The 115343-nt window shown below is 61.5% G+C and carries 107 protein-coding genes, 1 tRNA gene and 1 pseudogene (1 of these 109 running past the window's edge); 49 read left to right on the top strand and 60 right to left on the bottom strand.

Annotated elements, in window-relative coordinates; all coding sequences use genetic code 11:
• Positions 1-98 precede the first annotated feature (98 nt).
• Positions 99-365, top strand: coding sequence for a hypothetical protein (locus AC1RLZ_RS24370; RefSeq protein WP_493190706.1), 267 nt, complete (start codon positions 99-101; stop codon positions 363-365).
• 181 nt (positions 366-546) lie between these two features.
• On the opposite strand, the gene AC1RLZ_RS24375 is transcribed toward AC1RLZ_RS24370, so the two are convergent.
• Complete coding sequence (locus AC1RLZ_RS24375; protein WP_493190707.1) at positions 547-1776, bottom strand: acyl-CoA dehydrogenase family protein; 1230 nt, start codon at positions 1774-1776, stop codon at positions 547-549.
• A 50-nt stretch (positions 1777-1826) separates the two neighbouring features.
• Between AC1RLZ_RS24375 and AC1RLZ_RS24380 the strand changes: the two genes are divergently transcribed.
• Both AC1RLZ_RS24380 and AC1RLZ_RS24385 read left to right on the top strand, forming a co-directional pair.
• Positions 1827-3893, top strand: coding sequence for an FAD-dependent oxidoreductase (locus AC1RLZ_RS24380; RefSeq protein ID WP_493190708.1), 2067 nt, complete (start codon positions 1827-1829; stop codon positions 3891-3893).
• A gap of 18 nt (positions 3894-3911) precedes the next feature.
• On the top strand, positions 3912-4784 hold the full coding sequence (locus AC1RLZ_RS24385) for an SDR family oxidoreductase (RefSeq protein ID WP_493190709.1): 873 nt from the start codon (positions 3912-3914) through the stop codon (positions 4782-4784).
• Positions 4785-4844: 60 nt separating this feature from the next.
• On the opposite strand, the gene AC1RLZ_RS24390 is transcribed toward AC1RLZ_RS24385, so the two are convergent.
• On the bottom strand, positions 4845-5696 hold the full coding sequence (locus tag AC1RLZ_RS24390) for an SDR family oxidoreductase (protein WP_493190710.1): 852 nt from the start codon (positions 5694-5696) through the stop codon (positions 4845-4847).
• A gap of 87 nt (positions 5697-5783) precedes the next feature.
• Between AC1RLZ_RS24390 and AC1RLZ_RS24395 the strand changes: the two genes are divergently transcribed.
• From AC1RLZ_RS24395 to AC1RLZ_RS24405, 3 genes are all read left to right on the top strand, one after another.
• Positions 5784-6569 (top strand): enoyl-CoA hydratase/isomerase family protein, encoded by a 786-nt coding sequence (locus tag AC1RLZ_RS24395; RefSeq protein WP_493190711.1) that lies wholly within the window; start codon positions 5784-5786, stop codon positions 6567-6569.
• Positions 6570-6677: 108 nt separating this feature from the next.
• The gene (locus tag AC1RLZ_RS24400; protein ID WP_493190712.1) at positions 6678-7070 is read left to right on the top strand and encodes an acyl-CoA dehydrogenase family protein; all 393 of its coding nucleotides are present in this window, start codon (positions 6678-6680) and stop codon (positions 7068-7070) included.
• A 38-nt stretch (positions 7071-7108) separates the two neighbouring features.
• The gene (locus AC1RLZ_RS24405; protein WP_493190713.1) at positions 7109-7849 is read left to right on the top strand and encodes an acyl-CoA dehydrogenase family protein; all 741 of its coding nucleotides are present in this window, start codon (positions 7109-7111) and stop codon (positions 7847-7849) included.
• A 19-nt stretch (positions 7850-7868) separates the two neighbouring features.
• Here AC1RLZ_RS24405 and AC1RLZ_RS24410 read toward each other — a convergent pair whose 3' ends face one another.
• Positions 7869-8543, bottom strand: a complete 675-nt coding sequence (locus tag AC1RLZ_RS24410; RefSeq protein ID WP_493190714.1) for a TetR/AcrR family transcriptional regulator — start codon at positions 8541-8543, stop codon at positions 7869-7871.
• Between the two features lie 187 nt (positions 8544-8730).
• On the opposite strand from AC1RLZ_RS24410, the gene AC1RLZ_RS24415 reads away from it, so the two are divergent.
• Positions 8731-9879: an ISAs1 family transposase gene (locus AC1RLZ_RS24415; RefSeq protein ID WP_493190715.1), complete on the top strand. Its 1149-nt coding sequence runs from the start codon at positions 8731-8733 to the stop codon at positions 9877-9879.
• An 829-nt stretch (positions 9880-10708) separates the two neighbouring features.
• Here the strand turns inward: AC1RLZ_RS24415 and AC1RLZ_RS24420 are convergent.
• Positions 10709-11896: an acyltransferase family protein gene (locus AC1RLZ_RS24420; protein ID WP_493190716.1), complete on the bottom strand. Its 1188-nt coding sequence runs from the start codon at positions 11894-11896 to the stop codon at positions 10709-10711.
• Between the two features lie 311 nt (positions 11897-12207).
• On the opposite strand from AC1RLZ_RS24420, the gene AC1RLZ_RS24425 reads away from it, so the two are divergent.
• Entirely contained in the window at positions 12208-13482 is a 1275-nt protein-coding gene (locus tag AC1RLZ_RS24425) for a hypothetical protein (RefSeq protein ID WP_493190717.1), read from the top strand.
• Between the two features lie 89 nt (positions 13483-13571).
• Here the strand turns inward: AC1RLZ_RS24425 and AC1RLZ_RS24430 are convergent, their stop codons facing one another.
• The gene (locus AC1RLZ_RS24430; RefSeq protein WP_493190798.1) at positions 13572-13871 is read right to left on the bottom strand and encodes a hypothetical protein; all 300 of its coding nucleotides are present in this window, start codon (positions 13869-13871) and stop codon (positions 13572-13574) included.
• Between AC1RLZ_RS24430 and AC1RLZ_RS24435 the strand changes: the two genes are divergently transcribed.
• A complete protein-coding gene (locus tag AC1RLZ_RS24435; protein ID WP_493190793.1) occupies positions 13800-14573 on the top strand; it encodes an alpha/beta fold hydrolase in 774 nt (257 codons plus the stop codon). The genes AC1RLZ_RS24430 and AC1RLZ_RS24435 overlap by 72 nt on opposite strands.
• 97 nt (positions 14574-14670) lie before the next feature.
• Entirely contained in the window at positions 14671-15684 is a 1014-nt protein-coding gene (locus AC1RLZ_RS24440) for an LLM class flavin-dependent oxidoreductase (RefSeq protein ID WP_493190718.1), read from the top strand.
• A 6-nt stretch (positions 15685-15690) separates the two neighbouring features.
• Here the strand turns inward: AC1RLZ_RS24440 and AC1RLZ_RS24445 are convergent, their stop codons facing one another.
• From AC1RLZ_RS24445 to AC1RLZ_RS24460, 4 genes are all read right to left on the bottom strand, one after another.
• Positions 15691-17016 (bottom strand): carbohydrate porin, encoded by a 1326-nt coding sequence (locus tag AC1RLZ_RS24445; protein WP_493190719.1) that lies wholly within the window; start codon positions 17014-17016, stop codon positions 15691-15693.
• Positions 17017-17057: 41 nt separating this feature from the next.
• Entirely contained in the window at positions 17058-18089 is a 1032-nt protein-coding gene (locus AC1RLZ_RS24450) for a transporter (protein ID WP_493190720.1), read from the bottom strand.
• 195 nt (positions 18090-18284) lie between these two features.
• Complete coding sequence (locus AC1RLZ_RS24455; RefSeq protein WP_493190721.1) at positions 18285-19058, bottom strand: acetoacetate decarboxylase; 774 nt, start codon at positions 19056-19058, stop codon at positions 18285-18287.
• 36 nt (positions 19059-19094) lie between these two features.
• Positions 19095-19877 (bottom strand): 3-hydroxybutyrate dehydrogenase, encoded by a 783-nt coding sequence (locus AC1RLZ_RS24460; protein ID WP_493190722.1) that lies wholly within the window; start codon positions 19875-19877, stop codon positions 19095-19097.
• A gap of 200 nt (positions 19878-20077) precedes the next feature.
• Here AC1RLZ_RS24460 and AC1RLZ_RS24465 point away from each other — a divergent pair, with 200 nt between their 5' ends.
• Positions 20078-21238, top strand: a complete 1161-nt coding sequence (locus AC1RLZ_RS24465) for a patatin-like phospholipase family protein (protein WP_493190723.1) — start codon at positions 20078-20080, stop codon at positions 21236-21238.
• Positions 21239-21470: 232 nt separating this feature from the next.
• Here AC1RLZ_RS24465 and AC1RLZ_RS24470 read toward each other — a convergent pair whose 3' ends face one another.
• From AC1RLZ_RS24470 to AC1RLZ_RS24505, 8 genes are all read right to left on the bottom strand, one after another.
• Positions 21471-23099: an inorganic phosphate transporter gene (locus AC1RLZ_RS24470; RefSeq protein ID WP_493190724.1), complete on the bottom strand. Its 1629-nt coding sequence runs from the start codon at positions 23097-23099 to the stop codon at positions 21471-21473.
• Between the two features lie 135 nt (positions 23100-23234).
• Positions 23235-23921 carry a hypothetical protein gene (locus tag AC1RLZ_RS24475; RefSeq protein ID WP_493190725.1) on the bottom strand — a complete coding sequence of 229 codons (687 nt, stop codon included), beginning with the start codon at positions 23919-23921 and terminating at the stop codon, positions 23235-23237.
• Between the two features lie 101 nt (positions 23922-24022).
• A complete protein-coding gene (locus tag AC1RLZ_RS24480; RefSeq protein ID WP_493190726.1) occupies positions 24023-24271 on the bottom strand; it encodes a hypothetical protein in 249 nt (82 codons plus the stop codon).
• Positions 24272-24386: 115 nt separating this feature from the next.
• Complete coding sequence (locus AC1RLZ_RS24485; RefSeq protein WP_493190727.1) at positions 24387-26444, bottom strand: ATP-binding protein; 2058 nt, start codon at positions 26442-26444, stop codon at positions 24387-24389.
• A complete protein-coding gene (locus tag AC1RLZ_RS24490) occupies positions 26441-27922 on the bottom strand; it encodes an ATPase domain-containing protein (RefSeq protein WP_493190728.1) in 1482 nt (493 codons plus the stop codon). Before AC1RLZ_RS24490 ends, AC1RLZ_RS24485 begins: the two co-directional genes overlap by 4 nt.
• A gap of 103 nt (positions 27923-28025) precedes the next feature.
• Positions 28026-28799: a thioesterase family protein gene (locus AC1RLZ_RS24495; RefSeq protein ID WP_493190729.1), complete on the bottom strand. Its 774-nt coding sequence runs from the start codon at positions 28797-28799 to the stop codon at positions 28026-28028.
• Positions 28800-28919: 120 nt separating this feature from the next.
• The gene (locus tag AC1RLZ_RS24500) at positions 28920-29888 is read right to left on the bottom strand and encodes an NAD(P)H-dependent flavin oxidoreductase (RefSeq protein ID WP_371425952.1); all 969 of its coding nucleotides are present in this window, start codon (positions 29886-29888) and stop codon (positions 28920-28922) included.
• Between the two features lie 209 nt (positions 29889-30097).
• Complete coding sequence (locus AC1RLZ_RS24505; protein WP_493190794.1) at positions 30098-30754, bottom strand: glutathione S-transferase; 657 nt, start codon at positions 30752-30754, stop codon at positions 30098-30100.
• 146 nt (positions 30755-30900) lie between these two features.
• Between AC1RLZ_RS24505 and AC1RLZ_RS24510 the strand changes: the two genes are divergently transcribed.
• Positions 30901-31464 (top strand): TetR/AcrR family transcriptional regulator, encoded by a 564-nt coding sequence (locus tag AC1RLZ_RS24510; RefSeq protein ID WP_493190730.1) that lies wholly within the window; start codon positions 30901-30903, stop codon positions 31462-31464.
• Positions 31465-31466: 2 nt separating this feature from the next.
• Here the strand turns inward: AC1RLZ_RS24510 and AC1RLZ_RS24515 are convergent, their stop codons facing one another.
• From AC1RLZ_RS24515 to AC1RLZ_RS24530, 4 genes are all read right to left on the bottom strand, one after another.
• On the bottom strand, positions 31467-32054 hold the full coding sequence (locus AC1RLZ_RS24515) for a hypothetical protein (RefSeq protein ID WP_493190731.1): 588 nt from the start codon (positions 32052-32054) through the stop codon (positions 31467-31469).
• A 46-nt stretch (positions 32055-32100) separates the two neighbouring features.
• On the bottom strand, positions 32101-32682 hold the full coding sequence (locus tag AC1RLZ_RS24520) for a YqaA family protein (protein WP_371425946.1): 582 nt from the start codon (positions 32680-32682) through the stop codon (positions 32101-32103).
• Positions 32683-32749: 67 nt separating this feature from the next.
• On the bottom strand, positions 32750-33148 hold the full coding sequence (hisE, locus tag AC1RLZ_RS24525) for a phosphoribosyl-ATP diphosphatase (protein ID WP_371425944.1): 399 nt from the start codon (positions 33146-33148) through the stop codon (positions 32750-32752).
• Positions 33149-33295: 147 nt separating this feature from the next.
• Positions 33296-33724, bottom strand: a complete 429-nt coding sequence (locus AC1RLZ_RS24530; protein ID WP_371425942.1) for a hypothetical protein — start codon at positions 33722-33724, stop codon at positions 33296-33298.
• 234 nt (positions 33725-33958) lie between these two features.
• On the opposite strand from AC1RLZ_RS24530, the gene AC1RLZ_RS24535 reads away from it, so the two are divergent.
• The 6 genes from AC1RLZ_RS24535 (at position 33959) to AC1RLZ_RS24560 (ending at position 41801) form a co-directional block, all read left to right on the top strand.
• Positions 33959-35020 (top strand): ABC transporter substrate-binding protein, encoded by a 1062-nt coding sequence (locus AC1RLZ_RS24535; RefSeq protein WP_493190732.1) that lies wholly within the window; start codon positions 33959-33961, stop codon positions 35018-35020.
• Between the two features lie 118 nt (positions 35021-35138).
• The gene (locus AC1RLZ_RS24540) at positions 35139-36935 is read left to right on the top strand and encodes a glucan ABC transporter ATP-binding protein/ permease (protein WP_493190733.1); all 1797 of its coding nucleotides are present in this window, start codon (positions 35139-35141) and stop codon (positions 36933-36935) included.
• A 207-nt stretch (positions 36936-37142) separates the two neighbouring features.
• Positions 37143-38663 (top strand): D-alanyl-D-alanine carboxypeptidase family protein, encoded by a 1521-nt coding sequence (locus AC1RLZ_RS24545; RefSeq protein ID WP_493190734.1) that lies wholly within the window; start codon positions 37143-37145, stop codon positions 38661-38663.
• A gap of 133 nt (positions 38664-38796) precedes the next feature.
• On the top strand, positions 38797-40485 hold the full coding sequence (locus AC1RLZ_RS24550) for a long-chain fatty acid--CoA ligase (RefSeq protein WP_493190735.1): 1689 nt from the start codon (positions 38797-38799) through the stop codon (positions 40483-40485).
• A gap of 54 nt (positions 40486-40539) precedes the next feature.
• The gene (locus AC1RLZ_RS24555; protein WP_493190736.1) at positions 40540-41085 is read left to right on the top strand and encodes a DUF924 family protein; all 546 of its coding nucleotides are present in this window, start codon (positions 40540-40542) and stop codon (positions 41083-41085) included.
• 230 nt (positions 41086-41315) lie between these two features.
• Entirely contained in the window at positions 41316-41801 is a 486-nt protein-coding gene (locus tag AC1RLZ_RS24560) for a peroxiredoxin (RefSeq protein ID WP_371425930.1), read from the top strand.
• Positions 41802-41874: 73 nt separating this feature from the next.
• Here AC1RLZ_RS24560 and rnhA read toward each other — a convergent pair whose 3' ends face one another.
• The 3 genes from rnhA to ispH are packed head-to-tail and all read right to left on the bottom strand — an operon-like array spanning position 41875 to position 44272.
• Positions 41875-42324: a ribonuclease HI gene (gene rnhA, locus AC1RLZ_RS24565; RefSeq protein WP_089267674.1), complete on the bottom strand. Its 450-nt coding sequence runs from the start codon at positions 42322-42324 to the stop codon at positions 41875-41877.
• Positions 42321-43301: a homoserine kinase gene (locus tag AC1RLZ_RS24570; protein ID WP_493190737.1), complete on the bottom strand. Its 981-nt coding sequence runs from the start codon at positions 43299-43301 to the stop codon at positions 42321-42323. Before AC1RLZ_RS24570 ends, rnhA begins: the two co-directional genes overlap by 4 nt.
• 5 nt (positions 43302-43306) lie before the next feature.
• A complete protein-coding gene (gene ispH / locus AC1RLZ_RS24575; RefSeq protein ID WP_493190738.1) occupies positions 43307-44272 on the bottom strand; it encodes a 4-hydroxy-3-methylbut-2-enyl diphosphate reductase in 966 nt (321 codons plus the stop codon).
• Between the two features lie 245 nt (positions 44273-44517).
• Here ispH and AC1RLZ_RS24580 point away from each other — a divergent pair, with 245 nt between their 5' ends.
• The 4 genes from AC1RLZ_RS24580 to AC1RLZ_RS24595 all read left to right on the top strand — a co-directional run bounded on the left by AC1RLZ_RS24580 (position 44518) and on the right by AC1RLZ_RS24595 (position 46208).
• The gene (locus AC1RLZ_RS24580) at positions 44518-45216 is read left to right on the top strand and encodes a DUF1013 domain-containing protein (protein ID WP_371421339.1); all 699 of its coding nucleotides are present in this window, start codon (positions 44518-44520) and stop codon (positions 45214-45216) included.
• A 170-nt stretch (positions 45217-45386) separates the two neighbouring features.
• Positions 45387-45716, top strand: coding sequence for a potassium channel family protein (locus AC1RLZ_RS24585; RefSeq protein WP_493190739.1), 330 nt, complete (start codon positions 45387-45389; stop codon positions 45714-45716).
• Positions 45717-45807: 91 nt separating this feature from the next.
• On the top strand, positions 45808-46002 hold the full coding sequence (locus AC1RLZ_RS24590) for a type II toxin-antitoxin system HicA family toxin (RefSeq protein ID WP_493190740.1): 195 nt from the start codon (positions 45808-45810) through the stop codon (positions 46000-46002).
• Entirely contained in the window at positions 46002-46208 is a 207-nt protein-coding gene (locus tag AC1RLZ_RS24595; protein ID WP_493190741.1) for a type II toxin-antitoxin system HicB family antitoxin, read from the top strand. Before AC1RLZ_RS24590 ends, AC1RLZ_RS24595 begins: the two co-directional genes overlap by 1 nt.
• Positions 46209-46226: 18 nt before the next feature.
• Here the strand turns inward: AC1RLZ_RS24595 and AC1RLZ_RS24600 are convergent, their stop codons facing one another.
• The 7 genes from AC1RLZ_RS24600 to AC1RLZ_RS24630 all read right to left on the bottom strand — a co-directional run bounded on the left by AC1RLZ_RS24600 (position 46227) and on the right by AC1RLZ_RS24630 (position 52446).
• On the bottom strand, positions 46227-46445 hold the full coding sequence (locus AC1RLZ_RS24600; protein WP_011665834.1) for an alkylphosphonate utilization protein: 219 nt from the start codon (positions 46443-46445) through the stop codon (positions 46227-46229).
• Positions 46446-46588: 143 nt separating this feature from the next.
• A complete protein-coding gene (locus tag AC1RLZ_RS24605; protein WP_493190742.1) occupies positions 46589-47281 on the bottom strand; it encodes an OmpW/AlkL family protein in 693 nt (230 codons plus the stop codon).
• Between the two features lie 181 nt (positions 47282-47462).
• A complete protein-coding gene (locus AC1RLZ_RS24610) occupies positions 47463-47729 on the bottom strand; it encodes a hypothetical protein (protein WP_371421336.1) in 267 nt (88 codons plus the stop codon).
• Positions 47730-47898: 169 nt separating this feature from the next.
• Positions 47899-49821, bottom strand: a complete 1923-nt coding sequence (locus tag AC1RLZ_RS24615; protein ID WP_493190743.1) for a propionyl-CoA synthetase — start codon at positions 49819-49821, stop codon at positions 47899-47901.
• A 66-nt stretch (positions 49822-49887) separates the two neighbouring features.
• Positions 49888-50433 (bottom strand): tetratricopeptide repeat protein, encoded by a 546-nt coding sequence (locus AC1RLZ_RS24620; RefSeq protein ID WP_493190744.1) that lies wholly within the window; start codon positions 50431-50433, stop codon positions 49888-49890.
• A 39-nt stretch (positions 50434-50472) separates the two neighbouring features.
• Positions 50473-51447, bottom strand: coding sequence for a tetratricopeptide repeat protein (locus tag AC1RLZ_RS24625; protein ID WP_493190745.1), 975 nt, complete (start codon positions 51445-51447; stop codon positions 50473-50475).
• Positions 51448-51504: 57 nt separating this feature from the next.
• A complete protein-coding gene (locus AC1RLZ_RS24630) occupies positions 51505-52446 on the bottom strand; it encodes a TAXI family TRAP transporter solute-binding subunit (RefSeq protein WP_493190746.1) in 942 nt (313 codons plus the stop codon).
• A gap of 206 nt (positions 52447-52652) precedes the next feature.
• Between AC1RLZ_RS24630 and AC1RLZ_RS24635 the strand changes: the two genes are divergently transcribed.
• The 4 genes from AC1RLZ_RS24635 to AC1RLZ_RS24650 all read left to right on the top strand — a co-directional run bounded on the left by AC1RLZ_RS24635 (position 52653) and on the right by AC1RLZ_RS24650 (position 58042).
• Complete coding sequence (locus AC1RLZ_RS24635) at positions 52653-54668, top strand: TRAP transporter permease (protein ID WP_493190747.1); 2016 nt, start codon at positions 52653-52655, stop codon at positions 54666-54668.
• Between the two features lie 86 nt (positions 54669-54754).
• Positions 54755-55756: a TAXI family TRAP transporter solute-binding subunit gene (locus tag AC1RLZ_RS24640; RefSeq protein WP_493190748.1), complete on the top strand. Its 1002-nt coding sequence runs from the start codon at positions 54755-54757 to the stop codon at positions 55754-55756.
• Between the two features lie 40 nt (positions 55757-55796).
• Positions 55797-56768 carry a TAXI family TRAP transporter solute-binding subunit gene (locus AC1RLZ_RS24645; protein WP_493190749.1) on the top strand — a complete coding sequence of 324 codons (972 nt, stop codon included), beginning with the start codon at positions 55797-55799 and terminating at the stop codon, positions 56766-56768.
• Between the two features lie 272 nt (positions 56769-57040).
• The gene (locus tag AC1RLZ_RS24650) at positions 57041-58042 is read left to right on the top strand and encodes a Bug family tripartite tricarboxylate transporter substrate binding protein (protein ID WP_493190750.1); all 1002 of its coding nucleotides are present in this window, start codon (positions 57041-57043) and stop codon (positions 58040-58042) included.
• A 1087-nt stretch (positions 58043-59129) separates the two neighbouring features.
• Here the strand turns inward: AC1RLZ_RS24650 and AC1RLZ_RS24655 are convergent.
• Positions 59130-59606: a hypothetical protein gene (locus AC1RLZ_RS24655; protein ID WP_493190751.1), complete on the bottom strand. Its 477-nt coding sequence runs from the start codon at positions 59604-59606 to the stop codon at positions 59130-59132.
• Positions 59607-59805: 199 nt separating this feature from the next.
• On the opposite strand from AC1RLZ_RS24655, the gene AC1RLZ_RS24660 reads away from it, so the two are divergent.
• From AC1RLZ_RS24660 to AC1RLZ_RS24670, 3 genes are all read left to right on the top strand, one after another.
• Positions 59806-60108 carry a hypothetical protein gene (locus tag AC1RLZ_RS24660; protein WP_493190752.1) on the top strand — a complete coding sequence of 101 codons (303 nt, stop codon included), beginning with the start codon at positions 59806-59808 and terminating at the stop codon, positions 60106-60108.
• A gap of 156 nt (positions 60109-60264) precedes the next feature.
• Positions 60265-61512, top strand: coding sequence for a bifunctional glutamate N-acetyltransferase/amino-acid acetyltransferase ArgJ (gene argJ, locus AC1RLZ_RS24665; RefSeq protein ID WP_493190753.1), 1248 nt, complete (start codon positions 60265-60267; stop codon positions 61510-61512).
• Positions 61509-61907, top strand: a complete 399-nt coding sequence (locus tag AC1RLZ_RS24670; protein ID WP_120287336.1) for a (deoxy)nucleoside triphosphate pyrophosphohydrolase — start codon at positions 61509-61511, stop codon at positions 61905-61907. The genes argJ and AC1RLZ_RS24670 overlap by 4 nt, the downstream gene beginning before the upstream one ends.
• Here AC1RLZ_RS24670 and AC1RLZ_RS24675 read toward each other — a convergent pair.
• The gene (locus AC1RLZ_RS24675; protein WP_493190754.1) at positions 61904-62752 is read right to left on the bottom strand and encodes a methyltransferase domain-containing protein; all 849 of its coding nucleotides are present in this window, start codon (positions 62750-62752) and stop codon (positions 61904-61906) included. The two genes, AC1RLZ_RS24670 and AC1RLZ_RS24675, sit on opposite strands and share 4 nt — an antisense overlap.
• A 77-nt stretch (positions 62753-62829) precedes the next feature.
• Here AC1RLZ_RS24675 and AC1RLZ_RS24680 point away from each other — a divergent pair, with 77 nt between their 5' ends.
• The 10 genes from AC1RLZ_RS24680 to AC1RLZ_RS24725 all read left to right on the top strand — a co-directional run bounded on the left by AC1RLZ_RS24680 (position 62830) and on the right by AC1RLZ_RS24725 (position 73473).
• Positions 62830-63639, top strand: a complete 810-nt coding sequence (locus AC1RLZ_RS24680; protein WP_493190755.1) for a ComF family protein — start codon at positions 62830-62832, stop codon at positions 63637-63639.
• A 31-nt stretch (positions 63640-63670) separates the two neighbouring features.
• A complete protein-coding gene (grxC, locus tag AC1RLZ_RS24685) occupies positions 63671-63946 on the top strand; it encodes a glutaredoxin 3 (protein WP_371422961.1) in 276 nt (91 codons plus the stop codon).
• Complete coding sequence (locus AC1RLZ_RS24690; RefSeq protein ID WP_493190756.1) at positions 63943-64842, top strand: carbon-nitrogen hydrolase family protein; 900 nt, start codon at positions 63943-63945, stop codon at positions 64840-64842. The genes grxC and AC1RLZ_RS24690 overlap by 4 nt, the downstream gene beginning before the upstream one ends.
• Entirely contained in the window at positions 64839-65297 is a 459-nt protein-coding gene (locus tag AC1RLZ_RS24695) for a DUF1178 family protein (RefSeq protein WP_371422963.1), read from the top strand. The genes AC1RLZ_RS24690 and AC1RLZ_RS24695 overlap by 4 nt, the downstream gene beginning before the upstream one ends.
• A 341-nt stretch (positions 65298-65638) precedes the next feature.
• Entirely contained in the window at positions 65639-67582 is a 1944-nt protein-coding gene (locus AC1RLZ_RS24700) for a PrkA family serine protein kinase (protein WP_493190757.1), read from the top strand.
• A gap of 25 nt (positions 67583-67607) precedes the next feature.
• Complete coding sequence (locus AC1RLZ_RS24705; protein ID WP_493190795.1) at positions 67608-68876, top strand: YeaH/YhbH family protein; 1269 nt, start codon at positions 67608-67610, stop codon at positions 68874-68876.
• Complete coding sequence (locus AC1RLZ_RS24710) at positions 68873-70408, top strand: SpoVR family protein (protein ID WP_493190758.1); 1536 nt, start codon at positions 68873-68875, stop codon at positions 70406-70408. The genes AC1RLZ_RS24705 and AC1RLZ_RS24710 overlap by 4 nt, the downstream gene beginning before the upstream one ends.
• A gap of 95 nt (positions 70409-70503) precedes the next feature.
• Positions 70504-70779: a metal/formaldehyde-sensitive transcriptional repressor gene (locus AC1RLZ_RS24715; RefSeq protein WP_493190759.1), complete on the top strand. Its 276-nt coding sequence runs from the start codon at positions 70504-70506 to the stop codon at positions 70777-70779.
• Between the two features lie 12 nt (positions 70780-70791).
• A complete protein-coding gene (gene dmeF, locus AC1RLZ_RS24720; RefSeq protein WP_493190760.1) occupies positions 70792-71736 on the top strand; it encodes a CDF family Co(II)/Ni(II) efflux transporter DmeF in 945 nt (314 codons plus the stop codon).
• 174 nt (positions 71737-71910) lie between these two features.
• Complete coding sequence (locus AC1RLZ_RS24725; RefSeq protein ID WP_493190761.1) at positions 71911-73473, top strand: class I adenylate-forming enzyme family protein; 1563 nt, start codon at positions 71911-71913, stop codon at positions 73471-73473.
• On the opposite strand, the gene AC1RLZ_RS24730 is transcribed toward AC1RLZ_RS24725, so the two are convergent.
• The 8 genes from AC1RLZ_RS24730 to AC1RLZ_RS24765 form a co-directional block, all read right to left on the bottom strand.
• Complete coding sequence (locus AC1RLZ_RS24730; RefSeq protein ID WP_493190762.1) at positions 73474-75063, bottom strand: gamma-glutamyltransferase family protein; 1590 nt, start codon at positions 75061-75063, stop codon at positions 73474-73476.
• A 68-nt stretch (positions 75064-75131) separates the two neighbouring features.
• Positions 75132-76343 (bottom strand): amidohydrolase family protein, encoded by a 1212-nt coding sequence (locus tag AC1RLZ_RS24735; RefSeq protein WP_493190763.1) that lies wholly within the window; start codon positions 76341-76343, stop codon positions 75132-75134.
• Between the two features lie 11 nt (positions 76344-76354).
• Positions 76355-77734: a vWA domain-containing protein gene (locus AC1RLZ_RS24740; protein ID WP_493190764.1), complete on the bottom strand. Its 1380-nt coding sequence runs from the start codon at positions 77732-77734 to the stop codon at positions 76355-76357.
• A 2-nt stretch (positions 77735-77736) separates the two neighbouring features.
• Positions 77737-78687, bottom strand: coding sequence for an AAA family ATPase (locus AC1RLZ_RS24745; RefSeq protein ID WP_493190765.1), 951 nt, complete (start codon positions 78685-78687; stop codon positions 77737-77739).
• Between the two features lie 119 nt (positions 78688-78806).
• Positions 78807-79568 (bottom strand): thermonuclease family protein, encoded by a 762-nt coding sequence (locus tag AC1RLZ_RS24750; RefSeq protein WP_493190766.1) that lies wholly within the window; start codon positions 79566-79568, stop codon positions 78807-78809.
• 91 nt (positions 79569-79659) lie between these two features.
• Positions 79660-80559, bottom strand: a complete 900-nt coding sequence (locus AC1RLZ_RS24755) for an EamA family transporter (RefSeq protein ID WP_092150176.1) — start codon at positions 80557-80559, stop codon at positions 79660-79662.
• A gap of 125 nt (positions 80560-80684) precedes the next feature.
• A complete protein-coding gene (locus AC1RLZ_RS24760) occupies positions 80685-86822 on the bottom strand; it encodes an autotransporter-associated beta strand repeat-containing protein (RefSeq protein ID WP_493190767.1) in 6138 nt (2045 codons plus the stop codon).
• 277 nt (positions 86823-87099) lie between these two features.
• Positions 87100-88023, bottom strand: coding sequence for a GAF domain-containing DNA-binding protein (locus AC1RLZ_RS24765; RefSeq protein WP_493190768.1), 924 nt, complete (start codon positions 88021-88023; stop codon positions 87100-87102).
• Positions 88024-88237: 214 nt separating this feature from the next.
• On the opposite strand from AC1RLZ_RS24765, the gene AC1RLZ_RS24770 reads away from it, so the two are divergent.
• On the top strand, positions 88238-89071 hold the full coding sequence (locus AC1RLZ_RS24770) for an MBL fold metallo-hydrolase (RefSeq protein WP_493190769.1): 834 nt from the start codon (positions 88238-88240) through the stop codon (positions 89069-89071).
• 44 nt (positions 89072-89115) lie between these two features.
• Here the strand turns inward: AC1RLZ_RS24770 and ubiG are convergent, their stop codons facing one another.
• Both ubiG and AC1RLZ_RS24780 read right to left on the bottom strand, forming a co-directional pair.
• Positions 89116-89874, bottom strand: a complete 759-nt coding sequence (gene ubiG, locus AC1RLZ_RS24775; RefSeq protein WP_371422988.1) for a bifunctional 2-polyprenyl-6-hydroxyphenol methylase/3-demethylubiquinol 3-O-methyltransferase UbiG — start codon at positions 89872-89874, stop codon at positions 89116-89118.
• A gap of 15 nt (positions 89875-89889) precedes the next feature.
• A complete protein-coding gene (locus AC1RLZ_RS24780) occupies positions 89890-90345 on the bottom strand; it encodes a PH domain-containing protein (protein WP_493190770.1) in 456 nt (151 codons plus the stop codon).
• A gap of 153 nt (positions 90346-90498) precedes the next feature.
• Here AC1RLZ_RS24780 and AC1RLZ_RS24785 point away from each other — a divergent pair, with 153 nt between their 5' ends.
• From AC1RLZ_RS24785 to AC1RLZ_RS24805, 5 genes are all read left to right on the top strand, one after another.
• A complete protein-coding gene (locus AC1RLZ_RS24785) occupies positions 90499-91752 on the top strand; it encodes an aspartate kinase (RefSeq protein ID WP_371422989.1) in 1254 nt (417 codons plus the stop codon).
• Positions 91753-92017: 265 nt separating this feature from the next.
• The gene (gene ptsP / locus AC1RLZ_RS24790) at positions 92018-94285 is read left to right on the top strand and encodes a phosphoenolpyruvate--protein phosphotransferase (RefSeq protein WP_493190771.1); all 2268 of its coding nucleotides are present in this window, start codon (positions 92018-92020) and stop codon (positions 94283-94285) included.
• A 57-nt stretch (positions 94286-94342) separates the two neighbouring features.
• A complete protein-coding gene (gene prfA, locus AC1RLZ_RS24795) occupies positions 94343-95428 on the top strand; it encodes a peptide chain release factor 1 (protein ID WP_371422991.1) in 1086 nt (361 codons plus the stop codon).
• Positions 95425-96315 carry a peptide chain release factor N(5)-glutamine methyltransferase gene (gene prmC / locus AC1RLZ_RS24800; RefSeq protein ID WP_493190772.1) on the top strand — a complete coding sequence of 297 codons (891 nt, stop codon included), beginning with the start codon at positions 95425-95427 and terminating at the stop codon, positions 96313-96315. Before prfA ends, prmC begins: the two co-directional genes overlap by 4 nt.
• Positions 96316-96793: 478 nt before the next feature.
• Positions 96794-97579 carry a DUF4167 domain-containing protein gene (locus AC1RLZ_RS24805; protein ID WP_493190773.1) on the top strand — a complete coding sequence of 262 codons (786 nt, stop codon included), beginning with the start codon at positions 96794-96796 and terminating at the stop codon, positions 97577-97579.
• Positions 97580-97633: 54 nt separating this feature from the next.
• Here AC1RLZ_RS24805 and AC1RLZ_RS24810 read toward each other — a convergent pair whose 3' ends face one another.
• The 11 genes from AC1RLZ_RS24810 to AC1RLZ_RS24860 all read right to left on the bottom strand — a co-directional run bounded on the left by AC1RLZ_RS24810 (position 97634) and on the right by AC1RLZ_RS24860 (position 108295).
• Complete coding sequence (locus tag AC1RLZ_RS24810) at positions 97634-98827, bottom strand: hypothetical protein (RefSeq protein ID WP_493190774.1); 1194 nt, start codon at positions 98825-98827, stop codon at positions 97634-97636.
• A gap of 215 nt (positions 98828-99042) precedes the next feature.
• Positions 99043-100023, bottom strand: a complete 981-nt coding sequence (locus AC1RLZ_RS24815) for a Bug family tripartite tricarboxylate transporter substrate binding protein (RefSeq protein WP_493190775.1) — start codon at positions 100021-100023, stop codon at positions 99043-99045.
• A gap of 75 nt (positions 100024-100098) precedes the next feature.
• Positions 100099-100728, bottom strand: coding sequence for an NUDIX hydrolase (locus tag AC1RLZ_RS24820; protein ID WP_493190776.1), 630 nt, complete (start codon positions 100726-100728; stop codon positions 100099-100101).
• Between the two features lie 56 nt (positions 100729-100784).
• Complete coding sequence (locus tag AC1RLZ_RS24825; RefSeq protein ID WP_493190777.1) at positions 100785-102452, bottom strand: methyl-accepting chemotaxis protein; 1668 nt, start codon at positions 102450-102452, stop codon at positions 100785-100787.
• Positions 102453-102567: 115 nt separating this feature from the next.
• Positions 102568-102951 (bottom strand): ribbon-helix-helix domain-containing protein, encoded by a 384-nt coding sequence (locus AC1RLZ_RS24830; RefSeq protein ID WP_493190778.1) that lies wholly within the window; start codon positions 102949-102951, stop codon positions 102568-102570.
• A 52-nt stretch (positions 102952-103003) separates the two neighbouring features.
• Entirely contained in the window at positions 103004-104671 is a 1668-nt protein-coding gene (locus tag AC1RLZ_RS24835) for a pilus assembly protein TadG-related protein (protein ID WP_493190779.1), read from the bottom strand.
• Positions 104672-104674: 3 nt separating this feature from the next.
• Positions 104675-105109 carry a TadE/TadG family type IV pilus assembly protein gene (locus AC1RLZ_RS24840; protein WP_493190780.1) on the bottom strand — a complete coding sequence of 145 codons (435 nt, stop codon included), beginning with the start codon at positions 105107-105109 and terminating at the stop codon, positions 104675-104677.
• A 155-nt stretch (positions 105110-105264) separates the two neighbouring features.
• Positions 105265-106167, bottom strand: coding sequence for a LysR family transcriptional regulator (locus AC1RLZ_RS24845; protein WP_371423001.1), 903 nt, complete (start codon positions 106165-106167; stop codon positions 105265-105267).
• 350 nt (positions 106168-106517) lie between these two features.
• Positions 106518-106868, bottom strand: coding sequence for a VanZ family protein (locus AC1RLZ_RS24850; RefSeq protein ID WP_493190781.1), 351 nt, complete (start codon positions 106866-106868; stop codon positions 106518-106520).
• A gap of 117 nt (positions 106869-106985) precedes the next feature.
• A complete protein-coding gene (locus AC1RLZ_RS24855; RefSeq protein ID WP_493190796.1) occupies positions 106986-107621 on the bottom strand; it encodes a flavin reductase family protein in 636 nt (211 codons plus the stop codon).
• Positions 107622-107950: 329 nt separating this feature from the next.
• Complete coding sequence (locus AC1RLZ_RS24860; protein WP_493190782.1) at positions 107951-108295, bottom strand: hypothetical protein; 345 nt, start codon at positions 108293-108295, stop codon at positions 107951-107953.
• Between the two features lie 90 nt (positions 108296-108385).
• On the opposite strand from AC1RLZ_RS24860, the gene AC1RLZ_RS24865 reads away from it, so the two are divergent.
• Positions 108386-111115 carry a bifunctional diguanylate cyclase/phosphodiesterase gene (locus tag AC1RLZ_RS24865; RefSeq protein ID WP_493190783.1) on the top strand — a complete coding sequence of 910 codons (2730 nt, stop codon included), beginning with the start codon at positions 108386-108388 and terminating at the stop codon, positions 111113-111115.
• Positions 111116-111172: 57 nt separating this feature from the next.
• Here the strand turns inward: AC1RLZ_RS24865 and AC1RLZ_RS24870 are convergent.
• The 5 genes from AC1RLZ_RS24870 to AC1RLZ_RS24890 form a co-directional block, all read right to left on the bottom strand.
• Positions 111173-111240: transfer RNA gene (locus AC1RLZ_RS24870), tRNA-Arg, on the bottom strand.
• A 272-nt stretch (positions 111241-111512) separates the two neighbouring features.
• Positions 111513-111722, bottom strand: coding sequence for a hypothetical protein (locus tag AC1RLZ_RS24875; RefSeq protein WP_493190784.1), 210 nt, complete (start codon positions 111720-111722; stop codon positions 111513-111515).
• A gap of 174 nt (positions 111723-111896) precedes the next feature.
• Positions 111897-112178 (bottom strand): hypothetical protein, encoded by a 282-nt coding sequence (locus AC1RLZ_RS24880; protein WP_493190785.1) that lies wholly within the window; start codon positions 112176-112178, stop codon positions 111897-111899.
• Positions 112179-112301 carry a hypothetical protein gene (locus AC1RLZ_RS24885; protein WP_493190786.1) on the bottom strand — a complete coding sequence of 41 codons (123 nt, stop codon included), beginning with the start codon at positions 112299-112301 and terminating at the stop codon, positions 112179-112181.
• Positions 112302-112769: 468 nt separating this feature from the next.
• Positions 112770-113309: an ABC transporter permease gene (locus AC1RLZ_RS24890; protein WP_493190787.1), complete on the bottom strand. Its 540-nt coding sequence runs from the start codon at positions 113307-113309 to the stop codon at positions 112770-112772.
• A 160-nt stretch (positions 113310-113469) separates the two neighbouring features.
• Here AC1RLZ_RS24890 and AC1RLZ_RS24895 point away from each other — a divergent pair, with 160 nt between their 5' ends.
• From AC1RLZ_RS24895 to AC1RLZ_RS24905, 3 genes and pseudogenes are all read left to right on the top strand, one after another.
• Positions 113470-113904, top strand: coding sequence for a hypothetical protein (locus AC1RLZ_RS24895; protein ID WP_493190788.1), 435 nt, complete (start codon positions 113470-113472; stop codon positions 113902-113904).
• 225 nt (positions 113905-114129) lie between these two features.
• On the top strand, positions 114130-114696 hold the full coding sequence (locus tag AC1RLZ_RS24900) for a TetR/AcrR family transcriptional regulator (protein WP_493190789.1): 567 nt from the start codon (positions 114130-114132) through the stop codon (positions 114694-114696).
• Between the two features lie 129 nt (positions 114697-114825).
• Positions 114826-115080 (top strand): annotated as a pseudogene (locus tag AC1RLZ_RS24905) (glutaredoxin family protein); the annotation flags it as partial.
• A gap of 256 nt (positions 115081-115336) precedes the next feature.
• Here AC1RLZ_RS24905 and AC1RLZ_RS24910 read toward each other — a convergent pair.
• On the bottom strand, positions 115337-115343 hold the final stretch of the coding sequence (locus AC1RLZ_RS24910) for an NAD-dependent succinate-semialdehyde dehydrogenase (RefSeq protein ID WP_493190790.1). It continues 1454 nt past the right edge of the window; only the last 7 of its 1461 coding nucleotides appear in the window; the start codon falls outside the window, past its right edge; it ends in the stop codon at positions 115337-115339.

Consider the following 115343-nt stretch of genomic DNA (forward strand, 5'->3'; position numbering starts at 1 on the left):
ATTCGACACCCCGAGCCTAACAGGCTCAAGGCGAGCAACGCCTACTTCACAATTTCAACAGCGACCGGGACATCCCCGCGCTTTGGCTCGACGGGAATATGTTCAAAGTCACGCCCGCGTTCAACATGGAGCTATGTGAACGATTTGGAGTCCGACCTCTAATCTTCGACGGTACGGCTGACGCCTTGTTTCACGAGTTCGACACGAGCGATCATCGCCATATGGAATACGTCAATGACCGAGGGTGGTTCGCCGACGCGCCGATACGCAAGATGCTTGAGGACTTCCGCGTTGCATACCCCGCGCTGGTGACATTGAATACTGGTGGTGTCTCAATAGATGACGCCGCCTTCGGAGCGCCTTAATCAAGAGAGTAGGCCGGAGCGAAGGAAACCACGGGATCTTACTACCGGAACCCACGCGCGAGCTGAATACGACACCCTGGGCGCGCAGTTCATCGATGGCGCGGTCGGCATCATCCAATTGGGCAAGCCTACGGACGTCCCTACAGGTTTCGCCGAGAGATGGCAGCGGCGATAGGTAGGCTCATTCTGAGGTCTTCCGCAATTCGGAAGGTTGCTTAGCGTATTGAACCGCGACACGTCCGACCTTTTCGCGTGCGATGACAAGTTTCTGAATTTGTGCGGTCCCGTCACCGATTTGTAGGCCCATGACATCGAGATAACGCTGATGAAACGGTAGATCGGTGGTGTAACCGTAGTGGCCGTGAGTGAGGAGGCACTGGTGGATGATCTCGCAGGTCACTTTCGGCACATACCATTTGCACATCGCAGCCTCCGCGGTGTGTCCAAGCCCGCGATCTCTTAGCGAAAGCGTATAGTAGCAAAGCTGCCGCATCATGGTGAGCTGGGTCTCGGCTTCCGCGAGTGGAAAGCTCACGCCCTGAAACTGCGCGATTGGCCGCTGGAAGGCGATTCTTTCCGTCGAGTATTGCCATGCTTCGTCGACTGACGCCTGCGCCGGTCCGATGCACTCAAGGCCGATCAAGGCACGGCTATAGTCGAAGCCCGACATGATCTTGGAGAAGCCCTTGTTCTCCTCCGCCATCAGGCACTCGGCCGGAATGAAGACATCGTCGAAGAACACCGAGCCTCGGCCGACGGGTTTGGTGCCGATATCGTCGAAGTGAGTGCGTGTGATTCCATTCTGCGCCAAATCGACAAAGAATGCGCTGACGCCGCGCGCGCCGTCTTCGATCTTCCCGGTCCGGGCAAAGATGATTGCTGCATCACATTGATCCGAAAAGCTCATCGATGTCTTTTCGCCATTGAGGCGGTAGCCGTTGCCGGATTTTTCGGCTCGCAGAATAAGGTTGGCAGCGTCCGAACCGCCCCGCGGCTCGGTCAGGCCGAGGCCGATAATCTTCTCGCCGCGGGCCACTTGAGGCAGCCACTCCTGAGCGATTTCGGGCGAGGCGTGCTCTGCGAGCATCCCGCCGAGCAGTGACGCCAGGAGTTGGACGTAGCTGGCGTTGAAGTCTCCATAAGCGATCTGCTCGACAATAATGCCTGCCGTCACGCTGCTCTCGCCAAGGCCGCCGTATTTTTCCGGCAGGTCGGCGCCGATCAGGCCGAGTGACCCCATTTGTTTCAGCATGGCACGGTCAATGCGGTGTTCCCTTGCCCGCTTCTGATAGTGGGGGCCCAGCTTGTCCTTCGCAAAACGCTTCGCGGTTTCCTGGAAAGCCTGCTGCTGCTCGCTAAGCGCGTAATCCATCGCGACCTCTCCCATAATGGTGGACTTGAGTTCTTGCATTCAGTCTAACAAGTGTTAGAAATTTCACAACCCGCCACGGAGCCAAATCCATGCTGACGCCGACCAGCCCTGGAACATCGCTTTATCCTCATTTGCTGTCGCCGCTGAAGGTCGGGCGAACGACGCTGCGCAACCGCATGATTATGGGATCGATGCACACTCGCCTCGATATGGAGGAGAATGGTATACACAAGATGGCGGTATTCCTTGCGGAGCGCGCCAGGGGGGAGATCGGACTCATCATCACTGGCGGTTATGCGCCCAATACGGCCGGCCTGATCGAGCCGGGCGGCCCGATCTTGACCGAATCTGCGCAAGCTCGTGAGCTGCGACGCATTACCGACGCAGTGCACCAGCACGGCGGTAAAGTCTGCATGCAGGTGTTGCATTCGGGCCGCTATTCCAAGCAACGAGACTGCGTCGGCCCCTCCGACATTCCGACCCGCATCAATCGTTTTCTCCCGCGCGCAATGACCGGGGCGGAGATTGAACAGACGATTTCGGACTACGTGCGCTGCGCGCTGCTCGCCAAGGAGGCCGGGTTCGACGGCGTCGAGATCATGGGGTCGGAAGGCTACCTCATCAATCAGTTCGCGGTGCTGCGAACCAACAACCGTACCGACGAGTGGGGCGGATCGGAGGAAAACCGCCATCGGCTTGCAGTAGAGCTCGTCAAACGCACCAGGGGCGCCACCGGCGATGACTTTATCATCATCTACCGAATCTCGGCGCTGGACCTCGTTGAAGGCGGCGCAACTGGCGAGGAGATAGATCGGCTCGCCCAACGGGTTGAGGCCGCCGGTGCTGACATCCTCAACACCGGCATCGGTTGGCATGAGGCGCGCGTCCCCACGATCGCTTACGTCATCCCGCGCGGTGCGTGGCGGTTCAGCGCTGCGCGTTTGAAGAAAGTGGTCGGTATCCCGGTAGTCGCATCAAATCGCATCAATACGCCGGATGTCGCCGAGGAAATCCTTGCGGCGGGTGACAGCGATCTAATATCGATGGCGCGCCCCATGTTGGCCGATCCGTACTTCGCCAAGAAGGTGCGGGAGGGCAATGCCGGCAAAATCAACATCTGCATCGCCTGCAATCAGGCCTGCCTTGATCTGATTTTTTCCGACCGGACCGCGAGTTGCCTGGTTAATCCGCGCGCCTGCCGCGAGACTGAGTTTGAGGACGGCCCGGCTCAGACCTCGCGCAAGGTCGCGGTGATTGGCGCCGGCGCGGGCGGTCTCGCAACTGCCGCGGAAGCCAGCCGTCGCGGGCACAAGGTAACCTTGTTTGAGGCTGCTGATCGCATAGGGGGGCAACTCAACCTTGCCCGAGCAGTCCCGGGCAAGGTCGAGTTCGACGAAATGCTGAGTTATTACAGCGGCCAGATTGCCGATGGCGGCGTCGATCTCCGGCTGAATTCTGCTCCATCGGTTAGTGACCTGAAAGACGCACGTTTCGATGCTGTCGTTGTCGCCTGCGGCGTCCATCCCCGTGTGCCGGAGATTGAAGGCATCAATCATTCGAAGGTGGTGTTTTACAGCGATCTATTGAGCGGGAGGCGCCACGCGGGGCGGCGGGTTGCTATCATCGGCGCTGGAGGTATCGGTTTCGATGTCGCCGAATACCTCTGCCATTCGAAGCCTGATGAATCGCCAAAATCACGTGCGATGGATATTCGTGAATTTCAGCAGGAGTGGAATGTCGATGCCAGCCTTACTAAGGCCGGCGGGCTATTGGGCGATCCGCAGGCCCCTAAGCCAAGTCCACGCGAAATTACAATGCTACAGCGCAAGAAGACGCGGCCCGGGCTCGGCCTTGGCGTCTCGACCGGTTGGATCCTGCGCAGCAGTCTCGAGAAGCGCGGAGTCAAGATTGTCGGAGGAGTTACCTATCAGCGAATCGACGATCAAGGTTTGCATTTCGTCGTCGAGGGCGAGCCACGTACGCTCGCCGTCGATACAATCGTGATTTGCGCCGGCCAAGTATCCAACCGCGACATGCTTGCCGAACTGCTCGAGACCGGAATCGAGACGCATGTCATCGGCGGCGCCAAGGAAGCTTCCGAACTCGACGCGATGCGCGCGGTCGAGGAGGGCGCGCGGGTCGCGCAATCACTATAATGCGACCGGGAGCCTAAGATGAGTTCGCAAAGCAGCCGACCGAGCTACGGGTTCACGGACGACGAACTCTCCACGATCCCGACCGTGTACCGACCTGATCTGTTCGCCGGCCAGACCATCATCGTCAGCGGCGCGGGGAGCGGTCTCGGGAAGGCGATCGCATTCCTGTTTGCACGACTGGGCGCCAATCTGGCAATCTGCGGGCGCGACGCCGAGAAGCTCGCACGCGTCGTTCCGGATCTAGAGAGTCTCGGCGCCCGCGTCTTCAGCAGAAGTCTCACCATCCGCGACCCCGATCAGGTCAACGAATTTGCCAAAGACGTCTGGAATCATTTTGGCCGTGTCGATGTGATGGTCAACAATGCCGGTGGGCAGTTCGCCCAGATGGCCATCGACTTCAAGCCAAAGGGCTGGAACGCGGTGATCGATACCAACCTGAATGGATCGTGGTGGATGATGCAAGCGGCTGCTCGCGAGTGGATCGACCGCGGCAAGACCGGCAATATCGTCAATATCGTGGCATTGATCTGGCGAGGCCTGCCGGGGATGGCCCACACGGCCGCGGCGCGGGCCGGCGTGATCTATGCGTCCAAGACCGTCGCGGTCGAATGGGCGCCGCACGGCATCCGGGTGAATTGTGTTGCCCCTGGCGTCAATGAAACCACGGCATTCGACCGCTATGTTCCGGAAGGCTCTGCGACCTATAAGGAAGCGAACCCGATGAAACGGCACGGCGATGCATGGGATATCGCCGAGGCCTGCGTTTATCTCGCGGCGCCGTCCGGGAAATTCATCACGGGCGAAACGCTTTCGGTAGACGGCGGGCAGCAAATGTGGGGCGATCCGTGGCCTGCCGGACGTCCGGAATATTTTCGCATTGGTCAGACGTAAACAAGCTCCCGAAATCGAATATTCGATATGCCGCCACAGCGTTAGCGATTCTGACCGCTACTACAATCCTGCATCGCCGCGTTCGCGTTTGGCAAATTTAACGGCGTCGATCATGTCGCGGGCGTCGTGGGCAAGGTGTAGCGTCTCGCCGCCATCGATGTACCAGTCCTCGCCGGTGACGAATTGACCGAGCGGCGAGGACAGAAAAATGATTGCTGCAGAAATATCCTCGACGCTGCCCATGCGTCCCAGCACGTTGCGGTTGAGCCTGACCCAGTCGTCCGGCGGTATCGGATAGCGGCCAAGCGCCTCGGTCTTGATGGTTCCGGGTGCGACGCAGTTTAGGCGAATACCGAACTCGGCCCACTCGTAGGCGAGCGTTCGCATCATCGCAGTAACGCCGCCGCGCGCCGCCGCGGTATGCACGAAGCCGCCAAGGCCGCTGCGGATACAGGCGGTTACGAACACAATCGATCCGCCATTCGCCAACATGAAATGGTCCGCGGCAGCCTTGGTTACCTGCCACGAGCCGATCAGGTTGTTGCGGATCACGGTCTCAAAGCCCTTGTTGCTGAGTTCGCGGGCTGGCGTCACGAATTGTCCGCCGGCATTATTGACGAGGATATTGAGCCCGCCGAACTCGGCTTTGATCTTCTCCATCGCGCGTTCGATCAGGTCGGGTTCGCGAATGTCCGCCGACACGGCAAAGGCCTCGCCACCCGCGTCGCGGATTACCTTTGCGGTGCTCTCTATCGGATCGATGCGGCGGCCGAGAACGGCGATGCGGGCCCCGCAGCGCGCCATCTCAATGGCCGTGGCGCGGCCCATTCCTGTGCCGCCGCCGGTGACGAGTGCGACCTGACCCTTGAGAAGGTCCGGCGCGAAGCGTATTTTTGAAGGACTCTCGTGCATCACCAATCCCATGCCTGAAAATGCTTTTGCGTTCGGTCGGGTTTAAGATATTCTAACATATGTTAGAATGCATAAAAAGGCAGATCGATGTCAGACAATGAACCTATTCGTTACTCGGTCGAGGATGGCATCGCGACGATTACCATCGATCGGCCCGCGCGTAAGAACGCCTTGTCGGTTGAGGCGATGAACGGTTTGACCGATGCCTGGGAGCGTGTCGAACGGGATTCCCAGGCGAGGGTGGTGATCCTGACCTCGGCTGACTGCGGCGTATTCTCCGCCGGTCTGGACCTCAGGCAGGCAGCCGAGATCAGGGCGCGTGACGGTGTCGATATACTGACCTTGATGCGCGATCCGATGCAAACGGCCATGCGAACCGTTTCAAAGCCGATCATCGCGGCGATGACTGGGTCGCTGATGGCGGGCGGGATGCTGCTGGCGCTGAAGTGCGACCTTAGGATAGGCTTACGCGGAACACGAGCCGGGATTACCGAGGTCAAGATGGGGCGGGGATCGCCGTGGGCAGTGCCGCTGCTCTGGATGTTGCCGCAACCGGTGCTGATGGAACTCGTCTTGACCGGCGAGACCCTGCCGATCGAGCGGCTCGCGGAATATGGCTTCGTCAATTATCTGGAAGAAACACCCGACGCCGTTCGTGCGAGTGCATTGCAGCTTGCGCGCAAGATTGTGGAAGGCGCACCATTGTCGGTGAGGGCGGCCAAGGCCAGCGTGTTGGCCGCGATGGACCTCGGCTGCGAGAAGGGACTCGTTGAGGCCAACAGGCTTCATGTCGAAACCTACGCAAGCCTCGATGCCATTGAAGGCCCGAGAGCCTTTGCCGAGAAACGCAAACCGGTGTGGCAAGGCAAATAAGGCAAGGCAGACGAGGATTGTGCCGGATAATGTCCGCTTTCATGCTTTCAAGTCGATAGCGGATACCAATCCTTCTGGCGGTTTTCCCCTAACCCGCAAGGTCAACGGATGAGCACACATCACGCTAACAGCCCGGCTCGCTCGGCTTATTTCGGAGAAGAGCATGAATTGCTGAGAGCCCAGCTAAGGCGTTTCGTCGAGGAGGAGATCAAGCCGCACGCGCTTCAATGGGAACAGGACGGCATGGTGCCGCGCGACGTGCTGCGGCGCATGGGCGAGCTTGGCTTCCTTGGCATCCGCTATCCGGCAGAATATGGCGGCTCCGACATGAATACGTTGGCCACCGTTGTTTTGGCCGAGGAACTGGGACGGTCAACGGTCTCGGGAGTGGCTATCACCGTACTTGTTCATACCGACATGGCGTCGGTGCATCTCTACAACGCGGGCTCGCAGGCATTGAAAGACCACTTCATGCCGGATATCGTTGCCGGAAGAGCATAGTCGCGGTCGGCGTCACCGAACCCGGCGCGGGCTCCGACGTGAAGGGTATTGGCACCACCGCGCGCCGCGAAGGCGACGGCTATGTGCTCAATGGCGCCAGGATGTTCATCACCAACGGTGTACACGCGGACCTTTATTGCATCGCGGCCGTGAGCAGTCGGGATGCACGTCCGTCTCAGCGCATGTCGATATTCCTCGTGGAGAAAGGTACGCCCGGTTTCCGGGTTGGTCGTGCGCTCGACAAGCAGGGCTGGCGGTCGTCAGACACGGCGGAGTTGCTGTTCGAGGATTGCCGGATCCCCGCGACTAACCTGCTCGGCGAGGAGGGACGCGGCTTCTACGCGATCATGCGGAACTTCCAGAACGAGCGGATCGTGATCGGCGCAATGGCGATGGGTGAGGCACAAGCCGCGATCGAGATCACGCTGGACTGGGTCACGCAACGGCAGACCTTCGGCGCGCCGCTGTGGTCGAGACAGGCTATCCGTCATCGGCTGGCGATGCTGGCGGCCAAGGCCGAGGCAGGACGGCAGCTTGTTTATCACGCGGCATGGCTGGTAACACAGGGGATCGACGCGACTAAGGAAGTATCGATGGTCAAGGCTTATTGCGGCGAGCTCGTCAACGAGGTGATGTACACGTGCCTGCAGTTTCATGGCGGCATGGGTTACATGCGCGAGAGTACGATCGAGCGAATGTCACGCGACGCGCGCGTTCAGTCGATCGGTGGCGGTGCCACCGAGGTGATGCTGGAGGAGGTTGCCAAGCGGATGCGCTAAAGCCGCACACAATCGGTCGTTAGCGTGGCAAAATGCCATTGAAGATTAATAACGTGGTGCGGTCCGCCAAGTCTTGCACCGAGCTATTTTTTCGCGCATCAAACCACTCAACTGTCCAATTCATAGCACCAAGAATAAACCTGCGTAGGGGAACAATCAATATCTCCGGGCGGATTTCGCCGGCACGCTGCGCATCCACCAGCATGTCATCCCAATATTTCGCATAGGCGCGGCGCAGTGGTCGATGCCGCTTCTTGATGCGCTCGGGCAATTGACCGTAGATACGTATATTGGCGGAGGTATAGACGCTCTCTTGCAGCAGGGCGACGAGATGGGTTTTGATCGCGGCGCTGATCTTGTTCCGGTGTGACCCCTTGCCAAGGTCATTCACGCTTGTCTTTACTGCATCGAAAACGCGTTGCAATCCGAGTTCGAGAATTTCGTCCAATATCGCGGTTTTCGAATCAAAGTGGTAGTAGATGCTGCCCGCCTTCATCCCCGCCTTGTCAGCGATCTGTCGAAGTGTGGTTGCGGAATAGCCCTGCTGTCGAAAAAGCTGTGCTGCGACCCGGAGAATAAGGTCTCGTGAAACCTGCGATTTCGGCGGCACGGAAAGTGCGACATTTTTACGCTTGGGCTCGCGCTTGGCGACTCGCTTCATTCTTGATGAAGATTTCAAATCTTGCTCGCTCAAACCCGATAGCATCCCCGTACAAAGCGCAGCTTTTGCACCAGATGAGTAATGCCCGTGTAATAGACCAACAAGGCTGTTCGGGCAACATTGCGAAGCTCTGAAACCAGGGCAATCGGGTGAAGATATCCGTGACAAGAGGCTGAAGTGCTGAATCTGTTGTCCTCCAGTGCGTCGCAGGTGGAGGACGATGATGGATTCCGACGGGACACCGTTTGCAGAGATTTCGGAGACAACGAGTTTTCTTCACTATTTCAGCGGGTTGCCGGATCATCGTCAGGCCGGCAAAGTGGATTATCCGCTCCCGGAAGTGCTGCTCCTGATTCTTCTGGCGGTTCTTGCGGGGGCGGAGGCATTCACCGACATCGCGCGATTTGGCGAGCGGAAGATCGAGCTGCTGCGGCGGTTTCGGCCCTATGTGAACGGCACGCCCTCGCATGATCATCTCGGCGATATCTTTGCCACGCTCGACGCCCGCGCCTTCCAGCTTTGCTTCGTGGCCTGGGTGGCGGCGCTGACCAACACCCCCGCCGAGGTGATCGCGATCGATGGCAAGACATCGCGGCGCTCGTATCAGACCAAGGGCTCGAAAGAGGCGATCCACATGGTCTCTGCCTTCGCCGCGCGGCAACGCATCGTGCTGGGCCAGGTGAAGGTGAACGAGAAGTCGAACGAGATCGTCGCCATTCCGGCGCTGCTCGACATGATGTCGATCGAAGGCGCGGTCGTAACGATCGATGCGATGGGCTGCCAGCGTAACATCGCCGCGAAAATCATCGAGAAAAAGGCCGATTACATTGTCGCGCTGAAGGGTAATCAGGGAACCCTGCGCGAGGATGTCGAGGTCTTCGCCGATGAGCAGAAAGCCTTGAAATACAGGGATGCCACGATCAGCACTTACGAAACGGTCGATGCGGATCACGGCCGTATCGAGACCCGAAACTATACGGTGATCCACGATGTCGACTGGCTGCAGGCGCGCCATCAATGGCCGGGCCTGAACGCGGTTGTCGTGGTCGAAAGCCGGCGCGAAATCAACGACAAGATCACCGACGAGACGCGCTTCTACATCACCTCGCTGGTGATGCCGGCCACCGCGGTCGGCCCCATGATCCGCGCGCACTGGGCCATCGAGAACTCCTTGCACTGGGTCATGGACATGGTCTTTCGCGACGATGAATGCCGCGTCAGAACCGACAACGCCCCAGCCAACTTCGCAACCTGTCGGCACATCGCCTACAACCTCACCCGAAAGGCCCCGGGAAAGGATTCCATCCGCCTCCGGCGCAAAACTGCAGGGTGGGACGACGAGTATCTCGCCAGCCTCATCGCCGCCTGATGGCCTTCACCCGATTCCCCTGGCCTCTTGCAAGCGAGGCGGGCCTGTCCCATTGGTCTGGTCGGCTACAACTCGATATCCGGCCAGCAGCCGCTGCGCGATGGTGCGTGCCAGGTTTTGTTGGTGCCGTCTGCAATGTTGATGATTCGCAAATCCTGCAAGGCATGGACTGTGTTTCGGCGTGGAATAAGGGGGCTGACTCAATCTCGATGAAGTTTGCTGATGGCATCCCACTGTTCTCCGAAAGGAATCAGCACCATGCCAATCAATTTTCGGATTTCCGCTCTCGTTCCCGTGGGCCTGATTGTCGAAAGCGTCGCTGAACTCGACGATACTATCCTTGTAACCTCGGGCCGGTCCTTGTAACCGCTCGGGCCGGTATCCAGGTGGCGACATGTCCTCTGTGTGGATCGCCTTCGCGGCGTATTCACAGCCGGTATGTTTGTGAAGTTTTGGACCTGCCGTGCGCAGGTCAGAGCGTACGGCTTCGGGTCGTGACACGCTGGTTTTGTTGCGACACTCCGCATTGTCGGAGACGGATCTTCGCCGAACGCTTGACAAGACCGTGCTTCTCGTTCGATCACACCGCACCAGCCGGCTGGACTGTATCGTCCATCATCTCGGTGTACGCAAGAGGATGAAGTGAGCTTAAGCTATAGACATGGTCCCCGATCTGTCGATGGCGTTTTCAGCGCGGTCCGGCTGTGAACTGGTTTCGCTCAATTGCATCGTCACAATTTATACAACTATTTCAATAACATAAGAGTTCGTAGTTTTATCCCGAATGGCGCACCATTCGGCAGGCATGCACGCGGCCTCCCAATCAACATCAGACCAATCTGCCCACACTGGACCCCGCCTTCGGTGCGGCGATCGGGAGCAGCGGATTGTCGGGGGCATCCTCCGGCCGGTGCCTGACCGCAAAGGTCTTCCTCAGCTTCAACACCGGATATTCGATGACGTGCCAGGAGAACATGGCAGCCGCCAGCGCGACCGGGTAGCCGGCGAAGAACAGCGTCCACCACCACTCGCCACTCCAGGTCTTCGGAAAGAAGAAGATCAGCAGTTGCAGGAAGGGGACGTGGTACAGATACAGCCCATACGAATAGTCGCCGCCGCCAAATCCCGGAATCCGCGGCATCGGCGACAAGCCGATTGCAACCGTCAGATAGGCAAGCAAAGGCAGCACGATCGCGTAGCTGCTCGGATTGCCGAACACGACCTCGGTGCTGCTGAAGACGCTGACGAGAACGCCCGCACAGACCAGGCCCAGCGCGGCCGCTCTAGAGAACGGGATTGAGTAGCGCTTCTGATAAAGCAAAACACCGAGCAGGAATGACGGCAGCAGAAACGACGAGCGATTGCAGAACAGATCCATCGCCAGCATCTTCAGCGCCGACGACTCGCCATCGGCAAGCTGCGTCGCCATGACCCGCAGCGGGATGCCCGCGATCAGGACGACATAAGTCAGCAACGACACCCATCTGGTGCTTTTCATCGCGCCGGACAGCATCAATCCGATGAGAACGACATAGCAGCAGATCTCGAACGGCACCGTCCATAGCGCGCCGTTGACCTCGGTGGAAGGATTGCTCTCGAACACGCCCGGCAAGGTGTAGTGCATCCAGCCGGCGAGATTGAAGAAATAGCTCAGGAAGCCGCTGCTGGTGAAATAGTCCTTCAATGGCAGGCTAGTCACCAGCGGGCCGATCAGCAATGCCGCGAAGACGATATCGACCACCAGCGCCGGCACGATGCGCGCAGCGCGGTTCAGCAGAAAGCTTTGCGGCGACAGCCGCAGACTGCTCCCCGCCACCAGGAAGCCGCTCAGCGCGAAGAACATTGGAACCAGCAGAAATTCGGAAAACCAGAAAGGCGACGCCCGCGCCATGTCGAGATGGCCGCTGAGCTGCGCGGTGTGCCAGGCAATGATCCCGGTCGCCAGGACTATGCGCAGGAAGTCGAAGCCTTGGCCGAATCCTTTTTGATCGTCCAAAACCGAACCCAAGGTTCTCATCTCGCCCTCCAGGCGGCATTGTCCGGCCGCCATATTCGATCCGAGGGCGAACGTAGGGGATGAAACGCTAATGCTCCTTGAATCTCCTGACCTGATTCCCCGTTAACTCTGTGATCGCAGCGCAACTCATGCCGAAATGCGCGTGCTTTCCCGCGTGCAGGCTTCTGCTATCGTGCCCGCGCCCGGCACCGCCGGCGCCGGCTAGACCACCATTCCAGCCGTTGTTCGGGCTCATTCTGGCAGCAGTCTTCCCACATGAACCAATTGCCTGGATCGAGATGCTCTGTCCTATCGGCGTGGGGCGCCGCGCGATGACCAGCCTCAACCGGCGCGCGTTGCTGGCCGGAGGCGCGGCGTCGATCATGCTGCGGCCGGCGACATTGGCTGCCCTGCCTCTCCCCGGTCCATCCGACCTGTTCACCGACAGTGTCGGCGTCAATGTGCATATCAGCAGCGAGCCATATGCGAGTCATTTCGACCGTTTCCACGATCTGCTCGCGGCATCAGGCATTCGCCATCTGCGCGACGAGTTGCGGCCGGGCAACGATCTCGATCGCTGGCGCGCGCTGAACGAGCGCGCGAACATCCTGTTCAATATTGTGGTGTCGCCGGCGACCAACACCGTGCCGGAGATGATGACCTATCTCGCTGCGCTGGGTATTGCGCGCGTCTCGGCGATGGAGGGCCAGAACGAGGGCAACAGCGACTGGTTTCTGTCGCTCCCGCTCGCGAAGCCGGGCTGGAGCAATGTGGTCGTGAATTATCAGCGCGAGGTGCACGCTGCGCTGCGCGCGCGCTATGCGGCCGAACAACTCCCGCTGCTGTCGCCGAGCGTCATCAACTGGAAGCCCGCCGATGTCGCGCTGCTGCGTCCGGCCGCGCAGTTCAGCGATGCCGTCGCCATCCACTCCTATGTACAGAAGGCGCAAGAGCCGGAAACAACCAACGACTATGCCGCCGTGTCCTGGTATCTGCACAATATGCGCGACGCGTTCAAACCCGGCGCACCCGCACTTGCAACCGAATGCGGCTATTGCAATGTCGTGAAGCCCGGCACCTCCGGCGTGTCGGAGATGGCGGCAGCGCTCTATCTGCCGCGACTGCTGCTCAACAACTTCCGCCTCGGCATTCTCCGGACATTCCTCTACGAATTCTTCGATGGCGGTACCGATCCCAATGACGGAGAGCATCATTGGGGCCTCGTCCGCAATGACGGCTCGCCGAAGCCCGGCTACCATGCGATCCGAAATCTCCTGTCGGCCCTAAAGAGCGCACGCCGCGCCAGCGACAGCCAACCGCTTCGCGTCGCCACGCAATCGCCCGAACTGCGGCACATCGCGTTTCAGGATGCGCAGGGACAGCCGCTGCTTGCGGTGTGGCGCGCGGTGCGCTGCTGGAATGTAGCGAAGGCCGAGGACATCTCACTGCCCACGGAGCCGATCGACATCTCCGTCGAGGGTCCTGCCGCTTCGCTCTCCTTCAACCGTCCGAATGACGATGCCGAGTGGCGGCGCATACCGGTGACCGACGGACACGCGACGATCCCGCTCGACGGGCGGGTGGCGATTGTCCGGCGTTCCAGCTGAGCTGGTATGACCGGGCTGTGGCTTGAACCACCCCGCCGCGCTTTGTATCCTGCACCTGCGTACGAACTGACGGTGAGCAGCAAAGTCTTTCAGACAAAGTCTCCCAGACTCTGCGGTCCGGCAAAGCATGCGACGGCTTCGCCTTCTGCTCCAAAATATAACGGATTCTTCCCCATATGGACTATGCGCCTTCCGCTCCGGCCCTTGCGGCCGAGACGCACGCTTTTCAGGTTCTGCTCGAAGACGGCGCCACCGTCAGCATACGCGTGTACGGAAAAGGTCCACGGATCATCTGCAGCCACGGCAATGGCCTCGCCATCGATGCCTTTCAAAGCTTCTGGCGCCTCTTCACGGATGACTATGAGACCGTGGTGTTTGACTTTCGTCATCACGGCCGCAGCAGTCCGTATCGCCGGCCCATCCCGCATGTCTGGCCGCAGCTCATCCGCGACTATGAGGCAATCATGCAAGGGATTACGCGCGAACTGGGCGCGGCGCCGAGCCTCGGCGCATTTCATTCGATGAGCGCACTGACGACCCTGCTGCATGCCGCCGAATATGAGACGCCGTGGATCGGCATCGTCGGCTTCGAGCCGCCGGCAACGCCGCCGAGCCACTATCCCGAATTCCAGAGCTTCCACGCGGACAGTGACAGGCTCATCGCGCGCGCCGCACAGCGCCGATCGACCTTTCCGAATGTGCAGGAGCTGTTCGAGTCCTATCGCCGCAGCTCGGCCTTCGCCGGGGTCGACGATGCCGGGCTGCAGGCCCTCGCCGCTTCCACGCTGCGCTGGAATGACGAGAGCAAGCTCTATGAACTCGCCTGCCCCCGTGAATTCGAGGCCAGCATCTTCGCCATGCAGAACCTCCCGGGCGCCTGGGAACGGATGTGTAGCGTCAAGCTGCCGGTGAAGCTCGTCGCCGGTGAACCAAAGACGAGAACCAGCCCGTTCGTCGACGTAGAGCGTGCTTTCGCGCGCGATGGCGGCTTCGCCTTCACCACCGTGCTTGATGCCTCGCATTTCATGCAGATGGAAAAGCCGGCCGAATGCGCCGCGATCGTGCGTGCCTTCCATGCGGGTCTGACCTGACCGCTCGGGGGAACGCCGGGCAGCCATGCCGGCCATGCAGACGGCTGGCAATCTGCCGCCGCCGTTCCCACATGCCGAGGGCAATGGGAGCCCCGTCATGACCGCACTTTCGATCCTCGACCTCGTCCGCGTCACCCAGGACACCGACGCGCGCGGCGCACTCGACAATTCCCGGGATCTGGCCGGCCATGCGGAGAAATGGGGCTATCAGCGCTTCTGGGTGGCCGAACATCACAACATGATCGGCATCGCCAGCGCCGCGACATCGGTGGTGATCGGCCATATCGCGGCGGGCACCAAGACCATTCGCGTCGGCGCCGGCGGCATCATGCTGCCGAACCATGCCCCCATCGTCATCGCCGAGCAGTTCGGTACACTGGCCCGGCTGTTTCCCGGCCGCATCGATCTCGGCCTCGGCCGCGCACCCGGCACGGACCAGATGACCATGCGGGCGCTGCGCCGCTCACTGCAGAATTCAGATAACTTCCCGCAGGACGTCCAGGAGCTGCAGGCCTATTTCGCCCCCGCCGGCCCAAACCAGCGCCTGCAGGCGGTGCCTGCCGCAGGCACCGACGTGCCGCTATGGATTCTCGGCTCCTCGACCTATGGTGCGCAGCTCGCCGCGGCCCTCGGCCTGCCCTATGCTTTCGCCTCGCATTTCGCGCCCGACCAGTTGCTGCAGGCCCTGCAGATCTATCACCAGCACTTCGAACCATCCGAACAGTCGACGAAGCCCCATGCGATGGTCGGCGTCAACATCATCGCCGCCGACACCGACGCCGAGGCGAAGCGGCTGTGGACCACGCAGCAGATGTCGTTCACCAACATGTTCCGCGGCACCCGCGGGCTGAGCGCGCCGCCGATCGACGATATCGAGACCTACTGGTCGCCGGCCGAGAAGATGCAGGCGATGGGGATGTTGCGTCGTTCGATCATCGGCTCGAAGGAGACGGTTCGCGCCGGCGTCGCTGCGCTGGTCGAGGAGACCGGCGCGGATGAACTGATGATCGTCTCCGACGTCTACGACCACGCCACGCGGCTGAAATCCTATGAGATGATCGCCGACGCCGCTGCGGGCCTGAGTAAAACGCCGGCTGAAGCGGCCTGCTGAGTCATTTCAGAAATTGATGGTGGTGCGGACGCCGAATACCGCAGCGTCCTTGATACGCTTCGTCTGTGTGGCGTCGTTGGGATCGACGGCGCCACCGGCGGGATGCATCACATATTGAAACACCGGCTGCACCGCCACGCCCGGCGCGACCATTGCGAGATAAGTCATTTCCAGCACGGCTTCGAAATCGCGAATCGGCGATTGAATGCCGGTGAAAAGCTGGACGTCACGATCAAGCCCGCGCGCACCATCCGAAATGCGTGCATAGGTCATGGCGATGCCGAACCTGTCGTCAGGCCGCTCCGCCGAAAAACCTGAGACCTGAATGCCGCCATCGAGATAGAAGCTGATCAGATTGCGATCGGACGGGCTGATCGATGTGCGCGCAAAGAAGCCGATGCCCTTGTCCGGGCCGAGGGTGCTGACGGCGAGCCCCTGCTCATAAACGGCAAAAACTCCGCGATTGCCGCGCCGCATCAGTGGCTCGCCCGTGCCGGCCGGATCGGCCTGCGACAGGCCCTGCGCGGTCCAGCGCTCGTCATCGAATTCGGCGAGATGCACCCAGCCTCCGGCCGTGATCGACCCCGGCAGCCCGGATGGCCCGAGCCTGTAGCTGTATTTCAGCTGCCCGATGATCCACGGCGGATCGTTGACGCGAAATGCGAGACCATGCGCGTTGGCAATTTGCGGATCATTCGGACCGGGCGCTGCCGCGCTGCCATTGAACACCGCCAGATAGGCCGTGAACGCATCCGACAGGCTGGCCTTGAAACGAACGCCCGGCACGGCGAGCGGCGGCGACGGTCCGCCCGCCGGCAGGATCACGCCGGTGATGCCGGGCCAGCCCAGCGCCGAATTGACGAAGATGTCGTCATACTTGCTGTCGATGAATTCGATATCGGATGGCTGCTGACCGACCTTCACGAGGAGCTTGCCGCCAAACAGCGCCTGCTCGATCCAGAATTCATAGAGCCGCGTCGCCGGCAGCGCCTCGATGCCGCTGACCAGCATCAGATTGCCGATATAGTCGCGCGACAGGCCAGGTCCGTGGATCTGATAGACATTGGCGTGAAAGGTCGCGCCGCTCCAGCCCACCGCCTTGTCGAGATCGACATCGACGCCGAAATCGAACCGGCCTTCATAGACCGCGCCGCGCCGGATGCCGCCGGAGGCATTGCCGAGCGCCTCGCCGATATAGGTGGCCGACAGCGCAACGCCCCATTCGGCGAGCCTATCGTTGATCGGCTTCAGTCCACTATCGCGCCAGTCGCCGGCATGCGCCGATGACAGCGAGATTACGCCCCAGCCGACAAGGCCGGCGAGCGCCGCCATCGCACGAATCATCCAGCACGACAACGCACCAACCATGATAGCTACCTGATGATCTTGAGGCGCTTCATCACGGCATAGGCCGACGCCGACGACACCAGGATCAGCGCCCCCGCCCAGAGAAATCCGGTTTCGACATCGGTCAGCGGCAGGCCCTTGGTGTTCATGCCGAAGATGCCGGTGACCAGCGTCGGCGGCAGCAGCAGTGCGGTTAGCACTGAAAGAACGCGAAGGCTTTCATTGCCGCGTTCCTCGATCTGCAGATGCAGTTCTTCCTGCAGCAACCGGCTGCGCTCGCGCATCTCGACCACATTGTGATCCAGCCCGTCGAGCCGCTGCGCCAGCTTGCCGGCACGCAGCTGCAGCGACGGTTTCAACTCACGCTGACCTTTGGCCTCCAGCCGCTGGAACACGATGCGCAGCCCGGACAGCTGCCGATGCAGCCGCACGCAGGTCCGGCGCAGACGACCGAGCTTCTGCAGCATGTCGCGCGAATCGCCGGAAACGACCTGCTCCTCGATTTCATCGAGCGATATCGCCAAACTGTCGGCGACGCCGTCCATGGTGTCGGCGACATTCTCCACGATCGTCTCAAGCAGCGCGGCCATACTGTCGACCCGCAGTCCCTGCTCGAGCGAACGGCGCGTCGCATCGACAGCGCACAGCGCATGATGCCGGCCGCTGATCAGGAGCCGCTCGGTCATCACGAAGCGCAGATAACCGGTGTCGTCGGTCGCCTCGTCGATATCGCGCAACAGATCCGAGATCACGCCATAGATGCTGTCATCGGTAGCGTGAAGCTGCTGATACGTGTCCTTCGACAACAGCAGGGTGCGCGCCTGTTGCGGCGCATGCAGCGGAATCTGTGACAGCCATTGCAAAGCGCGCGTATCGGCGAGATTGAAATGCAGCCAGAGCACTCCGCCATGGGCGATGTCGATACCCGCATCGACCGGCAACGGCTCAGGCTTGCCGTCGGAATGGATGCGAAAGGCCCACACCAGACCCGGAATCGGCTCGGACGCGCCGGATATCGGCATCACTTCTGGGGATGCGACCGGGACCTCAAACTGCATCGGGCACCAGCTGTTCTTCACGCCACGCAATACGCATGCGCCACCAAAAAATAAAAAAACCTGCCTGCGGCTCTCCGACTGTGTCAGTCCGCCGCAGGCACTTAATGAGGTCCTTGTTACAGCGGTATGTCAGTCGCCGTTTTGCTCGCGCATGATCCGTTCGGAAAACCGGTTTCCACTTTTCCGGATCATGCTCTATTCGGCGGCTTCGGCGAGTGTATCGCTCTGCTTGTTGTAGTCATGGACGACGCGGCCATAGGGCAATGTCAGGTCGGCCAGGAAATGATGCGCACCGATCACGCGGCGCACCGGAAAGTCGGCGACCGGCGCGTTGACATGCGGGATCAGATGCAGGCGGCCGGGGCCGAACCATGAGCCCTTCACGGTGATATCAGTCAGGTTGATCGCCACCAGCTGGCACACTTCGGCGCTGCCATCGACGCCGGGGATCAGCTTGAGATTGATCTGGGTCTTGGCCAGCGTGGCAAGGGTGGCCTCGCCGTTGCCGGCCATGGCGCCGTGCTTGTAGGCCATGGTGCCCATGGCCACCTGCTGTCCGGCATATTCCAGCGTACCGGTCAGCGTGTCCTTGACCACTTCGAGCTTCGGATGCGCGTATTTCTTCGGAAAGCCCCAGATCTCGCGGCCGGCAGCGATCGGCGGATCATCGTCCAGATACATCTGCGAGACGAAGTTGACGTCCTCGCCCTTGAAGCGTGCGGGGATCACGAGGCCGGTCTCGGTATAGCTCCCGAAGCCGGATGAGTCCGGCATCTTGATCCATTCATAGTGCACGATGGGCCGCTCGATCGGCTGCAGCGGTTCGGGCAGACCCATCCGGATCACATCAGGATCGGTCTCGTAGGTGATCACCAGGAATTCGCGGTTGATGAAGCGATAGGGACCGGCGGGATAGCTCGGGCCGGCCATCGGCATCGACGGCAGTCGGAGGATGTCTTCCTGGCGCATCGGAAACTCCTAAGGTGAAAAATCGCTGGGTTGAATTCAGTGTGCAGTCCAGCCGCCATCGACCGGTAGCGTGATGCCGGTGATCGAACGGGCGTGATCGGTGCAGAGAAAATTGACGACCGAGGACAATTCTTCGACGGTCACGAAGCGCTTGGTCGGCTGGGCGGCGAGCAGCACGTCCGAGATCACCTGCTGCTCGGTGATACCGCGCGCCTTGGCCTGCTCCGGGATCTGCTTTTCGACCAGCGGCGTCATCACATAGCCCGGGCATACCGCATTCACGGTGATGCCGTGTTCGGCCACTTCCAGCGCCGCCGTCTTGGTCAGGCCGGCGATGCCGTGCTTGGCCGCGACATAGGCCGACTTGAACGGCGAGGCGACCAGCGCATGGGCCGACGCGATGTTGACGATGCGGCCCCAGGACTTCGCCTTCATGTGGGAGATCGCGAGACGTGTGGTGTGAAACGCACTCGACAGATTGATCGCCACGATCGCGTCCCACTTCTCGACCGGGAACTCCTCGAGCGGCGCGACATATTGGATACCGGCATTGTTGACCAGGATATCGACGCCGCCGAATTCCTGCTCGGCCTGCGCCATCATCGCCGCGATGTCATTGCCGTCGGCCATGTTGGCGCCGCTATAGAGCACCCGGACCTGATGCCTGTCGGCGATCTCGCTGCGGATTGCCTCGATCTCATGGGCATCGCCGAAGCCGTTGAGCACGATATTGACACCGCTGGTCGCGAGGCCGCGCGCAATACCAAGACCGATGCCGCTGGTCGAGCCGGTGATGATGGCGGACTTTCCAGACAACATATGCGCAGCCCTTCGTAAACAAACATTAATATCTGCGTCTTTGCTAGCGATGCTGTTTGACGACGGTGTGAGGAATTTCCTTCAGCGGCGTGACGCGCATCATGGACTGATGCGCAGTCATCGACTTTGCCATCTGTCACAACGCCGTCACTGCTCATCTGAATTCTGCCGCCAACGTGATCGTTGAGGAGAATACCCAGATGGATGCGCGGACACCCGATTCAGACATGACGGCCGAGACCGGCTGGCGCCCCGACCGCTGCGATCGTGTGGCTCTCGTGCTGCAAGGCGGCGGCGCGCTCGGCGCCTATCAGGCCGGCGTGTATCAGGCACTGCATGAAGAAGGCATGGAGCCGGACTGGGTATGCGGCGTATCGATCGGCGCCATCAATTCGGCGATCATCGCCGGCAATCCGCCGAAAGACCGGCTGGAAAGACTGCAGATATTCTGGGACCGCATCACCGCCCGCAAGGTCTGGCACTACACACCGGACGGCGACGTCTACCGCAAGGCCCGCAACCTCGCGAGCTCGTTCATGACCACAACACTTGGTCAGCCCGGCTTCTTCAAGCCACACGAGATCAACCCGTGGTTCAGCCCGGCCGGCGCGAAGACGGCAACGAGCTATTACGACACCTCGCCGCTGCGCGACACCCTGCTCGAACTGGTGGATTTCGACCTGATCAATGCGCGCAAGACGCACTTCGCCGTCGGCGCAGTGAACGTCATCACCGGCAACTTCCTGTATTTCGACAACAAGAAGGAAGTCATCGCGCCCGAACACGTGATGGCATCAGGTGCACTGCCGCCGGCCCTGCCGATGGTGAAGATCGGCACCGATCATTTCTGGGACGGCGGCATCGTGTCCAACACGCCGCTGCAGCATCTGCTCGATCAGGAGGACAAGATGAATTCGCTGGTCTTCCAGGTCGACCTGTTCAGCGCCCGCGGCGCGCTGCCACGCGATATCCAGGAGGTCCTGGCCCGGCACAAGGACATCGTCTATTCGTCCCGCACCCGCCACAACACCGACATCTACCGGCGCATGAACAATCTGAAGTCGGAGCTCTACAACGCGCTGCAGCGCATTCCCGACGATCAGCTCAGCGATGAGGAACGCGCGCGGCGCGACAGCCTGTCGGATCTGCCGGAGATCACCATCCTGCAGATGATCTACCAGCAGAAAGCCTATGAGGGCGACTCCAAGGATCACGAATTCTCGGCGACCTCGATGCGCGAACACTGGCAGAGCGGCCTCGACGATACCCGCCGCACCCTGAAGCGCCGCGACTGGCTGGCGCTGCCGGAGCAAGGCAAAGGCATCGTCGTGCACGACGTGCATCGCGAGAGCAGTTCCTGACGCGGGCCTAAATCGTAGGATGGGTAGAGCGACTTCGCGAAACCCATCATCTTCGCGATCTGCGGTGATGGGTTTCGCTTCGGCGCGGGGCGCCTGCGCTCTACCCATCCTACGATCCGACCATCATCGATCCGACAATGACAAAAAGCCCGCGCAGATGATGCGCGGGCCTTTTCTTTTGGTGGTCCGAAAGAACGAGGCCGCCGCGTTTCCGCAGCGGCCTCGTCTGTCCTCAGAACAACTGGCTGAACAGTACGTAGAGCGAGGCCGAGAGCATGATGGCGCAAGGCAGCGTCAGCACCCAGGCCATCAGCAGGTTGCGGATGGTGGCCATCTGCAGACCCGAACCGTTCGCCGCCATGGTGCCGGCGACGCCGGACGACAGCACGTGGGTGGTCGAGACCGGCAGACCGAACACGTCGGCTGCGCCGATGGTGGCCGCAGCCACGAGTTCGGCCGAAGCACCCTGCGCATAGGTCAGATGCGTCTTGCCGATCTTCTCGCCGACGGTGACGACAATGCGCTTCCAGCCGACCATGGTGCCGAGGCCGAGCGCGATAGCCACCGCGATCTTCACCCAATCCGGGATGAACTTGGTGGCGGCGTCGAGCGAGCCCTTATAGGCATTGAGGGTCGCGACATCTTCCTTGTTGAGGTCGTTTTCCTTGTCCTTCATCAGAAAGCGGATGGCTTCCGATGCGAGATACATGTCGTTACGGGTGTTGCCGACGGATTCCGCGGGTACCTTGTCGAGCGTGCCGTAAGTGCGGACCTGATCGCCGACCTGCTGCACGAGAACGGCGAGCGACGGATAGGTACCTTCGCTGATCTTGTGCTGCGAGACATAGGTGGTCACCGCCGGGCGGGGATCGCCGATGATGCTGTGACCGGCACCCTTGGCTGCTATCACCTTGGCGGCTGCGATGGAGTTGGTCTGGAACTGGGCGACGCGAGATTCCGGCAATGCGCGGTTCAGCGCATAGGCAGTCGGCACGGTGCCGATCAGCACCAGCATGATCAGGCCCATGCCCTTCTGACCGTCATTCGAACCATGCGCGAAGGACACGCCGGTGCAGGTGGCGATCAGGATGCCGCGGATCCACAGCGGCGGCGCCTTGTTGCCGTCCGGAGCTTTGTACAAAGCGGGATTGCGCACCACGAACTTCAGCACCAGCAGCAGGATGGCGGCGCAGGCGAAGCCGACCAGCGGGGACAGCAGCAGCGCATAGCCGATTTCGGTGGCCTTGCCCCAATCGACGCCCGAGGTGCCGTCGCGGCCCCGCATCAGCGCGTTGGCAATACCGACGCCGATGATCGAACCGATCAGGGTGTGCGACGAGGAGGCCGGCAGGCCGAGATACCAGGTGCCGAGATTCCAGATGATCGCCGCGATCAGCAGCGCGAACACCATGGCAAAGCCGGCGCCGCTGGAGACCTGCAGGATCAATTCCACCGGGAGCAGCGAGACGATGCCGAAGGCTACCGCACCTGTCGAGAACAGCACGCCGAGGAAGTTGAAGAAGCCCGACCACATCACGGCGAATTCCGCCGGCAGCGAGTGGGTGTAGATCACAGTGGCCACCGCATTGGCGGTGTCGTGGAAGCCGTTGACGAATTCGAAGCCGAGCGCGATCAGCAGCGCCACGAGCAGCAGCAGGTAGGGCAGGTAGCTGGTGACGCGGGTGCCGGTGGCATTGACGTCGACATAAATGCTGTAGGCGACGAACAGGAGGCCAGCCGCCAGGATCCCAAAAAACAGGATCATCGTCAGCGGGTTGAAGCCCTTGTCGAGATTCGGCCGGGACGCCGGTTCGAGGGCCCCGCTCTCTGAAATGGATTGAGTAGCTGTAAAATCGGTCATGAAACGCCCCCGTTACAGGTTAAGAGGCGTTAATCTCTGCACGACGGATGCGAAACCCGGATGACAGGCGCGACAATTTGTCCGTTGCGGGTTGTGACAGTCATGCGTCGCCGACGGGCCGCATGTGACAGGCGCTCAGATCGCGGACGCGACCTTCTCGAGCCCGATCATGCGCGCCAGTGCACGGACTTCGCGCTTCTGATCCTCACGCAACTGGAACAGCAACGGCATCGCAGCGGACTTGAGCTGCTGCACCTCGTCGCTGTCGGGATCGATCGGCGGAGTGCCGGCAGAAGGACTGGCCTGTTTGGTCTCGTGGATCCTGCGCGCCACGTTGCGCAGCGCCGCTTCGACGCCGGGCCAATAGGATTCCTGCGAGGCGGTCAGATTGAGCCGGGTCTTGATCGCCGAAATCTGCGCATCGCTGAGCAGCGTATAGGTTTTCTGCGCCGGCTTGGCAGCGGCCTTGGGCTTGGCGGCGGGCTGCGGCACCACGACCGGCGCAAGCACCGTCGCGCCGGGCGCTTCGATCGGACTGTCGGATGCAAAGGCCTGGCGCAACAGACTGCCATCGACCGCAGGAGTCTGGACGCCCGGGACCTGCTGCGGATCGAGCGACGCCATCATGGCGCCGGCGACCGCCAGCTTGTCCTTCTTGCCTTGGGTATTGGACACGGGACCGCGCGAGACCGCGACCGAGTTCTGTGCGGCGCTGTCGTCATAGGACAGCGATGGGATGCTGTCGCGGCCGAGAATGCTCGCGACGGCCACGCCGGTCAGCAGCAGACAGCCCAGCACAAGAAGGGTCAGCGCGCGCGTCAAGCCAGTCTCCGCAATTGAGGAACCCCTGAGGTATCGTCCTCACAAATGGAGATTAATTAAGGCCTAACCATGCTGCAACGGTGCGATAATACTTTAGACGTTCAGGCAGCGTTGGCGAGAACGTAGGCTTCCTGGATATCGCTAACGATATCGGAAGCTTCCCACAGCGCGTCCGGGGCGACCGACTGCATGCTGATGGTCCAGTTCGCGCCCTTGCCGGTGCGGGGCGTGCTGACGATGTCGAACCGTACGTCGCGACACAGGGGGTGACGACCGAAAGCTGAGGCCACGCGTGCCTTGATCTCCTCGATCGTAGCCGGCGTCTTCGCGAAATAGGCTTCGATATCCATGCTGGCCCCTGGATCGGTTTGATTCCCGACTGAGGCATTGTTGGTTCCACAGGATTTAATGAATGGTTAATTTTGCCGCGCCGCTGGCAGGTTGATACCACCCTGCCGGGATGGCTCAGCCCAGCAGCTGATCGAGCCGATCCCGGAGCTGATCCTGATGATACGGCTTGGCAAGCCGCGGCAGGTCGAGCTGAGCGCCTTCGGGCAAATCCGCATAGCCGGTGGCGAGCAGGATCGGCAGCGACGGCCGCATTTCGCGGGAATAAGCCGCAAGCTCGATGCCCGTCATGCCGGGCATCACATGATCCGTCATCATCAGATCGAGCGGCTCATCGCTTTTCAGAATCTCCAGCGCATGCAGCCCCGAATTCGCGGGAATCACGCGATGGCCGAGGTCCTCCAGCATCTCCGTCGTCGACATCGCGATGAGAGGATCGTCATCGACGAACAGGATCACGGCAGAGCGCGCGGCATGGCGCGTGACATTGGCCGTATCGGCCGCCTCCGGCGCCTTGTCGGTGACCGGCAGCACGAGGGTCGCCGTCGTTCCCTTGCCGACGACGCTCGAGAGATCGAGCGTGCCGCCGAGCTGCACGGCCAGTCCATGCACCATGGACAAACCAAGACCGGTGCCCTTGCCGACCGGCTTGGTCGAGAAGAATGGCTCGATCGCCTTCTTCAACGTCTCCGGCGACATGCCGGCGCCATCGTCGATAATCGACACCTTGAGATAATCGCCGGGCTTCAGCACCGGGTCGCCCTTGCCGACCAGGTGCTTCTTCACCCTGATATCGATGGAGCCGCCATCCTGCATGGCATCGCGCGCATTGATCGCGAGATTCAGAATCGCCAGTTCGAGCTGGTTGGGATCGATCCGCGCCCGCGGCAGATCGCCGGGAATATCCAGCCGCAGCGCCACGCGCGGCCCGAGGGAACGTTCCAGTAGATCGATCATGCCGCGAACCAGCGCGCCCAAATCGGCAGCCACGGCTTTCAGATCCTGCTGCCGTGCAAAGGCCAATAGCCGCTGCGTCAGCGACGCGCCGCGCTCGGCTCCCTGCATCGCGCCATCGACGAGACGTTTCAGTCGCGGGTCGTCCGGCATGCGCTTGCGCAGCAGATCCAGGTTGCCCATCACGGCCATCAGCAGATTGTTGAAGTCATGCGCTACGCCGCCCGTGAGCTGGCCGATGGTCTCCATCTTCTGCGCCTGGCGCAGCTGGTCCTGCGCCTTCTCGCGCGCCGCGACTTCCTTCATCAGCTCATTGGTGCGTTCCTCGACGCGCTGTTCGAGCGTCGCCGTGAGCTCGGCAAGCGCGGACCGCTCCGCCGTCAACTGCGCCAGCAAATTGTCGCGATCGATATCGGCTGACTTTCGCGCTGTGATATCGACGGAGACGCCGACCAGCGTTTTCGGCTTGCCGTCAGCCCCACGGACCATGCGCGCACGCGTCTCGACCCAATGCACCGAGCCGTCCGGCCAGATATTGCGGTATTCGACATTGTAATCCGCGCCGACCATCAGCGTCGCATCGAGCGCCTGCTGGCGTTGTTCGCGATCATCGGGATGAACCGCGGCCTGCAACTCGCTGAACGTGAACGACTGATCCGGCCGGCGGCCGAAGCATGCCTTGGTCGTATCCGAGACCTCAAGCCGAAGTTCGGGCAGATGCAGTTCGAGCGTCCCGAGCCGTCCCGCATCGAGCGCCGTCTGCAGCAATCCCTGACTGTCGCCGAGGTCTTCGAGAATGGCGCGCGTCTGATATTGACGCCGGCGCGCGCGGACGGCTGAGCCGACGACCGAAATCAATGTGGTCGGGTGAAACGGACGCTCGATGAACGTCACATTGCCCAGCAACTGTCCGAGCCGCGCGGCATCCGGATTGCGCTCCGGTCCGCCGCCCTGACGCGTCAGCAGCACGATGGGAAAATCAGACCATGACGGCTGGTCGTGCAGCCAGTGGCCAAGACCGCGCAGATCGACGGTCTTGATCGCCTCGTCGGCGATGACGGCGACACCGGCGCCGCCCTTGATCTCCTCGAGGAGCGCCGGAAAATCCGCGCAGGACTGCGCGTAAAAACCGGCCTCGCGGATCAATGCCGCAGCCACTGCAGAATCGCGCCCTGTCGGAGCAAGGATGACGGCGCGCTCGGAGGAACGCCCCGGTTTCACGCCGAGGTTCCCTCAAGCAGAGAGCTTTGACCGTTGTAAATGGGTACGCCGCGCAACACGCCCTGGAATTCGCTGAGCGGCGCGCCGATCGTGAGGCCTCGCCCGTCGATCCGGTACTCGCGAATGGTCGACTCATGCGCACCGGTTCGCTTCTTGATCACGGACATCGCACGGCGAACGCTGCCGCTTGCTTCGAAGTAACGGAGCAGGATCACGGTATCGGCGAGATAGGTGACGTCCACCGGCGCCTTCATGTCGCCGACGAGGCCGTGCTGCGCCACCGTCATGAACGTCGCGGCACCCGTGCGGTTGAGATATTGCAGCAGCTCATGCATGTGCAGGATCAGCGAATTTTCTTCCGGCATCGAGGCCTGATAGCCGTTGAGACTGTCGATCACGACGGTCTTGATCTCGTGCTCGTCGATCTGACGACGGACGCGATGCGCGAATTCACCCGGCGACAATTCAGCAGCATCGACCTGTTCGACGAACAGATGACCGCTCGCCTGCATGGCGGCAAGATCGATTCCGATCCCCTTCATGCGATCGAACAGCAGTCCTAGCTCCTCGTCGAAGATAAACATGGCCGCCTTCTCGCCGCGTTTGACGGCCGCGACCACATTGACGATCGCCACGAGTGACTTGCCTGTGCCGGCTGGCCCGAGAATGAGCGTACTCGAACCGGTCTCGATACCGCCGCCCAGCAGCTGGTCGAGTTGCGCAATGCCGCTCGACTTGGTCATGCGATCCATGCTGTTCCGGAATTCGGATGCGACCAGCCGCGGAAAGATATTGAGGCCGCCTGTGGTGATGGTGGCGTCGTGATATCCGCCGCGAAACTTGACGCCGCGATACTTGATCACGCGCGCACGCCGGCGCTCGGCGCCATAGGAGGGCGCCAGCTCTTCCAGCCGCAACACGCCGTGGGCGACGCTATGAACCGTCTTGTCGGCAACTTCGGCCGTGAGGTCGTCGAGCATCATCACCGTGGTGCCGAATCGCGCGAAGTAATGTTTGATGGCCAGGATCTGACGGCGATAGCGCAGCGAGCTTTGTGCCAGCAGCCGGATTTCGGACAGACTGTCCAGGACGACCCTGCTCGGCTGCGTGCGCTCCACCGCCTCGAATATCTGCTTGGTGGTTTCGCCGAGTTCGAGATCCGACGAATAGAGCAGGCTCTGCTGCTGATCCTCGTCGAGCAGGCTTTCCGGCGGCAGGAGTTCGAAGACTTCAATGCCCTTGTCGAGGGTCCAGCCATGGGACGCTGCGCCGGCGCGCAACTCGCGATCGGTCTCGGAGAGCGTGATGTAGAGACATCTTTCGCCGACCCGCATGCCCTCCAGCAGGAACTGCAAGGCTACGGTGGTCTTTCCCGTACCGGGCGCGCCTTCGACCAGAAAAATGTGACCTCGGGAGAATCCGCCGGAGAGGATGTTATCCAATCCCCAGATGCCGGTCCTGGCTTTATCGTCTTGCACGTGCGTCGAACCCATACCGCCCCCTGACGCGCGATAACCGGGGCAATATCAATCGGTTCCCAGCCAACCCGAAAATAATTCGCCGGGGCCGGAGCGTGGGCGGTCAGCGCTTCTCGATCACCAGACTCTGCACCGCCCGGCCGAAATAGCCATGGATATCGGCGAGCTTGGAGGCCGCGAGGCCGGCGCCATCCGGCCCGATCCAGCTTTCACCATCGAGCAGGATCCAGTCGCCCACCGGCGGGCGTGACAGGCTCACCGTGAGATCGGCATTCAGGAAGGTCCAGTCGTCGAAACTCAGCACCGGCGAGGAGCCGTTGCTGAAATCTGCCGCGATCACCGCGCGCATCACCTGCGAAAGGCCGGCGCCTTCGACGATCGGCCGGTTGGCCCGGTACCAGATCGCGCCTGGCCCCAGGGACAGGAAGCCACCACGGACAGCGCGAATGCTCATGCCGGTGACGAAGGGACTGCTCGCGTAACGCGGCTCCAGCAATCCGCCCTGATCCGGCGGCGGCACCGTGACCGGCGAATCGGCGATCTCCGGCGGCAGCGGCTGCACCTCCGCCCTGATCTTCAGCACCGTCGCACGCACCACGAGGGTGCCGTTCGCCATCAGTCTGACGCCGACGAGCTGAATCTTGCGGCCCTCGCGCAGCACTTCAGTCTCGAAAGTGAGCGGCGCGACCGGCACCGGCCGCAGCAGATCGATGGTGACGCGTGTCACATGCATCGGGCTCGCCGTCGGCATCTGCTCGGCCAGCCATGTCACCAGCGCCGACGGCGCGGAGCCATGCTGCATGGTCTCATTCCACGGCCCCGCGGCATGCGGACTGGTGACGACATGATTGCCGTCCACGCGATAGATGGCGTCCATTGTTTGGAAGTCCGTGCTTGATGATATTTGCAGGGTGGGCAAAGGCGCTCTTGCGCCGTGCCCACCTTCGATCGGCGTGGTGGGCACGCTTCGCTTTGCCCACCCTACGCAGCAAAGACCTTACAGCGGCGGATCGATCGCTTCGTCGTATTCTTTCTTGAAGCGCGCCACGAGCTCTGCGACGGGCACGACCCTGTCGACGCTGCCGATGCCCTGGCCGCTGCCCCAGATTTCCTTCCAGGCCTTCGGCTTGGCGCGCTCGCCACTGGCGTCGGTACCGAAATTCATCTTGGTCGGATCTGACTCCGGCAGGTTGTCCGGATCCATGCCGGCGGCGATGATGGACGGCTTCAGATAGTTGCCGTGCACGCCGGTGAACAGGTTCGAATAGACGATGTCTTCCGCAGCCGACGACGCAACCATGTTCTTGTAGCCCGGCACCGCATTGGCCTCGGTGGTGGCGATGAAGGCCGAGCCGATATAGGCGAAGTCGGCGCCGAGGATACGCGCGGCGCGAATGGCGCGACCATTGGCGATGGCGCCCGACAGCGCGATCGGGCCGTCGAACCACTTGCGGGTCTCGGCCACGAAAGCCAGCGGCGAGATTTCGCCGGCATGACCGCCGGCGCCGGCAGCGACGAGGATCAGGCCGTCAGCGCCCTTCTCGATCGCCTTGTGCGCAAAACGCTGGTTGATAACGTCATGAAACACGATGCCGCCCCAGGCATGGGCCGCCTGATTGAGTTCTTCACGCGCGCCAAGCGAGGTGATCATCATCGGCACCTTATGCTTCTCGCAAAGCGCCAAGTCCTGCTCGAGCCGGTTGTTGGACTTGTGCACGATCTGGTTGACCGCGAATGGCGCGGAGAGCCGATCCGGATGCGCCTTGTCATGCGCGGCGAGTTCTTCCTTGATCCGGTGCAGCCACTCATCGAGCAGCGCCGCCGGACGCGCATTCAGCGCGGGAAACGAGCCGACGATACCGGCCTTGCACTGCGCGATGACGAGATCCGGCACCGAAATGATGAACAGCGGTGAACCGATCACGGGCAGCGACAGGCGGTTCTTGAACAATGCCGGCATCGACATGGAAAATTCCTCGACTTCTTTTCTTGATTGGTACGCAATCGCGCGCGCCCGCCCCCGGTCGATCCGGGTGCGGGCGGACGATGCCAGAAGCGGGGGGCGGATGGCAATTGCGCTGCGGGAGAAAAAGTCCAGGCGCCGAGCGCTATCCCATCAACCTGGACGATTGAGGCCGCCCGGATCATCGAAGCATTCATTCATTGGCAATGACTTCAGACGGACGCGCCGGTCGGATCTGACATCGTCACACGGTTCTTGACGCTTGGGCGCTCGTTCATCCGTGCGTACCATGCTTGAAGCGCCGCGCACTCCGCAGGCACTTCGAGCTTCACGAGTCCGGCGAAGATCAAACCGCCAATCACCGTGATATCGGCCATCGAGAAAAACGCGCCGGCAATAAACGGCTGCTTTTTCAGCACCCCGTCGAAATACGCCATGCCCCTGAGCGCCTTGTCGCGCTGGCGAAAACCCCATTCGGCATTCTGATAGATCTCGACATGGGGTCCGAGCCCCGGCGTTGCGTGATGGAAATAGACGCTAATGGCGTCGAGCAGCTCCAGCTCGGCACGCTTGCTCATCATGTGGATCATGCCCTTCTCGCGCGGCGTCCTCCCGGTGAGCACGGGGGCGCCGTCAAGCGCGTCGAGATATTCGGTAATGGCCGTGCATTCGGCAATGAAAGTGCCGTCGTCGAGTTCGAGCACCGGCAGCGTGCCTGAATAGTTCTTGGCGAGGAATTCGGGCGTCTTGTGCTCGCCCTTCCAGAGATCGACCGACACGAACTGGACGCGCGACTGAAGGTTCTTCTCCGCCAGAGCGATCCGGACCCGTCCGGGATAGGGGCCGGTGTGCCAATCGTGAATCGTCATCATGGGGATCGCGTCGCCATTGGAGATCTGAGTATTCATCGTTCACCCTACCTGTCAGTTGGTAGGTTTATTTACGGCTTTGATTTACAGGCGTCAACGCCTATCTACCACTTGGTAGATCCAGACACGGGGTTGTGAGGCCGGATATGAGTTCGAATTCCAGGGAAGCCATCCTGACGGCAGCGAAGCGGACCGCGCAGGCGCACGGCTACGGCGGCCTGAACTTCCGCGATCTTGCGGCGGAGGTCGGCATCAAGGCTGCGAGCATCTACCATCATTTCCCGAGCAAGGCCGATCTCGGTGCCGCCGTCGCCAGGCGCTACTGGGAGGATTCAGCCGCCTCTCTGGAGGCGCTACTCGCCGAGTCCGCGGATCCCCTGCTCTGCCTGCGACATTATCCCGAGACCTTCCGCAAGGCCCTCGAAAACAACAATCGCATGTGCCTCTGCAGCTTCATGGCTGCCGAATACGATGACCTGCCGGAGCCGGTGAAAAAAGAGGTCCGGACCTTCACCGATATCAACGTGGCATGGCTGGGCAGGGTTCTCACCGCAGCGACAGCGGCAACCCCTGAGGAGAGCGAGCGGCGCGCCCGCGCCATCTTCGCCGCCATTGTCGGCGCCCAGCTGATGGCCCGAGGTCGCGCGGATATCTCGCTCTTTGACACGCTGATAGAGAGCTATCGCACAGCGGGCCTGTTGCCGGCATAGACCTATTGGCAGAGCGCCTGGGTGACGTAATTCTCCGTCTTGCAATCACCCGGCTCCGGCGCGCGGCCGGGGATCATGGCCTTGGGCGAACAGCTCTGCGCTGCGTCGGTATCGAGGCTCTTGCCTTCCTTGAAACCCTTGCTCTGGCAGAGTTTGTCGGAGGCCGCCTTGCAGTCCGGCGCGCCATTGGCCGCGACCGGGCAGGCCATCCGGCCCTTCACCACCGTGTTCAGCTTGGTCAGGCTGTCAGTCCCCAGCGAGGGCATGGCGGGCAGCGACGGCAGCAGCGAGGTGGAATTCTTGAACAGCTTGCCGATCTCGTTGAACAGGCCGGGATTCTCGGGCGCCGGCGGCGGTGACGGCGGCGGCGCCTGTTCAGCCATCGGCGCGGGCGCGAAAGCCGCAGCAGGCGGGGATGCCGCCGAGGGAGCCGGCACCACCTGAATCGTGATCGACTTCTGCGGTGCCGGCTGCTGCTGCATGGCCTGCGACCAGGCACACACGGTGGCAGCGCCGACGGCCAGCGCTGCGGTTGCAGCGACGACGCAGTTGCGGGTTACCGGAGCCAACAGACGGGTCAAATCAGACATGATGCGAAACGTATCCCGACACCTGCGCCGGGGGAAGCATCCTGATCTAGAACAGCCGGAATGCAATGATGAAGCCGAGCACCAGCACGCCGACACCCAGCCCCACCCACAGGCCCAGACGCTTCTCGATGGTCTCGCGAATCCACACGCCGTACCGATTGAGCAGGACGGCAACGACATAGAAGCGCACGCCGCGGGCAACCACCGACAGCGCGACAAACATCCAGATATTATAGTTGGCGAAACCTGACGTGATGGTGACAAGCTTGTAGGGGATTGGCGTCAGCCCCTTCAGCAGGATGATCCATGCGCCATATTCGGCATAGCCGGCGCGGAATGCCTCGACCTTGTCGCCGTAGCCATAGAAATGAATGACCCATTGGCCGACCGAGTCATACAGCACGGCGCCGATGAGATATCCCACCACGCCGCCGGCCACCGAGGTCAACGTGCAGAGGCCCGCATAGAGCCAGGCCTTCTGTGGCCGGGCCAGCGCCATCGGAATCAGCATCACATCCGGCGGCACCGGAAAGAACGAACTCTCCGCGAAGGACACGATGCCCAAAATCCAGAGGGCATAGGGCTTGTGGGCGGCGTCGATACACCAGTCATACATTCGTCTGAGCATGGTCCGCGATGAACCACCCTGAGGCCGATTTGTCTATGGCCGGGCTGACACGCGCGGGACGAAAAGCTCAGCTCAACTTGCGGAGGCGACGACCTTCCAACGCGACAATTGGTCGCCGCGCAGCGTTTTGCTCGATAGATTTGGGCCGTTTCGGGGGCTTCGGAAGCTTTTCGGCGATACCGAGCATATCTTCGCGCCGGCTCATCTCAGCCCAGACCTGCTCCGGGCGCACACCCGCAGCCGCCCATAATACGGTCAGATTATAGAGAAGATCGGCGCTTTCGCGAATGACGGCGTCGGGCTTGCGGTTGATCGCATCGATCACGACCTCGATGGCCTCCTCGGCCAGCTTCTTCGCCATCTTTTCCGGTCCCTGCTGATAAAGCCGGGCCGTTCGCGAGACCGACGGATCGAGATCCTTGGCCGCGATCACCGCCTGATAAAGCCGGTCGAGCGAATCACTCATTCAACTACACTATCTCAAAGCCGTGGCCAGCGCGTTAACGCCTGGCCCTCAAGTGTCTGCAACAACAATCGCCGGCCGCGGACGCGACCGGCGATTGATAGTGACGTGACAGTTCGATGACGGATCGATCTGTGACCGATCGCGCAATTACCAGGTCATACGACGGGAATTGTCATAACCATAGCCACCGCCATAGCCGCGATACGGGCCTCCGCCGTAATAGACCGGGCCGCCGCCATAATAGGCTGGGCCACCGCCGTAATAACCATAGCCCGGACCGTTATCGTAGTAATAGTCGCGGCGGCTTTGCGTGGCGGCAATGGCACCAATGGTGCCGACGATGGCGCCAAAGGCCGCGAGGCCGGCAGCATTACCGCCACCGCGATAATGGCGACGGCGCGCGCTGCTGAAATCAGTGGCGTCGCTGGTGCCGTGCGTGGCCGCGACCTGACTCGTGCTCTTTGCAGTCGCTGCGAATGCTCCGGTCGGCGCAATTGCCGAGATCGTCATGGCCGCAACTGTCGCCACGATGGCGGCGCGGCCAGTCGACTTGAACAATCCATTTCGTACGAACATCTCAATGTCCTCCGTGGTCGTCTGGCCCTGCGGGCCTCAGTTAGCCAACCACTTCGGGCACTATGAGTTCCCCAACCCCAACGGCAGCTGAACGATCGGTGTTCAAATCAGGGCAGTCATCTCCCGTTCAGCGTTTTACAGGTAGAAACGACGCGCAAGATGTCGCACCGTGGCGCCATCAATCAGACATGCCCGGCGGGGTAACTGCCGATCCGTCAGTCGTTAAGTATCTTGATGCCCAGAAACGCGACCAACATTTCCCGGCGGCATGTCCTCCTCTCGCTGAGTGCGCTGGGCTCCGTGGCTTTTTGCGCATCTTCGGGACGGGCCGCCGCAGACGACGACAAGACGCCCGCCAGCATCCAGTTCGCGCTCGATCGTGCAATCGACGCGATTGCTGCGCCCTTCGTGCTGGCCGACGCCCGCGGACTTTACCGGGCCGAGAACCTGAATGTGACCACCACCGTCGCCGCAGGATCGAAGGAGGCCATCGCGCGGGTCGCATCCGGTGCCAGCGACATGGCGTTGGCCGATCTCAATGCGTTGATCCGCTATCGCGGCGAGTCAGATGCCGCGACGGTGAAAGCCGTCTTCGTCCTGCTCAATGTCGCCCCCTATGCCATCGTCGCCCGCAAGAGCCGCGGTGTGATCTCGCTCGGCAGCCTTGAAGGGAAAGTGCTTGGGGTCGCTGACCGCGATCTTGCGATCCGGCTGTGGCCGGCGCTGGCCAAGCGCAACAATATCAAGCTTGCCGCCGTGAAGCAGGAAAAGATCAGCGCCGCGGTGCGCGAGCCGATGCTGTCGGCCGGCCAGGTCGATGCGGTCACCGGCTTCTCCTATCTCTCGGCGGTCAACCTGCGCGACCGCGGCGTCCCCGCCGACGATCTCGCAGTATTTCGCTTTGCCGAATTCGGCTCCGCCGCCTATGGCCTCGCGCTGATCGTCAATCCGAAATTCGCCGCCGCCAGGCCCGAGGCCGTGAAAGCATTCATTCGCGCCGTCACCGCCGGGACGCAGTTGGCGATCAGGGACCCGGCCATGGCGATCACCGACGTCATGACCCAGATGGAGAGTGGTTCGCGCGAGCTCGAACTGACGCGGCTGCGCACCGCCATTACCGACAATATCCTGACCGACGATGTCCGCCGCGACGGGCTGGGTGGCATCGACGCCGCACGCTTTGAAGCGTCGCTCATCGAGATCGCCGAGGATTTTACCTTCAAGAAGCGCCCTTCCGCCGCCGACATCTTCGACGACAGCTTCCTGCCGGGCTCGGTCGGCCGCAAGATCAACTGAAGAGATCAACTGAAGAAGTTCAACTGAACAACTTTTCCCGAAGCTGTATTCGGCTGCCGTCCCCGCCTAGACTATGCGCAATCGGTTGTCCCGTTCGCGCTGCGCTGAGTGACCTCCCATGATCCGTCTTTACACCCGTGTGCTGGAGCTGCTCGGCAAGGAGAAGCGCCTCGGCTGGATTCTTGCGGGCGCCAATCTGCTGCTGGCCGGCGCCCAGTTCGCCGAGCCGGTGCTGTTCGGCCGGATCATCGACGTGCTCTCCGGCAATCTCTCGACGGCCGCGATGCAGGCGGACGGCGCATCGCCCTGGCCGCTGCTGGCGGCCTGGGTCGCGTTTGGCCTGTTCACCATCGTCTGCGGCGCGGTGGTGGCACTTCATGCGGATCGCCTCGCGCATCGCCAGCGCCAGGCGGTGCTGACCGATTATTTCGAACACATCATGCAATTGCCGCTGACCTTCCACACCGGCACGCATTCAGGACGCCTGATGAAAGTGATGCTGGCCGGCACCGATGCGCTGTGGCGCGTCTGGCTCGGCTTCTTCCGCGAACATTTCGCCTCCATCGTCTCGCTGTTCGTGCTGCTGCCACTGTCGATCTATCTGAACTGGCGGCTGGCGATCCTGCTCGTGATCCTGTGCGTCGTGTTCACGGTGCTGACCACCATGGTCGTGCGCAAGACGTCGGGCATGCAGAGCGACGTCGAGGAACATTACGGCGACCTCTCCGCCCGCGCCTCCGATGCGCTGGGCAATGTCGCGCTGGTGCAGAGTTTCACGCGCATCGATGCCGAGGTGCAGGGCCTGCGCGGCGTCTCCAGCCAGCTGCTCGAAAAGCAGATGCCGGTGCTGTCATGGTGGGCACTGGTCTCGGTGATGACGCGCGCCTCCACCACCATCACCGTGCTGGCGATCTTCACCGTCGGCATCGCGCTGCATCAGCAGGGTCTCACCACCGTGGGCGAGATCGTGATGTTCGTCTCTTTCGCGACGATGCTGATCCAGAAGCTCGAACAGGTGGTCTCCTTCATCAACACCATCTTCATGGAGGCACCGCGGCTGCGTGACTTCATGAACGTGCTCGATGCGGTGCCTGCGGTACGTGATCGCATCGATGCCGTGGACCCCGGCCGGCTGCAGGGCATGGTCGAGTTCAACGACGTGTCGTTCTCCTATGACGGCAAGCGGCCGGCCATCGCGGATCTGTCCTTCACCGCCCTGCCCGGCCAGACCATTGCCCTGGTCGGCTCCACCGGCGCCGGCAAGTCCACTGCCATCGCGCTGCTGCACCGGGCCTTCGATCCGCAATCCGGCATCATCTCCATCGACGGCATGGATATCCGCGCCCTCACCCTGTCAGGCCTGCGCCGGAACATCGGCGTCGTGTTCCAGGAGGCGCTGCTGTTCAACCGTTCCATCGCCGACAACCTGCGCGTCGGCAAGCCGGACGCGACGGACGAAGAGTTGCGGATTGCCGCCGCCCGCGCCCAGGCGCTCGATTTCATCGAGCGCAGCGACAACGGTTTCAACACCAATGCCGGCGAGCGTGGCCGCATGCTGTCCGGCGGCGAGCGGCAACGGCTGTCGATTGCCCGCGCACTGCTGAAGGACCCGCCGATCCTGATCCTCGACGAAGCCACCAGCGCGCTCGACGCCGTGACCGAGGCCAAGCTGAACGTCGCTCTCGATGAAGTGATGAAGGGCCGCACCACCTTCGTGATCGCGCACCGGCTGTCCACCATCCGCAATGCGACGCGCATTCTGGTATTCGAGAACGGCCGCGTGATCGAAGCGGGAACTTTCGGTGAACTCGTGATGCAGGGCGGCTATTTCGCCAGTCTGGCCGCCGCCCAGTTCATGGTCCAGGAGGACGCACGCGCCAGCATGGGCCTGCCCGATGCCGCCGAACCCCTTTGATGTCTTTGGAGAACCGGTCGAAATTTGGCCCCTTTCATCACCGATTTAACCGGCTCGCCACTGTTCTGATGCTCTCGACCGGTATAGGTTTGCGGCTCTCGCCGCGTGACGGCAGACCGACACGAGAGCCCCGAACCTCAAATCCAAGAATTGCTGCGCGCGGTGCCGGAGCACTGCAGGCGGGCCGCAAAGGACCGGAATCGGATAGTGCAGTTTCACTTCGCATCGCGCCGCCTGCTGTCATTCAACTGGTTCCCCCTCGCCGCAGCACTCGTGCTGGGCGTGGCCGCGCCTCGCACGGCCAGCGCTGAAGCGCTGCTCCTCGTCGAAGCCGATACCGGCAAGGTGCTGCAGGCCGAGAACGCGACCTATCCGTGGCATCCCGCCTCGGTCACCAAGCTGATGACGACCTATGTCACCCTGCAGGCAGTGAAGCAGGGACGCATCAATCTCGACACAGTGGTGACGGTGTCGCCGATCGCCTCCGCCCAGTCGCCATCGAAGATGGGCTTCAAGGCCGGCACGCAGGTCACCATCGATAACGCACTGAAGATGATGATGGTGAAGTCGGCCAATGACATGGCCGTCGTGCTCGCCGAAGGCGTCGGCGGCTCCATCGATGGCTTCTCGGCGATGATGAATGCCACGGCGCAGAAGCTCGGCATGACGCAGACCCACTACGTCAATCCGAACGGCCTGCCTGCCGACGAACAGGTGACCTCGGCGCGCGACCTCGCGATCCTTGCGCGTGCGATCATCCGCGACCTGCCGGAATACGAATATTTCGTCCATATTCCCGCGATCAAATTCGGCCGTCGCATCACCCCGAACTTCAACAAGCTGATCGGCCGCTATCCCGGCGCCGACGGCATGAAGACCGGTTTCATCTGCGCCTCCGGCTACAATCTTGTCGCCACCGCCACCCGTGGCAACAAGCGGCTGATCGCGGTGGTGCTCGGCGCCTCGTCCGGCCAGGCGCGCGCCGTCAAGGCCGCGCAGCTGCTGGAGCGCGGCTTCAACAGCGGCACAGGCGGCCTGACCTGGCTGCAGCCGGCGCTCGGCACCGTGGATGCCCTCGCACCGATCGACGCCGCGCCGCCTAACCTGCGCGACGAGATGTGCGGACCGAAGCGCAAGCGCCCGGCCAGCGACGCCGATGATGAAGTCACCGCCAGCAACGAAGCCAGCAGCCAGGCCATGTCGTTCTTCACCACCGGCCTGCAGCCGCCGACGCTGCGCCCGGTCGACATGATCGCCGCGGCCGCCGCGCCGGTCGAGCCGGTGATCGTCTATACCGGGCCGAAGAAAGTGGGGGCCGACCTGATCGCCGCCAATGCGGTGGAAGAAGCCCGGCAGACGCCGAAGCCCAAGGGCAAGAAGGGCACGAAGACAGCCGCCAGGAAGCCGGACGCGGCAGCCGACACCAAGGACGCCAAACCCGCGGCATCGGCCGACGCGAAAACAGCCGCCAAGCCTGCGGCCAAACCCGCCGCCTCCCGACAGGCAGCCGTCAAGCCGGATGCCGCCGCGCCCAAACCTGCAGCGGCAGCCACATCTGCCAAGCCTGCAGCCGCGAAGCCCGCGGCAGCCAAACCTGCAGCCGGCAAGCCTGCCACGGCAGGCGCCGCGGCTGCGACAGCGCCAGCCAAGCCCAAGGCCGCTGCCAAGCCCGCACCGAAGGCGACCACCGGCGAAGCCAAGCCGGCTGCGGCAGCTCCGCGCACCTAGACCTTCGTCGACGATGCCCGAGATCATCGTTAACGCAGCCGTTTCCGGTCGCATCATGTTGCGCCGCGCCTTGCTATCAAGGACAGCTTTGCTCAATACTTCCACGAAATAATCAAATCGAGGGGGAAGTGTCATGGAGCGCATCTGGCTCAAGCAATATCCGGCAGGCGTGCCCGCCGACATCGACGTCAATCTGTATCCGTCCCTGGTCGATCTGCTCGAAGAGAGCTTTGCCAAATTCCGCGATCGCAAAGCCTTCATCTGCATGGACAAGTCGATCACCTATCGTGAGCTCGACGAAATGTCCGCCTCGCTCGGCGCCTATCTGCAGAGCAAGGGCCTCGCCAAGGGCGCCCGCGTCGCGCTGATGATGCCCAACGTGCTGCAATATCCGATCGCGACATCCGCGGTGCTGCGCGCCGGCTATGCGGTGGTCAACGTCAATCCGCTCTACACCCCGCGCGAGCTTGAACATCAGCTCAAGGATTCCGGCGCCGAAGCCGTCATCGTGCTGGAGAACTTCGCCTCCACGGTGCAGCAGGTGATTGCCAAAACCAATGTGAAACACGTCATCCTCGGCAGCATGGGCGACATGCTCGGCTTCAAGGGCGTGATCGTCAATCTCGTGGTCCGCCGCGTGAAGAAGATGGTGCCAGCCTACGACCTGCCGGGCGCGGTCTGGTTCAATGATGCAGTCTCCGCCGGCCGCAACATGAAGATGAAGAAGCCGGTGCTCGGCCCCGATGACGTCGCCTTCCTGCAATACACAGGCGGCACCACCGGTGTATCCAAGGGCGCGACGCTGCGCCATCGCAACATCCTGGCCAATGTGCTGCAGAACGATGCGTGGCTGCAGCCGGCGCTGCGCAAGCCGCCGCATGTGGACCAGCTGTTCATCGTCTGCGCGCTGCCGCTCTATCATATCTTCGCGCTGACGGCCTGCTTCCTGCTTGCCGTGCGCGCCGGCGGCGTCAACCTCCTGATCCCGAACCCGCGCGATATGCCCGGCTTCGTGAAGGAGCTGATGAAATATCAGGTCAACAGCTTCCCGGCCGTCAACACGCTCTATAACGGCCTGCTGAATACGCCGGGCTTCGACCAGGTGGATTTCTCCAAGCTGAAGATTTCCAACGGCGGCGGCATGGCGGTGCAGAGGGCGGTAGCCGAAAAGTGGCTGAAGGTGACCGGCTGCTTCGTCGCCGAAGGCTATGGCCTGTCGGAAACCTCGCCGACGCTGACCTGCAACCCGGCCGATGTTGATCAGTTCAACGGCTCGATCGGCGTGCCGGTGCCGTCGACCTATATCTCGATCCGCGACGACGACGGCAACGAAGTGCCCCTGGGCGAGCCCGGCGAAATTTGCGCCAAGGGTCCGCAGATCATGTCGGGCTACTGGAACCGGCCGGACGAGACCGCCAAGGTGATGACCGCGGACGGCTTCTTCCGCACCGGCGACATCGGCATCATGAGCCCCGACGGCTTCACCAAGATCGTGGACCGCAAGAAGGACATGGTGCTGGTCTCGGGCTTCAACGTCTATCCGAACGAGGTCGAGGACGTCATCGCCAGCCATCCCGGCGTGCTGGAATGCGCCGTGATCGGCGTGCCCGATGCCAAGACCACCGAGGCGGTGAAGGCCTTCGTCGTCAAGAAGGACCCGAACGTCACCGCCGAGGATATCATCAAGTTCTGCGGCACCCAGCTCACCAATTACAAGGTGCCGAAGCAGATCGAATTCCGCACCGCCTTGCCGAAGACCAATGTCGGCAAGATCCTGCGCCGCGAACTCCGCGACGAGAAGAAGCAGGCCTCGGCGGCCTGATGCACTGCTATAGGGTGGGCCCGCTTTCGCATGGCCCATCCTATGGATTTCAGCATGACTGCAACGACTCCCGCCGACATCATCGCCTTCTGGAAAGACGCCGGCTGGGACCGCTGGTACGCCAAGAACGACGATTTCGATGCCGAGATCACCCGCCGCTTTCGCGGGCTGTGGGACGAGGCCGTCGCAGGCAAGCTTGCGTCATGGGAGGCCAGTGACGAAGGCACGCTCGCTTTGATCCTCGTGCTCGACCAGTTTCCCCGCAACATGTTCCGCAACGATCCGCGGGCCTTTTCCAGCGACCGCCTCGCTCGCGACCTCACGGTCAGGGCTGTCGCGCGCGGCGTCGATCAGCGGGTCGAACAGCAGATGCAGCAGTTCGTCTATATGCCGCTGATGCATTCGGAAGACCTTGCCGATCAGGAGCGCTGCTGCGCATTGTTTCGCGCCACCGGCGAGACCGACAATCTGAAATTCGCCGACGAGCACGCCGATATCATCCGGCGTTTCGGCCGCTTCCCGCACCGTAACCGGGTGCTGGGGCGCAGCACCACGCCCGAGGAACAGGCCTTTCTCGAGGCCGGCGGTTTCGGCGGGTAGAGCCTTCGACATCTTCCGGCCTCATCCTGAGGAGCGGTCGGCTTCGACCGCGTCTCGAAGGATGGCAGCAATGCACATCGCCATGGTTCGAGACGCGCGCCAGGAGGCGCGCTCCTCGCCATGAGAACGGTGTTCGAGGCCGCTGCCCTGGCTTTGCGCAACGCCCAATATTGCCCGCGTCATGCAGCCGGTCTAAACACACTCACCCCACCTTTCAGGAGAGATCGACGATGACCATTCAAGTTGGCGACAAGCTGCCCGAGTCCAAGCTCCGTGTCATGACCTCCGAAGGTCCGGCCGTGAAGACCACCGATGACATCTTCAAGGGCAAGAAGGTTGCGCTGTTCGCCGTGCCCGGCGCCTATACGGGCACCTGCCACAAGATGCATCTGCCGAGCATCTTCCTCAACGCCTATGCCATCAAGGACAAGGGCGTCGACACCATCGCGATCATCTCCGTCAACGATGTGTTCGTGATGAACGCCTGGAAGAAAGACACCGACCTGCGCGACGAAGCGGTGTTCCTGGCCGACGGCAATGCCGACTTCACCAAGGCCATCGGCATGGAGCTCGACGCCTCGGGCAACGGCCTCGGCATCCGCTCGCAGCGCTATTCGATGCTGGTGGAAGACGGCAAGGTGACCAAGCTCAATCTCGAGCCGGCACCGGGCAAGGTCGAAGTCTCCGGCGGCGACACCCTGCTGGGTCAGCTCTGAGCTGAGGTTTTCTTGCTTCCCCTCTCCCCCCGCGCAGCGAAGCTGCGCGCCGCGGGAGAGGGAATGAAAAGAACTACCGGCCCCTGTTCTCCGCCAGCCCGTCGCGCGACAGTTGATCCGCACGTTCGTTCTCGGCATGGCCGGCATGGCCCTTGACCCAGTGCCAGCGCACATCATGGGTCTTCAGCGCGGCATCGAGGCGCTGCCACAGGTCGACATTCTTCACCGGCTTCTTGTCCGACGTCTTCCAGCCGTTTTTCTTCCAGCCGTGAATCCAGCTCATGATGCCGTTGCGCAGATACTGGCTGTCGGTGTGCAGATCCACCGAGCACGGCTTCTTCAGCGCTTCCAGCGCCGAGATCGCCGCCATCAGCTCCATGCGATTGTTGGTGGTGTGGGCCTCGCCGCCCTTCAGCTCTTTCTCGGCATCGCCGAACCGCAGGATCGCGCCCCAGCCGCCGGGACCGGGATTTCCCGAGCAGGCGCCGTCCGTATAGATCGTCACAGGCGTCGCAGTGGTCACGCGGGCAGCCTCGCCGCTTCGACGCCGTAATCGGCCATCGATTTCACCGACTGGTGGAAGCGCAGCTTGCGGACATATTCGACCGGATCCTTCGGCTTCACGAAGGCGCCTTCCGGCACATTGAGGAAATCCACCAGCCGCGTGAGCAGGAAGCGGATCGACGCACCGCGCGCCAGCAGCGGAAACGCCGCGCGCTCGGCGCCGGTCAACGGCCGCACGCTTTCATAGGCATTGAGGAAAGCCCGCGCCTTGGTGGCATTGAACGACAGATCCGGCTCGAAGCACCAGGCGTTCAGGCAGATCGCCACGTCGTAGGCTAGCATGTCGTTGCAGGCGAACGGGAAGTCGATCAGGCCGGACAGCTTATCGCCGAGAAAGAACACGTTGTCCGGAAACAGATCCGCATGGATCACGCCTTCCGGCAGATCGCTCGGCCAATGCGTAGCGAGATGATCGAGTTCGGTCTGCAGGAAAGCGCGCAGCCCGGGCTGCACGGTGTCGGCGCGCGGTGCCGCGAGGTCGAGCAAACCGCGCCAGCCATCCACCGACAGGTTGTTCTTGCGCACCAGCGGGAAATCGCGCCCGGCGACATGCATCTTCGCCAGCGCTTCGCCGACCCCGGCGCAATGCATCGCAGTGGGACGGCGCGGCCACATGCCTTCGAGGAAGTTGATGATCGCCGCGGGCCGGCCGGCGAGCGACGAGTAGACCGCGCCGTCGCGATTCTTCTGCGGCTGCGGGCAATTCACGCCGCGCGCGCAGAGATGTGCCATCAGACCGAGGAAGTAAGGCAGGTCATCCGCTTCGACGCGCTTCTCATAGAGCGTGAGGATATACGCGCCCTTGGAGGTGTGCATCAGGAAGTTGGAATTCTCGACGCCTTCGGCGATGCCCTTGTAGGAGAGCAATTCGCCGACATCGTAGCTCTTCAGGAAGTCCGCGAGATCATCGGCGGCAACATCGGTATAGACCGCCATCGCGGTTACGCCGCGGCCTCGGGACGCAGCGAACGCGGCAGCGGGAAGAATTCGTTTTCTTCGGCGGCCGAAACCGTCTCCACATGCAGCTCATAACGCTGCGCGAAGGCATCCATGATTTCTTCGACGATCACTTCCGGCGCCGAGGCGCCCGCGGTGATGCCGAGGCTCGTGATGCCCTCGAACATGCTCCAGTCGAGGTCAGAGGCGCGCTGCGCCAGCACCGAAACCCTGCAGCCTTCGCGCTCTGCGACTTCGCGCAGGCGCTGCGAGTTCGACGAGTTCGGCGCACCGACCACGATCAGTGCATCGACCACCGGCGCCACCTTCTTCACGGCAAGCTGGCGGTTGGTGGTGGCGTAGCAGATGTCTTCCTTGTGCGGCCCGTTGATCGTGGGGAAGCGGCTCTTCAGCACGGCCACAATTTCCGCGGTGTCGTCGATCGACAACGTGGTCTGGGTCACGAAAGCGAGATTGTCCGGGTCCTTCGGCTGGAAGGTCTGGGCATCCTCGGCGGTTTCGATGAGCTGGACAGCGCCCGGCGGCAGCTGGCCGACGGTGCCGACCACTTCCGGATGATGCGAATGCCCGATCAGCAGGATTTCACGGCCACGCTTGAAGTGGATCGCCGCCTCGCGGTGCACCTTGGTCACCAGTGGGCAGGTCGCGTCCAGCGAGAAGAAATTGCGTTCCTTGGCATCGGCCGGAACCGACTTCGGCACGCCGTGGGCGGAAAATACTACCGGCGCCGAGGTGTTGTCCGGAATCTCGGCCAGTTCCTCGACGAAGATCGCGCCCTTGGTCTTGAGGCTGTCCACCACATACTTGTTATGGACGATTTCGTGCCGGACATAGACCGGCGCGCCATGGATGGCGAGTGCGCGTTCGACCGTATCGATCGCCCGGACGACGCCTGCGCAGAAGCCGCGCGGCGAACAAAGAACGATTTTCAGGGACGGTTTGGTCGTCATATCGGGGCGATCCAGGGGCCTGGGCACCAAAATGGCAGGTGCGATGGGTCAGATGGGCAAAAATCAGCCAAAGAGCTTGTCTGAATAAGGACTTGGGGCCGGTTTGCGGCGGTGTCAAGGCCGAACTGCCGGGCATTGCGCGGTTGCCCCCGGACAGCTTATATAGAGGCCTAATTCCCGTCATCACCGATGACCAGACGGCTTCGCCTCCGAAAGAGGTGGGCGAAGCGCAAAGGAGATGTGCCATGAGCAATGCCCCGCTGATGCCAAAGGCGACGGCCGTGTGGCTGGTCGACAATACGGCGCTCACCTTCGACCAGGTCGCCGATTTCACCAAGATGCATCCGCTCGAGATCCGCGCCATTGCCGACGGCGACGCCGCCCAGGGCATCAAGGGCATGGACCCGATTTCCAACGGGCAATTGACCCGCGACGAGATCGAAAAGGGCGAGAAGGACAAGAATTACCGGCTCAAGCTCGAAGAGAGCAAGGTCATCCTGCCGCCGGCCGCCAAGAAGAAGGGCCCGCGCTACACCCCGGTGTCGCGCCGCCATGAGCGCCCGAGCGCGATCCTGTGGCTGGTCCGCAGCCATCCGGAGCTCAAGGACAGCCAGATCATGCGTCTGGTCGGCACCACCAAGACCACCATCGCCTCGATCCGCGACCGCACCCACTGGAATGCATCGACCCTGACCCCGATGGACCCGGTGACCCTCGGCCTGTGCTCGCAGATCGAACTCGATTTCGAAGTGCAGCGCGCAGCCAAGGAAAAGCCGACCGACCAGGCCTATGGCGGCGCGACCCTGCTGCCGGCCTCGGAAACCACCCGCAAGGACGAGCTCGAAACCGCCGAGGGCGGCAGCGGCGACCTCAATGTCGACGCCGTATTTGCCAAGCTGAAGGGTATCGGCGGCGGCAAGAAGCAGGACGACGACGAAGAATAGGCGCCTGCGCTGCGCACAGATGCGCGGCGGCAACGGCAGAATTCAAAACGCGGCGGTTCATCCCGCCGCGTTTTTGTTGGCGTGCGGCGTCCAACAATCTTCACTTTCCAAATGTCATCGAATCCTGCGACATCCGACCTGCGCGAGGGGCGCATGGGGGCAACGCTGCGATGGCATCTCTCTGGCTCGGTCTGGTGCGATTGCTGGCCGGCTTTCGCCGCGGCCTGCGCGATCCGGAATTTCGCGCGATCCTGTTCCTGCTGGCCATCGCCATGACCGGCGGCGCCGTGTTCTTTCACGCCGTGGAGGGCTGGCCGTGGATCGACGCTGCCTATTTCAGCGCGATGGCACTCACCACCGTCGGCGACGCCACCCTGTCGCCGACCACGACCATCGCGAAAGTCTTCACGATGCTGTTCTCGATATCAGGCATCGGACTGATGCTGGCATTCCTGTCGCGGCTATCGACATTTCGCGGGCATGAGGAAGGGCGGGAGTAGCCGAAGGCGCCGATTGTCTTACCGATCCGGGGGCACCTAGAATGCAGGGATCATAGCCGCTTCTGAATGCTGCGGGGACGCGTTTGGTGCCATGAAAGTCCGCGATGCCATCAAGCTCATCGAGGATGACGGCTGGTTTCAGGTAGCGACGCGCGGCAGTCACCGGCAATTTAAACATCCCAGCAAGCCCGGACGCGTCACCATCGCCGGCAAGCCATCCGACGACCTTGCACCCGGCACATTTAGAAGTATCTTGAAGCAGGCGGTCCTGACGGAGAGACCCTAGTGCGTTATGCAGTTGTCATAGAGAAGACCGACAACAACTATTCCGCATACGTGCCGGACTTGCCCGGCTGCGTTGCAACCGGCGGCACGGTGAAGATCGTCGAGGCCGAAATCCGTGAAGCTATTCGCTTTCATATTGAAGGCCTCAGGGAGGACGGGCTACCTGTCCCCGCACCGACCAGCATCGCGGATTACGTCGAGACCTGAAGCCGAGGCTCGGAGGCCTCACGCCTTCTTCAGGAACTCCGTGCGCAGCACCAGGCCCTTGACCTTGTCGGTGCGGCCTTCGATCTCGTCTTCGTTGTCGGTGAGATGGATGTTCTTGATCACGGTGCCGCGCTTGAGCACGGTGGACGAGCCTTTCAGCTTGAGGTCCTTGATCAGCGTGACGGTATCGCCCTCGGCGAGCAGTGCGCCGTTCGAATCCCTGACCTTGATGTCCATGACGTTGTCCTGATGGTGCGATGATGTGATGGCGCGCACCCAACAGGATGCGGGCGCTGAAAGCAACAGGCCCACGGTGAAACCGCAAAAAGAAGGGCCGTCAGACATCGGCCCTTCAGTCACACAGTGAGAGATCGAAAGGATCAGAACTTGTAGGTGATGCCCGTGCCGATGAGCCACGGATCGAGCGTGACCTTGCCGGTGATCGGCGTGCCGCCGGCCAGCGTGCCTTCCCAGTCCGGCCGCAGCCACAGTTTCTTCACGTCGACATTCCAGCCCCAGTGCTTGTCGATCATGTAGTCGAAACCGAACTGCACCACGGGAGCGGCAGAGTCCTTCAGACGGCTGCTGGTGACGCCCACGCCACTCGCGGTCTGGCTGAAGAACCAGGTGTAGTTCACGCCGGCGCCGATATAGGGCTTGAACGCGCCGAACTCGGTGAAGTGATATTGCAGCGTCAGGGTCGGCGGCAGCAGCCAGGCCTTGCCGACATCGAGGCCGGCAATGGCGCCATCGCCGGTGACGTGATGCCTGGTGACGCCGAGGATCAGTTCGGCGGCGACGTTCGGCGTGAAGAAATAGGAGATGTCGAGTTCGGGCACGACCTGATCGGAGGTCTTCAGGCTGGAGCCCGGCACCTGGTGAACCGAACCGCCATTCTCCGGAATGACGCCGAGCACGCGCAGGCGGATCATCCAGGGATTCCACGCCTCGATCACCGGCGCCTTGGTGTACGGCGTCGCGGCCGGAAGATCGGCGGCGCCTGCCGTTGTCGCCATGCCAGTCATCGCCGTTGCCGACATCAGCAACGACATGGTCGTCAAGATTCTCTTCATCGCGAAGCGCCCTGTCTCTCGATTCGTTCGGGGTGAACGATCTCACCCGATCCAATCCGAAAGACGCTCGCCACGGCGCTCACACGTTGATCTCCATCAAAAGCAAACGACCGCACAGCGTCTCGCTGCACGGCCGTTGCCTTTGGGTGACACAGTGTTGCGGAATATCAATCCGCCGGTGTTACGGCCGGTTCGGATTGTTCAGCATGTATTCGCCGAGATTGCGCTGCGCACGATCGGCGCGCTGAATGGAATTGCTGCGCTGAACGTCGCGATCCTTGCGGCAGCTCGAATATTCCGGCGAGCCGACAGCGGCGCCTGTGCCGCGGCAGATCGCGTCATCGTCATCGCCAAGGCTCGACATAGGAATGTCGGTGCGGCGCGCGCAGGCGCCCAGCAGCGTTGCCGCCAGCGTCAGCGCGATGAGGGATGTCGAAGTGAGGCGCATGCATGGGTCCTGTCACGTGAGTGACGCCGTGTTTAGCGCGAAATGCGGGATTTGTAAGGTGGGCAGGACGGGTCGAGCGGAGGCGCATCGCGCCAAGGCGAAACCCATCGGCCGGGTCAGCGGCAGAGTGATGCGTTTCGCTCCGCTCACCCCATCCTGCGGCCGAGCCTCACACCCTGCCCTTCAGCGCCGTGCCGATCTCGTCCAGCACCTTGGGATCCTCGATGGTGGCCGGCATCGCCCAGTCCTCGCCATCGGCGATCTTCTTGATGGTGCCGCGCAGGATCTTGCCGGATCGCGTCTTCGGCAGGCGCCCCACGGTAATCGCCAGCTTGAATGCTGCGACGGGACCGAGCTTCTCGCGCACGAGCGCGACGACCTCTGTCTCCACCTCGGCAACCGGCCGCGCGACGCCGGCCTTCAGCACCAGGAAGCCGCACGGCACCTCACCCTTGATCGCATCCTTGATGCCCAATACCGCGCATTCGGCGACGTCGGGGTGCGAGGCGAGAATCTCCTCCATGCCGCCGGTGGAGAGCCTGTGGCCGGCGACATTGATGATGTCGTCGGTGCGGCCCATCACATAGACATAGCCATCCTCGTCGAGATAACCGGCATCGGAGGTTTTGTAGTAACCGGGGAATTCGTTGAAATAGGCTTCCTTGCAGCGTTCATCCTGCTCCCACAGCGTGGGGAGACAGGCCGGCGGCATCGGCAGCTTGATGACGATGGAGCCCATGGTGCCGGCGGGCACCGGCTTTGCCGCCTCGTCGACGACCTCCACCTTGTAGCCGGGCATCGGCACCGTCGGCGAGCCGTGCTTCACCGGCAACTGGCCGAGGCCCACCGGATTGCCGGCAATGCACCAGCCGGTCTCGGTCTGCCACCAGTGATCGATCACCGGCACCTTCAACTGCTTCTCGGCCCAGTCCACCGTCGGCGGATCGGCGCGTTCGCCGGCCAGAAACAGCGTGCGGAATTTCGACAGATCATATTGCCGGATGAACCTGCCCTCCGGATCTTCCTTGCGGATGGCGCGGAACGCCGTCGGCGCAGTGAACAGCGCTACCGCCTTGTGCTCGGCGATGACGCGCCAGAACGCGCCGGCATCGGGCGTGCCGATCGGCTTGCCCTCATACATGATGGAGGTCGCGCCATGAAACAGCGGCGCGTAAATGATGTAGCTGTGGCCGACCACCCAGCCGATATCGGAACCGCACCAGAACACGTCGCCGGGCGTGATGCCGTAGAGATTGTACATCGACCATTTGAGCGCGACCGCATGGCCGCCATTGTCGCGCACCACGCCCTTCGGCTTGCCGGTCGTGCCCGAGGTGTAGAGAATATACAGCGGATCGGTCGCCAGCACCGGCACGCAGGCCGCGGACTTCTTCGCGGTGATCGCCTTGCGACGCAATTCGGCCCAGTCGTGATCGCGACCAGCCACCAGATCGCAGCCGTGCTGCGGGCGCTGGAGAATGATGCAGGCATCCGGCTTCACGCTGGAGAGCCTGATCGCCTCATCGAGCAACGGCTTGTACTGCACGATGCGGCCGGGCTCGAGGCCGCAGCTCGCCGAGAAGATCAGCTTCGGCTTGGCATCCTCGATGCGGGTCGCGAGTTCCTTCGCGGCAAAGCCGCCGAACACCACCGAATGCACCGCGCCGATGCGCGCGCAGGCGAGCATCGCGACGACGGCTTCCGGCACCATCGGCATATACAGAATGACGCGGTCGCCCTTGCCGACGCCGTGATCCTGCATGATGGCGCCGAGCACCTGCACTTCATGCAGCAACTGCGCATAGGTGAATTTGCTGACAGTCCCCGCCAGCGGGGAATCGTGAATCAGCGCGACCTGATCGGCGCGGCCACCGGCAACATGGCGATCCAGCGCGTTGTAGCAGGTGTTCAGCACACCGCCGGCGAACCAGCGTCCATAGAGGCCCATTCCGGGATCGAACACTTTTGTCGCCGGCTCGATCCAGTCGATGTCCCTGGCAGCCTCGCCCCAAAAACCGACGGGATCTGCAATCGAGCGGTCATGAACGTCCCGATAGGTGCGGATATTGTCGATGTCCTGCTCGATGGCCATGGCGTTACTCCCGTGCACCGGCATTCCCGCCGGTCTTGTTGCCTGCCATTGTCACGGGATGGTCGGCTATTTCAAGGGCGCCTTTGGTTGCGGCTTGATGGCCGGATCCTTGATGGCTGGATCCTTGACCGCCGAATCCTTGACAGCCATGGCGGCGCCCAGCCGCTCGATCTCCATCGCCAGCGACTTGTAGTTGCCACGGGCGGCTTCGTGCTTCGGATCGAGCTTCAGCGCTGCGCCGAAATCCCTGACCGCGCGCGGACGATCGCCTTTCTTGCGCCAGAGCTCACCGCGCGCATTGAACAGGTCAGCCTGCCTGGCATCCAGTCTGATCGCGGCATCGTAATCAGCAATGGCAAGGTCCGCCTGATCCTTGCGCTCATGGACGCGGGCGCGTGCGATGAGCGCCTTGAGACGATCCGCTGCAGGCGTCCTGTCGTGCCTGATCAGGACCGTGCATTTGTCGAGCACGGCGTCGTCGTCATTTGCGGAGATCGCCGTTATGCATGGCGCTGGATCCGGCTGCGGCTCGGGCGGCGGCGCATCGCCGGCCGCCAGTGCACCGTGCTGCAGCGCGCCCCACACCACAGCAACCATCAAACAATGGCGCATCGGTTGTGTCCTGTTGACCAGCAACTTCATCTGTCGCGCCTACCGGATGCTGGCATCGGCCGACGGATGCAGACCGATCGCCGGCTTGCGCGCAGCGACCGCCATCCGGCCAAGCTGCTGCCGATGCCGGATCGCGATATCGAGCGTGGGATGGCTTCGCACCGCCGCCTCGAAGTCTGCCAGCGCACGCACCGTATCGCCCTTGTCGCGCCACGCGACGCCGCGATTGTTGTAGGCCATCGCGAGCTCCGGCTGAAGCTGCAGCGCCGTCGTGTAGTCGGTGATCGCGCGATCATATGCACCGCTGAGACTGAAGGCGTTGCCGCGGTTCACGAAGTAGCCGGCCTTCGGCTCCAGCCTGATCGCGGCATCGAAATCGGCAATTGCGCGGCCATAGGCATTGTTGCGCGCATAGGACTGCCCGCGCGCATCGTAATGTTCCGCGGTCGGCTCCAGGCGAATGATGTCGCTCTGGTCGTCGATCACCAGATCGAAGCGCTTGACCTTGGCATAGGCCGCAGCGCGATCGATGAGACCCTGCACCCGCGTCGGATCGAGCCGGACCGCTTCATTATAGTCGCGAACCGCCAGCCGGTTTTCATGCATCGATGCGAAGGTCGCGGCGCGGCTTGCGAATAATCGGGCCTCGTTCGGCCGCAGCCTGATCGCGCGATCGAAGTCGTCGAGCGCCCGGTCGAACTTCTTGCCGGCCGCAAGCGCCTTGCCGCGGGCTTCAAGCGCTGCGGCCGAGAGGGGATCGAGCCGAACCGCCAGATCGCCATCCGCAACCGCGAGATCGACCTGTTCCAGCCGGAGCTGCAGCCCGGCACGCACGATCAGGGCTTGAACGCGGTCCGGCAATGTCGCCGTCGAGCCGATCACCAGGCCGCAGATGCCGAGCATCTGCTCGGGCGGCAAGGTATCGTCATTCGTGCAGGTGGCAGCGGTCTCCGCCGCCCCCTGCGCGCGGGCAACCGCATGGGACAGCGATGCTGCCGCAAAAACGGCGCACACAACCAACGTCCGAAACGGATGCCCCATGAAAGCCCCAGCAAGCCAGCGGGGGTCACCCTACCTGATCAGACCCCGCTCCCGATAGTAGCGTAACGCGCCGGGATGCAGGGGCACCGGGCTTCGGGTGACTGCACTCGCCAGCTTGATCTCGTGGCCGGCGCGGTGGGCGATGGCGAGCTCGTCGAGGCCGTCGAACAGCCGCTTGGTCATCTGATAGACGAGGTCGTCGGACACCGCGCTGCTCGTGACCAGATAATTCATCACCGACGCGGTCGGCACGGGTCTGTTCTGGCTGACATAGGTCCGGGCCGGAATCGTATCCGGCCTGAACGGCGCGCCGATCTTCCTGACCATCGCGGGCGGCACCGGCACGATGACGATATCCGTGGCCTCGCTGAGCTCCTTGATCGATGCCACGCCGAGACCCGCGGACTGCAGCGTGGCATCCAGCTTCTTCTCGATCATCATCGTGGTGGATTCGGCAAAGGAGATGTAGCGCACTTCGCCGAGATTCTCGTAACGCAACCCCGCCGCGCCCAGAATGGTGCGGGCGTTCAACTCGGTGCCCGATCGCCGCTCGCCGACCGAGAGGCTTCTCCCCCTGAGATCGCTGAGCGTCCTGATGCCGCTGGCCTTGGTGGCAACGATCTGGATGTAGTTCGGATAGAGCGCGCCGATCACCCGCAGCCGACCCTGCCTGCCGTCGAAGCCCGCGCTGGCATTGCCGGCCCAGGCGTCGTTGAGGGCATCGCCGAGCGCAAAACCCACCTGCCCGGTACCTTGCTGCAGCCGCGAGAGGTTCTCGACTGAACCATCGGTTGTCTGCAACTGAACTTTCGCGCCGGGAATATCCGCATAGAGCATCGCGATCGAGACGCCGAGCGGAAAATAGATGCCGGACGTATTGCCGGTCAGCAGCGTGATCGACGGGTCGGCGCGTGCCGCTGCGCTGCACATGACGACCACACTCGTCATGGCCGCTATCAGACGCTTCCTCATACTCATCGATTTCCTGTCATTCAGGCCGCGAACGTGAACCGCAGCTCTCAGGGGGTCAACGACGTTCCCGCAGCGAACGTCGTTGCCGCGACGAAAGTTTCACCGCTAAGCCCTTGCGCCAGCCGGGCAAAACGGCATGAATGCGCCGCATTCAAGATAAAATGGCCGGCAAAGCCGGCTGCGGGAAATATCCCGGGGGAAGAAACATGGCTGACCAAAAATCAATCGCAAGCGATGACACCATTGCCGTCTCCGACGAAGCATTGGCGAAGGCTGAAGCCTTCATCGAAGCCGACGAAGGCGCAACAAATCGCCTGCTGGGCTGGGCCGGAAAGATCTCCACCGGCATCGCCGTGGTGATGAGCCTGTTTCATCTCTATGCCGCCTACGCGATCGTGCCGACGCAGGAGCTGCGTTATGTCCACGTCGCCTTCACGCTGATCCTCAGCTTCCTGCTATTCCCCATGTCCGCGCGCTTCCGCAACCGCGTGCGCTGGTGGGACATCGTGCCGGGCATCGTCGCCATCGCCACCATCGTCTATGCGCTGTGGGGCGGCGACGATTTCACCGACCGTGCCACCGTGCCGGATCATATGGACGTACTCGTCGGCATCGTCTTCATCGTGCTGCTGCTGGAAGCGACGCGCCGCACCACCGGCCTGATCATGCCCGTCGTATCCGTGTTCTTCATCGCCTATGCGATGCTCGGCCCGCATCTGCCGGCACCGTGGACCCATCGCGGCTACGACCTGCCGCGTCTGGTGGGCCATCTGTTCATCACGCTGGAGGGAATCTTCGGCGTCGCGGTAGACGTGTCAGCCACGCTGATCATCCTGTTCACGATCTACGGCGCCTTCCTGTCGATGTCCGGCGCCGGAAAATTCTTCATCGATTTCTCGCTATCCTTGATGGGGAACAAGTCGAATGCCGCAGGCCGCACCGTGGTGCTGTCGTCGTTCCTGCTCGGCGGCCCCTCGGGCTCAGGCGTCGCCACCACGGTGATGATCGGCACCGTCGCCGCCCCGATGCTGGCCAAGGCCGGTTTCGAGAAGAACGCTGCCGGCGGCCTGCTCGCCGCGGGCGGTCTCGGCGCGATCCTGTCGCCGCCGGTGCTCGGCGCCGCCGCGTTCCTGATCGCCGAATTCCTCAAGATCAGCTATCTCGACGTGATCTGGATGGCGACCATCCCGACCTGTCTCTACTATCTCTCGCTGCTGATCATGGTGGAGATCGACGCCAAGCGGTTCGGCGCCCACAATGTCAATGTCAGGCCCGAGCTCAGCCTCGGCGTGATGATGAAGCGTTACGGGTTCCACTTCATTTCCCTGCTCGCCGTCGTCGTCTTCATGATCATCGGCTACTCGCCATCGCTGTCCGTGTTCTACGCCACCTGCGTCACCTTCGTGCTCAGTTTCCTGCGCAAGGATACCGCATTGGTACCTAAGAAACTGGTGAAGGCACTGGCCGATGGCTCGATCGGCGCGCTCAATGCCGCCACCACCTGCGCCTGCGCCGGCATCGTGGTCGGCGTCGTCACGCTCACCGGCCTCGGCCTCAAGTTTTCGTCGATCGTGATTTCCTATGCGGGCGGCAGCCTGCTGCTGACGGCGATCTATACGGCGCTGATCGTCTGGATCATCGGCCTCGCGGTGCCGGTGACCGCCTCCTACATCATCTGCGCCGTGATCGCGGCCCCCGCGCTGATCAAGCTCGGCGTGCCCGACTACGCCGCCCACATGTTCATCTTCTACTACGCGGTGCTCTCGGAAGTCTCGCCTCCCACCGCGCTGTCGCCCTTCGCAGCGGCAGCCATCACCGGCGGTGATCCCTACAAGACCACCCTGCAATCGTGGAAATACACACTGCCGGCCTTCCTGGTGCCGTTCGTCTTCGTCTGCGACCCGCAAGGCGTCGGCCTGCTGCTGAACATTCCGAAGGGCGGCTCGTGGGTGGATATCGTCGAGATCACCCTCAAGACCACTCTGGGATTGCTGGCGCTCGCCGCCGTCGCGCAGAACTGGGCACTGCGACAAAACACCCCGATCGAGCGCGGCCTGCTTCTGCTATCGGGATTGCTGCTGGTGTTTCCGAGCCTGATCGAGGCGATCATCGAATCGATCATCGGTCGCGACATCAGCTACACATTCGTGCCCGGCCTCATCATCGGCCTCGGCGTGCTACTGTGGCAGGTAAAGACGAGAAGGCTACCGGTACCGGCATGACCAACAACAGAAACGAATAACGTCAAGTTATCGCACGACGCGGACGCCGCAGATAAGCGGCGCCGCCGACTTCAGGGAGTGACGCGATGAAATGCAAGGCTCAGAGATACAAGGTTCTGAAATACAGGGCTTTGCGCTACAGGGCTTTCAGCCTTGCCTTGCTCGGCATCGCCTGCGCGGGTGGTACGGCCTCGGCCGAGGAAAAGACCATCGCCATTGCCACCGGCGGGACCGGCGGCATCTTCTATCCGCTCGGCGGCGGTCTCGCGAACCTGCTGTCGAAGAAGCTTCCGCACACCCAGGCCACCGGCGAAGTCACCGGCGGCAGCGTCGACAACATCAAGCTGCTGGAAACCGGCCAAGCCGATCTCGGCTTCATGACCGGCGACGTCGCGTCCGACGCCGTGAAGGGCGAGAACAAGTTCAAGAAACCCGTCCCGCTGCGCACCATCGTCGCGGTCTATTCCAGCCCCGTCCATGTGGTGACCATTGCCGGCACCGGCATCGAGAAATTCGCGGATCTGAAAGGCAGGCGCATTTCCGGCGGCGCGCCGGGCAGCGCGACGGAGGCGCAGACCTTCCGCCTGCTCGAGGCTGCGGGCCTCGACAAGGACAAGGACGTCAAGCGCGAGCGCCTGTCCGTGGCGGAATCCGCGGCCGCGCTCAAGGATCGCAAGATCGACGCCTTCTTCTGGGGCGGCGGCGTGCCCACCGCGGCAGTCGTCGATCTCGCCGCCTCGCCCGGCGTCACCATCAAGCTGATCGACATCGATTACCTGCTCGACCCCATCGTGAAAAAATACGGCCAGATCTTCGCGCCCAGCGTGATCAAGGCCGGCAGCTATCCGGGCCAGACCACCGACAGCCGTGGCTTCGCCGCCTGGAACCAGATCATGGCCACCGACAAGATGTCGGACGAGACGGCCTATACGATCACCAGGGCGATCTTCGAGAACAAGGCCGATCTCGTCGCCGTCCACAAGGAGGCCGAGAACATCAATCTCGCCACCCAGACCCCCGCGCAGTCGCCGGCGCCCTATCATCCCGGCACGCTGAAATATCTCAAGGAAGTCGGCGCGGTGAAATAGTCACTGCGCCATCACAAGAAAACTGGAGGAGAGGAAGACCATGTTCAAGCGTTTCAGGAAGACCTCGATAGCTGTGGCTGTCATCGCGACGGCCGGCCTAGCCGGCGCGGCGATCGCGCAGCAGAAGACCATGGCGATCGGCACCGGCGGCACCGGCGGCGTCTACTACCCCCTCGGCGGCGCCATCGCCAATGTGCTGTCGAAGGCGCTGCCGAACACCCAGGCCACCGCGGAAGTCACCGGCGGTTCGGTCGATAACCTCAAACTGATTGCCTCCGGCCAGAGCGAGATGGGCTTCAGCATGGCCGACGCCGCGCTCGATGCCTTCAAGGGTGAGGACAAGTTCAAGAGCGGCAAGGTCCCGCTGCAGACGCTGCTCGTGGTCTATCCGAACCGCATGCATGTGGTGACCGTGGATGGCACCGGCATCGAGAAGATGTCCGACCTCAAGGGCAAGCGCGTCTCAACGGGCTCGCCGGGCAGCGCCACCGAGGTGATGGCGTTCCGCGTGCTGGAAGCCGCCGGTCTCGACAAGGACAAGGACATGAAGCGCGAGCGGCTCGGCGTCGCCGAGAGCGTCAACGCCATCAAGGACCGCAAGATCGACGCCTTCATGTGGGTCGGCGGCGTACCGACCGCAGCGGTGACCGACCTTGCGGCGACGCCGGGACTGAAGATGAAGCTGATCGATCACGCCGATCTCGCCGACAAGATGAATGCGAAATACGGCAAGCTGTATTCGCCATCGAATATCAGCAAGAGCATCTATCCCGGCATGGACAAGGACAACGCCAATACCGAGGTCTGGAACATCATCGTTACGGGCAACAAGATGAGCGATGACGATGCCTACAACATCGTCAAGACGCTGGTGGAGAAGAAGGCCGACATCGTCGCCGTGCACAAGGAGGCCGAGAGTTTCTCGCTCGACAACCAGGTGCAGGACCGCTCGCCGGTGCCGTTCCATCCGGGCGCGCTGAAGTATTTCAAGGAAAAGGGCATCGGCAAGTAAGGCCGGCCATAACAAGACCAGACTTCAGGCCGCGACGCCCAGGGCATCGCGGCCTTGCCTTGAAGGGTAACGAAATAGTCATCCCCTGCCGCCGCCAGACTCATTTTGTTCATCATGCCCATCCGGAAACGCGGCCTGCGGACGCTGTCATCCCCATTTAGTACCGAATGCTTAAGGATGGTATTGCATTGCGGTAGCAACTCGTAGTGCAACCGCGTAGTTTGCGCGCAACTCGTCCCTTGGGACACACGATTACAAAGGACTCCTTCGAAATGTCGTCGTCGATTCGCTTCCCGTCCCGCCGCTCCGTGATTCTCGGTGGCGCCGCCGCCCTTGGTACCCTGCCGATCCTCACCCGCCGCGCCAGCGCCGCCGAGTGGCCCACCAAGCCGGTGAAGTTCATCGTTCCGTTCGCAGCCGGCGGCACCACGGACATTCTGGCCCGCGTCGTCGCGCAGAAGATGTCCGAAGAGATGGGCCAGCAGTTCATCGTCGAGAACAAGGCCGGCGCCGGCGGCAACATCGCCGCTGACTTCGTCGCCAAGGCGGACGGCGACGGCTACACCTTCCTGGTCGGCACGCCCGGCACCCACGCCATCAACAAGTTCGTGTTCAAGAACATGACCTATGATCCGGTCAAGGATCTGGCGTCGGTGATCGTGATCGCCAAGGTGCCGAACCTGTTCTCGGTGACCAATTCGCTGCCGGCCAAGAGCGTCCAGGAATTCATCGAACTCGCCAAGGCCAAGCCGGACGAATATTTCTACGGCACGCCGGGCCTCGGTTCGACCGCGCATCTGTCGACCGAACTGTTCAAGTCCATGACCGGCGTGAAGCTGACCCACGTGCCGTACAAGGGCAGCGCCCCCGCGCTCACCGACCTGATCGGCGGCCGCGTCCATGTGATGATCGACAACCTGCCGGCGGCGCAGCCTTTCGCCGAGAGCAACCAGATCCGTGCGCTGGCCGTCTCCACCAGCAAGCGCTGGGAGCCGATGAAGGACATTCCAACCATCGCCGAAGCCGGCGTTCCCGGCTACGACGCCGCCTCCTGGTTCACCATCGCAGCGCCGGCGAAGACGCCGAAGGACATCATCGCCAGGCTCAATGGCTCGACCGACAAGTTCATCAAGTCGGCCGACGGCACGGCCCGCCTGATCAAGCTCGGCGCCGATCCCACCGGCGGCTCGCCGGCCGACATGGATGCCTATGTGCAGTCCGAAATCGAGAAGTGGGGCAAGGTCGCCCAGTTCGCCGGCATCAAGCCGGAGTAAAGGCTAAGCAGGATTGGCAGGGCGTTTCATTCGCGCCCGCCTGTCTCGCTCTCTTCTTGAGCTCAATACATCGAAGGGCACGCGCTTCAGCGCGTGCCCTTTTGCTTTCAAGGCTGGCGATTGCTCATCGCCGGACTAAGCCCGGAGTTTCCACTGACGCGTGTGGCCGGGATTGCCCAAACATTTTTTCCTATTCTTATTGACAACATCCCCATCTTGATTATTTTCCCCTTCGTCCTGCCCCACCGAGAGGGGCGATCGCGATCGTCACGATTGCGGGGCGGGATGCGGTGGACGCCGGAGATGCGGCGTCACGGGATGTGTGGGTACCGGCTGTCTGCGGGCAGGCCGCATCGTCTGTGGTCAGGATACCACTGGGACAGGCGGTATGGCTTGCCTTCGGATAGCAAGAACCTGCGGATCAAGTGACGGACGACCAGATTCGAAACGCGTCCGGCCCAAGAGCTTGTGCTCCCCCGGCCCTGTCGCGCAGGGCCAAACAAGGGTGACCTTGATCGGTCGCCTGGGCAAGCATTCAGCAAGTCGACAAAACACCGCAGGCGGAACGTCGGGCCATCGCCCGTGCTTTCCGAAAGTCCTGATGCGCCAACTTGCGGAAGACCGCATCGGCATCAGGCCCAGGGGTGCATCGGGCACCCGGCGTTCCGCACGCCCTCTCGCAAGGGGCGGGAATGCAAGAGACGACGGCGCCCCCGCGCCGCCAACAACAGGGGCGATGACGCATGTCTGAAGGGTAGTGTTGTCTGAAGCAGTGGCCGTTTGACAGTTGAATCTGATGAGGCCGTAGGATGGGTAGAGCGTCTTCGCGAAACCCATCATTCACGCGCACAGAAAGCGATGGGTTTCGCTTCGCTCTACCCATCCTACGCCGTGCACCGTCATGCCCGGTAACGCAGAAACAAGCCCGGCCATGACGACCGAGAGCATCACGCAAGATCGTAGGATGGGGTGAGCGCAGGCGCGTCGCGCCGGAGCGAAACCCATCAACACACGCGATGACGGCGACGGGTTTCGCGAAGACGCTCACCCCATCCTGCGATCGCTGCGCAGCGGGGGAGAAGATCGCCTATTCGAACTTCATATCGATGCAGCGCGATACATCGGAGCCGAGCCCCGACGGAATCGTGACGCAGCCGCGGATTTTCTGCTGGGTGTTGTCGCTCACCCAGATGGCAAAGCCGCCACTGCCGAAGAACGAATTGGTATTCGGCGGCTCGGTCTCGGTGGCATCGAATGAGTAGGTGGAATCGGTATCGAACACGCGCGGCTTCTTCACGCATCCGCCGTCGGTCTGCACATTGACGACTTCCTTGGCGTCGCGTGTCATCGACAGCGACACCGAGCAGCGGAAATAGTCGGAGGTCCTGGTGTTGAACAGATAGGCATAGGAGCGGCAGGTGGCCGTGCTCAGCTTGCCGGCGCTGAGGCCACGGCCGCAGGAAATACGCTGGTTGTTGCTGAGTTTGTAGTCGTCCGCCGCAGCTAGGCCGGATGCCAGGGTGACAGCGCCCACAACCAAAAGACTTTTCACGATCGCTCGCATTGTCGAATCATCCCCATCGCCGCATTCATCGTGGACCGGCTTAGCCCGAATGCGAAAGATAGTCGCCCGGCCGGACTTGCGAAATAACAAACTCTTTGCGACCGCATGTCGTATTGACGGACCGTTGCCGTTCGTGATTTGTTCAAGACGACCGCACATTCGCGACGTAGTTTCAAAAACACTTTTCGGAGAATTCGGGATGACCGCTCGCGTTTTTACGATGCTGTGCGCCGCCGCGCTGGTGACATCGGCCCTTGCGGGCCCTGCTCTGGCTCAGGCACCGACGCCCTGGGTGCTCTCCCCCGATATGGGCTATGGCTACGACGCGTCAGGCAAGACCTTCGCGTACAAGATGGGCACCAACAATGCCAAATTCCTGCTGAAGGGCGCCAAGAAAGTGCCGAAGAACACGCTGTTCTTCATCGGCGAGAATGGCCAGCTCTATATGCGCAGCGGTCCGTTCCTCGAAGAGGACGGCAAGTTCAAGTTCGGCCCGGGCTAGAGCATAATCCCGAAAGGCGGGTACCGTTTTTCGGACAGGGTCATGTTCACATAGCAAGTCGCCACGTGACGGGAGCATGACGGCAAAGCCCTCTCCCACCGCGGCGGCAGAGGTGATACAGAGCGCTTCATCTTTTTACGAAAGCTGAAAGCACTCATGGCCAAGCCGTCCCCCGTCTCCCCCCTCGCCCCGACCGACGTTCCCGAGATGCCCGCCATCGCAGGCGTGCGCCTCGCCACGGCTGCCGCCGGGATCCGCTACAAGGGCCGCACCGACGTGCTGCTCGCGGTGATGGACAAGGGCACGACGGCGGCCGGCGTGTTCACCAAGTCGAAGTGCCCGTCAGCGCCGGTGGAATGGTGTCGCACCGTGCTCAAGAACGGCAAGGCGCAGGCACTGGTGGTCAATTCCGGCAATGCCAACGCCTTCACCGGCAAGACCGGCAAGGCTTCGACCAAACTCACCGGCGACATCGCGTCCAAGGCCGTGGGCTGCAAGCCGAACGAAATCTTCCTCGCCTCGACCGGCGTGATCGGCGAACCGCTGGACGCGACCAAGTTCAACGGCGTGCTCGCCACGCTGGCGGACAGCGCCGGACCGGACGGCTGGATGGACGCCGCCCGGGCGATCATGACCACCGACACCTTCCCGAAGGTCGCAACCGCCACCGTGAAGCTCGGCAAGGCCAGGGTCACCATCAACGGCATGGCCAAGGGCGCCGGCATGATCGCGCCGGACATGGCGACGATGCTCTCCTTCATCTTCACCGACGCGCCGATCTCCGCACCGGCGCTGCAGGCGCTGCTCAAGGCCGGCGTTGACGACTCGTTCAACGCGGTGACCATCGACGGCGACACCTCGACCTCGGACACGCTCCTGATGTTCGCGACGGGCGCCGCGGCCGCACAGGGCGCGCCGAAGATCACCAAGGCCAGCGACGTCAGGCTGAAGCCCTTCGTGAAGGCATTGCACGCGATCCTCAACGATCTCGCCGAACAGGTCGCGCGCGATGGCGAGGGCGCCCGCAAGCTCATTGAGATCGTCGTCGAGGGAGCGACCTCGAAAGCCTCGGCACGCAAGATCGCCATGTCGATCGCCAACTCACCGCTGGTGAAGACGGCGGTGGGCGGCGAGGATGCCAATTGGGGCCGCGTGGTCATGGCTGTCGGCAAGGCCGGCGAGCCTGCCAATCGCGACAAGCTGTCGATCTGGTTCAACGGCATTCGCGTCGCCAAGTCAGGCGCACGCGATCCGTCCTATAACGAGACCGAGGTCTCCAACGCGATGAAGAAGCCGGAGATCCAGATCAAGGTCGCGCTCGGCCTCGGCAAGGGCCGCGACCGCGTGCTGACCTGCGATCTCACCAAGGAATATATCGCCATCAATGGCGACTATCGGTCGTGAAACTCGTCCTCGTCGTTGCCTGCGCATTGATCGATCCTGACGGCCGCGTGCTGATCGCACAGCGGCCGGAAGGCAAGGCGCTGGCCGGCCTGTGGGAATTTCCCGGCGGCAAGCTGGAGCCTGGCGAGCGGCCCGAAGCGGCGCTGATCCGCGAGCTCGACGAGGAGCTCGGGATCACCGTGAAGGAAGCCTGCCTCGCGCCGCTGACCTTCGCCAGCCACGCCTATGAGGATTTTCACCTGCTGATGCCGCTCTATATCTGCCGGCGCTGGGAAGGCCTTGCGATCTCCAGGGAAGGCCAGAACCTCGCCTGGGTGCGGCCCAACAAGCTGCGCGACTATCCGATGCCGGCCGCGGATATCCCGCTGATCCCGCATCTGATCGATCTGCTCTAGGGCTTCAGTCCCTTCACCGCATCGGCGAGACTCGCTTTCGCCGAGCCCGGCTTCAGCGGCTTCTGCTGGCTTTCATGCGGTGCCCAGCCGGACAGCCAGATGATGTCGAAGGTCGCGCGGATGCGTCCATCGGGATCGGCAAAGCGTTCACTGTAGATCTGCGCCATGCGCAGCAGCGTCGCGCGGCGCAGCGGCGCGCGGCGGCGCTCGACCAGCACATTGGTGGCGCCCATCCTGCGCAGGTCCTGCATCAGACCGAAGACGCTGTCGTAGCGCACCACGACGCGATCGACGTCGGTCACCGGCAGCGCAAATCCCGCCCGCTGCAGCAACGCACCGACATCACGCAGATCGGCTGATGGCGCGACGCGCGGCGAGATGCCACCGTCGAGCTCGGCTTCCGCAGCAGCAAATGATTGCCGCAGCTCCGTCAGCGTATCGCCGCCCAGCATCGCCGCCAGCAGCAGGCCATCCGGCTTCAGTGCGCGGCGGATCTGCGCCATCGCGCCCGGCAGATCATTGACGAAATGCAGCCCGAGTGCGGAGACGACGAGATCGAGCGACGCAGGCGCGAGATTGAGGCCATCGCTTTCGACATCCGGCACATCGACATGGGCGACATGACCGACGCGCCCGGCCACAACATCGCGCAGACCGTTGCCCGGCGTTGCCACGTCGACGGCATTGTCGAACTGGCGCAGAACCGCCTGCAATCGCTCGTCCATGTCGGCGACAACACGATCCAGCAGGAACGTCTCGGCGCCAAGCTTCGACGCACGCGCCTGCCGCACGCGCAGCAGGGCGCGGTCGAACAGGATCGGTGCAGCAATGGAGGTCTGAGCCATGCGGCTTGGTACGCCGAAGACCGGGGATCTGGCAATCGCGCTTGAGATCGGTGCAGGAGCGCTCTAGCCTTCAACCTATGGACGCAGAAACGACAGTGTCGTGGTCCCTCCCCGCGCAATTGCGCGGCACGCTGAAGCTTTGCCGGTCCGCATTGACGCAAACCGCCCGCCTTGCCCTTGACGTCGCGCTGCCGACCCTTTGCGTGGCCTGCCGGGAACCCGTGGCGGGCGAAGGCGTCTGCGCGGCCTGCTGGGGCAAACTCTCCTTCATCGCGCCGCCGTTCTGCAGCCGGCTCGGCATTCCGTTCGTCTACGATCCCGGCCCGGGCATCCTGTCGATGCAGGCGATCGCTGATCCGCCGGCCTATCAGCGCGCCCGCGCAGCCGTGCGCTATGACGAGATCGCCCGCACGCTGGTGCATCAGTTGAAATATCATGACCGGACCGATCTGGCGCCAACCATGGGTCGCTGGATGGCGCGCGCGGGGAAGGAATTGCTAGCAGACGCCGATGTTCTGGTGCCGGTGCCGCTGCACTGGCGGCGCGGCTTCAGCCGGCGCTTCAACCAGTCCGGCGCGCTGGCGCGGGCAATCGGCCGGCAGAGCGGTGTTGCGATATCCCGCGACGCCCTGCGGCGAATACGCCCGACCGAACACCAGATCGGCCTGTCGCGCACCGAGCGCGCCAGCAATGTGCAGGGCGCCTTCAAGGTCCCGCCTGAACGCCAGGTTGAAATCCAGGGCCGCCGCGTCATTCTGGTCGATGACGTGCTGACCTCCGGTGCCACGACGGACGCCTGCGCACGGGCGCTGCTGCGCGCCAAGGCCGCTCAGGTCGATGTGCTGGTCTTTGCGCGGGTTGTGGAGGCCCACAAGGTCCCCATATAATCAGACACTTCCCCTGCAACTGGAGCACCCGATGGCCGCCGCGATTGAAATCTACACCCGTCCCGGCTGTGGCTATTGCAGTGCCGCGATCTCGCTGCTCCAGCGCAAGAAAGCCGCTTTCACCCATTTCGACACCGCGACCGACCCGAACCTGCGCCAGGAAATGTTCGACCGGACCTACCCCGGCGCCACCTTTCCGCAGATTTTCATCGGCGGCACCCTGATCGGCGGCTGCGACGATCTCTACGCATTGGACCGCGAAGGCAAATTTGACGCCATGATCGCAGGCGAGAAGGCCACCTCATGAGCCAGATATCCCCGACGTCCGAGCCCCAGACCTTCACCGCCGGGATGGTGCAGATGCGTACCGGCCTGCTGCCGGAGCCGAGCCTCGAACAAGGCCGCCATCTGATCCGCGAAGCCGCGCTCGCCGGCGCCGACTATGTGCTCACGCCGGAAGTGAGCAATATGATGCAACTCAATCGCACCGCGCTGTTCGAACATCTGCGCTCGGAAGAAGACGACCTCTCGCTGAAGGCCTATCGCGCTCTGGCCGCCGAGCTGAAGATCCACCTGCATATCGGATCGCTGGCCGTGCTGGCCAACCCGGAACGCGCCGCCAATCGCTCGTTCCTGATCGGACCGGACGGCAATGTCCTGGCGAGCTACGACAAGATCCACATGTTCGACATCGACCTGCCCAACGGCGAGAGCTATCGCGAATCAGCGAATTACCAGCCGGGCGAGACCGCCGTCATCTCCGACCTCCCCTGGGGCCGCATCGGCCTGACCATCTGCTACGATGTGCGCTTCCCGGCGCTGTATCGCGCATTGGCCGAAAGCGGCGCGTCGTTCCTGACGGTGCCCTCGGCCTTCACGCAAAAGACTGGCGAGGCCCATTGGCACACGCTGCTGCGCGCCCGCGCGATCGAGACCGGTTGCTTCGTCTTTGCGGCCGCGCAAGGCGGCGTGCACGAGAACAAGCGCGCGACATATGGCCACTCGCTGATTATCGACCCGTGGGGCGTGGTGCTGGCCGAAGCCACCGGCGTCGAACCGGGCTTCATCCTCGCGAAAATCGATCCGGCCAAGGTGACCGAAGCGCGCAAGACCGTGCCGTCATTGCAACACGGCCGCCGCTTCAGTGTCAGCGACCCCAAATCGGGCCCGGACTACCTGCATCTCGTTCGGGAAGCGACATGATCCGCTACAACCTGCGCTGCGAGAAGGGCCACGCTTTCGAAAGCTGGTTCCAGAGCTCCGGCGCATACGACTCCCAGGTGAAGCGCAAGTTGGTGAATTGCCCGCATTGCGGCTCGGTGAAGATCGAGAAAGCGATCATGGCGCCGCGTATCGTCGGCAAGAGCAAGAACCGCCCGGAGGCCCCCCCTGACACCGGTTCCGAGTCCACAGCGCCGCTGATGATGGCGCCGCAGGAAGCCGAGCTCCGCGCCAAGCTGAAAGAGCTGCGCGATCACGTGACCAAGAACGCGGACAATGTCGGCGAAAACTTCCCGAGCGAAGCCCGCAAGATGCATTACGGCGATATCGAACATCGCCCGATTTATGGGGAAGCGACGCCAGACGAAGCGCGCTCGCTGATCGACGAAGGTATTGAGGTGACTCCGCTCCCTGTGCTGCCAGGCGACCGGAACTAGGCACAGCACACGCTTATGCGCGTTTGGACTCGTGCCAACCCTCTATCCCGATACAAGAATCCGAAAGCTTCCGGGATACGGCAATTTTGTGGCGTTCGAGTCACAGGCGTGGACAATCGCTTTGCCAGCCCTTGAGACATGGCAAAACTGGCCTAACTTATAAGCAAGTGCCTGAATATGAGTCGCGCGCTGCACTCAGATCGCATTGCGCGATTTCGGACCTGGATGTGTCCTGCAGGCTATAGTGCTGATGTTGAGTCGCGATCGGAAAGACGCGTTCCGTTACCACATTAGGAGCATCGCGACCAACAGGACGGCCGACCAGCAAGGAGAGAGGGATCATGTACAACGATTCTCTGTTCAATGCGTTCGCTCGAAGTTACGAGGCCCGAAGTCAGACGGACATGTCGATGTCCGAGTATCTGGAATCCTGCAGAGGAGACCCGATGCGATATGCCAACGCGGCGGAACGCCTGCTGGCGGCGATCGGCGAGCCTCAAATGATAGACACGGCCAAGGATCCACGCCTTGGCCGTATTTTTTTGAATCGTACCATCCGCAGCTATCCAGCCTTTGCCGGCTTTCACGGCATGGAAGATACGATCGAACGCATCGTCGCCTTCTTCCGCCACGCGGCGCAGGGCCTCGAGGAGCGCAAGCAGATTCTTTATCTGCTCGGCCCGGTCGGCGGCGGCAAATCATCGCTTGCCGAGCGCCTCAAGGCGTTGATGGAAGTCCATCCCATCTATGTGCTGAAAGCCGGCGACGAGCTCAGCCCGGTCTTTGAAAGCCCGCTCAGCCTGTTCGATCCCGACACGCTCGGCCCGATGATCGAAGAGAAATACGGCGTTCCACGCCGGCGGCTTACGGGTCTCATGAGCCCGTGGTGCTATAAGCGGCTCGAATCTTTCGGCGGCGACATCTCGCAATTCCGCGTCGCACGGATCCAGCCGTCGCGATTGCGCCAGATCGCCATTGCCAAGACAGAGCCCGGTGACGAGAACAACCAGGACATCTCCTCGCTGGTCGGCAAGGTCGATATCCGCAAGCTCGAAGTCTTCGCGCAGAACGATCCCGACGCCTACAGCTATTCCGGCGGCCTCAACCGCGCCAATCAGGGCATTCTTGAATTCGTCGAGATGTTCAAGGCGCCGATCAAGATGCTGCATCCGCTGCTGACGGCGACGCAGGAAGGCAACTACATCGGCACCGAAAACATCGGCGCCATCCCGTTCACCGGCGTGATCCTTGCCCACTCCAACGAATCCGAGTGGCAGAGTTTCAAGGCCAACAAGAACAACGAAGCCTTCATCGACCGTATCTGCGTCATCAAGGTGCCGTACTGCCTGCGCGTCACCGAAGAACAGAAGATCTATGAGAAGCTTATTCAGGGCTCCGAACTCGCCACAGCACCTTGCGCACCGGCGACGCTGGAGACCCTGGCGCGCTTCTCCGTGATGTCGCGGCTGCGCAAGCACGAAAACTCGACCACCTTCGCCAAGATGCGGGTCTATGACGGCGAAAGCCTGAAAGAATCGGATCCGAAGGCCCGCAGCGTTCAGGAATACAAGGACGCCGCCGGTGTTGATGAAGGCATGGACGGCGCCTCGACGCGCTTCGCGTTCAAGGTTTTGGCCGCGACCTACAATCACGACACGTCGGAGATTGGCGCAGATCCCGTGCACCTGATGTATACGCTGGAGCAGGCGATCCGCAGGGAGCAGATGCCTGATGAAGTCGAAAAACGTTATCTCGAATTCATCAAGGCCGAGCTTGTACCGCGTTATGCGGAGTTCATCGGCCACGAAATCCAGAAAGCCTATCTGGAATCCTATTCGGATTATGGCCAGAACCTGTTCGATCGTTACGTCGACTATGCCGATGCCTGGATCGAGGATCAGGACTTCAAGGATCCTGACACCGGACAATTGCTCGATCGCGAATTACTCAATCAGGAGCTGAGCAAGATCGAAAAGCCGGCCGGAATTGCCAACCCCAAGGACTTCCGCAACGAAGTCGTGAAGTTCTCGCTTCGCTCACGGGCGCAGAATGGTGGAAAGAATCCGACCTGGACGAGTTATGAGAAGATCAGGGAAGTCATCGAAAAGCGCATCTTCTCTCAAGTCGAAGATCTGCTTCCGGTGATCTCCTTCGGATCGAAGAAGGACGGCGAGACCGAGAAGAAGCATGACGACTTCGTCGCGCGGATGGTCGATCGCGGCTACACCGAGCGCCAGGTTCGTCGTCTCGTCGAATGGTATATGCGCGTGAAACAGGCCGGCTGACGCAAGGAGCCAACATAACGTGGCCATGCATATCGTCGATAGACGCCTGAACCCGAGCAGCAAGAGTCTTGAGAACCGCCAGCGGTTCTTGCGACGCGCGAAAGCTCTGGTTCAGGGAGCCGTCAAGAAAGCCTCCCAGGACCGCGACATCAAAGACGTCCTGGAAGGCGGCGAAGTGTCCATCCCGCTCGACGGGATGAACGAGCCGCGCTTTTACCGCGAAGGCGGAATTCGCGACCGGGTATTGCCCGGCAACGTGAAATTCGTGGAAGGTGATTACCTTCAGCGGCCGCAATCGAAGAGCGGCAGATCCAACGATGCCGGCGAAGGCGACGGCGAGGATGCGTTCCGGTTTGTGCTCAGCCGGGAAGAGTTCGTCGACATTTTCCTCGACGACCTGGAACTGCCGGATCTTTCCAAGCGCAAGCTGGCCGAAGTCGAGAACGAAGGCCTGCGCCGCGCCGGATATACAACGACAGGCTCGCCTGCCAATATTTCGGTCAGCCGCACCGTGCGCCTGGCCATGGCACGACGGGTTGCACTGCAGCGACCGCGACCGGAAGCCATTGCGCTGCTGGAAGCAGAATTGGAGCATTGCAGTGACGAGCGCCGTCCCGAATTGCTGGCTGAAATCGAACGGCTGAAATCCAAGACGCGGCGAATTCCCTTCATCGATCCCATCGATATCCGCTATCGCCGCTTCGAGACCATGCCAAAGCCGGTGGCGCAGGCTGTCATGTTCTGCCTGATGGACGTTTCCGGCTCGATGTCCGAGCACATGAAGGATCTCGCCAAGCGGTTCTACATGCTGCTCTACGTCTTCCTGACACGACGTTATCGCAAGGTCGATATTGTCTTCATCCGCCATACCGACCGCGCCGAGGAAGTCGACGAACAGACTTTCTTCCATGGCCCGGCTTCGGGCGGCACGCTGGTCTCCAGCGCGCTGCAGGCGATGCATGAGATCGTGCAGTCGCGCTATCGCCCCGCCGACTGGAACATCTATGCCGCGCAGGCCTCCGACGGCGACAACTCCTATGCCGATGGCGATCTTTCCGGCCGCCTGCTGAAAGACATGATCCTGCCGGTGACGCAGTTCTTCGCCTATCTCGAAGTTGGCGAAAGCGGCAGCCCTCCGTTCGAAACGTCGGAATCCTCGCTGTGGACGCTGTATCAACGGCTGCGCGCGGAAGGGGCGCCGCTCTCGATGCGCAAGGTCAACGACCGCAGCGAGATTTTCCCGGTGTTCCACGATCTGTTCCAACGCCGCACGGGCAAAGAGGTGGCACCATGACAGACCGCCTCTACCAAGGCGCCGAATGGGACTTCGTCACACTGCAGCGCATTCACGATGCCTGCGAGGAGATCGCCGAAAAGGAGCTCGGCCTCAGCGTCTATCCGAACCAGATCGAGGTCATCACCGCCGAACAGATGCTGGATGCTTACTCATCCGTAGGCATGCCGCTGTATTACAAGCACTGGTCGTTCGGCAAGCAGTTCGCCCATCAGGAAGCGTCCTATCGCAAGGGCCTGATGGGTCTGGCCTATGAAATCGTCATCAACTCGTCGCCGTGCATTTCCTACCTGATGGAGGAAAACACGGCGACGATGCAGACGCTGGTGATCGCTCACGCCGCTTTCGGCCACAATCACTTCTTCAAGAACAACTACCTGTTCAAGCAATGGACAGATGCCGACGGCATTCTTGATTATCTCGATTTCGCCAAGGGCTATGTGGCACAATGTGAAGAACGCCATGGTCGCGCCGCTGTAGAACACACGCTCGACGCCGCTCACGCGCTGATGTCGCACGGCGTCGATCGCTATCCGGGCAAGAAATCGCTGGATTTGCGCGCCGAGGAAAAACGCGCCAAAGAACGCCGGAACCACGAAGAAACCTCGTTCAACGATCTCTGGCGCACGGTTCCCGCGGGGCCGACCAAGAGTGCCTCACTGCTCAGCGCGGAGCGCCGACGCGCCCTGCTCGGCCTGCCGCAGGAAAACCTGCTATATTTCCTGGAGAAAGCCGCGCCGCGGCTGCAAACCTGGCAGCGTGAACTGCTGCGCATCGTCCGGCACATCTCGCAATATTTCTACCCGCAAGGGCAGACCAAGGTGATGAACGAGGGCACGGCCACTTACGTGCATTATCGCATCATGACCCGGCTGCATCAGACCGGGCAGATCTCGGACGGCAACTACCTGGAATTCCTGCAATCCCACACCAATGTCGTGTTCCAGCCGAATTACGACGACCGGCGCTTCTCGGGCTTCAACCCCTATGCGCTCGGCTTCGCGATGATGCAGGACATCGAGAAAATCGTTACCGATCCGACCGACGAAGACCGCGCCTGGTTTCCCGATATCGCCGGCAAAGGCGACGCGATGGCGGTCCTGCGCGATATCTGGGCGAACTACCGCGATGAGAGCTTCGTCAGCCAGTTCCTTAGCCCACGGCTGATGCGCCATATGCGGATGTTCCACCTGCATGACGATCCTGCCGAGAGTGCGGGCATTCGGGTCGACGCCATCCATGACGAGCGTGGCTATCGTCGCGTCCGACGTGTGCTGGCCCGTCAGTACGATGTCGGCCTGATCGACGCGAATATCGAAGTGGTGGACGTCGACCTCGCCGGCGATCGTCGCTTGATGCTGAAGCACTCGGTGCTCAATGGCGCCCTGCTCAATGAAGCCGACGCCAAGCGGGTACTGCAGCATCTCGCCGATCTCTGGAGCTATGACGTCTCGCTCGCCGAGGTCGATGCCTCCGGCCTGGTGCTCAAGGAACACGTCGCCCATCCCCGCGTAATGGCCGCAGCGGCCTGATCGCCCCCTTCGTTTCCTCCCGCAAACTCCCCTGCCCGGCTTCTCGCCGGGTGGGGACTTTCATTTGAAAGAAATATAGGGTAGGGGACTATCCTATGTCGCATCTCACCGCTAACAAGACCAAGCTGCTCGCCCGGGTCCGTCGGCTCGCCGGCCAAATGGCCGCCATTGAGAAGGCCATCACCGAAGACGCCGGCTGCGCCACGATCCTGCATCAGGTCGCAGGCGTGCGTGGCGCCGTAAGCGGGCTGATGGATGAACTGATCGAGGACCATGTCCGCGAACATGTCGCCCATCCGGACCTCAGCACGGACAACCGTGCGGCCGGCGCCGAAGAACTCATCGCCGCCATTCGGCGCTACGCGAAATAAGGACTGGCCGTCATGAGTATTCACAGCGACATCGATGCCCTGTCCCATGATCATATGTTCCTCGGCGACAGGCACGACGAAAACACTCGCCGCACATTGTGGGTGGTGGCGCTCACCGCGATCATGATGGTCGGCGAGATTATCGCCGGCACGATTTTCAACTCGATGGCGCTGCTGGCGGACGGGTTCCACATGGCGACCCATGCGGGCGCGCTTGCCATCGCTGCAGGCGCCTATGCCTTTGCGCGGCGCAACGCGCACAACCGCCGGTTTACGTTTGGTACCGGTAAAGTCGGAGATCTCGCAGGCTTTGCCTCGGCACTGATCCTGGCCGTTATTGCGCTCGGTATCGCCGTGGAATCCATCGTTCGATTATTCGATCCTTCGCCCGTAGCCTTCGGCGAAGCCACCTTCGTCGCGGTCATCGGCCTCGCCGTCAATATCGCCAGCGTCTTCCTGCTGTCGGGTGGTCACGGTCACCATCACGGCCATGACCATCATCACGACCATGCACACGACCACGGTCACAATCACGATCATCACGCACGCCATGACGACAACAACATGCGGTCGGCCGTCGTCCATGTGATGGCAGACGCGCTGACGTCCATACTTGCCATCGCGGCCCTGCTTGCCGGGCGCTATCTCGGCTGGGTCTGGCTTGATCCCGCAATGGGCATTGTCGGCGGTATCGTCATCGCCGTCTGGGCGTGGAATCTGCTGCGCGACACCTCAGCCGTCCTGCTCGATACCTCGGACCCGCATCTCGAACAGGAAATCCGCGACGAGGTTGAGCGCCCCGGCGATGCCCGAATCTTCGACCTGCATGTCTGGCGCGTCGGCCCCGGTGCGCATGCCGCGATCGTCGGCTTTGCCGGCGCAGCGAGCGTCGAGGCGGTGCGCCAACGCCTGACAGCCGTGCATGAATTGCAGCATGTGACGGTGGAAGCGCGCTAAGCGCCAGACGCACATCTCCCGCGCGACGAGCCTGCGGCGAAGCGGGTTGGCTTTCGCCGCCTGGCTGATTAACCTGACGTCATCATCGCCAGCCAAATGGCGGGTCGCGCCAATTGTGGCGTGCAAAAAACGTCTGGGATGGACATGCAAGGACAGATCGCGCCGGGAGCCTCGATGCCGGCGACACGCCACGAAGTTCTCTATGACGACCGTGTCGTCACCTGTTTCCTGGACCGTCCTCTGAGCCTCGACGCCATGTTGCGCGCCGTCGTCGCGCGCAAGCCCGATGGCATAGCACTGGTGCTTGGCACGCAGCGCGTCACTTATGCCGAGCTCGATCGCATCGCCGAGAATATCGCGCGCAATCTCATCGCCGCCGGCTTCCAGAAAGGCGAGCGCATCGCCATGCTGCTCGGCAACTGCCTGGAATTCGTCTATCTCGCGCTCGGCGCCGGCCGTGCCGGCCTGATCGTCGTCCCGCTCAACATGCGGCAGCGCAAGCCCGAGATCGACTATGTGCTGCAGCAGTGCAAGGCCTCGGCGCTGGTCTATGACGCCGATTGCGAGATGAACCTGCCGGAGCCGCGCGCCGAATTGCGCGGGCAATGGGTGGTCGGCAGCGGACGGGCAACATCATTTGGCGAGCTAATGAATGATGCGCCCGCCGTGGCGTTTCCCGAGCCTCATCAGGAAGACACCGCCTATCTGCTCTATACATCGGGCACGACAGGCAATCCGAAAGGCGCGATGCTCACCCATGTGAGCATCATCCACTCGGTGCTCAATTTCCAGCACGGCTATGGCCTGCGCGACGGCGATGTCACCATGTTGGCGGTACCGGCCTCGCATGTCACCGGGCTCGTGGCGCTGATCCTTGCGACCATCAATGTCGCCGGCACCACCGTCATCCTGCCGGCCTTCAAGGCACCGGAGTTTCTCGCCGTCGCGGCACGCGAGCGCATGACCTACACACTAATGGTGCCGGCGATGTATAATCTCTGCCTGCTGCAGCCGGACTTCGAGACCCATGACCTGTCGGCCTGGCGCATCGCCGGCTTCGGCGGGGCGCCGATGCCCGAAGCGACCATCAAGCGGCTCGCCAAGGCATTGCCGGACCTCAATCTCTGCAATGCCTATGGCTCGACAGAGACGTCATCGCCAGCAACAATCCTGCCGCCCGGCGCGCCTGCGAACAAGATCAACACGGTTGGCCGCCCGGTGACCGGCGCGCATATCGTAGTCGCCGATGACGATGGCCGCGAGGTGCCGGCCGGGCAGGACGGCGAGCTGCTGATCGCGGGGGCGATGGTCGTGCCCGGCTATTGGGACAATCCGGATGGAACGCGCAGCGGCTTCGTCGGCGGCTATTGGCGCTCCGGCGATATCGGCCGCATCGATTCGGACGGCTATGTCTCTGTGGTCGATCGCAAGAAGGACATGATCAACCGCGCCGGTTTCAAGATCTACTGCACCGAGGTCGAGAACGTGATGTCGCATCATCCCGCCATCGTCGAGAGCGCGGTGATCGGCAAACCCGATCCGGTGCTGGGCGAACGCGTGCATGCCTTCGCCTACAGCCCCGATGGCGGCAACGAGGCCGACATCCGGAAATACTGCGCCGAGCGATTGTCCGACTACAAGGTGCCGGACACCATCACCTTCCTGAAGGAACCGCTGCCGCGCAACGCCAATGGCAAGATCATGAAGACCGAGTTGCGCAAGCTAATGGCGGGCTGATCACCACGCCGCCACGGCGCCGTCCGACCTTGGATCCGTCGCACCTTCGAGCACGCCGTTCTCATGCAGCACGATCGCGCCCGCGTGACCCATGGTGCCGGTATAGCTGCCGAGCACTTCCACCACGTGACCGGCATCGCGCAACTGCTGGATCAATGCGGGGTCGAAGCGATCCTCCAGTTTCAGCGTGACGCTCTCGTCGCCCCAGGTCTTGCCGAGCAGCCAGCGCGGTGCCGTCACCGCCTGCTGCAGCGGCATGCCGAACATGCCGTAACGCGAGAACACGGCCGACTGCGTCTGCGGCTGCCCCTCGCCGCCCATATTGCCATAGACCATGCGACGGCCGTCATCGAAGATCGCCATCGCCGGATTGAGCGTGTGGAACGGCTTGCGGTTCGGCTTCAGTGCATTCCAGCCACTCTCGGCAAGCCGGAACGAGGCGCCACGGTTCTGCCAGCAGATGCCGGTGTCCGGCAGCACCACGCCGGAACCGAATTCGAAATAGACCGACTGGATGAACGAGACCGAACGGCCCTGACCGTCGATGACACCGAGCCAGATGGTGTCGCCGGGCTTGCGGACATGCGGCCACGGCAAGGCGACCTTACGATCGATATGACGCGCGAGTTCGTCCAGCTTGGCGTTGTCGAGGAAAGATGCGGGATCAACCGTCATGTGATCGGGATCGCCGACATGTTCGTCGCGCACGATGAAGGCCTGTTTGGTGGCCTCCACCAGACCATGGATGTGGTCGAAGCCTTCCGCCTGGGTGACGCCGAGGCGATCAAACATCGCCAGGATCATCAGCGATGACAGGCCTTGCGTCGGCGGCGCCATATTAAAAAGTTGCGCACCGCGCACTGTGGTCGACAGCGGCGGACGCTCCGTCGCCTGATGGTTCTGCAGGTCTGCCGCTGTGACAGGCGACGCGACCTTGGCAAGGTCGGCGGCGATGCTATCCGCAAGCTTGCCCTTGTAGAAACTCTCGAACCCATCGGCAGCGAGACGCTTCAGCGTCGCGCCGAGCGCCGGCAGTTTCATGATATCGCCTTCAGCCGGCGCGTGGCCGTTCGGCATAAAAGTCCCGGCGAAGTTTGGCTGGTCCTTTAGCTCCGCGGATTTCTCGGTCGTGAGTTCCGACTGGCTACGGGTGACGACGATGCCGTTCTCGGCGTAATAGATCGCGCTTTCCAGCAGGCGTTCACGCGCCATCGGCTTTTGCCAATGCTTGGAGACGTCCAGCGCCTTCTGCCAGCCGGAGACGGTGCCGGCGACGGTGTTGGCGGCAAGCGGCCCGCGGAACGGGATCGCCGAAGCGCCCTTTGAGGCGTAGTAAGCCAGATCCACCGCCGCGCCGGCACGGCCGCAGGCATCCACCGTGGTCGGGGTCTTGCCGGGCTCGGCGATCAGCCAGAAACCGTCGCCGCCAAAGCCGGTCATATGCGGATAGACCACCGCCAGAGCGGCTGCCACGGCGATCGCCGCTTCCACGGCGGTGCCGCCGTCCTTGAGCACATCGAGGCCGGCCTGCGACGCCAGATGATGCGGAGAGGTCACCATACCCCGTCGCGCGCGCGGTGTTTCAAGCATTCATCGTCTCCAGAACTCGTGGCATGCCAGCGGCGTAGGGCGCAGTCGTAACGCGTCCAGCCAATGATTCAAGCCTTTCGGGCGACGATCTTCCCATCCCGCGCGACCAGCCGGCCGTTCTTGTAGACCGCGCGGCGGCTCGGCAGATCGACCACGGCCTGCGGCACATGCGGGGCATCGATGGCGACGAAGTCGGCCTTGGCGCCGACCCGCAGGCCCCAGTCATCCAACCGCAGCGCCTCGGCGCCGCCGGCGGTGACGATGTCGAAAGCCAGCGTCAGATCGGCGTCGGTGTTGAAGCCGGAGCGGTAGCCGATCATCATCGCGCGGCCCAGCATGTCGCCGTCGCCATAGGGCCACCAGGAGTCCCGAATATTGTCGCAGCCGCCGAATACGGTTACGCCGGCCGCACGCAGCAGCTTCACCGGCGGAAACGGCCGCGCGCCGGGCGCATTGGTCATGATGGCCACGCCGCTCGACGCCAGCGTTTCCGCCGTGCGCTGAACCACATCGGCGGCGACATCGCCCAGCGCATAAGCGTGGCTGATGGCGACATGGCCGTTCATGCCGAGCGCCCGCGTACGTGCGCAGATCTGCTCTATCTCGAAGATGCCAAGCATGGAGGGATCATGCAGGTGGATATCGACATCGACGCCTCGGCGTTCGGCGATACCGAACACGACATCGAGGTGTTTCTCGACATCCCGGTCGAATCCGCCGGGATCAAGGCCGCCGATCACGTTTGCACCGAGATCGAAGGCGGCATCGAGCAGATCCGGCGTACCCGGACTGCGCAGGATGCCGCTCTGCGGGAACGCGACGAGCTGGATGTCCATGACATCGCGATGCGCTTCGCGCACCGCGAGGATCGTCTCCAGTGATTTGAGATCCACCGAGCCGTCGACCATCACATGGCTGCGCATCCGCGTACTGCCGTGGCCGAGACAAAGCTCGAGCTGGCTGCGCGCCCGCTCCGCCATCGGCGCAGCCTTGGCCATATTGTCGGCCTGAAAGCCGACGCGCTCCTGCACGTTGAAGCCGTTGGTATAGGGCTGATGCGGCCGCCAGACGTCGCCGTAGAAACTGGTGTCGAGATGGACATGACCTTCAACAAAGGACGGGATCACCAGCGTGCCGCCGAGATCAACGGTGCCCGCTGCATGCGGCGCCGGATCACTGGCCGGTGCGATCGACACGATGCGACCGTCGCTGACGGCAATCGCGTTGAGGCTGCCATCGGCGAATTTCGCCGATGTAAACACGGTGTCGATACCAGCCATCCCAGCCTCCGCTATTGATAGGTCGCCACGATATCGGCGACGGCGCGCTCGAGCTGCTGCGCCGTTGCGCATTGGCGGACAACGTTGCAGAACGTCGCATAACGCGGCATTTCGGAATCGCCGAAGCCCCAGCCCATGCGCCCCTCCGGATTGAGCCAGACCAGCCGCTTCGAGCGCTCGCCGATGCGGCGCAGGATGTCGGCGCGCGGATCGAGATTGTTGCTGCGGGCATCGCCGAGAACAATGACCGTGGTTTGCGCCGTAATCGCACTCATGAAACCCTTCTCGAAATCGACGAAGGAGCGACCATAATCGGACGAGCCGTAACCGACCGAAGACATGATCTGCTTCATCGCCTCTTCAGGTTTGTTCTTCTCCAGGACTTCACTGACTTCGATCAGGTTGCCGGAGAAGGCGAAGGAGCGCACATCCGACACAACTTCATGCAGACTGTGGATCAGCAGCAGGAAGAAATCCGACACCTGCGCTACCGAACCCGAGACATCGCAGATCGCGACGATCTTCGGCTTGTCGCGGTGGCGGCGCTTCCACGCCGTCATGAACGGCACGCCACCCCACGCCGCATTGCGGCGGATGGTCCGCCGGACGTCGAGATGACCGCGGCGCTGGCGCTTGCGCGGCTTGCTGAAGCGCTCGCGCAGCCGCCGGGCCATTTGCCGGATCAGCACGCGCATCTGCGCGATCTGCCGCTGCTCCAGCCGGGCCATCGGTGCATTGCGCAGGATCTCGTTGCGCAACGCCTCTTTCTCCTCGCGGCCATACAGCAGCAAGGCCTGCGACACCATCTCGCTGACGGTCTCGCGCAGGCTGCCGAGCGCAGCCGTCAAACGTTCTGCATCGCCCGAGTTGCTGGCGCTGAGCGCGTCGATATCGTCGCGCAGGCGACCGACACCGAGTTGCTCGAGCACGCGGCTCGCAAACAGCCCCCGCTGGGTGAAGACGCGGATATTGGTCAGGCCGGCGGCATTGGAGGCATTGGACAGGGCGGCGGTGATGGCGGCGCGGTCCTGCGATAGCAGCATTTGCGCGAGCGTACCGAGTTCGGGCGCGGTGGGCGCTTCACCCGGAGCCGAACCGTCGACCGGGACAGCGTTGGTCTCGTTTTTACCTCCGTCGGTGTCTTCATCGTCATTCGCCGCAGGTGCTTGCCCGAAATCGGGATGCGCAAAGAACGTATCGAAACAGGCAGCGAGCGCCGCTTTCTCCTCGCCGGACTTCGCCATGGTCAGCAGCAGCGCATCGCGCAGGATGGCGCGATCCGCGGGGCCCACTTCGGCCACGGCACGCATCGCATCGATACTTTCGGCAGGCGAAATCCGCACACCGGCGCCGCGCGCCGCCCGAAAGAACCGATGCAACGTGTCGCGCATCGCTAACCAAACACGCCTTGCCGGTCGGCCTTGGCAACGAAGCCCGAGACCTGCGGCAGTGTCGCTTCAATATCACCCTCGTATTTCAGCAGGACATTGAGCGTGTCCTTGACCATCTCATGGCCAAGTTCTGATGCGCCGAGCAGCACCAGCACCTTCGCCCAGTCGATGGTCTCACTGACGGACGGCAGTTTCTTCAGATCCAGCGTGCGCACCTGATTGACGAAGCCGACGAGTTGCTTACGCAGTATCGCGGACACGCCGGGCACACGTGTCTCGACGATCCGCTCTTCGAGTTTCGGTTCAGGGAAGCCTATATGCAGATGCAGGCAGCGGCGCTTCAGCGCGTCGCCAAGATCGCGCTCGCCATTCGAGGTCAGGATCACGGTCGGCGGTACGATGGCCACGACAGTGCCGAGCTCGGGGATGGTGACCTGGAAATCTGACAGGATTTCCAGCAGCAGCGATTCGAATTCGGCATCGGACTTGTCGATTTCGTCGATCAGCAGAACGCAACCCATCGGCTGTTCCAGCGCGCGCAGCAACGGGCGCGGCTCGACGAATTCCTTGGAGAAGAAGACGTCGCCGAAATCATGCAGCTGATTCAGCGCCTTGTCGAGCGTATCGGCGCCGCCCAGCACCTCGCCGAGCTTATCCTTCAATATCTGGGTGTAGAGCAGCTGCTTGGCGTATTTCCACTCATACAGCGCCTTGGCCTCATCGAGGCCTTCGTAGCACTGCATGCGGATCATCTCGAGGCCGCGCGAGGCTGCGATCGCCTTGGCGAGTTCGGTCTTTCCGACGCCGGCTGGGCCTTCGACCAGAATCGGTTTCTCGATCTTCTCGGCGAGATAGACGGCGGTGGCGATCTGCCGGCTGGCGATATAGCCGGCTGAGGCCAGACTGCGCTCAACGGCTTCGATCGATGCTGACGAACTGTTACTCTCGGCCACGCGCTTTACTCCGGATTTCGCATGCTGGAATAAGCTGTGGCGTGCTAGCCCGGCTCGTTCCGGCGTCCTGATTTGCTACGTGGTTCAGCCCGCTGCGTCCAGCGCCACCGGCTCATCGCTCAGTTGCGGCGACTGGGGGCCTGACAATTGAGTGCCTTGCGGTAACCCGCGGCGCGGGCGTCGTCCTCGCTGCAGAACCAGCGATCCGGCTTCGGCTGGGTCGCATAATTCCGGCACTGGGGAATGAGATAGACGCCGACATGGCCGGTGAACTTGGCGCGGCGGACCTGTTTCGCCCGGATATTGCAGCCGGTCGGCATCGTGAGATCGGTGGGGAACAGTGCCGCGCGCAGCTCCTTGTCCTTGTCGCTCCGGCAGGCCGAACCGAGTAGCGGGCTGTCGGCGGCCTTGCTGCGGAACTCCGCGGGCGTCACGAAACAGCCGCGCCACAGGCCCTGGCGCCCATCCTTGGCAGCGGTCTCATCTGGTTTGAAGCTGGTTTTGGCGCTTGCCTTGTCCGACGGTTCGACGCTCACCGCATAGCCTGATCGGATCACTGCCTGATTGAGGCTACCCGTCTCGCCAACGACGCTGCAGAGACCGGAGCGGCGGTTCTTGTAGGTCTTGTCCTCGCCCCGATCGTCACAGCGAACCTCGCGCTTGCCGATCAATTTCACCAACTGGTCCTTTGCCTCGACGCCGCAGGCCCAGTTGTCGGCATGTTCATCGACACAGGGCTGATCGACCTCCGGCGCGTCCAGGCCGGCAAGTTTGTAAACGACATTGCCGATCTGAATCGTATCGCCGTCCTTGACGATTGCTTCAGCCGCCGAGCTCGGGCTGGCGACAAGCAGCAGGAACAGCAAAGGCAGGATACGCATCGATCTCGTCTCGGGGGCGGCACGGGAGGGCTGCCACCAGTCCTATCGCAGCAGAAGCGCCCACGAAAGAGACATCACACGCACTGCGCCGTTACACCGCCACCAGCATCGCCACCCCAACGACGATCAGCGCGATCCCAGACAATTCCCGCGCCGAAAGGGGCTGCTTGAACGAATAATAGGCGACGGCCTGCGCGAACAGCACCTCGACCAGCGCCAGCGTCCGGACATTCGCAGCGGCCGTAAGCGCAAAAGCCAGGAACCAGAATTGCGAGGCAGCCGCCCCCATGAAGCCGGCCAGCATCGATGGTTTCCATAGGCCGAGGATGTCGCTCAGCACCTTTGGCGCGCGTGCCAGCAGATAGATGGTCAGGATCAACGTTTGCACGAACAGGGCCCAGACCAGCGCATAAGACGCCGCGGTCACGAAGCTCACGCCCGGCACGGTGATGATCGCACCGCGGAAGCCGACGGCCGATAGCGCGAAAGCGGCCGCCGCGACCAGTCCGAGCACGGTCGGCCGGATGCTGGCGATATCCCTGGTCGCGCCGGGTCGCAGCGCGGTGACCACGACGCCGATGGTGGCAATCAGGATCGCCGCGACCTTCAGCGCCGTCAGATGATCGCCGAGAAATACGAAACCGAAAATCGCGGTCTGGATCGCCTCGGTCTTGAGATAGGCCGTCGTGACCACGAAGGAGCGGTCATTCATCGCCGCCAGCATGAGCCCCGTCGCAAATATCTGGCTCAGCGCGCCGAGTAGCAGCCACGGCCAGAATTCGGCTGATGGCCACGGCACCTTGTCACCCGTCGCCAGGATGATCACCACGAAAAAGACGATCGAAAACGGGAAGCCGAACAGGAAACGGATATTGGTCGCGCCCCAGGTGCCGAGCGGCCCGGTCAGCGAGCGCTGCATGGCATTGCGCGCGACCTGCCCCAGCGAGGCGATGATCGTAAAGGGTATCCAGAGCGAGGCGATGGTGAACATGAGGCAAAAAGGGTCCGCGTACGATGGCGCGGAACCTGACTGCGCCGCGCCTTTGGGTCAAGGACATTGGGGTCAAGCGACCCATGCCCATGCCTGCAATGCGACCGCGACCGCCTCCAATCCGGCTACCAGACGACGCGAACGACGCCCTTGCCCGCATGGCTGCGGGTGAGATTTGAGAATTCGCCCTCATAGGTCGCCGCAACCGACAGCCCGCTGCCGAGCATGACCTCCGCGCTCGCGCTGGTTAGCGCAGCATCGGGTGCCATCGCCGCGCCATTCACCACGAAGCTCGCACCGGGCAGCGACTGGAACGATGCCTGTGCCAAGCGGTCACGGTTGAAATCATGCGCCCAGGCCGCACGTCCACGCAGCGTCAGCAATGCACCGTCGAGTGCGAATGACTTGTCGGTGCGCAAGCCCAGTTCGCTGCGGGTCGCTGTGACATTACGCGCGGTATAGTTCAGCGCGAAATTACTGCTGCCGGCGACAACCGTTTCCGCATAGGCCGGCAGATCGATATTCGTGACTTGGCCCGCGGCATAGGGCGTCAAACCCATGCCGCCGAGCCACGGCAGCACACTGCGATGGCCGCCTTCAGCGCGCCCCGAGAAAGCGTGCGCGGTGAAGTTCGCGCGCAGCCTGTCTGCATTGACGATGGTCACCAGCCGTTCGGTGGTAACGTTCTGCCAACCATAAGCGAGTGCGCCGGTGAGATAGGCCGATCCTTCATGGTGACGAATGAAGCCGCCGACCTGGAACAGATCCGAATGACCGGTGCCCAGATTATCGGTGAGGCCGAAACTGGTGCCCCCACCAGCCACGGCGAAGCCAGCCAGCGTCTCCGGCGACAACCAGGTATCGGCACCAACGGCAATGCCGCCGATCCGGCCGCTGCTGTTGTGCGAACCGACGATCGTGTTGCCGTCGGTCATCTGACCACCACCGAAACCGGCGGCCCAGACGTTCCAGCGCGACTCGAACCTCGCCGCCGCAGGTGGCGCCTTGGTGATTGTGCCGTAGGCATCGCGCCACGATGCCGCTGAACGATCCGCCGACGCGAAGGCGTTCGAATCTGTGCCCGCAGTCGCGAGACCGCGATTGGCAGCGAAAGGATCGATCAACACGCCCATGAATTGCGTCATGGCCTGCACGGTGTTTTGCTGAACGCCGGTTGAGAGTTCGCCCGACGACAGCGTGAGGTCTTCCGGTGCCATCGCGCCGAGCGCATAGGGAATGCCGCCATGGGTGCTGAAATAGGTGTTCAGAGACGAGGCGATGTTGTTCTGGTTGATATTAAGACCCGTCAGCTTCAGATCGACATTGAGGTAAACGTTTTGAACATCGTAGCTCAGCGTCGTGATGAACGAGTGCGGCTCGTCGCTGACGATATTTGGGCTGAACGAGCCTGTAATGCCGCCTGCGGCATTCAAAATCGTGTAGCGTTCACGCACATAGGCCGCGGGATCGAAGCTGACGCGAACGCCTGCATTGTTGAGCGACGCGGTGCCAGTGACATTGGTCCGATCCGCCGCCAAGCCAGATACTTCCACCATGTAGCTCGAAGCTGCAGCAAATGTCAGATTGCCTTGTACTGACAGCAGCCCGATCGAATTTCCTGGCGACAGCATGCCACCATCTAGGATCTGTGCGGTGCTGACGATGCCGTTGCCGCCGAGCGTCGCGCCGCGTTCGACGCTCACCAGCGACGACGCGGCGATCGAACCGTTGACGCTGAGCGTGCCGGCCTTGACGTCGGTGGCGCCCGTATAGGAGTTGATGCCGTCGAGGCGGGTGATGCCGGGACCGCTTTGTGCAAACGAACCGCTGCCGGAGATGGCACCCGCCAATGTCAGCAGACCGTCGCGCTTCGCGACGAGTTCGCCATTGTTGATGACATTGCCAACGATCGATCCGGTGAAACCACCATCGCCTATCTGCAGAATGCCTCGCGCGATCTCCGTGCCACCGCTGTAAGTATTGTCTGCCGTCAGGACCGCCGTGCCGGTGCCGACATTCCGGAACATGCCGGTTCCCGTGATCGTCCCGCCAAATGTGTAGACATCGGAACGGAAGATCTGGAACGTGCCGTTGGTGATGACATCGCCGATGATAGAGCCCGCTGTGCTGCCAGTGCCGAGCTGCAGCGTACCGGCAGAAATCAACGTGCCACCGCGGTAGGTGTTGTCATTGTTAAACGCCGTAAGGCCTGCGCCGACCTGGATAACAGCGCCCGGACCGGAGATGACGTCATTGTAGAAGAAGTTGTTGGATCGGTTGAATGCCAGAACACCATTGTTCGTGACGTTTCCGGACAGTGTGCCGGTGGTGCCGCCATTGCCGATCTGCAGCGTGCCGGCATTGATCGTCGTGCCGCCGCTGTAAGAATTGACGCCTGCCAGGACCAGCGTGCCCCAGCCGTCCTTGATCAGGGCGCCAGCCCCCGAGACATTTCCTGTTGTCGAAAATGTCGTTCCGAACAGTGCCTCGATCGTGCCGTTGCCGCTCAGCACGACGTTTCGCGCGGACGCGATATCGACGAGCGTCAGCAGCGTGCCGCCCGAGAGCATCAGCGAGCCCGCGCCGAGATTAGCGTCCGCGATGACGGCAACGGCGCCGCCGGACACTGTTGTTCCGCCTGTGTAAGTGTTCGCCCCAGACAATAGCAACGTGCCACTGCCGGATTTCACGAGGCTGCCACCTACACCCGTAATTGCACTTGCAATGACTGTATCGCTCGCCTGATCGAGCGTCAGTTGCGCACTGGCGAGCGCGATCTCGCCACCGAATCCGATCAGCGAATGAGTCGTGGTATTGTAACCGTTGAGATCGAGTTTGCCGCCATAGACGATCACGTCACTGCCGCTGGGCAGTGCACCAGAAGCGCCAAGCTGCAGCGTACCGGCTTCAAGCACGGTGCCGCCGGTCCAGCTATTGACGTTCGACAACACCAGTGTGCCATCGCCGGCCTTGACCAGGCTGCCCCCACCGGACACCGTGCCGGTAAGCGCCAGCGCCGTTGCAGCGTCGGTATCGATCTCGCCGATACCAAGCAACGACACGTCGCGTGCCGAGGCGATGTTTGCAGTCGTATGCAAGACGCCGTTATCGAAGCTGAGACCGCCGGTTGCGTCGCCGAGATTTGCATTCGACGAAATCTGCAGCGTGCCTCCGCTGATGGTTGTGCCGCCGGTATAAGTGCTGGTGCCAGCGAGCACGAGCGTGCCGCCCCCCGTCTTGTTCACACCACCGGCACCTACGATCGGAGCCGAGATCGTCGCCGTCTCGCCCGACAGAACACGCAGCTCACCACTACCGTCCGAGCCGTCCAGCGCGGTTGGCCGTAGCTCGCCGGTGCCTTGAACAAGGTTGTAGTGGCCGCCGACGAATTGCAGCCCATAGAATTTCTGCGATCCATCTATCGTGACCGTACCGCCTGGGCCGTTGAAGACGCCATAGATGGAGCCCCACGTGGTGTTGGCAACGCCGCCCAGATCAAACCAGTTATTGTTAAGCGCATTCCAGGCTCCACTGCCACCCGCGGTACCACTCGACGCATCATCCCAACGTTGGAGGATGTCAGTGCCGTTGGGCGAAGCAATAAGATCCACCACGTGGGGCCGTGAGCTATCGATCGAATAGGTGACGGGAAACAGTCCCGAGATCGGGGGCGTCGTGCCGGTGGCTAGTCCGGAGATTGACGAACCGCCAGTGTAGCTGATCATGCGATAGTATCCAACCGGTGGCGCACCCGTACCACTGATGTTGAATGTCACGTCGTGGAGCGAAACATCGCCGTTGACGAAGACACTCGCTGACGTCGTTGAAATCGCTCCGGCCGAGAAATGACCCAGATTGAAATCGAAGGCGCTGCCGGCAAGCATCGACAGGTTTCCGTTCACCGTCAGACGGCCCGTGCCATCAGGTGCAAGCGTGCCACCGTTGAGCACCGTGGCGGCACCGACGGAGCCATTGCCGGTAAGGCGTCCGCCCGCATCGACATTGACCGTGCCACCGAGTTGTCCGGTCACGCCAAGCGTTGCGCTCAGGATTTCCGTGGTACCCGTAAAAGCAGCACTGCGACCGGACAGGATCGTGGTACCTGACAGCACATTGATCGCGCCATTGCCGGTGATGAGGTTGCTGAAGAGATAATCCCCGCTCGTATGGTTGAAATTGAGCGTGCCGCTTTGTGCGAGTTCAACCGGGCCTGTCACAACACCAGGCGCCAGAACCGCTGCGCCGGGCTCGGATCCGATACTCAATGCACCGCTGACGCCGGGGGCGCCCACCTGAATCGTGCGCGCCTTCGCGGCGCCTCCATTCCTCACCGTCAGCGCGCCGACAGACGCTGCGCCGATCCTCAGGGTCTGGACATCGAGCGCCGCCCCTGCACCATCGACCCTCACCGTGCCATGCGCGACATAGGACGCATCGTTGCCAATCGAAGCGGTAGCTGCAGTCACATGCATGCCACCCGCAATCAGCAATGAGCCGTTGCCGCGATAGCCGACGAACAGATTGGTATTGAGCCACGATGCGCCTGGGCCAGAGACGGTGACATTGGCATCGGCACCGCTGTCATAGCCAACATAGCCATTGGCCGTCGTCAGTCTGGCGCCAGCAAAGGCCAGACTGCCGGCGTTGGCGCGCAAATCGCCGTCAAAGGACGTCGATATTCCCGAAAGCGTCCAGACGGCGTCGCCATTTTTTTCCAGCGCTGAGAAACCCCGATACTTCGTGCCGAGTGCAGAGAGATCGAAAGTCGCATTCTGTGAGCCGCCCAACGCAAAAATGTTGGGATTACTAGCATTCAGACCGACGACGACATCGCCTGTAATGTTCGAGCCGGACCAGAGCTCCAACCTGTTGCCACCGCCGGTGAACAAAATCGCCGCGGCGCGCGATCCGTCGATATTCCGCCCGCCTTCGATCGTCCCGCCGGCAACAACCGTTATGCCGGCGCTTTGCCCGAAGATGCCGGCTCCCCCCGCTCCATTCGCGCCGGCGTGACCGCTGCTTCCATTGCCGAGTTCCCATCCGCCGCCGCCCGGGCCAGCGGCGCCGCCGACCCCCGCATCGCCGCCTTGCACCAGTCCGCCACGATCGACGCGTATAGTGCCGGGATTCGTCAACACGACGCCATCGCCGCCGCTGCCGCCAGCACCGCCATTGCCACCATTGCCGCCGGAAACGCCCTGGCCGCCCGACCCACCGGCCCCGCCGCCGCCGGCGGCGCCACCGAGCACCGATGCGCCGCCCTCAATGACCGTCAGGCGCGCTCTTGAGACGAGGATGCCGGCACCGCCGTTGCCACCATTGCCGCCACTGCCGCCATCGCCCCCGACGCCGCCGTCGGTTGCGGTGGTGATGCAGGGCGGCTGTCCGCCGGGACAATAGTTGCCGATAGTATCGGGGGCGCCAGTGCCTCCACCACCGCCGGCGCCGCCCCAACCGCCGAGACCACCTCTGATCGTCGGTGCAAGCGTTTCTAAAACCTCTCCGCTGGAGAAGAGACCTATTCCGCCGCCGCCGCCACCGCCACCTCCGCCGCCCCCACCGCCATAACCGGGGGCCATGAAGGTGCCGTAAAAGGCCAACACGCCACTGCCGCCGCTCGCACCGACGCTGCCGTAGCCGCCTCTGCCGCCTGCAATGAACAGGTTGCCGGGAACGAATGACCCGCTGAAGATCGCGCCGGTGCCGCCTCCTCCGCCGCCGCCGCCGCTACCGCCGTCATGACCCATTCCGTGAAACCAGCTGGTCCCATCTGCGCCGGGACCCTTCTCGGGAAACCAGCCGTATTGTCCTGCCTGCCCCTGGATTTCGCCGCCCGCCAGTTGCGAGCCAATAAACCCCGGAACCCCTCCCAGGCCGCCTAGCCCTCCTCCCGTGGCATGCGCACCGCTGCCACCCTTGCCGCCATCGCCGATGTTGGCGTCTTTCGGATGGGTGTTGTCGGCATCCCTGCCGCCGCCGCCACCGCCGCCGCCGCCATTCGCCGGATCGATCACGCCGCCTGCCCCACCCGTCTTCGGATCGCTGGTAGAGTGAGCGCCGCCAGTGCCGCCAAGTCCGGAGGACTGGGCATGAACCGCTTGCGATGAAGCAATCGCCGCAACAACCAGCAACGGGCCGGCAAGCGACAGCGTCCTGGCTGTCGACGTCATCAATGTGTTAGCACGGCGCACGACGGTGCCGCTGCTCTTGCCCGAGCGGCTGCGGCGCGCTGAGCTGACGACGAAAGATAGTGGGAGCTTCACGATCCAACTCCAGCTCGCAGATTGACGCGAGTGAAGCTCATGAAACATGCGATCGTATAATGAGTCGCAATCAAAGATCGACGAATCGACCTACAGGTTCGACGAATGCGCAGCAGGATTTTTGCGTGTTGAAACGCAGCAACACATGCGGCACAAAAAACTCGTTCTTCTGACGTTGATAACGATTTATTAAATCATGATCAGCGGGGGACTGATGGCAATCAAGCACGAGAATATGAGTCGTTAACGCACTCACCTTCATCGCGCTTGATGTAGTTCAAATGCCAAGATGCGCTCGTAGCTCAGCTCGGCCGGCGCGCGACACCGGCCAGTGGTCTTCATAATCGTGTAGGCGCAATTGCCATGCCCCGCTCGACCGGCGCACGACCTCGCGCACGAACTGATGATTGACCACGGCCGTGCGATGGATGCGCACGAACCAGCCCGGCGGAATCAGGCCCAGCCACTGGGTCAGCGGCCTTGGATCGAGCACCATCGCGCCATCCACCAGCCACACCTCGGTATAGTCTTTAGAAGAGCGCAGGCCGACGATTTCGGTCAATGGCGTACCGACAACGCCGTGCGCGCGGCGTAAATAAATCAGTGCGGGATGTGCAGCCTGCGAATCTTTCCTACCGGAGGTGATCGCCGACCGACTATAGCGTGCCGCCGCGATGAGATCGGCACAACGAAACAGATCAGGGATTTCATCCGACCACCGGCGCGATGCTGTGACCCCATCGAAACCGATACAGGCGACGAGCCTGCCGTCATGAAATACCGGCACACTGAGCACGCTTTTGTTGTTCTGCCGGATAAATTCAGCGCGCAGCGGACCAGCGCTGCGTGGTAGCGCCTCGATGTCATTGACCATCACGGCCTGCCCCAGGACCAGCCGTTGATGCAGCCAGCCGATCATTGTGACCGGCACATGCTGCAGGTCCTGCACAAATGACCCCACCCCGCCGCGACTCCACTCATGGGTGTTGCGAAAGCGCAAATGGTCAGCGTCGTATTCGAACATCCACGCGCGATCGGCGCCGGCGGCCGCGCCTATGGCTTGGAGTATCTCGGCAATCGCAGTATCAAGCGGCCGCGTCAGCAGCAGCATCGCCGTGTCGAATACCCAATCCGACCGCAACGCCGCGACACGATCGTCGCGGTTGACGAATTCCCAAGGCTGAACTGAATCCGATGACAACTGCAGTGCTCGCGGTATTGATCACAAAATCTACTCGACCACCTTACCTTCGGCAACGTGTCAGTCCGTGCAGCATGGCGACTATCCCATCGCGACACCCGAGCATCCACATCGCGCGATGCGATCTTGGGCAGTTTTCGACGCCACAACCGGTATTGCGGCGTCCGCTTTTGGCGATACATTGAAGCAAAGCGCATTCGGAGACTGCCGGATCATGCTGCGATTTCTGTCTGTCGTTCTCGGAGCCCTGACTTGTTGGGCGCCGAGTTGGGTCGTTACGCCGGCACTCGCGCAAAATACCCCGCGGGGAAGTGAGTGTCTGGCAATGGCCACACGGCCACCACTCGCGGTTCCAGTCAGTTTGCGCCGGACTGCGGCGAAGGCCGGTGAAGTCGCCATCACCTATGCCGGACACTCCACCTATTACATCGACACACCCGGCGGAGTGACCATCGCCACCGACTATAACGGCGTCTACAAGCTCGATCGCATTCCGGACGTCGTGACGATGAACCGGGCGCATAGCACTCATTACACGCTGAATCCGGACCCGCGGATCAAGACCGTGCTGCACGGATGGGGCGAGGCTGGGCAGCCCGCACGGATCCATGAGCGCATTGGCGACGTGCTGATCCGCAACGTCACGACCGACATCCGTCGTTACTATAGCGACGACGCCGGCGGCGAGATGGTCAAGGACGGCAATTCGATCTTCATCTTCGAGGTGGCCGGCCTGTGCATCGGCCATCTCGGCCATCTGCACCACAAACTCGACGAAAGCCACTTCGCCGCGATCGGTCGCCTCGACATCCTGATGGTACCGATCGATGGCAGCTACACGATGTCCCTCGACGGCGTATCCGAAATCACCAGGCGGCTACGCGCCTCGGTCGTGCTCCCCATGCATCGCTTCATGACGCCGCTCAGCGATTTCATGACAAAGGTCGGGAAGCAGTTCGATATCGACCAGCGCAGCGCCCAAACGCTGACGATATCACTCAATACGCTGCCCCAGGCACCGACGGTGATTATTCTCAATGGGGTTTGACGTGAACTGGCGAGGCAGAGGCAGAGGCAAGCGGAACTGAAATGCTACACTTCTTCCGCAACAACCATGTAATTGACGTCCATATCGGACGACAGCGTCCAGCGGTCACCGAGCGGATTGTAGACCACACCTGATTGTTCGGTGATTTCCAGCTTGTTGCGCGACAGATGATGCGCGAGTTCGTCCGGGGTGACGAATTTGTCCCACTGATGGGTGCCCCGCGGCAGCCAGCGCAGAACATATTCAGCGGCGACGATGCCGAGCGCAAAGCTCTTCCAGTTCCGGTTCAGCGTCGAGACCACCATCAGGCCACCGGGCTTCAGCATCGACGCGCAGCGATCGAGGAACGCACCAACATCGACCACATGCTCGACCACTTCCATCGCCAGCACGATGTCGAAGCGTTCACGTTTGTCCATGTCCTCGATAGTGGTGCAGCGATAGTCGATGGACAAATGCCCCTTCTCGGCATGAAGCTTGGCGGCAGCGATATTGGTGGCGGAGGGATCGATACCGATCACCTGTGCGCCGAGCCGCGTGAACGGCTCACAAAGCAGGCCGGCGCCACAGCCAATATCGAGCATGCGCAATCCGCTCAGACAATTCAGGCTGCGAACATTGCGATCGAACTTGCGGCAAGCGGCGTCGCGAATATAGGTCAGGCGCAGCGGGTTGATCTTGTGCAGCGGCGCCATCTTGCCGCGAGGGTCCCACCATTCCTCGGACAGCTTCGAGAATTTCGCGACTTCGCTGGCATCGACGGAGGATGCAGAAGCGTCGGAGAAGTTTGCTTGGATGGCCATTGTTGAGCCGTTGTCCTATCGCGCTGTGATGTGGCTGCGAAATGCGAGCGGCGACGCAATCATCGTGATGACTTGCTTGTCGTCGCCCATGTTCTCGATGACGACATTGCCGTAGTTCAAAATACGCCCCGGAATGCTCTGGTCGACGCTGACGCTGGCAACCTTGTCGATGCTGATCTCAAAGGTCTTCCGCGTGATGAAGCCCTCCTTGTGAACAACGCGTAGCGTGGTCACGTCAGTCTCTGTCGTCCAGCGCCGGAACCAAGCGACGAGCGTCCAGTAGAGAGCGAGCACAGCAACAAGGCCGGCCCCGATCAAGGATGCCGGCATCACCGTCGGGCCGGCCAGCATCAAAAGCGCGGCGGCCACGATCCATCCTAGAATGCCCTTCCAGTAAATTATCCAGTGCAAGTTGCTGGAATATAGCACCTTCTCGCCCGGCTGCAGGATATCGTCGATATAGCGCCCCATCCGCCGTCCAATTGCCTGTCTCGGGTCATTCCAAGGGATCAGGAACCCGGGTTGCTTGCCCCCATCCCCGCCGCTATGTATACGCGCGTTTTCGCCCGCGCACGTCATGCGCGGTATCTTTACCCTCTGTCGTCAGGGAATGCACCACTCGTCATGGGCCGGCTCGTAATGAAATTCGGCGGTACGTCCGTCGCCAACATCGACCGCATCCGCAACGTCGCGCAACACGTCAAACGCGAGGTCGATGCCGGTCATGAAGTCGCGGTCGTGGTGTCGGCGATGTCGGGCAAAACCAACGAATTGGTGGCCTGGTGCAGCGAAGTGTCGCCAATGCATGATGCCCGGGAATACGATGCCATCGTCGCGTCCGGTGAACTCGTGACCGCTGGCCTGCTGGCGATTGCGCTGCAGGCTGTCGGCATCCAGGCCCGCTCATGGCAGGGCTGGCAGATCCCGATCAAGACATCAGACGCCCACGCATCGGCCCGGATCGAAGAGATCGACGGCAAGGAAATCATCAAGCGCTTCACAGAGCGCAAGGAAGTGGCCGTCATTGCCGGCTTCCAGGGCATCCATGAACAGACCGGGCGCGTGACCACGCTGGGCCGCGGCGGATCCGACACCTCGGCAGTGGCGATTGCTGCCGCGATCAAGGCCGACCGCTGCGACATCTATACCGACGTGGACGGCGTCTATACCACCGATCCACGTGTCGTGCCGAAAGCACAACGCATGAACAAGGTGGCGTTCGAGGAAATGCTGGAGCTGGCGTCGCAGGGCGCTAAGGTGCTGCAGGTCCGCTCGGTGGAACTCGGCATGGTCCACAACATGCCGATTTTCGTGCGCTCAAGTTTCGACAAACCCGAAGACATCGACCCGCACGGCACCCCGCCGGGCACGCTGATCTGCAGCGAGGAGGAAATCATGGAAAGCCACGTCGTCACCGGAATCGCCTTTTCCAAGGACGAAGCCCAGATCTCCGTCCGCCAGATCGAGGACAAACCAGGCGTTGCTGCCTCGATCTTCGTGCCGCTGGCCGAGGCCAACATCAATGTGGACATGATCGTCCAGAACGTCTCCGAAGACGGTAAGACCACCGACCTGACCTTCACTGTGCCGGCCACCGACTATGCCCGGGCCAAAGAGACCATCACCGCAGCCAAGGCCAAGATCGGCTATGCCCGCATCGACAGCGCAACCGATGTCGCCAAGGTCTCGGTGATCGGATCGGGCATGCGCAGCCATGCCGGCGTCGCCGCGCAGGCCTTCGCCGCCCTCTCCGAGCGCCAGATCAATATCCGGGCAATCACCACGTCCGAGATCAAGTTCTCGGTCCTGATCGATACGGCCTATACGGAACTGGCGGTTCGCACCCTGCACACGCTGTATGGCCTCGACAAAGCGTAGAAAATTTTTTCTGAAACATCCGTTATTTTGATGTGAACGGTGTGTTTCTTGTCTGGCAAGCGTTTTGCTTGGCAAAACAACCCTCAATTCGCTATACGGCCTGCATGGGCAGCCGTCGCGGCTGAGGGTGCCGTTTCGGACAATCTGATACGGTTCTGTCGCTGCGCCCCTTGTTGCGCGGCGGCACAAACTTTATTGTTTTCTGAGGCTTAGCGCCGACACGCGGTTTTTCCGGGTGCCGGCTTCGCGGGGAGGGTGTCGGCACATGCGGAGCGCGTCGGGTGGCCCCCGAGTCTTGCTGAGACGGCTCCGCGAAGTGATGGCGGAGCAGGTCAGCGCTCAGGAACGCCTCGACAAGATCGTGGTGTTGATCGCCGCCAATATGGTGGCGGAAGTCTGCTCGACATACGTGCTGCGCGTCGACAATACACTCGAGCTCTACGCCACCGAAGGCCTCAACCGCGACGCTGTCCACCAGACCGTCCTATCAGCTCATGAAGGCCTCGTCGGTCTCGTGGCATCTGAGGCGACGCCGTTGAATCTCAACGACGCGCAGAGCCATCCGGCCTTCTCGTTCCGCCCGGAGACCGGCGAAGAAATCTATCACTCGTTCCTCGGTGTGCCGATCCTGCGCGCCGGCAATACGCTGGGCGTGCTGGTGGTGCAGAACCGCGCCAAGCGCACTTATGTCGAGGAAGAAGTCGAGGCGCTGCAGACAACGGCGATGGTGCTTGCCGAGATGATTGCCTCCGGCGAGCTTTCGGCGCTGGCCCAGCCGGGCGCCGAACCCGCGGCGCGGCATTCCTTGCACAAGACCGGCGCCATCCTCTCTGATGGCATCGCGCTCGGCCATGTGGTGTTGCATGAGCCGCGCGTTGTCATCACCAATTACATCGCTGAAGACCTGCCGAAAGAAATCAAGCGGCTGGACATGGCGCTGACCAAGCTGCGCTCGGACCTCGACCGCATGCTGGAACGCGGCGACGTTGCCGACAGCGGTGAGCACCGCGATGTGCTCGAAGCCTATCGCATGTTCGCCAATGACCACGGCTGGTCGCATAAGCTGCACGAAGCCGTCGCCACGGGCCTTACCGCCGAAGCCGCCGTCGAACGCGTGCAGTCGGATACCCGTGCGCGCATGCTGCGTTCCACCGATCCCTATCTGCGCGACCGCTTGCATGATCTTGAAGATCTCGGCCATCGCCTGATGCGACAGCTGGTCGGGCAGGATCACGCGCCCTCGCGCGAACAGATGCCGGACAATGCGATCCTGATCGCACGCGCGATGGGCCCGGCCGCCCTCCTCGACTACGACCGCAAGAAGCTGCGTGGCCTGGTGTTGGAGGAAGGCACAGCAAATTCGCACGTCTCGATCGTGGCACGTGCACTCGGCATTCCCGCGATAGGCGAAGTCGCCAACGCGCCTGGCATCGCCGATCCCGGCGACGCCATCATCGTCGATGGCACATCCGGCTCGATCTACATCCGCCCATCGCAGGAAATCGAATCCGCCTATGCGGAGCGCGTGCGTTTCCGCGCGCGGCGACAGGCGCAGTATTCGGCGTTGCGCGATCGGCCCTGTGTCACCAAGGACGGCCAGAAGGTCGATCTTCTGATCAATGCCGGACTGATCATCGACCTCCCGCATATCGACGACACCGGCTCCGCGGGCATCGGCCTGTTCCGCACCGAACTGCAGTTCATGGTCGGCGAAAGCCTGCCCCGCTCCAGCGATCAGCTGGCGCTCTATCGGGCCGTGCTCGATGCCGCCGGCCCGAAGCCGGTGACGTTCCGCACCCTCGATATCGGTGGCGACAAAGCGCTGCCGTACATGGAGACCATCGTCGAGGAAAACCCGGCGCTCGGCTGGCGCGCGATCCGTCTTGGCCTCGATCGGCCGGGTCTGCTGCGCGGCCAGATCCGCGCACTGCTGCGCGCGGGCGGTGGGCGGGCGCTGCGCATCATGTTTCCGATGATTTCGGAAGTGGCCGAATTCGATCAGGCCAAGGCGATCATCGAGCGTGAGCTGACCTATCTGCGCCAGCATGGCCATGCGCTGCCGGAGCGGATCGATGTTGGCACCATGATCGAGGTGCCTGCGCTGGTTTATCAGCTCGACGAACTCCTGAAGAAGGTCGACTTCGTCTCGGTCGGCTCCAACGACCTGTTCCAGTTCCTGTTCGCTGTCGACCGCGGCAATGCCAAGGTGTCGGAACGCTTCGATACGCTGTCGGCGCCGATCCTGCGTGTCTTGCGTGAGATCGTGCAAAAGGGCGACGCCGCCAAGCGTCCTGTCTCGCTGTGCGGCGAGATGGCGTCTCAGCCGATCGGCGCGCTGGCACTGGTCGCGATGGGCTACCGCTCGCTGTCGCTATCGGCCACCGCGCACGGCCCGGTGAAAGCGCTCATCCTCGATCTCGATGCCGAGAAGGCCGAGGCCTTGATGACACAACTGCTCGACGCTCCTTCGGGCAGCGTTTCGATCCGGCAGAAGCTCACCGAATTCGCCGAAGCCGAGGGGCTATCGTTGTAGCGAGGCTCTTGCCCGCACGACCCGCCTTTCCTTTTCTGCGATCTCCGAGACGTCCCCATGTCCATGCTGCCCGAAACCAAACTCGACGTTCTCCTCGCCCATCATGCCTCGCTCGAGGCACAATTGATGGGTCAGGTCAGCGCCGAAAATTATGTGAAGATGACGCGCGAGCTATCCGAGCTCAATCCGCTGATCGACGCGGTGAAGACCTATCGCGGTGCGCTTGCGGAGATCAAAGATATCGATGCGATGATTGCCGATGCGGGCACCGACGCCGAGATGCGCGAGATGGCGCAGGCCGAGCGCCCGGCACTGGAAGAACGCATCGCGGCACTCGCGCAGGAAATCCGCGTGGCGCTGTTGCCGAAGGATGCAATGGACGAGCGCAATGTGGTGCTGGAAATTCGTGCCGGCACCGGCGGCGACGAAGCCTCACTGTTCGCCGGCGACCTGTACCGGATGTATGAGCGCTTCGCGGCGCTGTCCGGCTGGAAGGTCGAGGTGATCTCGGCCTCCGAAGGCACCATGGGCGGCTACAAGGAAATCATCGCCGAGGTGAAGGGCCGCGGTGCTTTCGCCAAGTTGAAATTCGAGTCCGGTGTGCACCGCGTGCAGCGCGTGCCCGATACGGAGACTCAGGGGCGCATTCACACGTCGGCGGCAACGGTCGCTGTCATGCCCGAAGTCGAAGAAGTGGATATCGACATCAAGCAGGACGACCTGCGCATCGACACCATGCGCGCCCAGGGCGCCGGCGGTCAGCACGTCAACAAGACCGAATCGGCGATCCGCATCACGCATATCCCGACCGGCATCGTGGTGATGATGCAAGACAGCCGCTCGCAGCATAAGAACCGCGCTTCGGCGATGAACATCCTGCGCTCGCGCATCTACGATGCCGAACAACAGCGCCTCGACGCCGCGCGCTCGGCGGAGCGTAAGGAGAAGGTCGGCTCAGGCGACCGCTCGGAGCGCATCCGCACCTACAACTTTCCGCAGGGCCGCGTCACCGATCACCGCATCAATCTCACGCTCTACAAGCTGCCGCAGGTGATTGCCGGCGAAGCGTTGGGCGAACTTGTCGATGCGCTCACGACCGAACATCAGGCCGCGCAGCTCGCAGCTCAGGGCGACGCGGCGTGAGCGCCGGCGACACGTTCGCCGGACAGACCGTCGAGAACGCACGACGCTCATTGACCAATCTGCTCCGCACCCAAGGCATCGATTCCGCCGAACTCGACGCGCGCTTGCTGACTGGTGCCGCGCTCGGACTCGATCTCACCGGGTTGATCTCGGCAGCGAAGCGCATCCTGACGTCCGATGAAGCGGCCCAACTTGCCCGCTTCGCACAACGCCGCATCGATGGCGAACCCGTCGCCCGCATCATCGGCATGAAAGAATTCTGGGGCCTGCCACTGCAACTATCGCCCGATACGCTGGTGCCCCGCCCCGATACCGAAACCATCGTCGAGGCGGCGCTCGAATTTCTCGATGCGACAGGTCGACGCGACCGTCCGCTTGTGATCGCCGATCTCGGCACTGGCTCGGGCGCGATCCTGCTGGCGCTGCTTTCGGAGTTAACCAACGCCACCGGCATTGCGACCGATATCAATCTCGACGCCCTGCGGACGGCTCGCTCCAACGCTGCGCAACTCGGCTTGATCGGGCGCGCCCATTTCGTTGTCTGTGACTATGCCTCGGCCCTGACCGGCAGCCTCGACCTGATCGTCTCCAATCCGCCCTATATTCCCTCGGCCGATATCGCCGGCCTCGACATCGAGGTGCGCAACCACGACCCGCTCCGCGCCCTGGATGGCGGAAAGGACGGACTGTATGCCTATCGCATCATCACCCCTGAAGCCGCGCGGTTGCTAGCGCCCGGCGGCCTTCTGGTGGTCGAGGTGGGCCACGACCAAAGCGACGCTGTCGCCGGTCTGATGGCGGCGTCCGGGCTAATCCTGCCAGCGCCCCCAAAAGCTGATCTGGGAGGCATCCGCAGGGCGGTATCAGGACAAAAAAAGCCCCGATAAAGCCTTCTTGGGACAGAAAAAACCACTTGGAATATCCCCGGGGAGCGACTACCTTCCTGTCACAACATCGGTTCAGGGTTGGCTCGCCCCGTAGATTTACGGCAGGAAGCCAGAATTCTCGCTAGAGAGCCCGTCCGGGTGAAAGGTTCCAACAGGCAGGTCTGATTGAGCGCGAGGGCTGATAAAGCTGCGCTGCTTACGACCGCAAAGCGAACGAAAGCCTGATATTGCGCTTTAAACTTCACGCACAGAAGCCTGGCCTTGTTTCGGCAGGTGGGTGATTTGGTCCGGCTGGCACGGTCAGCGGGCGGTTGGGGAACGCGTCTTTGTTGAACGCGAGTGACGGCAAGATCGATGCAGCGAAGGTCTGCACGACGATTCGGACGCTTGACGCGCCCGCATCCCGCAATGTGCTGCGGCAATCATCTCTTTGAAACACAGCTCTGTGACACTCTGGATCGATAACTGAAGGCGACACATGCGAAACGGTCAGAACAACAACAAGCGGATGCGGAACAACAACAACCGCAACAACAATAGTAACAACAACAATAACAATCGGCGCGGCCAGAACCCGATGACCCGGGTGTTCGAATCGAACGGCCCCGATATCAAGATCCGCGGCACCGCTTCCCACGTCGCAGAGAAATACGTCCAGTTGGCGCGCGATGCGCGCAGCTCCGGTGATCCGGTTGCCGCCGAGAACTATTATCAGCACGCCGAGCATTATTTCCGCCTGATCGCCGCCGCCCAGGAGCAGTTCCGGCAGAATCAACCGCAGCCGCGCACCGAAAACGAGATGCCCGCGGAGGATAGCGACGACGAGAGCGAGAGCTATTCGAACTTCGGTGCCGAACCCGGTTTCGTGCCCGTACAGCAGCAGCCCTTTGCACAGCGCGAGCAGCCTCAGCAGCGTGAGGGTGGTCAGTCTTATCAGCAGCGCGGCGAACAGCCTTATCAGCCCCGCGAGAACAATCATCGCGAACAACGCCAGCAGAATCAGCCGCAGGCCCAACCGCAATATCAGCCGCAACCGCAGCCGATGATGCCGGTCGGCGATGGTGTCGATCGTCTGCCTTCTTTCATCACGGGTGGTGCGCAGCCTCAGCCGGGTGCGGCCCCAGGCGGCTTCGAACAGAATGGTGGCGGAGAGCGCTTCCCGCCGCGTCGTCGCCGCCGTCCGCACGGTCCTCGCCCCGACGTTGCTGCAGCAGGCGCGCCGGCAGAAGCACCAGGCGACGATTTCAATCCGGGCAACTCATAAGCCCAGCCGCTCTCCGGGGAGAGCGCACATCACGAAGTATGGATTGGCCGTGGCTCAAAAAGCCGCGGCCAATTCTTTTGCGCCTGGCAGATTGCTGTTGCTGTCCATCCGCGCGTTGGTGACTGCGAGCAGCTTGGCCACGGTATTGTGGCGGATCGCCACCGGATTGCGTTCATAGCCGCCGCGCTGGAAGAAATTCGCCGTCGGCACCTGTTCGCGCATCGCCTGCGGCATGGTCACCATATCGAAACCGTTGCCATCGCCGGTGAGATTCATCATCTCCAGTTCGGCTGCGCTGAGCGGGCGATCGAAGCCGCGGGTGCGCGCAAAATTCACGGAGGTCAGCAGTTTGTGGACCTGCAACTGCGGGCCGATGTCCATGTCCAGCACCAGCGCATGCATGGCCCAGCCCTGCGGCGTCGTGCCAAGCTTCTCAAGAGCGTTCCAGTTTTGCGGAACGCTACGCACAATCGCCTGCATCCGCTTGAATACCGCAATCTTGTGATCCATCGCCTTGCGCTGTGGGCCTGAGAGCGTCGATGCCTTCTCGCTCAGTACCTTCAAAATCTGAGACCCCTGTTCGGCAACGAGCGTCGTCGTATTGGCCGTGAGCAGCTGATTGTAACCAATAGCGGTGGAGATCGCGCGCGATCCCGGACGCGACGGGTTCAGGCCCGACTGCATGTCATGGCCGCCATTGCCGCCGGTCTCGAAGGAATAGACGCGCACCGCAATGTCGCGTGTCAGCCCGGCCTGCAAGGCGGCACGAGCATAGGCGCGCTTGAACTCCATCTCATTGGCAGGCCGCTGCGGCACGAACTGGAATTGCTCCCTCGCTGCAGCGAGAAAGTCTGCCACCACCGGAAGATCCTTGCGAACGCGCGGACCTGCATCCTCGGGCTCCGGATTCACCGGACGCTTCGGTCCTTCATAAAGCGGTGCCTGTTCCAGCACGTAGTCATTCAGCGTGATCTGCTGGCGGTCGCGACGCTTGGCATTGCGGATCTTCCGCTTCTCAGAGATCGCATCCCAATAGGCACCGGCCTCCTGATCAAAGGCGGCGCGCGCTTCCTGATATTCTGCAAGTTTGCGACGGTATTCCGCGATGGCTTGCGGCGAAGCAGCCTGCGCCATGGCATTGGCGACATTTGCGGGCAGTCCGTTCGTGTCAAACGTATACGCAGGCGAGGACGCCAATAGCAGGACGACCGGAGCGATGACGGCCAATGAGCGAATCGAATGAGACATGAGACCTGTTGAGTAGTTGCAGACCTGCGCCCGCATCAATGCAAATGACTGAGACCGAACGCCGCCCCGCGCTGGCCCCGACGTGAGTCAATGGTGTTCCCGTCCGAACGACGTTGGAGCAGTTTGGTGAAGATTGTCTTTCCAATACCTGTCGCACCCCTAACCACAACGGCGGTTTCCCGCCACCCCTGCGCTCGTCAACCACTTGGAATGCTTCACTCTTCCCTGGCGCCGCTGGTCTTGACGATCCGCGACCATTTGGCCTCGTCCTGATCGATGAAGACCCCATAATCTTCCGGCGTGCCCGGCGTCGGTTCAGTGCCATCCTGCTGCAGGCGTTTTCTGACCTCGTCGGAGGCCAGCGCCGCGCGCAGTTCCTTGTTGAGTCGGTCGATGATCGGCCGCGGCGTTCCGGCCGGCGCGATCAGGCCATAATGCAGGGACGCATCAAAACCCTGGAGTCCAGATTCGGCAATGGTCGGCACGTCCGGAAGCAGGCTTGTGCGTGTGAGACTGGTCACCGCCAGCCCGCGCAGCTGTCCACCGGCAATATTGGCATGAGTCGCGGGGATCGGCGCGAAGGCCATCGGAATATGCCCGCCGATCAGGTCGACCAGCGCCGGTCCGGTTCCCTTGTAAGGCACGTGCACCAAGGTGATACCCGCCGCATGACCGAAATATTCGCCGGTAATGTGGCTTGCGGTACCTGCCCCCGCCGAACCGAAATTGAGCTTGCCGGGGTTCGCCTTCGCATAGGCGATCAGTTCGGCAACCGTCTTTGCCGGGAACGACGGGTGCACCACCAGAGAGTTCGGCGAATTGCCGATCATTCCGATTGGCGCGAAATCCTTGCGCGGATCGTAGCCGGCCTTGGTGTAGAGCGTGGGTCCGATCGCCAGCGTACCGGTATAGCCGAGACCGATCGTGTAGCCGTCCGGCGCGCTCTTGGCGACGGCGCGCGTTCCCACGGTGCCGCCGGCGCCTGCCCTATTATCAACGATGATTTTCTCGCCAAGCGTCTCGCTCATCTTGTCGGCGATGACGCGCCCGACAATCGACGTGCTGCCACCAGGCGCGAAAGGGATAATCAATGTGACGGGGCGTTCCGGATAGTTCTGCGCACGCGCAAGGCCCGTTGAGCCGTCCCAGGCACATGCCACCATGGCAGCGCACAGCCATCCCTTCCATGACACCATGGCAACCATCCTCCCCGAAACGCATTCTTGTTGCCGGCATCGTTGCCGAAACGACGCTGCTTCGCAACAGGGACACTACTTCCAGGCGAAGACCGGCTGCTCCAGCTCGGCCACGCGGGTGGTTCGGCCTGCGAGCAATTCGCTGAATTGATAAATCAGCGCGGCAGTCGGTGCGTGGATCATATGCCCGAAATGACTGTACCGGATCACGCGCCGATCGCTCTCGGGAATCGCAATAAAATTGAATGCTTGCGGCCGCGCGATCTCCGACAGCGCGATACGATGAACCGATGCGACCTCGTCAGGATTGGGAGTCAGTCGGGTGCTATCTTGCGCCCACATCACAACCGGCGTGATCAGATAGCCGGAGCGGGTTGGATAATCATCGAGGATACCGATGACATCGTCCTGCGTGAGCTGCAGACCGAGTTCCTCATGCAATTCACGGAGTGCAGCCTCCGACGGCGTTTCGCCAGGGTCACAGCGACCGCCAGGAGGCGCCCATTGATTGCTGTGCGCACGGAGGCTGGATGCCCGCAATGTCAGCAGCAGCGAGGTCTCTCCTGCGTTTTCCGCTTCGGCCATCACGAGGCCCACCGCCGCACGTTTCAGCCCGGATGCTTGCGGACCCTCATCGATCCGCGTGAATGCGGCGACGCGCGTTTCGATCATGTTTCGGGTGGCGGCATTGAACGGCAGCATCATCCGCGATTGATAGCACAATCACGGATGATGCAACAAAATCACACGAATACAGCGCTTTAGGCCAGTTCGGATGCTGCGCGCTGCATGTTGTCCGACATATCTGATGTCACGGTGCTCTGCTCTTCAACGGCCGCCGCCGTCGAGGTCACGAACTCGTTGACATGTTCGATGGCCTGTTTGATCGAGACCAGCGCTCCGACCACGTCACTGGAGATACCGTTCAGGGCCTCGATTTCGCTGCTGATCTTGTCGGTCGCCTGCTTTGCCTGGTTGGCCAAGTTCTTGACCTCGGCCGCCACCACTGCAAAGCCTCGCCCCGCCTCACCCGCGCGAGCCGATTCGATGGTCGCATTGAGTGCGAGCAGATTGATCTGACCGGTGATGTCGCCGATGAGTCCAACGATGCCACCCATCGCATGGGCAGCCGAGGTGAGTCGCTGCGCCTGGATGTCCGCCGTCTCTACCTGCTGCACCGCGGACTCCGCCGTCTGACGGGACTTCACCATCGTCTCGGAGATTTCGCGGATCGATGCATTCATCTCCTCGCTGCCCGCTGCGACCGACTCGATCAGGGAGCGAGCGCGCTCGGCTTTCAGACGGGCCATGGCCTGCGCCGTAATGTCGGCGGCGTATTTGACCACCTTGAACGGCTTGCCGTTGAGGTCGAAAATCGGATTGTAGGACGCCTGGATCCAGATTTCTCGCCCGCCCTTCCCGATTCGCTTGTATTCCGCGGCCTGATAGGTCCCGCGATTGAGGCTCGCCCAGAATTCCACATAGGCCGCACCGGATCGCTCCACCGGATCGACGAACATGCTGTGATGCCGGTCGCGGATTTCGTCGATCGTGTAACCGACCGCATCAAGAAAATTCTGGTTTGCCGTCAGGACGGTGCCATCCATGCGAAACTCGATGACCGCCTGCGACTTTCGAATAGCTGCCACCTGGCCGTTGCTATCAGCGGCAAGCAGCTTTTGTTGGGTCACGTCGGTCGCAAACTTCACGACCTTGAACGGCTTGCCGGCATCATTGAGAATCGGATTATAGGTCGCGAGCATCCAGATTTCCTTGCCACCCTTGCCGAGGCGTTTGTATTCGGCCGCCTGATACTCACCCCGGCCGAGCCGCGCCCAGAAGTCCCGGTAGGCTGCGCCATCGCGTTCTCCGGCTTCCACGAACATACTGTGATGTCGCCCCTGTATTTCGGACAGCGCGTAACCAACCGTGTTCAGGAAATTCTCGTTGGCGACAATGATGGAGCCATCAAGATTGAATTCGATGACCGCTTGTGCGCGACTGATCGCGGCCACTTTTCCGGAGGCCTCGAGACCTTCGAGTTTATGCGCCGTGATATCTGTGGCGAATTTGATGACTTTGAACGGCTTGCCATTCTTGTCCATAACCGGATTATAGGAGGCTTCGATCCAGATCTCCCTGCCGCCTTTGGCGACCCGCTTGAACTGCCCTGTCTGAAATTCGCCCTTGTTAAGGTTACCCCAGAACTCCCGATAAGCGACACTCTCGCGTATGGCGGGCTCCACGAACATGTGGTGATGCTTGCCCTTGATCTCATCGAGAGTATAGCCGAGCGCCTTGAGAAAATTCTCATTCGCCCTGATGATCGTGCCATCGAGATTGAACTCGATGACGGCCTGGGAGCGACTGATGGCGGTCGCTTGCGCCAACGCATCCTGAAAATCGGTCTTGCTCTGTCGGTTAAACATCTGTCGCTCCGTGGCCAAAACGGCCGTTATCTAAAAATAGTCGGCGATACGCCTTCGCGCGTCCGCTGCGCGCGTTTCCTCAAATCAAATAAACTAGAAAGTTCGAGCAGCTGACCTAGTCGACCAGTTGCTGATTCTGCGATCCCACACGCCCCCAATAGGCCGCGACCTTTTCAGCCAGCTGGTTGTGGTTGTCGTGCAGCTTGCCATTGTTGTTCGCTGTCGGCTGGTCGGCGGTGCCAGCCGTCAAGCTGCGTTCAGCAATCTGCTGGAAATATTCAAGTACAGCGATACGCAGGTTGGACGACAAATTTGGTGTTTCGCGCTTGCGCTCGATCTTCTCGATATAGTGCTCGATAGTTGTATTCTCCATCCGGACGATCGCCTGCAGGCTGGCCCAGAAGCTGTCTTCCAGGCTGACGCTGGTACGCTTCTTCGAGACGACAACCGAGCGCTTGCGGTTAACGTTGGGGCGGTTCATTGCGGCTTCGTATCCCATTTTATCAGTCCTCTTCTGTTAAAGATGGCTTTGAAACTCACGCGTTACTGATTCAGTTCACCAACACTGCGCCGTCACAGCGAATGCCGGATACCCACACATCGGCTTGTCCAATTCCGACACCGAGACTTGCCAGCGTTGCCGCCAGCAATTGATCGATTGAGCTGGATGCCCCGCTGATGATGCTGGTGACGAGTCCGCCGAGACCCGGGATCGCCAAACCCAATCCAAGAACACTGATGTTGAGGTCGCCCAGCAGACTTCCCGTCAGGGAGGACGTGAAGTTTGTCGTGTTCACGGTCTTCTTCGTCTGCGACGTGATATCCGAATAGCTGAAGTTGACGCTGACGGGCGTGGTATTGCCCATGCCGGCATGGGCCTTTGCCGTCACAATTGGAATGCCCAGGAGATTCACAAGCGGTGCCGCCCCCGGAGTCGGCTTGGTCGCAACATTGTTGAGATCAGCTACAGTGACGTTACCTATCCATGCATCGACAATGCCCGGCGTGACGCCAAGCGTGACGCTCGATGTATTGACATTGGGATAGCCGCAACTGACCTTATTCAGCGTCGCTGTGCCCGACGCGACCTCCACATAAATCGGCAGATTGACCAATGAAGCCGAGCCACTTCCGATCAACTGGATAGATAGCAGCACCCGTGTCTGGGCTGTATGAATACTGATGCCCTGCGTACCCACGGCAATCCAGCCGGATCCCTGTGGCCGTACGCCAATGGTCGCCGTCAGTGACGCACTGGCAATACCTGGCAAGCCAAGATTGACAGATGCGGCGATCTGGTTGGTGCCGTTAGCAATTCCGGCCGTTGCCTGCAGCAGGTCGTAGAGCGAGATGCTCACGCCGTCTTTTGGCTTTACGCCCACGATCAGGTTCGCGTAGGGGCCCGCATCGATCAGTGTGCCAGGCGTTATCCTGGTCGTTACAGATGCCGAAGCCTGCGATATCGTCGAGAGCGCGGTGGTTGCCGTCCCGCTGCCATTAGTGGCCTGTTGCGCACTCAACGCCGCGGACAGAATATCTCCGATCTTGATGTTCGATTTCAGTAGCGTGTCATAGGTCACACCGGTCAGACCGACACGCGTCGCCAGCGCCGAAAGGAAGGTGAAAGCATCAATGCGCGCGCCAAGAAGCGCATTGTAGTCCATGACTGAGAGCGACAGGGTCGTTCCCAGCATCGATCCAAGAACGCTATTCAACAAGCCGCCATTTAGCGACGCCAGCCGCGAACCGATCGAGAACGACGCCACGGCAGTCGTTGTTGCGGTCGCCGTCGTCTTGATGGTGAAGTTGTTGCTGCCGGTAAAGAAATGGCTGAAGTAAAGCGGCGTCGCCGTCTGAAGACTGACCCGCGCCGCATTGGCTGTTCCAGTCGCCGGTGTAACGAAGCGGCTTTGCGCAGCGACGGCCGAATTGGCCGTGTAAGTTCCGAGCTCGACACCGATCAGGGCGCTGGCCGGATAGTTGTTGCTGGTAACCGCTGCCTGCGCGGCATTCGTCGCATTGCTCAGGTTGCTCGCGGCGACGATCGCCGCGAGATCCGCAGCGGCCTGCGTCTTGCGGCGATCAGCAGCGATGGTCCCGATATCAACACCCAGTGCAGCACAACAAACGGCCAGAATCATGCCGCCCGCAGACATGATGGCAATATTTCCGCGCTGGTCGGTGCGAAATCTCTCGAGAAGCACGCGCATCGGTTCCATCGCTCAAAACCCTCCATAGGGAATGGCGGCAGATCGCGCGACTTGCGATGGAGGCATCTGCACGAAAGGAAGCGAATAGATGAACATGCTCGACGCGTCGTAGTTGACGGTGACCACGAAGACATTTGCGTTCGACGGTGACGTCGCCGCATTGACGCTCAGCTTCGACGCATTGATCAATGGATAAGTGGCTGCATTCGACGTGACATAGGTCGACGCGATCGAGCCACGTTCGGTCTCGGTCAGTCCGGCGACAGAAGAACGCGCCGCCTCGGCAGCAAGCTGCTGAACACCGTGAACCACCGCAAAATATGATCCGAAGACAACGATGCCAAAAATGATCGACAGAAAGACGGGCAAAAGCATTGCGAATTCGACTGCGGAAGCACCGCGTCGACACGACAGAAATTTTCTCTTGCTGGCGTCGAATCTCAACATGAGCTGAGCTTCGCAAGACCGCGTGAAAACTACCTATACAACTCCCGTTACCACCTGATGGGGATCGATCATCTCGGATGCCCGCATTGTGTTGAATGACAACATTCGATTTGATAAGGGGATCATATTCTCTGATACACGCGTCGTTGAGAGAACTATATACCGAAGAACTTTACGTGCAGCTCCTCTATTAGAATACTGTGTTTCTTGTGAATGCCCTCGCGCGCGCATAGCACGAGTTTGGGTACAGCCAGCTTTGGAAGATAATACTCATTGGCCGCCAGGAGCGGCGCTGGGATCAGAGCTGTTGGCAGCAGGGTTAAGCCGATGCCTGCTTTCGCAGCTTCGATCCGAGCATGATAGTCCGGGCTGGAGAATGCAATACGATAGATCATGCCCTTGCGCTCAAGCGCCTGAATCATGACGTTATGTACGATCTGTCCCGGCCAGGTCAGCAAGGGAATGGGCGCACCAGGACTTAACGTGAAATCCTTGGATCGGACCCAGGTCAATTCATCGTCGCGTTGCGCGACGACATCGATGGCCGCATCCACGGGCATCTCGGAGACGCTGAGGAACACGCCGACATCGACGTAGCCATCGAGCATGCTTTTTGCGATCTCGGCCGAATTATCTGAATAGATGCAGACATTGCTCATCGCCGCCTTGCTCATCCCTTCCATTGCGCGTTGCGAATAGAAGTTGGCCAGACCAAGTCGAATAGTTTGATCTTCGGGCGAAGCACCGCGCAGCAAGAGTAACTGGTCGTTCGCCTCCAGAATCTTCCTGGCCTGTATCAGAACGAGCTTTCCGAGTTCGGTCGTCGATGATCCGTTGGCAGATTTCAGGAAGATACTGCCGCCGATCGCGTGTTCAATGCGCTTGATCTGCGAGCTGATGGCGGGCTGGCTCAGGCCGAGCAGCTTCGCGGCCTTGGTGATACTGCCGGCTTCGGAGATACCGACAACCGATCGCATGATTTCGGTTGGGATGCTCGAATGCTGGTACCGCCGATGCATAATACGTTGTCCTTTGAGATCGACGTCTTCTCCACGCAACGGAATTGTCCGCTTCGGGACGTCACACCAAAGTCACCGGCCAGCTATACCAACCTGACCGAAACGTTTCTTAGGATCGTTTAAATTGCAAACGCACAGACACACACCTCCCTTCAAGTTGTATCGGTGTCCTTTTACACATGCCAAGTACTTTTATGAGGAGGCGCATGTGATTTCTCCCATTCGCGGCATCAAGGAGGTTCGCGGGTAGAGCACTACCGTGATTACACGCACCTTTTCAGGCAGCGAGATGTAAAACCTCCGCGATAACGATTTTCGGGCTGGAACTTGGCCAAAGTGATTCGCAGAAAAGAATTGATGTACCGTCCCTGAGATAGGTCAGGGCGGACTCAACTTAAAGTAACAAATCTCTTGATAGCCTGATGGAGCGCGAGCGACATTCCGATGCCGGCGACGCCGCCTGCAAGTTTGACCAGCGCATCCCGCACCTCGCCATGCCGGTCCGGCGTTAGATGCTGCAGCACCTCAAGCCCGACTGCTGCCCCGCTGACGAGCGTCAGAACAAGCCAGAGATGGCGGGGATAAGCGAGACCGAACAAAAGGCCCACAAGCGCAAATGCGCCGAAGCGCTCAAGGCTGACGCCGGCAAAATGCGGCCGCAGCCCAATCGGTGACAGAGTCACAAAAGCAATCAATGCAAGTGTAGTCCACGCAATAACAATGATGTTTTTTCGATACATCCAGCAGCCATATCCCATGCAACCGCAGGAGCGGCGATTTCTCACCTCTGACGGTTAATCGAACGCGGAGAGAACTACTACCGGCGTTCCGACGCACTCCCCCGGATAAAATCTTCCTCAGCGGGAGCTGCGGAGTTGCCAGGTGTCGAAACTGTCGGGTTTGATCTCGAACCGATCTTGCATCCGTGCATACATGGTTCCCGCGATGCGTGCGACTGGAAGATAGTGATCATAATCCGTGCGCAAGGTGACGGGGTCGACAACACCATCACGAACCTGAATGCCCAGGACCTCTCCGACCAGTAAGTCGCGTTCTGCACCAAAATTCATCATGGTCACTTTTCGGCATTCCAGTGCCGCAGGCGCCTTCGCCAAATGCGGCACCGGCACATTGATGCCAGCCATCATTGGGAGCTGCAGGGCATCCAGTTCGCCGATGTCGGATGGAAAGCTGATGGAACAATCTACCATATCGTTGGCGAGTGCCTCATCCACCATGTTGATAACAAACAACCCATTGGTGCGCACATTGCGGGTCGTATCCTTGACCGACAGATCGGGCCTGGCCTGCAGGCCGACCACCACCAGCGGCGGCTTCTCGGAGAACACATTGAAGAACGAGAACGGCGCTGCATTGACGACGCCGGCATCGGAAATGGTGGTAATCAAGGCGATCGGACGCGGCACGACCAGACCGCACAACAACTTGTAACGCTCGGGACCACTGAGCTTCGCAAAGTCAAAATGAACCATCGCCAATCTTGCCTCATCAGTTGCCGCCTTGCCGCAACGAGGCAGGACTTATGCGATCTTGAACAGCCGGCTCGCATTGCCGAACAGGACTTTCTGACGGTCAGTGTCCGATAGCTTAGCCTTGTTGACCAGCCCCACCGGATCGGGGCTCCCCATGTCGAACGGATATCCGAGCCCATCATGACGCGGTCAACGCCCGGTCCGAACCAGATTGTCGACCAGCTCGGACGAGAACACGCAGGTATCGAACCAGAGGCGCTTCAGATAGGTCGACGGCGCATCTCCCGACGCACTTTCCAGGCATGATCCATACGGGCCGCGTAGAACGGCTAGAAACCACCGCCATGAGCAATAACCACCTCGAGATCCGGATGCCGGTCGGGAATGCCGCCCATGATGAAGTGGGAAATTGCAATGATCTCCCCGATCGGTTGGCCCGACAGTGTTGACCATGAAGAAATCGCCGAGCCGCTGGCCATGGGAGAAGCCCAGGGGATGCCCGAACAGCGGTGCGCGCGGATTGGCAAGCCACGCATCGAGAGGGTCGACGGGGCATGGGACGGTTTGAGGTCTTCGACGCGCGTATCGATCTGGAAGCCGCGCGAGCCGAGCTGCTCGACCGCATGCCCCCCTCCCCCACCGCCCGCGCGGGAAACCACATCGGCGCGAGGCATCGAAATCGTCGTGATGGCGCAGCGTCTTAACCCATCGTTCACCCAAGTTCGTAACGGGGTGTTGGCGGTCCCCCCGGTACAAAAATCCGCATGGGGCAAAACGACGCAAAGTCGGGGGAGCGGTCTAATGGCGCTGGCAGTGTTGCCGGCTACGCCGCACTGCGCCGTTTCCGGTTCCAAGGCGGGCCGATCCAAGGCCTGATCCTGTGCGGCTGCCTGCTGATTATCGCCATCGCCATCGGCACGGCCTACATCACCGTCCATTTCAGAGACCGCGCCATCGAGAGCAAGAAGCGCGAACTGGAAAACACGGTTCTGCTGGTGGCACGACACTTCGACCAGCAGTTTGGGGATCTGCAAGGCGTTCAGAACGACATCATCACCTATATGAAGTCGGCCAACATCCAGAACAGCGCCGCCTACCAGCATCTGATGTCAGGGATCGACGTCCACCGCATGCTGCGCACCAAGCTCAGCAGCCTGCCCTATGTCGGCGGCATCAACCTGTTCGATTCCGAAGGCAAGTTGCTCAACTCGTCGGAAACCTGGCCCGTGCCGGCCATCGACATCGCCGACCGTCAGCATTTCCAAATGCTGCAGGCCGACAACGGGCCCGCGGTCTTATTGGCCGAGCCCGTCATCAGCAGGGTGACCGGTGCATGGACCGCCGTGTTTTCGCGCAAGCTGGTCGGGCGCCATGGCGAATTCATGGGCATCATCGGCCGCGGCGTCGAGCCCGTTCACTTCGAGAGCTTCTTCGCATCTCTCGCGCTCGAAAAAGGCGCCAAGATCTTCATGATCCACCGCAACGGCACCGTGCTTGCTCGCTATCCGCAGAACGAGACCGTGATCGGCCAAAACCTCAGTAGCAGCTCGGTCTTCAAGGACCTCTGGTCGTCGGGCGGGACCTCGACGGGGCGCTATATCAGCCCCATCGACGAGGAAGACGAATTGGGCTCCGCGAGGCGCCTCGCGGAAGCTCCCGTGATGATCGTCGCAACCGCCAGCATGGCTGCGGCCTTACATGACTGGCGCGAGCAGACCAAGTACCAAATCATCGGCGCAACGCTTGCCACGCTGGTGATCCTGGCGACGCTGTTCCTGATCGTCCGGCAATTGAACCGCCAGCACCGCTCGGCCGAACGCATGCTGGCGCAAAAATCGACGCATCTCGATACCGCAATCAACAATATGACGCAGGGCCTGCTGTTGTTCGATGCCCATGGCCGGCTGGTCGTCTGCAATCAGCGCTTCATCGAGATGTTCGGGCTATCCGACAGGATTGTGAAGCCAGGCTGCTATTTCCGCGATCTCATCCAGCACCGCAAGGACACCGGAACCTTCATCGGCGATGTCGATGACTACTGCACGCGGTTCCTGCGAAGCATTGCGGAAGGCCTTGGTCACGATACACTGCTGACCACGCCTGACGGACGCTCGATCCAGGTTCTGGTTCAGAAATCAGAGGACGGCGGCTGGGCTTCTACGCTGGAAGACATCACGGAGCGCAAGCACTCGGAAGAGCGCATCGCGCATCTCGCGCACTATGATGCGCTGACCGACCTCCCCAATCGCGTGATGTTCCGCGAGCGGCTCGAAGCGGAAATCGCAACGATCCAGGACGGCGCGCGATTTGCGATTCTCTATATCGATATCGATGAGTTCAAGAGCATTAACGACACGCTTGGCCACGCTATCGGCGACGAGTTGCTGAAAGTCGTGGCGATGCGCCTGCGCAGCTGTATCGGCAATGCGGGCTTTGTCGCGCGGCTCGGCGGCGACGAATTCGCCATCGTGCACACCGGAATCGCTCGCCGCAGCGACGTCACCAGCCTTGTCGTGCCACTCCAAGAAGCAATCCGCCAACCCTATGATTGCCTCGGCCACCAGATCACCACCGACGCCAGCATCGGGATCGCCGTGGCTCCCGATGATGGCTCCGATCTCGACGAATTGTTGAGACACGCGGACCTTGCGATGTATGGCGCCAAGGCCGCTGGGCGGCGTACCTTTCGCTTCTTCGAGCCTGCCATGGATGAAGACGCACGGGCGCGGCGCGCGCTGGAGCAGGATCTGCGCAAGGCGCTCGCGGAAGGTGGGCTCGAGGTTCACTATCAACCCGTCGTCGATATCGCCAGCAACCAGATCAGCGGCTGTGAAGCCCTGTTGCGCTGGCGGCATCCGGTCCGTGGCATGATTTCGCCGGCGGAGTTCATTCCGATCGCCGAAGAAACCGGCTTGATTATCGAACTCGGCGACTGGGTACTCCGAACGGCGTGCATGGAAGCCGCCTCATGGCCCATTCCGATCAAGCTCGCGGTCAACGTCTCACCAGTTCAGTTCACGTCGCAGACCCTGGCTCTCAACGTTGCCCGGGCGCTCGTGGCGGCGAACTTGCCCGCTCACCGGCTTGAGCTTGAAATCACGGAAACAGTGCTGATTCGCGACGACGAGACTGCACTCGCCATCCTCCATCAGCTTCGCGGCATCGGCGTGCGCATCGCCCTCGATGATTTCGGCACCGGCTATTCGTCGCTCAGCTATCTGCAGCGTTTCCCGTTCGACAAGGTCAAGATCGACCGTAGCTTCATCCGGGACATCATGGCCCCGGACGGATCGTCGTCTATCGTGCAGGCGGTCGTGACCATCGCTGCTGCACGCAACATGATGACCACCGCGGAAGGCGTCGAGACGGCCGATCAACTCAACGCGCTACGTATGCTCGGCTGTACCCAGATGCAGGGCTTTCTGTTCAGCGCCTCCAAGCCGTCGCACCAGATCCGGGCGATGCTTCAGCACCGTGAGGCCGCCGTCGCCTGACGCCGGCCTGAAATCCTCGCGAAACGGGTTATTTCAGAGAAAACAGAAAGAGAAAACTGGCGATCCCGGCATGACTCGAACATGCGACCTACGGTTTAGGAAACCTTTTTGCAATCAGCAATATCAATGACTTAGAGACCGCGTGTTGCATATCTGTTGCCGACAGCATTTTTGAGCGGAAAGTCTGCCATCTGTCTGCATGCCCCGGCTCACGCTGGTGACCGGCCAGGATCATCCTCGATACATCTTTATCGCCGGCCAAAAGAGAGAGCGGCGTGAGAAGCCTTATTTAAACGGACCGTGAGCGGGAACGCCGCTACTGCTGAAGAAACGCGTCGCACGGAGCAGTCAATCCCACGTACGTTGGCGGGGAAGGCTGAGCTAGACTATTCGCAATTCAATCGCGTGCTCGAATTTTGCCCATGGCGAACTGTTCGAGCACGTAGAACGCGCTTTCCTCATAGGTGGCTCCGGGCAATTGCTCCGCCACCACGATGGCATGATCGATCACTGACAACTGCATCATGCCGTCGACGACCACGTAATCCGCTTCATACTCTCGTGCGGCCAGCAGGAGTACCACGTGCCCGTACTCGAACCCCTTCAAGTCATTCTCCCAAAAAGTCTAGCCAAGCAACAGACGACAGCTTTCGGACACGCAGCCATCGCGCGACCGCAAGTAACCGTTTCCTGCTTGCCGGCTGCAGATAGATCGCAGACTCGCTGTGCCTCACCCCGAGGACTGTCCGTTCTGCCATCGACTAGACCATAGGCTGATAGTCTAGCAGTGCCGCGACCGGCGCCGGCGACGGTCCGAAATGAGAGCGAGGCGCGCCGCCGACCGCGGTTTGCGTGCCTGCAGCCCGCTGTTGACGACGATCAGCTTCGGCAGGTTCGTACCAGGCGGAGCAATATGCAACGACGCGGGCTCCGCGACCGGCGCTTCCATGTCGCGCAGAGCGGATCGTCCTGTCTCCGTGATCTGCCAGCCCGCCTGATCGCGCAGAACGAACCTCGATGTAAAGATATCCAGTCCGGGTGCCCGCGCGGCGAGCCGCTTCAATCAGCTATTCCAGGCAGGGCCGGCGCCTGCCTGGATCGCGAGGTCGGCGTTCATGGCGGCAAGGGTCGCACGCCCATCGGGATGGCTCGACAACACCAACATGATCGCAACCTGCAACGACACGCTTACGCCCCACGCTGTCGGACGACCGATCCTGACATAACCGTGACGACTATCCGCGTCGGTGTTCAGCTGTCCACAGATAGGCGCGATTATCCACAGGGCGAAGCCTACAGCAAGCGGTCGATTGCCTTGCGAGGCCATCGCCCATGCGTAACCTCTCTTGTTGGAGTGTGCCCCCGAATATGTGCTCCATTTGGCAACGCCGTCGTACCGCTCCGTCTACCTGACGTTCCACGGGAGTCCGGTGCTCGACCAGCCGATCAAATTCGAAAATCTCTGGCTGCCCAACACGCACTCGCGACGGCTACAGCTTCCGTCAACGAGGATCGATCATGTCGGCCTGCGTCTTAAAGTGAAGCAGCAGATATATGCGGATTGCGGAAAATGGATTTCCCCGTTTGGCTTCCGCACCGATCGCGGAAGCGAGGTTCTTAGCCCAGCACTTTGACATCACATTTTACGCAGGAGCTAGTTCTGACGCCAACTCACGAAACGCCGCTCCAGAGCCTGCAGCAGGCCGTATTCGATGGCAACCATCACCGCCCAGAAGATCACCGTCCACGCCAACACACCAGCAACGTTCTGCGAACTGAATTCCGCATTGAGCTGATAGCCGACCCCATTGGACAGACCGAAAAGCTCGACCAGCACGATCACCTTCCAGGCCAGCGAAAGGCCCACACGGGCACCGGCGATGAGATGGGGCACGAGGCCAGGGATCCACATCATGGTCAGCCGATCGCGCGGCGACAACTGGAACACGGTCACCATCTCGATGAGTTCGTGATCGATGGCGCGCATGCCCTGGATCACATGCAGCATCATCACCGGCACGATGCCGAGTGCGATGGCGACGGTGGGCGCCGTGAGGCCGACGCCGAACCAGATCACACACAGCAACGACCAGACGAGGCCCGGCACTGTGAGGCCGAGGACCAGCGCGGGCTCGCAGAACCGCCGGAACAGTATATTACGCGCCGCCATGATGCCGGCGACTACCGCGATCAAAAGAATGGGTGAGCGTCCTTGGAACGGTCAAATGGACTAACAAACCTATTCCGGCGACCTTATTAGCGCATATCCAAGGCTTTCCTCTTGACGATGATAGAAGCAAAGCACGCGAATCTGCGCACGTGTATGACAGCCGGACGTCTTGGGAGGATAGCAAATGCTTACGGTCGAGAGCTTGAAACAGACCTATGATGCACGCGACGGAGGGATGGATATCGCTGGCGAGCAACGATGCGAGGAATTGCTCGCGCAATGGATGCAGGCGCTCAACAGGCACGATGCAGCGGCAATGGATGAGATCATGCGGTTTCCCCACGTCCGGGCTGCCGCTAACCAACTATTCGTGTACGATGCTCCAGGTAATAACCCTATGGGAATGTTCAAGGATCTTGCTGCGCTTCAAGGTTGGAACCACAGCGCTTGGACAGAAATTAAGCTCCTGCAATCGTCCCCGATTAAAGCTCACTACGCCGTCCAGTACACGCGCTACCGAATTGATGGATCGGTAATCGGCGTGTTCGATTCACTCTACATCTTTACTCGGGTCGACGACGACTGGAAACTGCAGCTAAGATCGAGCTTCGGTCCGTAATTCACGAGCGTTCGCGGAATCGCTTGAATTGAGAGCGGCTTGCCTGCCGAGGCAGCGAGCACCGACCCGCTTGATCGCACCAATAGCGAATTCGTTGCATTGCAGCCATCGTGACGCATCGCTGCTTTTCGGAAAACGTGCGTGACAATCCTGATCGTATCATGTTGAATATAATGATTAATATTGCGCTGCACGCGCCACTGGTCAGCAAGGAACTCTCAGGTTGTGAAGGTCACCAAGGAGAAATCCGCAGAGCATCATGAAGCAATCATTGCGGCAGGATCAAAACTGTATCGCGAGAAGGGATTTGACGGTGTGAGCGTCGTCGAAATCATGAAGGCGGCTGGCCTGACGCATGGAGCTTTCTACGGTCATTTCGCCTCCAAGGAGGCTTTGTGCGTAGCCTCGCTGAAGCGGGCGTTCGACGAGCGAGGGCTGAAGTGGGAGGAGCGGACGTCGTTGAGTGTCTATATCGACGATTACATGTCCGTAGCTCATAGGGACCGAATGGGATCCGGGTGCCCAATAGTTACCTTCGCTGCGCAAATTGGCCGCCAAACGGCCGCCGTGCGAAAGCAATACACTGAAGGCGTTATTGAATTTGTCGATTGGATCGCGTCGAGGTTGCCTGGGAAGAGCCCGCCATCGCAGAAACGAGCGGCGGCAACTGCAATTTTGGCAGCAATGGTTGGGGGAGTTGTGATGGCGCGCTCCACGACGAGTGACCGGCAATTGTCGGCCCGCTTTCTCGCTGATTCGCGCTCCGGAGTTTTGGCCAAATTCGGCGTCTGAAGCTGCCTTCCGGCTCACACTCCTCACCTTGTTTCCATTTTCCAGATCGCCATCGATAACGATCTTGCTACCTCGCCTCTGCTTCTTGAAAGCCATCGCTTCTTTCATTACGTTCATAATGATTAAACGATGGAGGAGATAAGCGTGGACGTGGTTGAGTTTATCGAGCATCAAATCAGTTCGAACGACGTAGTGCTGTTCATGAAGGGAACGCCCGACGCCCCCGGATGCGGTTTTTCATCGCAGGTCGTTCAGATCCTCGAGCATCTTGGAGTGGTTTATGTCGGTCTGGACGTCCTGACGTCGCAACCACTCAGGAGTGCAATCAAGGAATACTCAAACTGGCCCACTATTCCACAGCCAAACGCCAATGCTGGATTTGTCAGTTCTTTTTTAGAACCTGTCAATGCCGAAAGAGGGTTTTGTAGTTGGAGAGAAAGCGACTCGGCGCTCGGAGCGAGCCGCCATGACCTTCCCGAGGCCTCCAGCGGCGATGCCGCGCCTCACGGCAAGCATTATCCGTCAGTCACGCCGACGGCGATGTGCAACGAAAAAAGGATGGGACACGCCGAGTTTTGACGCCCCATCCTTTCCAGCCAACTCACTTGATGAGGGACCGCAGAAATATCTTCCGCTTTCCTCAGATC

The organism is Tardiphaga sp. GW822-FHT04G09 (assembly GCF_058800725.1).

Coding starts and splice junctions, on each gene's coding strand:
- AC1RLZ_RS24710 (WP_493190758.1), top strand. CDS start 68,873: ATGACAGACCGCCTCTACCAAGGCGCCGAATGGGACTTCGTCACACTG.
- AC1RLZ_RS24780 (WP_493190770.1), bottom strand. CDS start 90,345: ATGGGGCGCTATATCGACGATATCCTGCAGCCGGGCGAGAAGGTGCTA.
- AC1RLZ_RS24855 (WP_493190796.1), bottom strand. CDS start 107,621: ATGGTTCATTTTGACTTTGCGAAGCTCAGTGGTCCCGAGCGTTACAAG.
- AC1RLZ_RS24425 (WP_493190717.1), top strand. CDS start 12,208: ATGACCAGCCTCAACCGGCGCGCGTTGCTGGCCGGAGGCGCGGCGTCG.
- AC1RLZ_RS24640 (WP_493190748.1), top strand. CDS start 54,755: ATGAAATGCAAGGCTCAGAGATACAAGGTTCTGAAATACAGGGCTTTG.
- AC1RLZ_RS24860 (WP_493190782.1), bottom strand. CDS start 108,295: ATGCCTCGCGCCGATGTGGTTTCCCGCGCGGGCGGTGGGGGAGGGGGG.
- AC1RLZ_RS24865 (WP_493190783.1), top strand. CDS start 108,386: ATGGGGCAAAACGACGCAAAGTCGGGGGAGCGGTCTAATGGCGCTGGC.
- AC1RLZ_RS24690 (WP_493190756.1), top strand. CDS start 63,943: ATGAGCCAGATATCCCCGACGTCCGAGCCCCAGACCTTCACCGCCGGG.
- AC1RLZ_RS24820 (WP_493190776.1), bottom strand. CDS start 100,728: ATGATGCTGCCGTTCAATGCCGCCACCCGAAACATGATCGAAACGCGC.
- AC1RLZ_RS24495 (WP_493190729.1), bottom strand. CDS start 28,799: ATGGACGCCATCTATCGCGTGGACGGCAATCATGTCGTCACCAGTCCG.
- AC1RLZ_RS24465 (WP_493190723.1), top strand. CDS start 20,078: ATGGATGCGCGGACACCCGATTCAGACATGACGGCCGAGACCGGCTGG.
- AC1RLZ_RS24895 (WP_493190788.1), top strand. CDS start 113,470: ATGCTTACGGTCGAGAGCTTGAAACAGACCTATGATGCACGCGACGGA.
- AC1RLZ_RS24600 (WP_011665834.1), bottom strand. CDS start 46,445: ATGGACATCAAGGTCAGGGATTCGAACGGCGCACTGCTCGCCGAGGGC.
- AC1RLZ_RS24650 (WP_493190750.1), top strand. CDS start 57,041: ATGTCGTCGTCGATTCGCTTCCCGTCCCGCCGCTCCGTGATTCTCGGT.
- AC1RLZ_RS24785 (WP_371422989.1), top strand. CDS start 90,499: ATGGGCCGGCTCGTAATGAAATTCGGCGGTACGTCCGTCGCCAACATC.
- AC1RLZ_RS24505 (WP_493190794.1), bottom strand. CDS start 30,754: ATGACGATTCACGATTGGCACACCGGCCCCTATCCCGGACGGGTCCGG.
- AC1RLZ_RS24390 (WP_493190710.1), bottom strand. CDS start 5,696: ATGCACGAGAGTCCTTCAAAAATACGCTTCGCGCCGGACCTTCTCAAG.
- AC1RLZ_RS24660 (WP_493190752.1), top strand. CDS start 59,806: ATGACCGCTCGCGTTTTTACGATGCTGTGCGCCGCCGCGCTGGTGACA.
- AC1RLZ_RS24825 (WP_493190777.1), bottom strand. CDS start 102,452: ATGTTTAACCGACAGAGCAAGACCGATTTTCAGGATGCGTTGGCGCAA.
- AC1RLZ_RS24830 (WP_493190778.1), bottom strand. CDS start 102,951: ATGGGATACGAAGCCGCAATGAACCGCCCCAACGTTAACCGCAAGCGC.
- AC1RLZ_RS24510 (WP_493190730.1), top strand. CDS start 30,901: ATGAGTTCGAATTCCAGGGAAGCCATCCTGACGGCAGCGAAGCGGACC.
- AC1RLZ_RS24440 (WP_493190718.1), top strand. CDS start 14,671: ATGACCGCACTTTCGATCCTCGACCTCGTCCGCGTCACCCAGGACACC.
- ptsP (WP_493190771.1), top strand. CDS start 92,018: ATGCGGAGCGCGTCGGGTGGCCCCCGAGTCTTGCTGAGACGGCTCCGC.
- AC1RLZ_RS24750 (WP_493190766.1), bottom strand. CDS start 79,568: ATGCGTATCCTGCCTTTGCTGTTCCTGCTGCTTGTCGCCAGCCCGAGC.
- AC1RLZ_RS24550 (WP_493190735.1), top strand. CDS start 38,797: ATGGAGCGCATCTGGCTCAAGCAATATCCGGCAGGCGTGCCCGCCGAC.
- AC1RLZ_RS24835 (WP_493190779.1), bottom strand. CDS start 104,671: ATGGAACCGATGCGCGTGCTTCTCGAGAGATTTCGCACCGACCAGCGC.
- AC1RLZ_RS24480 (WP_493190726.1), bottom strand. CDS start 24,271: ATGGATATCGAAGCCTATTTCGCGAAGACGCCGGCTACGATCGAGGAG.
- AC1RLZ_RS24415 (WP_493190715.1), top strand. CDS start 8,731: ATGATGGATTCCGACGGGACACCGTTTGCAGAGATTTCGGAGACAACG.
- AC1RLZ_RS24815 (WP_493190775.1), bottom strand. CDS start 100,023: ATGGTGTCATGGAAGGGATGGCTGTGCGCTGCCATGGTGGCATGTGCC.
- AC1RLZ_RS24450 (WP_493190720.1), bottom strand. CDS start 18,089: ATGCAGTTTGAGGTCCCGGTCGCATCCCCAGAAGTGATGCCGATATCC.
- AC1RLZ_RS24560 (WP_371425930.1), top strand. CDS start 41,316: ATGACCATTCAAGTTGGCGACAAGCTGCCCGAGTCCAAGCTCCGTGTC.
- AC1RLZ_RS24635 (WP_493190747.1), top strand. CDS start 52,653: ATGGCTGACCAAAAATCAATCGCAAGCGATGACACCATTGCCGTCTCC.
- AC1RLZ_RS24620 (WP_493190744.1), bottom strand. CDS start 50,433: ATGCGCCATTGTTTGATGGTTGCTGTGGTGTGGGGCGCGCTGCAGCAC.
- AC1RLZ_RS24715 (WP_493190759.1), top strand. CDS start 70,504: ATGTCGCATCTCACCGCTAACAAGACCAAGCTGCTCGCCCGGGTCCGT.
- dmeF (WP_493190760.1), top strand. CDS start 70,792: ATGAGTATTCACAGCGACATCGATGCCCTGTCCCATGATCATATGTTC.
- AC1RLZ_RS24540 (WP_493190733.1), top strand. CDS start 35,139: ATGATCCGTCTTTACACCCGTGTGCTGGAGCTGCTCGGCAAGGAGAAG.
- AC1RLZ_RS24630 (WP_493190746.1), bottom strand. CDS start 52,446: ATGAGGAAGCGTCTGATAGCGGCCATGACGAGTGTGGTCGTCATGTGC.
- AC1RLZ_RS24375 (WP_493190707.1), bottom strand. CDS start 1,776: ATGCAAGAACTCAAGTCCACCATTATGGGAGAGGTCGCGATGGATTAC.
- AC1RLZ_RS24730 (WP_493190762.1), bottom strand. CDS start 75,063: ATGCTTGAAACACCGCGCGCGCGACGGGGTATGGTGACCTCTCCGCAT.
- AC1RLZ_RS24700 (WP_493190757.1), top strand. CDS start 65,639: ATGTACAACGATTCTCTGTTCAATGCGTTCGCTCGAAGTTACGAGGCC.
- AC1RLZ_RS24500 (WP_371425952.1), bottom strand. CDS start 29,888: ATGTCGATGCCGGCATTGTTCAAGAACCGCCTGTCGCTGCCCGTGATC.
- AC1RLZ_RS24420 (WP_493190716.1), bottom strand. CDS start 11,896: ATGAGAACCTTGGGTTCGGTTTTGGACGATCAAAAAGGATTCGGCCAA.
- AC1RLZ_RS24530 (WP_371425942.1), bottom strand. CDS start 33,724: ATGTTCGTACGAAATGGATTGTTCAAGTCGACTGGCCGCGCCGCCATC.
- ispH (WP_493190738.1), bottom strand. CDS start 44,272: ATGACGACCAAACCGTCCCTGAAAATCGTTCTTTGTTCGCCGCGCGGC.
- AC1RLZ_RS24645 (WP_493190749.1), top strand. CDS start 55,797: ATGTTCAAGCGTTTCAGGAAGACCTCGATAGCTGTGGCTGTCATCGCG.
- AC1RLZ_RS24590 (WP_493190740.1), top strand. CDS start 45,808: ATGAAAGTCCGCGATGCCATCAAGCTCATCGAGGATGACGGCTGGTTT.
- AC1RLZ_RS24610 (WP_371421336.1), bottom strand. CDS start 47,729: ATGCGCCTCACTTCGACATCCCTCATCGCGCTGACGCTGGCGGCAACG.
- AC1RLZ_RS24395 (WP_493190711.1), top strand. CDS start 5,784: ATGTCAGACAATGAACCTATTCGTTACTCGGTCGAGGATGGCATCGCG.
- prfA (WP_371422991.1), top strand. CDS start 94,343: ATGTCCATGCTGCCCGAAACCAAACTCGACGTTCTCCTCGCCCATCAT.
- AC1RLZ_RS24430 (WP_493190798.1), bottom strand. CDS start 13,871: ATGACGAAAGTCAAACACCACGGTCTCATAGTCATCCGTGAAGAGGCG.
- hisE (WP_371425944.1), bottom strand. CDS start 33,148: ATGAGTGATTCGCTCGACCGGCTTTATCAGGCGGTGATCGCGGCCAAG.
- AC1RLZ_RS24680 (WP_493190755.1), top strand. CDS start 62,830: ATGGACGCAGAAACGACAGTGTCGTGGTCCCTCCCCGCGCAATTGCGC.
- AC1RLZ_RS24370 (WP_493190706.1), top strand. CDS start 99: ATGTTCAAAGTCACGCCCGCGTTCAACATGGAGCTATGTGAACGATTT.
- AC1RLZ_RS24615 (WP_493190743.1), bottom strand. CDS start 49,821: ATGGCCATCGAGCAGGACATCGACAATATCCGCACCTATCGGGACGTT.
- AC1RLZ_RS24380 (WP_493190708.1), top strand. CDS start 1,827: ATGCTGACGCCGACCAGCCCTGGAACATCGCTTTATCCTCATTTGCTG.
- AC1RLZ_RS24445 (WP_493190719.1), bottom strand. CDS start 17,016: ATGGCGGCGCTCGCCGGCCTTGTCGGCTGGGGCGTAATCTCGCTGTCA.
- argJ (WP_493190753.1), top strand. CDS start 60,265: ATGGCCAAGCCGTCCCCCGTCTCCCCCCTCGCCCCGACCGACGTTCCC.
- AC1RLZ_RS24555 (WP_493190736.1), top strand. CDS start 40,540: ATGACTGCAACGACTCCCGCCGACATCATCGCCTTCTGGAAAGACGCC.
- AC1RLZ_RS24400 (WP_493190712.1), top strand. CDS start 6,678: ATGAGCACACATCACGCTAACAGCCCGGCTCGCTCGGCTTATTTCGGA.
- AC1RLZ_RS24455 (WP_493190721.1), bottom strand. CDS start 19,058: ATGCGCCAGGAAGACATCCTCCGACTGCCGTCGATGCCGATGGCCGGC.
- AC1RLZ_RS24810 (WP_493190774.1), bottom strand. CDS start 98,827: ATGTCTCATTCGATTCGCTCATTGGCCGTCATCGCTCCGGTCGTCCTG.
- AC1RLZ_RS24580 (WP_371421339.1), top strand. CDS start 44,518: ATGAGCAATGCCCCGCTGATGCCAAAGGCGACGGCCGTGTGGCTGGTC.
- AC1RLZ_RS24535 (WP_493190732.1), top strand. CDS start 33,959: ATGCCCAGAAACGCGACCAACATTTCCCGGCGGCATGTCCTCCTCTCG.
- AC1RLZ_RS24570 (WP_493190737.1), bottom strand. CDS start 43,301: ATGGCGGTCTATACCGATGTTGCCGCCGATGATCTCGCGGACTTCCTG.
- AC1RLZ_RS24675 (WP_493190754.1), bottom strand. CDS start 62,752: ATGGCTCAGACCTCCATTGCTGCACCGATCCTGTTCGACCGCGCCCTG.
- AC1RLZ_RS24705 (WP_493190795.1), top strand. CDS start 67,608: ATGCATATCGTCGATAGACGCCTGAACCCGAGCAGCAAGAGTCTTGAG.
- AC1RLZ_RS24735 (WP_493190763.1), bottom strand. CDS start 76,343: ATGGCTGGTATCGACACCGTGTTTACATCGGCGAAATTCGCCGATGGC.
- AC1RLZ_RS24515 (WP_493190731.1), bottom strand. CDS start 32,054: ATGTCTGATTTGACCCGTCTGTTGGCTCCGGTAACCCGCAACTGCGTC.
- ubiG (WP_371422988.1), bottom strand. CDS start 89,874: ATGGCCATCCAAGCAAACTTCTCCGACGCTTCTGCATCCTCCGTCGAT.
- AC1RLZ_RS24520 (WP_371425946.1), bottom strand. CDS start 32,682: ATGCTCAGACGAATGTATGACTGGTGTATCGACGCCGCCCACAAGCCC.
- AC1RLZ_RS24725 (WP_493190761.1), top strand. CDS start 71,911: ATGCCGGCGACACGCCACGAAGTTCTCTATGACGACCGTGTCGTCACC.
- AC1RLZ_RS24850 (WP_493190781.1), bottom strand. CDS start 106,868: ATGTATCGAAAAAACATCATTGTTATTGCGTGGACTACACTTGCATTG.
- AC1RLZ_RS24755 (WP_092150176.1), bottom strand. CDS start 80,559: ATGTTCACCATCGCCTCGCTCTGGATACCCTTTACGATCATCGCCTCG.
- grxC (WP_371422961.1), top strand. CDS start 63,671: ATGGCCGCCGCGATTGAAATCTACACCCGTCCCGGCTGTGGCTATTGC.
- AC1RLZ_RS24585 (WP_493190739.1), top strand. CDS start 45,387: ATGGCATCTCTCTGGCTCGGTCTGGTGCGATTGCTGGCCGGCTTTCGC.
- AC1RLZ_RS24605 (WP_493190742.1), bottom strand. CDS start 47,281: ATGAAGAGAATCTTGACGACCATGTCGTTGCTGATGTCGGCAACGGCG.
- AC1RLZ_RS24695 (WP_371422963.1), top strand. CDS start 64,839: ATGATCCGCTACAACCTGCGCTGCGAGAAGGGCCACGCTTTCGAAAGC.
- AC1RLZ_RS24840 (WP_493190780.1), bottom strand. CDS start 105,109: ATGTTGAGATTCGACGCCAGCAAGAGAAAATTTCTGTCGTGTCGACGC.
- AC1RLZ_RS24460 (WP_493190722.1), bottom strand. CDS start 19,877: ATGTTGTCTGGAAAGTCCGCCATCATCACCGGCTCGACCAGCGGCATC.
- AC1RLZ_RS24385 (WP_493190709.1), top strand. CDS start 3,912: ATGAGTTCGCAAAGCAGCCGACCGAGCTACGGGTTCACGGACGACGAA.
- AC1RLZ_RS24805 (WP_493190773.1), top strand. CDS start 96,794: ATGCGAAACGGTCAGAACAACAACAAGCGGATGCGGAACAACAACAAC.
- AC1RLZ_RS24470 (WP_493190724.1), bottom strand. CDS start 23,099: ATGACCGATTTTACAGCTACTCAATCCATTTCAGAGAGCGGGGCCCTC.
- AC1RLZ_RS24655 (WP_493190751.1), bottom strand. CDS start 59,606: ATGCGAGCGATCGTGAAAAGTCTTTTGGTTGTGGGCGCTGTCACCCTG.
- AC1RLZ_RS24770 (WP_493190769.1), top strand. CDS start 88,238: ATGCTGCGATTTCTGTCTGTCGTTCTCGGAGCCCTGACTTGTTGGGCG.
- AC1RLZ_RS24740 (WP_493190764.1), bottom strand. CDS start 77,734: ATGCGCGACACGTTGCATCGGTTCTTTCGGGCGGCGCGCGGCGCCGGT.